This is a genomic window from Turicibacter sanguinis, from assembly GCF_013046825.1.
Lineage (GTDB): Bacteria > Bacillota_I > Bacilli_A > MOL361 > Turicibacteraceae > Turicibacter > Turicibacter sanguinis.
The window spans coordinates 2,080,001-2,195,343 of record NZ_CP053187.1; the positions used below are offsets into that span (position 1 = coordinate 2,080,001).

The window sequence follows — 115,343 nt, forward strand, 5'->3', positions numbered from 1 at the left end:
CCGGGGCTAAACGGACCGCCGAAGCTGCGGATTGACACTTAGGTGTCAGTGGTAGGAGAGCGTTCTAACAGCGGAGAAGCAGTACCGGAAGGAGCTGTGGAGCGGTTAGAAGTGAGAATGCCGGTGTGAGTAGCGAAAGATAGGTGAGAATCCTATCCATCGAAAGCCTAAGGTTTCCAGGGGAAGGCTCGTCCGCCCTGGGTAAGTCGGGACCTAAGGTGAGGCCGAAAGGCGTAGCCGATGGACAACAGGTTGATATTCCTGTACCACTTATTAAACTGATGGAGTGACGGAGAAGGCTAAGTTGAGCGTGTTAATGGATTCACGTGTAAGCAGTGAGGTGGTCATGTAGGCAAATCCGCATGGCATAACATTGAGCTGTGATGCCGAAGCCGTATGGCGAAGTCAACTGATGTCACGCTTCCAAGAAAAGCTTCTAGGGTTAATTTAGTAAGTGCCCGTACCGATAACCGACACAGGTAGGCGAGGAGAGAATCCTAAGATGAGCGAGAGAACTCTTGTTAAGGAACTCGGCAAAATGACCCCGTAACTTCGGGAGAAGGGGTGCTTGTGAAAGCAAGCCGCAGTGAATAGGCCCAGGCGACTGTTTATCAAAAACACAGGTCTCTGCTAAACCGCAAGGTGATGTATAGGGGCTGACGCCTGCCCGGTGCTGGAAGGTTAAGAGGAGAGGTTAGCGCAAGCGAAGCTTTGAATTGAAGCCCCAGTAAACGGCGGCCGTAACTATAACGGTCCTAAGGTAGCGAAATTCCTTGTCGGGTAAGTTCCGACCCGCACGAAAGGCGTAACGATCTGGGCGCTGTCTCAACAAGAGACTCGGTGAAATCATAGTACCTGTGAAGATGCAGGTTACCCGCGACAGGACGGAAAGACCCCGTGGAGCTTTACTGTAGCTTGATATTGAGCACTGGTGACACATGTACAGGATAGGTAGGAGACGAAGAAGCCAGGACGCCAGTCTTGGTGGAGTCGCTGTTGGGATACTACCCTTGTGTTACTGGGGTTCTAACCCGTGGCCATGATCTGGTCAGGGAACAGTGTCAGGTGGGCAGTTTGACTGGGGCGGTCGCCTCCCAAAGAGTAACGGAGGCGCCCAAAGGTTCCCTCAGAATGGTTGGAAATCATTCGAAGAGTGTAAAGGCAGAAGGGAGCTTGACTGCGAGACCTACAAGTCGAGCAGGGACGAAAGTCGGGCTTAGTGATCCGGCGGTACCGAATGGAAGGGCCGTCGCTCAACGGATAAAAGCTACCCCGGGGATAACAGGCTGATCTCCCCCAAGAGTTCACATCGACGGGGAGGTTTGGCACCTCGATGTCGGCTCATCGCATCCTGGGGCTGTAGTCGGTCCCAAGGGTTGGGCTGTTCGCCCATTAAAGCGGTACGCGAGCTGGGTTCAGAACGTCGTGAGACAGTTCGGTCCCTATCCGTCGTGGGCGTAGGAAATTTGAGAGGAGCTGTCCTTAGTACGAGAGGACCGGGATGGACACACCGCTGGTGTACCAGTTGTTCTGCCAGGAGCATAGCTGGGTAGCTACGTGTGGACGGGATAAACGCTGAAAGCATCTAAGCGTGAAGCCCCCCTCAAGATGAGATTTCCCATTCGAAAGAAGTAAGATCCCTTGAAGACGACAAGGTAGATAGGTCAGAAGTGGAAGTGTGGTGACACATGGAGCGGACTGATACTAATCGATCGAGGACTTAACCAAAGAAACTGAAGAAGATATCTAGTTTTGGAAGATTAACGAAAGAATCTCCAAAAGGTCTAGTGACGATGGCAAGGAGGGCACACCTGTTCCCATACCGAACACAGAAGTTAAGCTCCTTAGCGCCGAGGGTAGTACGCAAGTGCGAGAGTAGGACGTTGCTGGGCCAAAAATTTATTAACATCCTTATTAGGGTGTTTTTTTTTATTTTTTTAAATATAATTTTATTCTAATGATCAAAGTTTTCCTTTAAATGAAATGAAATTTACAAATAAAGTTTACTTGGGGTATACTAGTATTGAACTTATTAAATAAGAGTACATACCAATGGAGGTTAGTTATGGATGTAGCAGTTATAGGTGTCAATCATCACTTGGCTCCAATACAGATTAGGGAAAAAGTTTCATTTACAGATTCTCAAAAAATAGAAGCTATAAATGTTTTGTTGGATCAGGCTATCAATGAAATTGTTATTTTATCTACATGCAATAGAAGTGAAATTTACATTCATGCTAATACAATTGACGAAAAGATTAATGTTATTAAAAATTTTTATGAAGAATTCTTTCATGATGATGAGATAAAAAATTTCCTATTTTCAAAAACGGGAGAACGGGCAATGGGTCATTTATTTGAGGTGGCATCTGGTCTAGATTCTATTGTTTTAGGTGAAGATCAAATTTTAGGACAAGTAAAAAAAGCCCATGAATTTTCTATGCAACTTGGGGCAAGTAAAAAGTATTTTAATAAACTCTTTAGAGAAGCAATTATGACCGCTAAAGAAATTAAGAATACGACTAAAATCTCTGAGCAACCTTTATCAATTAGTTATATAGCTATAAAACTTTTAAAAGAAAAAATAGGTTCGTTAAAAGGAAAGAATGCTTTAGTTATTGGGTATGGAAAGATGAGTAAATTAGCGATTACTTATCTGAATGATGAGCAGGTTAATAAGATTTATGTGGCAAATAGAAGTCACGGCAAAGTTCAGGATATTGGCGATAGGTTTACTAATGTCATGCCTATTCTATATGAAAATCGATACGATGTATTGAATGATGTTGATTTAGTTATAACAGCTACTGCCTCTCCTCATGTTATTTTAAAGCTAGAGCATATGCCAACGATTGATCATAAGATTTGCATGATGGATATTGCGCTTCCTCGCGATATTGATCCAGCTATTAAAAAAATGAATAATATTGAACTTTATGATATTGATGACTTAAAGAAAATACACGAAGAGAATGATAATAAGCGAAATGAGTTAGCACTAATTGGACGTCAAATTATTAATCGTAAAATAGAAGAGTTTCTACAGTGGCTAGAGTTAGCTAACATTGACCCAACCATTCAATCATTAAATGAAAAATGTTTGGAAATTAAATCAGATAGTTTAGATTACTTATTTAAAAAAATAAATCTGGATGCAAAAGAGAGAAAATTGATTGATAGGATGATGGAATCGGCGTTAAAACGATTAATAAGAGAGCCTATTATTAATCTAAAACAAATTGATAATAAACATAAACGTGATGAGTATATTAAGTTAATTGAGGAATTATTTGATATCTAGTATTAGGAGGCAACAGGATGATAAATATAAAATCACAGAAAATTTTTGAAGAAGCAATTGAATATATACCTGGCGGAGTTAATAGTCCCGTAAGAGCATTTAAATCAGTAGGTTTGAGTCCAATTTTTATTGATCATGCCCATGGTAGCAAGATATATGATGTAGATGGTAATGAATATATTGATTATATTTGTTCTTGGGGACCTCTAATGTTAGGCCATTCTCCGCAAGAATTAACTGATGGAATCGAAGACGTGATTAAAAAGGGGACAAGTTTTGGGGTACCAACACAAATCGAAGTTGAGATGGCCAAGATTATTGTAGATGCCTATCCAGCTATTGATCAGGTACGAATGGTTAATTCAGGAACTGAAGCGACAATGAGTGCGTTACGAGTTGCAAGAGGATATACCAATAGAAATAAGATCTTAAAGTTTGAGGGATGCTATCATGGTCATTCAGATGCACTATTAGTTCAATCTGGTTCTGGAACCATTACTTATGGGGTGCCAACAAGTCCTGGAGTGCCTGAAGATGTGGTTAAACACACTTTAGTCTGCAAATATAATGATTTAGCAGCTGTTAGACGTATTTTTGAGGAACAAGGAAATGAGATAGCCGCTGTGATTGTAGAAACTATTTCTGGTAATATGGGACTAGTTAAAGGAAAACAAGAATTCATTGAATTATTACGCGAGGTATGTACTGAATATGGAGCTGTTTTAATTTTTGATGAGGTTATTACTGGATTTAGAATTGATTATCATAGTTCTCCTGCTTATTTTAACGTTGAACCTGATATGGTTTGCTTTGGAAAAATTATTGGAGCAGGACTTCCTGTTGGTGCATACGGCGGAAAAAAAGAGATTATGAGTGTTGTATCTCCTGTCGGGCCAGTTTATCAAGCTGGAACTTTATCCGGTAACCCATTAGCTATGTATATGGGGAAAAAGAATTTAGAAATTTTAAGGGATAACCCGCAAATCTATACTGAATTAGATCGAAAAGCTCTAAAACTTGAAGAGGGAATTAAAGCTAATTTAGAGAAGCTAGGATTAGATTATACGGTAACACGTGCGGGTTCATTAGTTTGTTTATTCTTTGCTAAAGGACCTATTGAAAATTATGATGATGCTAAGCGATGCGATATCGATAGATTTAATAAGTATTTTAAAGCGTTATTAAGTCAAGGAATTTTAATTGGTCCTAGTCAATATGAAGCGATGTTCTTATCCAATGCTCATACGGATGAAGATATTGAAAAAACAATTGAAGCAAATTACGAAGCATTAAAATTGGCTCATCAAGAATGATTTATTATGTGATAAAAACCTAGTCCATTTGGCTAGGTTAATTTTTTAAAGGTTTCAAGGAGATAAATGATGAAAAAAGCTGTATTAGTTGTAAGTTATGGAACAAGCTATAAAGAAACACGAGAAAAAACAATAGAGGCTTGTGAGAAAAAAATACATAAATCTTTTAAAGATTATGATTTTTATAGGGCATATACATCTGATAAGATTATCAGTAAGATAAAAGAACGAGAAGGAGTAGAGATTCATAACCCAACTAAGGCTTTATCACAAATATTAGAAAAAGGATATGATGAAGTATTAGTGCAATCTTTGCATATTATTTGCGGAGATGAGTTTAATCAATTAAAAGAAGAGGTAGAAGCCTATCAACATAAATTCAAAAAAATTGTATTAGGGAGGCCTTTATTGTCAGTTGGTCATGATTACGAGGAGGTAGCAAAGGCTTTAGAAGATGAGTTGTTTGCCATGAATAAAGATGAGGCCGTTGTATTTATGGGACATGGGATGTCTCATAAATGTAATCAAGAGTATTTAGGAGTTGAGTCTGCTTTAAGATCGCATGGTATCAATGCTTATGTAGGAACGATTGAAGGGACGCCTAGATTAGAAGAGGTGATACCGCGATTAAAGGCTGGTCAAGTAAAGACGGTTAATTTAATGCCTATGATGTTAGTAGTAGGGTACCATGCTAAAAAAGAGATGATAGGCAATAGTCAAGATTCATGGAAAAATGTATTGGAGTCCGAAGGATTTGTTGTGAATGTTCAACTGAAAGGTCTAGGAGAGAATATTGGGATCCAAGATAAGTTTTTAAAACATGCGCAAGAGTGCTTAAAGGAGGTTTAGTATGCGAGTAGTGGTCGGTACAAGAGGAAGTAAATTAGCGCTGACGCAAACGCAATGGGTGATTGATCAGTTAAGAAAATATCATCCTGAGGTGGAATTTGAAGTTAAAATCATCAAGACAAAAGGTGATTTGATTCAACATGTTTCGTTGGATAAAATAGGAGATAAAGGGTTATTTGTAAGAGAAATAGAGCAACAATTATTAGATAAAGAAATTGATATAGCTGTTCATAGTATGAAAGATATGCCGTCAAAATTGCCCAAAGGGTTAAAGTTTGCAGCGGTTCCTAAACGCGAAGATCCACGAGATGTGCTAATCTTAAAAGATGGATATAAAACGTTAGAGGATTTGCCTAAAGGGGCTAAAATAGGAACGGGAAGTAAAAGAAGAAAGTATCAATTATTAAAATATCGACCAGATTTAGATATTTTATCGATTAGGGGAAATATTGATACGAGAATTAGAAAAATAGAGGATGAGAATTTAGATGGAATCGTACTTGCGGCTGCAGGGATATTAAGAGCGGGAATGAGTGAAATGATTAGTAGTTATATTCCAGTTGATATTATGGTGCCGGCTCCAGCTCAAGGAGCATTAGCGATTCAGATTAGGGAAGCAGATTTAGAGATTGAAGCGTTAATAGAGAGTATTAAAGATGTTGAAACTGAAATTAGGGTAGCAGCAGAAAGAGCCTTTTTAGCAGGTGTGAATGGTGGCTGTCATATTCCAATGGGAGCGTATTGTGAATTAGAAGGTGACAAGCTTAAGTTAACAGGCCTTTATGGAAGTGAGAATGGAAATTGTCTGGTGAGGAAGTGTTTAGAAGGTGGAATTGAGTCACCGATTGAGTTAGGATTAGAGGTTGCACAGTTTGTTTTAAAGGAGTATGACAATTATGAAAGGTAAGGTTTATCTTGTAGGAGCAGGGCCAGGTGATTATAAGTTATTAACGTTAAAGGGACTAGAGTGTATTCAGCAGGCAGATGTTATTGTTTATGATCGATTAGCGAATGTTCATTATTTAAAGGAAGCTAAACCCGATTGTGAGATTATTTATGTTGGCAAGGCATCTAGTGATCATACGCTACCTCAAGATGATATTAATCGTGTGATTGTTGAGAAAGCGAGGGAAGGTAAGATCGTGACACGATTAAAGGGTGGGGATCCTTATGTTTTTGGTCGTGGAGGTGAAGAGGGAGAAGCGTTAAAGTCTGAGGGAATTGAGTTTGAGGTAGTACCAGGTATTACGTCTGCTATTGGAGGACTTTGTTATGCAGGGATTCCAATTACTCATCGTGATCATGCATCGTCATTTCATGTGGTGACGGGGCATTTAAGAGCAGATGATAAGGAAAATCCTGAGATTAATTGGAATGCTTTGGCGAATATAGGCGGAACGTTAGTCTTTTTAATGGGGGTGGCTAATTTGAAAAAAATTAGCGACTGTTTAATGAGAGAAGGTAAAGATGGTAAAACACCGGTAGCGTTAATTAGTTGGGCAACACGTTTTAATCAGCGAGTGATTACTTCAACGCTTGATGAGGTTTACGATACGGCGATTAAGGAGAAGGTGAAGCCACCAACGTTGATTGTGGTGGGATCGGTTGTTGGATTGCGTGAGTCATTGAATTTCTTTGAGAATAAGCCGTTGTTTGGAAAAAATGTGATGGTGACACGTAGCCGAACTCAAAGTAGTTCGTTGGTTGAGAAGGTGATGGATTTAGGTGGAAATCCGATTGAGGTGCCAACGATTAGGATTGAGAAGATTAAGGATAATGTTGAATTAGAGCAAGCGATTAAGGAGATACAAGATTATACGTATTTAATTTTGAGTAGTCAGAATGCGGTGGATATTTTCTTTGATCAGTTAGATGAATTAGGATTTGATGCAAGGGCATTGGCTCATTTGAAGGTGTGTGCGATAGGAAGTGCAACGGCCAAGGCGGTGAAAGACCGCGGGATTAAGGCTGACTTGATTCCATCTAAATTTGTTTCAGAGGCTCTTTGTGAGGAGTTAAGAGACGTATTAAAACCTGAGGATCGAGTGTTAATTCCAAGAGCTAAGAATGCACGAGATGTTTTGGTTGAGACGTTAGGTCAAATTTGTTCCGTTCATGAGGTTCATACGTATGAAAGTGTGATGGATACAAGTATGAAAGAGGATGTCACTGAGCTATTAACCAATCATCAGGTTGACTATGTGACGTTCGCTAGTTCGGCAACGGTTAAGAATTTTGTTAAGATGTTAGGGACTGATTATTTAGAAAAATTGAATCAGACAAAGGTCATATCAATAGGACCTGTGACCTCTAAAACATTGCAAGATTTAAAAATCGAAGTATACAAGGAAGCAAAGGAAGCAAGTATTGATGCGCTTGTTGAAGCGATGATTGGAGGCCATTAGAATGTTAAGAAGACCACGTCGATTAAGAACGAGTCAAGCAATTCGAAATTTAGTAAGAGAAACGAAGTTAAATGTTGAGGATTTAATTTATCCGTTATTTATTGTCGAAGGCGAAGGAATTAAACGTGAGATTTCATCGTTACCAGATGTTTATCATTTTTCAGTAGATCAATTAGAGGCCGAAATTATAGAGTTAGGCGAACTTGGAATTGAGCATGTGATTTTATTTGGAATTCCTCATGATGAGGATAAAGATGCATGTGGAAGTGAAGGATTTAATGAAAATGGAGTAATTCAACGTGCCATTCGAAAAATTAAAGAAGTGAATCCTGCTATGAATGTCATTACAGATGTTTGTATGTGCGAGTATACAAGTCATGGACACTGTGGAATTTTAAATGAGGAAGGGTATGTTAAGAATGATGTGACCCTTGAGTATTTAACGAAGATTGCCGTGAGTCATGCGTTGGCAGGAGCAGATATGATTGCACCATCTGATATGATGGATGGACGTATTAAAGCGATTCGTGAAGGATTAGATGCAGCAGGGTTTGAGAGTATTGCGATTATGTCATACAGTGTTAAATATGCGTCAACGTTTTATGGACCGTTTCGTGAGGCGGCTAACTCTGCGCCGGCTTTTGGAGATCGAAAAACGTATCAAATGGATCCGGCTAATTCAAATGAAGCCTTAATCGAAGCAGAACTAGATGTATTAGAAGGGGCTGATATTTTAATGGTGAAGCCAGCCCTTTCTTATTTAGATGTCATTCGCCGTGTGAAGGATGAGTTTGATCTTCCATTAGCAGCCTATAATGTGAGTGGGGAGTATGCCATGTTAAAATCGGCAGTTAAAAATGGGATTTTAGCAGAGGGAGCCATTTATGAATCGGTGATGTCGATTAAACGTGCGGGAGCAGATATTATTATTACGTATTTCGCTAAAGATTTGGCAAAGATGTTAAAAAAATAAACATAAAAAGACTGATGACGCTTGCGATAGTCATCAGTTTTTTTGTGTTATAATGAGGCTATATGAAGAAATGAAGGTGATTTTTTTTGCTTTATCCGGTCAATTTAGAGTTGGATCAGTTTGAAATTGTGATTGTTGGAGGCGGTGAAGTAGCTTATCGAAAATGTAAGAACTTTCTTGAGTTTAATAAATCGGTTAAAGTCATAGCACCTCATTTTTTAGATAGTTTTTATGAGTTAGAGAATGTGGTGTTAGTGCAGGATAAGTATGATGAAAGATATATTGAAAGTAGTCAAATAGTGGTGGCAGCAACAGATAATCGGTTAGTTAATGAGGAGATTGCAAAGTATTGCCATCAACATAAAAAACTTGTGAATGTGGTAGATAATCGGATGCTTTCAAATTATATCGTTCCATCTTATGTAAAAAGAGGTGATTTACTGTTAAGTGTTTCAACGGGGGGAAAGAGCCCCGCTTTAGCGAAGAAGATTAGCCGTGAGTTAGCGGTGGAGTATGATGATTCTTATGAGGAATATGTCAATCTTTTAGGGAGTTTACGAGAAGCTATTATGAAGAGGTATGAGGATGTTGGTGTGAGGCGAAAGCTAATTAAAGAGTTGATTTCATTAGATTATGAGGCATTAAAAGAAGAAAGTAGAAAGTATTTATAAGATTAAATTTTATCAAAATTAGAGTAGTGTGTGAGCATTGTTTTGCTATATTCAGGTGCTAGAGATGAAGCTGCAGTTTAAAAATAAGTTTAAATTTTTTTAAAATTGTTCTTGATTTTTGAAATGAATTACCTTAAAATGTATTTAACAATTTGATTTGAATAAATCCTTTGACGAAGAAAGTAGCCATAAGTTAATTGCAAAGCGAGCTAGAGTAGGTGTGAGTCTAGCCAATGCTTATGTGTGAAACGCCCTTCTATGGAGATTATCACAAATATACCTCGTATAGAGTATGATAATCGGGTACTCCCCTTAATGAGCAGAGCGGATGCAAGTTTTTGTATCAATTAGAGTGGTAACGCGGTCAGTAGGTCGTCTCTTATGTTTATAAGAGATGACCTTTTTTTATAAACATAGCCACTATTAATTGATAAGATAAACTTGGATCAATAAGAGTGGTACCGCGGTTGAAAGATCGCCTCTTGATGAAAGAGGCGGTCTTTTTTAATTGTCAAAAAAAATCGATTCAAATCAATTTATACAAGGAGGAGAAAACGATGAAAAAAATGTTAATGATTTTAGGTTTAATGTTAGTGGGCGTGGTAGGATGTTCACAAAATGGTGTGAGTGTTGAAAGTATCGAAAAGAACGGAAGTTTATTAGTCGGGTTATCGGCAGATTATCCACCTTTTGAATCAGTAAAAATGATTGATGGAAAGGAGACGTTAGTTGGATTTGATGTCATGTTAGCAGAAGAAATTGCGAATGAGTTGGGTGTTAAAGTTGAGTTTAAGCAAATGGATTTTAGTGGTTTAGTAGGAGCTTTACAAGCGAGTCAGGTTGATATGGTTATTTCAGGGATGAGTCCTGATGAGGAGCGTCAAAAGCAAGTTGATTTCTCAGATCTTTATTATACAGGGGAAAATGCTGTGTTAATTAGAACTGAAAGTGTTGACTCAATTAAGTCGGAAGATGATTTAAAAGGGATTAAAATTGGGACACAATTAGGAAGTGTACAGTCACCAATTGCTTATGAGTTAACTGAGAATGTTAAAGAGTTAGCAACAACTCAAGCGATTGTATTAGAGTTAAGTAATGGGAATCTTGATGCGGTGATTGTTGGAAAAGAAATTGCGAATCGTTACGCTGAGCAGTTTGAAAATGTAGAAGTGGCTGATTTAAAAGTTTCATCTGAGGAGTATATGGCAGTTGCGATGCCAAAAGGTTCAACAGATTTAGTTGAGAAAGTGAATGAGGTTATCGCGAGTTTAAAAGCGAACGGTAAGTTAGATGAGATGTTAGAAGAGGCGATTACAATTTCAAATCAATAATGATTTTAGGGAGTGCAGGTGAGAAAAATGAGTTTTGAATTTTTAGTTGATTATTATCCGATGTTGTTAAAGGGAACGGGTGTGACGATTGCGTTAGCATTGATTACCGTATTCTTTGGAACGCTTATTGGAATTTTGGTTTCGTTGACAAAGTTTAATGCTAAAGGGATGCTCGGAAAAGTTTTAAGTAAGCTAGCCGATGCCTATGTGGCCTTTTTTAGGGGAACACCATTAATGATTCAATTGTTTATTTTATGGTTTGGGGTGCCACAGTTATTGCATACACGTTATCCATCGTTTGGATGGATTTCAGCTGAGTTTTTAGTTGGAGCCATTGCTTTAGCGATTAATTCAGGGGCTTATGTATCAGAGATTTTTAGAGCTGGAATTCAAGCGGTTGATAAAGGGCAATTTGAAGCGGGGCGTTCACTTGGTTTAAGTGAGAAACAAACGTTAAAGCATGTCATTTTACCACAGGCAGTGAAAAATATTTTACCGGCACTTGGAAATGAATTTGTTGTCATTATTAAGGAATCAGCAATTGTGTCAGTGATCGGACTACGCGATTTAATGTATAATTCAGATATGATTCAAGCGGCAACGTTTAATGCTTTTGGTGTTTATGTGGTCGCGGCGGTGATTTATTTTATTTTAACGGCGTCATGTTCAAAATTATTATCTGTTTTAGAAGGGAGATTACATCAAGATGCTTAAAGTTTGTGGGTTATCAAAATCTTTTCATGGTAAAAAAATCCTCAACTCTATTAATTTAGAGATTAAAGAGGGAGAAATTATTGCGATTATCGGACCTTCTGGATCAGGAAAATCGACGTTATTACGTTGCTTAAATTTATTGGAGGTTCCTGAGGAAGGAGAAGTGTTATTTGAGGGAACAAATTTATTAGATCCAAAGACTGATTTAAATCAAGTTCGTGAACAAATCGGGATGGTCTTTCAAAACTTTCATTTATTCCCGCATATGACGGTTGGAAAAAATATTACATTAGCGTTAAAGTTATTAAAGAAAATGGATGATAAGTCAGCGGATGAGATTGCACTTAATTTGTTAACACGTGTTGGACTTGCCGATAAGTTTGATGCGTATCCATCTAAGTTATCAGGTGGACAAAAGCAACGTGTGGCCATTGCGAGATCACTAGCTTTAAATCCGAAGTTAATGTTATTTGATGAACCTACCTCAGCACTTGATCCTGAGATGGTGAAAGAAGTATTAGATGTCATGAAAGAACTAGGAGAAGGTGGCATGACAATGGCGATTGTCACTCATGAGATGGGATTTGCCAGAAATGTAGCAACACGTGCCATCTTTATTGATGAAGGTCAAATTCTAGAAGATACGAAGCCGGAAGTATTATTTACGTCACCAACTCATCCCCGTACAAAAGAGTTTTTAGCGAAAGTTATGTATTAAGATGAAACCACCCGACTCAATCGGGTGGTTTTTTTCATGCATAAAAAAAGAGTTGAACATTCAACTCTTTTGCATAGAGGAGCTATTTTAGAAATTTAATGAACTGTTAAAAGCTTTGGCCTAGGTTAAGGGATAAAGGGTAACGAGGAAGGCACAGACTCTATTTTTGATGAAAGGGTGAGAAGGTTGTGTAAAAAGGATGAGTGTATAAAATAAGAGGGCGTAAGTGCGGCATAGTAAAAAGATATCTCCTTAAGGAAATGGTTATTTAGGGTTATGACTAAGGTGGAGGAGATATTCTTAGAAGTGATATAATAGCAGTAGTTTAGGAGGTTTAGAGATGGAGACACAACAGCTATTAAAAACGTTAACGTTATATTTTGATGGAAAGTGTGAGATTTTGCATGGTTCATCTGGCATGAATAATCTGACAAGGTTCATTCGCCAGGAGAGTGGAGAATATGTGATGCGGGTGTATCAAAATCATGCGGATGTTTCGAGGATTTTGGTTGAACAGGCAGTGCTTGATCAGCTTCAAGTGTTGCCAGTTCCTCGAATTGTTTTGACGAAGGATGGTCAAACGATGGCTAAGGTGGGGGAGAAATTAGCGGTTGTGTTTGAGTTTAAGAAGGGTCAGAATTTAAAGTTAGAGCGTATTGATCAGTATGTTGCGTATGGAAAAATGGTGGGACAACTGAGTGTGAAGCTACGGGATGTATTTGTAGGTGAGGGAGAGTATTTGCCATATTATGAGCTTGAGAAATCGTATCCTATGGTGAAGGCAACCGGGTTGGTACAGGAGTTGTTAGAAGAAGTGAAGGGATTGATGGCGCAATTTAAGGCGTTACCTCATCAGTTGATTCATGGGGATATTAATTGTTCGAATATGCTAATGGATGATTTGGGGATGCCATGTGCCATTTTGGATTTTGAGTTTGTAACATGGGATTTAAGAGCGATGGAAGTAGCGATTTGTTTATCGGAGTTATTGCAAGAGGATGATTATTTTAATGGATTAAAGGCATTTTGTGAGGGGTATAAGTCAGTGGTTTCATTAACTGAAGCGGAGATTTTAATGATTCCATGGTTGATTAGGCTGAGAAGATTAGATGTGATGCTTCATTTTTTAGAGCGTCATGAGCGTGGGATTGAAACAGAGGCTATTGAGAGCGAGCTTTTTTTACAAAAACAGCTCTTATCCTTACAAAAGCAACATCAGTGGTTAGTTGATCATGGGGGCCTTTTAATGGAATATTTAAGATAGGAGTGCGCATAGTACTCCTATTTTTTTCATATAGTGAAGTGTGAGTTCATTTTAGCCTAACCTTTAGGAATGGCTATCTTTTTTTATCTATATAGGAGTCAATTTTGTCTATATAAAGTTAAATGTTTAGCGATTACAATAAAGGGGAAGGTAAAGTTTGGAAGGAGAGTTGAGATGGAAGAAAAAATTTTAGGGTATGAACAGTCGAATCTAGAAGCGTGGAATGGAATTTATACGGCGAAAGAAATTCATCAGCAGCCTGATGTGTGGTTAAAAGTCTTACACCAAATTTCAACTCATAAAGAGGTCATTCAAAGTTTCTTAGATCAGGTGTTAGAGCATGAGGATTTAGAGATTATTTTAACAGGAGCAGGAACATCAGCTTTTGCTGGTGAGGTCGTAGAGCCCTATTTACATCAGTTAACTAAAAAGTCTGTTCGTGCGATTGCAACAACAGATATTGTGGCAAATCCATTTGGCTATTTGTCGCCTGAAAAACCAACGTTATTAATTTCTTATGCTCGTTCTGGAAATAGTCCTGAGAGTGTAGCAACCGTTCAGTTAGCCAAACAATTAGTGCGCAACTTGTATCAAATTGTCATTACCTGTAATAAAGAGGGAAAATTAGCTCAGTTTGCAAGCGAGGATGAGGGCTCATTATTATTGTTAATGCCTGATGAGACAAATGATATGAGTTTTGCAATGACAAGTAGTTGCACGTCAATGATTTTAACGAATATTGCGATTTTTAATTTGAAGACATTACATAATTTACAAACTGATTTATTTAATGTGAGAGAAAATTTACTTGATTTATTTAATAATACGGACTTATTTAATGAGATTTTAACATATGACTATGATCGTTTAATTTTCTTAGGATCAGGACCACTTAAAGGTATTGCACGTGAGATGGCATTAAAGACACTTGAGTTAACAGCTGGAATTGTCAATGCAAATTACGATACACCACTAGGATTTAGACATGGACCTAAATCAGTCATTAATGATAAAACGTTGATAGTAGTGCTTAAAAATAATCAAACTTATCCAAAATACTATGATGAAGATTTAATCCGCGAGTTGTTATCAGAACGTAAGGAAAATAAAGTGTTGGTGTTATGTAATGATCACGTGGCTGATGATTCTGTTTATTTCGGACGTGCGATTAAAAATAATGTGATTTTAGGAATGCAGTATTTAGCATTTGGACAAATTTTGGCTCTTAAGAAGTCGTTAAGTTTAGGGATTACGCCTGATAATCCTTGTCCGACGGGAGAGGTTAATCGCGTGGTAAAAGGAGTTACGATTTATCAATTTAAGGAGGAAAAAGGATGTTAATAAATACGAAAGAAATGTTAATCGAGGCACAACGCCATGGTTATGCCATTCCAGCCTTTAATATCCATAATTTAGAGACCATCCAAACAGTTGTTGAAACAGCGAATCGTTTGCATTCACCGGTTATTTTAGCGGCAACTCCTGGAACAGTGAAATATGCAGGAGGCGAAAATTTAATCGCGATTACAGAAGCGATGGCGAAGAAAGTCAATGTGCCAATTACGTTTCATTTAGATCATCATGAGAATGTGGAGGATATTAAAGCGTTAATTGAACTTGGGTGTCGTTCAGTTATGATTGATGCCTCAAAGCATCCGTTTGAAGAAAATATTGAGATTGTACGTGATGTTGTTAATTTTGCTAAAAAATATGGAGCCACAGTTGAAGCAGAGCTTGGAAAGCTTGGAGGACGTGAAGATGATTTAGTGGTAGAGGACGCAGATGCGTTCTTAACTGATCCTAAAGAAGCACAGATTTTTGTTCGTGAAACAGGGATTGACTCGTTAGCAGTTGCGATTGGAACGGCTCATGGAATGTATAAAAGCACACCTAAACTAGATTTTAAACGATTAGCACAAATTCGTCAGGTCATTGATATTCCACTTGTGTTACATGGGGCATCAGGTGTTCCAACAGAGATGGTTCAAGAGGCGATTAATTTAGGAATTTGTAAAGTGAATGTCGCAACAGAGCTTAAAAATATTTTCAGTGAAAGTTTAAAGATTTATTTTAATGAGCATCCCGATGCGACGGACCCACGCTATTATTTCTTACCTGCCAAAGAAAAAATGGGTGAGTTAGTGGCGACAAAAATCGCCATGTGTGGTTCAAATTTAGAAGAGGTTACTAAAAATGTAGGTTAAATAGATTAAAAAGAGCATACAATGAGTTGTGCTCTTTTTTTTATGTCATTCTTTTAGTAAAGACTAAGGTAATAAAATGGAAAATTTGTGCAGGTTATGATAAAATAAAGAAAGCGCTACTAAAAGAGGGGAGTCGAATGAAAAAGTTAGAATGGGGAAGGCAATATTATATTGTCAGAGAGAAACTTGAACTTTTGTTTCGAAAGTTTAGTATTTATAAGCGGTTGATAACAGTTATGTTATTAGTCTCAATTGCGCCGATTGTGATGATTGGCAGTATTTCAATCCATATCATTTATGGATCGATTCGTTCTAATTATGTGAATCATATTGAGAGTACGAATGAGATTTTAGCAGATAATTTATCCTTATTTATTCAAGATGTTGAAAGTTTTGGAACGCAACTTTTGTTTTCATCCACGATTCGCCAAGGGCTTCAAAAATCAGAGGGGATGACTCTTAATGAGCAAGTTCAATTTATACGTGAAGTCGAACAAATCATCTCACAAAATTATTCTTTGTTGACGTTAGCGGCGGATATTTCAATTTTGAATGTAAATAAGGATTTTTTATATGCTCAAGGTTATCGATATGTTAATACGGATTTCATGATTAACTGTATCGAAGAACTTGAAGAGAGTGGAAAATCATCTCTGAAGAAAAGTTTTTATAGTCGAGATGGACGATATATCGGTATTATTTTGAAGATAACCAATGGCAATCCGCATACACCGATGGGATATTTATTCATTGCGATTGATGAGATAAGGATGCAAAATATTTTAGAAAAAGGGATGATTAGTGGTGTAGGTGGTTTGATGTTGCTTGATTTAGAGGGGGATGTGGTAACCTCGATTGGGCAACCCACTCATTTTGATTTAGATGAGTTTTTGAAGCAATGCTATTTGAAGGGGGATTATAAGGGAACTAAGATGTTTACTTATAACCTCGTGAGTTACAAGTATGTCAGTTATAATGATTGGTATTTGATTTCAAGTACACCAAATACGTATATTTTAAGTGAAGTTTTAAAAGTGGTAAAGTCACTTTTAATTGGCATTATAGTTTTGATTGTCATCGTAACTTTGATTTCGTTTTTGCTGTGGCAAAGTATTATTAGACCGTTGAATCGATTGATTATGACGATGAAAAGTATAAATACGATCGAACTGACAGACCCTCAACGTGAGGATGGAAATGACGAGATGACGTATTTGTACAAAGAGTTTAATATTATGATTCAATTTATTAAAGATTTGATTTCAGATATGAATGAGACGAATGAAAGTCAAAGGCGACTTGAACTTAAAATGTTACAGGCTCAGATTAACCCACACTTTTTATTTAATACGTTAAATTCAATAAAGTGGATGGCAGAAATGTCGAATGTTAAGACCATTAGCAATACGATTGGGGCTTTAAGTCGATTGTTGCAGGCAACGATTAGTGATACCAATGAATTGATTCCAATTAGTCAAGAACTTCAAAATGTAGAGGATTATATGACGATTCAAAGAAATCGTTATGGAGATACGTTTCATTTTACGGTGGATATTGAAGTAGATTGTTTAGATTATAAAATTACACGTTTTATCTTGCAGCCCATCGTTGAAAATAGTTTATTGCATGGTTTGAATGAGGAAGAGGATTTAAAAATTACGATTAAGGTGCGAGATATGCTCAATTGGATTTATTTATATGTTGAAGATAATGGAGCAGGATTTGATGTAGAAAAGGTGTTAGAGAAGAAGTCGAAGGAGAAGTTAGACGGAAAATTATCTTCAATTGGAATGATTAATGTCATTGAACGAATTAATCTTTGTTATCAATCAGAGGGAGATATTAAGATTTTAAGTCGTTTAAATGAAGGCACGACAGTAGTTATTAAAATACCTAAGCAGTTATAATTGGGGGGGGCTAGTCATGTTAAATATTTTAATTGTTGATGATGAACAAATTGTAAGGATTTATTTACAAAGTGTAATAAATTGGCAAGAAGAAGGATGTAAGGTGGTTGGGGTTTGCAAAAATGGAGCAGAGGCACTTGCATTCTTAAAAAACAATCAGGTTGACGTTGTCTTAACAGACTTAAAAATGCCAAAAATGAACGGCATAGAATTAATGGCAGAAATGAAGGCAAGAAATATGGAAACTAAGGTGATTGTATTGAGCAATCATAGCGATTATGATTTGGTCCGTCAGGCGATGAAATTAGGGGCAATGGATTATTTTATTAAGATTAATTTACGAACAGAGGATTTAATTAACTTAATTAAACAGATTAAAGTTGAATTGAATGAGAAGCAGTTAAAAAAACGTAAATTAGAAGAAGATGAAAAAAATGAGGTTCATCATTTTAAAATAGGGAGAAAAAGTTTTTTAACAACCGTTTTAAAAGGGGACATTTATTATAGTGAGGATGAACTTGATCGGTATGTGAAGATGTATCATTTATTTGAACCGCAACTGAGTTTATATCGCTTAAGAGTGAAAGAAAATGACAAGATTGAAGATGATCAATTTCCGTATATTGATGCCATTATTAGGGAGCAATTTAGGGGATTTGATTTTGATGTGGTCCATATTAATCATGAGAAAGTACTTATTATTTTATATGAGCGAGAAGTGTTAGAAGATCTGATTATAACCGATCGTTGGATTAAGGTTGTGAGAAGTGTTCGTAATTATTTAAATACCGATTTACAAGCTTCAAAACGAGTCGTGATTGATTCGAGAGTTAAGTTGGCTGCTTGTACGAAGCTATTTCAAGATCAAGTAAGACCGGATCAACAGATTTCCCTTATTTCTGATGAGGAGTTGGCCCATTATCGACCTGAGGTCCAATTGGTCCTTGCGTATATTCATGAACATTATGTCGAACGAATTACACTTCAGGAACTAGCAGATTATGCGTGTTTGAATGAGGCCTATTTGAGTCGTATTTTTAAGATTGAAACACATAAAACGCTGAATAATTATTTGAATGAACTAAGAATTTCTAAGGCAAAGCAGTTACTAAAAAAACGTGACATAAAAGTGAAAGAAGTTGCGCAGTTAGTTGGAATTAAGGATCAACTTTATTTTAATCGTGTGTTTAAGAAGTTTTGTGGAGAAAATCCCACCGAGTATCAAGAACGGGTCAAAAAAGTCCATTTCTAAGTCAGTTTAAGTTATTTTAATTTTTGGGGATTAATCTTAGAATAATGATGTAAGCGATTTTAATCTATCTTAAATAAGGGGGATTTAGAAATGAAGAAAAAGCTATTGGGTGCATTATCTGCTAGTTTGATGATGTCATTATTGTTAGTCGGATGTTCAGGATCAAACGATGCAACGACGACAAAACCTGAGGGAGAAACATCAGAGCAAACACCAACACAAGAGGAAACAACATCAACAGATGAGAAGCAAGAAGTTTTAAAAGTCGCAGTATTTGAAGGGGGCTATGGTAAAGCGTTTTGGGAAGAAGTTGCCAAACGTTTTGAAGCCGATTATCCAGATGTAACCGTTGAGTTAACTGCAAGTCCAAAAATCGGAGATGTGATTCGTCCTCAATTAGCGGCTGGAAATGCTCCAGATTTCATTTATTTTGCCTCAACAAATGAATCAGGTGTTGCACAAGCGTTAATTAAAGACAAAAAGTTAGCAGATTTAAGTGACGTATTTTCACAACCAGCACCTGGGGAATCAACACCAATTAAAGATAAAATGTTACCAGGATTCTTAGATAATAAATTAACAGCCCCTTATGGAGATGGAACCGTTTATTTAGCTCCCCTTTATTACAATGTAACAGGCCTTTGGTATAACAGTGCATTATTTGCAGAAAAAGGATGGGAAGCTCCAAATACTTGGGATGAGTTCTTTGCTTTAGGAGATGCTGCTGCATTAGAAGGATTAAGCTTATTTACATACCAAGGGATGTATCCAGGATATAATGAATCCATTGTATGGCCAGCCATTGCGGGAGCAGCAGGCACAGAAGCAGTTGAGAATATTTTCTCTTATGCTGATGGAGCATGGGAAGATGAAAATGTCGTAAAAGCTCTAGAAATTTTCCAACAAATTGCTGAAGGTGATTATTTATTAAAAGGGACGGTTGCCATGAATCATACCCAAGCACAAACCGAACATTTAAAAGGTAGTGCTCTATTCTTGCCAAATGGTAACTGGTATGAAGATGAAATGAAAGATGCCATTCAAGAAGGTTGGGAATGGGGATTCATGACATATCCAGTGTTTAATGAAGGAGATACTCGCTATGTTGCGACCGGGATTGAAGAAATGTATATTCCATCTGATGCTGCTAATGTTGAATTAGCAAAAGAGTTCATGCGTTATTTATATAAAGATGAAATTGTTGCATTAAATGCCGAGTTGAATCATGCAGTTGTTCCAATTGAAGGTGCAGTGGAAATGGCTAAAGAATATGTTCCAGCATCTAACTATAGTAGTTTTAAAATTTTTGATGAATCAGATGTGTTGCCAATTATGGTTGGATTTGAAGTGGCGACTAATACTGAAATTAATATGAAAAATGAAGTGTTCCAACCGATTAGTTCAATTATGAATAAAGAGTTAACAGCATCTGATTGGGCTGCTAATCTAGAGGTTGCTTCAGATAAAGTACGCGAAAGCCAAGAATAATTCTAATGAAAAACCATTCTCAATAGTTGAGAGTGGTTTTTTTAGGAAAGCTTATTTTTTAGTAGAGATTTTTTCTAGCAACGTTCTTTTTTATTTTAAGGTTCATATTTGTCGAATGATATGATTAAAATGATAGTAGGAGGGGGGATGTTGCTTGAAGAGATGGATTGTGTTGTTGTGCTTTTTGGGTTTGATAGGTTGTCAGGAGCAGTTTAATTTGTTGCAAGTTGATGAGGTGGATAAGATTGAGGTGTTGTTGGCAAGTGATGAGGACGTGTCTCGTACAGAGGTGATCACAATCACAGAACCTGATGAGCTTAGAGGAATGATGAGGATTCTTCGCAGTGGAAAGTTAGGGAGACGGATAGCCGATCGAGACATGTATTTGGTGCAGTCTAGTTATTATGTGTTGTATAAAGATGATGAAGTGGTGCAAATGATTTCTTTTAACGGCAATGATTCGCGTCATGTTTGGCGTGGAGTGGAATGTTTTGAGGTGAAGTATAGTGGGATGACGCCTTATGAGTTTGTTGAGTCGTTAGATAATAAGTAAGATAACAGCGAATTATTTTTCGCTGTTTTTTCATCTTAAGAAAAAATTAAGAATTCACCTGACCTTTTTTTAAGATTTATTAGTTATAATGACATCATGATTTTAAGGAAAGGTGGTGTTGAGTATGAGCTCAACTATTTTAAATAGTCTGAAGCGGGGACTTGGTTATCTCTTGATGACCGGATTGATTATTTCGGGTGGAAATTTTGTATATATTCAGTATCCGAAGATGACAGAGCAAGTTAAAAAAATGCAAACGCCATATTTTGAAAGCTATCAATTTATTAGGCGATTGGCAAATAGTAGTTTGTATCTTGCATACGAATTTCAAGAGATATCGGGTGATGAAACAGGAACGAATGAGGGGAATTTTTATGATGAGTTATCATATTGGGAATATACGTTAGACCGCTATCCGGCTGAATTAGATTATTACGCTGTGAATACAGATGGATCACATGAGGAGGCACGTGAAGCTGATCTATTAAAGCAGTTAGTGACGACATCAGACGAGTTGTTATGGAATGAATTACAATCACGTTATCAGTTTGTGACAACCGTAACGTTTGATTCGGAAGGGAATGTATCAATTGGTGACGTTTACGGGGCGGATCGTTTTGATTTTGAACGTTTAATGCAGCAAGAGTTTGACTCATATTATGACCACCAATATGATATTAAAAATATGACGTTTGTCTTTGGAGTTCCACAGGATTTACCGATGAATGGACCGATTTATTACGAGTTAAATGATTTTGGGATGGAGAATTATGTGATGGTTAGCATTCCTTATTTAATCGTGATGGCGCTGGTGACGATTTTAGTTATTTTTGTTTTACCCTTTAGATGGATTAAAGAATCAGGATTAGTTAAGGGATTATTATTTGTACCACTTGAAGTTAGATTTTTATTTGTGATTGCAACTTGCTTTGCCATCATGGGGGCACCATTTTTAATCATTGCGACGCAAACTGGCGCATTAGCTGAGATAGTGCAGTGGAGTGTTAATACCGATTATGTAGCGGGAATTGTTCATTTAATGAATGTGTTCTGTTGGAGTGCTTTTATTGCTGTCATAGCCATTCATGCGCTTTATGTGAAAGAGTTCTTTATCATTGGTCCTTGGAAAATGTTACGCCGCCATACGATGATTGGCCAGCTGTTTGGTTTGTTCAAAAAGACATCAGACGTTGAAACTGTGATTGAGGAACGAGTCGTGTATCAGGAATCTCCTGCGTTTGCTTTGATGAAGGAAAGGGTGTCTTCTTTAAGTCATCGTCTTTCGAACTTACAACATCAGCTTCAAGAAGCGATGTCTTGTGAGACTGATGTGGCATTACTTGAAGAAATGAAGTCAGTTCAGGAAGAACTCCAGTTGCTACTTCATTTAAGTGAAAGTCAAAGTATGAAAACAGAAGTTAATTTTTCGAAGTTAATGGCAGATGTTTTAGCTAAGATGCCAGAATCATTTAATGAGTTTGAATTAAAAACTAAACTGCCGACGTCTTCAGTGACGGTCTTAGCTCATCAAAATCAGTTATCTTCCGTGATGGAACAATTATTTACGACGATTGCCACTGATGCTTTAGCAAATTCTCGTGTTTATTTAGAAGTAGACGAGATGAATGAGTTCGTGCAGATGACGTTACGTTATGTGACGAGTCATGAAGCAAAGATTTCCTCAGAGTTAGTGACATGGATCCAGATGACGCTTGAAAATCAAGAGGGATGTTTTGAAATGGTGGATGATGGTGATTTAGTGAAGTTTATTTTAAGCGTACCAATGAAATAATTTGAGTTGTCTGGTCAGGGCCAGGCAACTTTTTTTATGGAATCATGTCGTCTTTGTGTCAATAGATTGGGGGGAGGTGAATATATATGTAATGTAAGGGGTTTAAAAAAGGGGGGTTAACAATGGATATTTTGTATGCATTAGGATTAATTTTAGGACTGAATGTGTATATTGGATTAGTGATTTATTTGTCCAAGCAAAAACAAGTATTTTGGGGACTTTTGTTACCCTTTTTGATGAGTGGAGTCAGTGTTTGGCGTGTGATAGAATATGTGCGATGTGGTTCATACTATTTAAATAGTGAAGTAGGAGTATCGATGATTTGTTCATTTATTTTAGCGGTATTTGGATGGGTTTTATTTACAGTTGTGAGATATGGTGAATAAAACGAATAAGGGATTTATTGTATAAAAATAGATTAATTTGGAATAATAAGAAGTGGAAGGAGTGGGATTGATGGAATATCAGCAACTCATTATGACACTTGTACAAGTATTAATATGGGGAGGATTAATCGGATTATCAATTTTTGGAGTTTTATATAAAAAAGGACAGGCAACAGATGAGGAAGAAGTTGAGCAATATCCAAAAAAACGACAAGTTTAAGATGAACTTGTCGTTTTTTATTTCATTTTAACGTTAAAATGAAATAAGCGCCCCTGTTAAGCGGGTGATGAGTGATTTATATTTAGTTTGTTTTGCTCCTAAATAAACACGATTTTGATAGTATTTTAAAATAGCTTGAATGAGAATTGCCACTAATTATGCCTATTTAAGGTTGTTATTTCTATCTATTTGTAATCTTTTATTTTCAAAATAGTAAACTATTCCATTTAGTGATGTGGTTTTATTACAGTAAACAGAATAGGGGAGGATAGGGATGCGATATTATGTGAAAGGGTGAGCCTTAACGGAAACAACCTTTTTTATTTTATTAGCTGTGTTTGAGCCGAATCACGGTTATGGAATGATGCAATTTATTGAAGAACGAACAGAGGGACGTTTAGTTTTGGGAGCGTAAACCTTGTACGGGGCGATTAAAACATTAGATAAAAAAGGATGGATTCAAGAAGCTTTAGATGACGGTGAATCCTTACGAAAGAAGGTATACATCATCACTGAACTTGAACGAAAAATTGCAGTGCAAGAATTGAATCGTCTAGAATCACTTTACCACACAGCGAAAAAAATCATGAAGGGTAGAGAGTAGAATAAGTAAAAAAGTATATAAAATCTTGTTGAATCCGTTTGAACCACAAGAAGATTGGTTGAATAAAATGGCAGAAGAAGGATGGAAATTAGTTAAGACGAGTCGTTGGGGTTATAAATTTGAAGCCTGTCAACGAGGAGCTGTCTGTTAGGAGGTAGACTTTGTAGCAGATAAGTCGTTCGCTGAGTTAAAAGAGTATGAAGCATTTTTAGAGGGACTAGGCATGAAGGTTTTCACTAAAAACTTGAATCTTGGCAAGTACTCGATTGGGGAAGTTCGTTTGCGTGAAAAAACATCAGGATGAAAAAGCATTTAAGTTACAGACAGATTATGAAGATTTTATTCTATATGTCAAAACAATTTGTAATGCATACATTGTAGCGGGGGTTTTATTAACGATCACGCTGATGATGAATCTTGGCAATCACTTACTGCTCAACTTCGTGTCAGTTGGATTTATCCTATATTTATTAAAATTGGTTCGGTTGTTTAAGCGTGAACGTAGAGTTTATAAAAAACAATAAAAAATTTAAGAATCGTAAAAGTGACTTCACCATGAAGTCACTTTTTTTAGTGGGGACAAATTTGTCCATATGAACGTCAATATAATAAATTTTAATCGCTTACATTGCTTGTTAAAATAGGGGTGTATTATAAATCAAGATTAAGAAGGGATGGGAGTGTCTTGGAGGCTTTAAAAAAATCAAAAGCAATGAAAGTTGGGGGGACACAAAAAGAAAAAGGGATGAGCCGTAAAGGGAAAGATCGGTTGTTTATTGCGGTTTGTGTTTTACCTGCTGTGTTGTTATTTAGTTTATTTATTTTATATCCGATGGCAAAAGGATTTATGATGTCTTTTTATCAATATAGTGGACTCGGGGGGGAAGCAACGTTTATCGGGCTAAAAAATTTTCAAACGTTATTTGCGGATCCAATCTTTCTCACTGCTATGAAAAACATGGTGTTTGTACTGGTATTCTTCCCATTAATGACAATGGTGCTCGCCATGTTATTTGCAGTAATGTTAACTCAGGGAAGACTTCATCAGTTTGAGCAGAAGTTTTTTAAAATGATTATTTTCTTTCCTAATATTTTATCAATGGTTGTGATTGGGGTGTTATTCCTTTATTTATACGACTATAATTTAGGATTACTTAATGGATTTTTAGATGTGGTGGGATTTGAGGTCTTAAAGCAGACGTGGCTTGGACAAAAGAGCACCGTACTGTGGTGCTTAGTTGCGACGATGGTTTGGCAAGCCACGGGTTATTACATGGTGATGTATATTGCAGGGATTAATCAAATTCCAGTCGATTTATATGAAGCGGCTGATATTGATGGTGCTAGCAAACGCGTCCAATTTTTCAAAATCACGCTTCCTTTACTTTGGCAAATCTTACGTGTCACCTTAGTGTTCTTTATTACAGGGGCATTTAACTTAACGTTCACATTTGTGACGGTAATGACAAGTGGTGGACCGAATAATGCCTCACAAGTTCCACTGACTTACATGTATTCACAGGCGTTCTCGAATGCGAATTACGGTTATGCGATGGCGATTGCAGTGGTGGTGTTTATTTTAGCGATTACGTTGTCATTCATGATTCAAAAATTAACAGATAAAGATGCGATTGAATTTTAAGGGGAGGTGTAACGATGAAAAAGTTTTTATCGGGAACAGTACTTCGATTGATTTTATGGTTGGTGTCAATTTTAATTATTATTCCACTCGGATGGACTATTGTTCAATCGTTTAAAACGACACAGGAATTTTTCGGGGATGTTTGGGCGCTTCCAGCGTCACTCCATATTGAAAATTATGCGAATGCTTGGTCAACCGCCAACATGGGGTCGTATTTTTTTAACTCCATTTTGGTGAGTGTCATGGGGGTTTTATTCTCACTTTGCTTAGCCGTACCGGCTGCTTACTGTTTGTCACGCTATCGATTCTTTGCTTCAAAATTCATAATGTTTGTATTTAGCGCTGGTTTATTTATTCAAGCAACGTATGTGTTAGTTCCATTATTCTCATTATTAAAAGATTTAAATTTACTTGATAACTTAGTCGTTTTAGCCCTTATTTATGCGACTTCAAGTTTGCCATTTACGATTTTCTTGTTATCAAGCTTTATTCGAGGTGTGTCAAGAAGTTATGAAGAAGCAGCAGTGATGGATGGAGCCAATCGTTTCCAAATCATGACGAAAGTGATTATGCCACTCATTCAACCAGGAATCGTCACAATTGTTATTTTTAACTTTATGGCTTATTGGAACGAGTTCCCGATGGCATTTACGTTTATTTTAGATGACGCCAAAAAGACGTTACCAATTGGGCTTCAAAATTTAATGGAAGTTCAACGATTCTCAACAGACTGGGGAGCTTTATTTGCGGGGATGGTCATTGTATTAATTCCAATTGTGATTATCTATGCGATTTTAAATGAAAAATTAACTGAAGGTGTTAATGTCGGTGGAATTAAAGGATAAGAAAGGGGAATTTAAATGTCAGGATTTACATTACCAATTGATAACGTAGAATATGAAAGATTAAGAGAGGTGATGACGCGTTGGCATGCCGATGCGATTCGAGATTCAGATGGAACAAAACTAGATGATCGTATTTTAGAACTTGGTTTAAAAGTGTATAAAACGTACTTAACAACACGTAATGACCAACAGTGGGCAAAAGATCACAAAGAAGAATTACAACAACTTTATATGATGAGTGAACCAACGATTGCTTTTCATAAGTATTTAATCATTGATCTGATGAAAGGAATTTTTAAAGAACAATTTAAAGTCAATCCCAAAGATTATCATCGTTATTGGCAAGTCATTGACCGAACAACGGGTAAGGAAGTCGGTCATGAGAAGTGGTTTTATGATGATGAAAAAGAAGTTGTTGTATTAGTTGATGCTATTCTTTATCATGAGTACACGGTTAACTTCTTAATGTATCAAATTTGGGATCCAACTCAAATGTACAATCATTTAACGAATGATTGGGGGGATCGTGAGCATGAAATGCCGTATGATATGAGACATCCTCTGACGAATTCCCATATTAAAGGCTATTTAAATGAGTGGTTAAGCGAGCATCCTGAAGTAGATGTGGTTCGGTTTACAACGTTTTTCTATCATTTTACACTCATTTATAATGAAATGAAAAAAGAAAAGTTTGTGGATTGGTTCGGTTATAGTTCAACACTTAGCCACGAAGCCATTCAAGCATTTGAAAAAGCTAAAGGATATCCCTTAAAAGCTGAATATGTCGTAGATGAAGGATATTTTAATAATCCATTCCGAATTCCAACTAAAGAGTTTTTAGACTTTTTAGATTTTCAATCGGAGTTTGTGTGTCGTGAGGCGAAGGTCCTCGTGGATATGACGCATGATCATAAAAAAGAAGCCATGATGTTTTTAGGTGATAACTGGATTGGAACAGAGCCTTATGGAAAATATTTTGAAGCGATAGGCATTGATTCAGTGGTTGGATCAGTTGGAAATGGAACCACACTTCGTATGATTTCTGATATTCCAGGCGTCAAGTATACAGAAGGACGTTTCTTACCTTATTTCTTCCCTGATGTATTTTGTGAAGAGGGGGATCCTGTTACTGAAGCGAAGGAAAACTGGATCCAAGGACGACGTGCCATTATGCAAAGCTCTCTTGATCGGATTGGATATGGTGGGTATCTGTCACTGGCTTTACAGTTCCCTGAGTTTGTTGACGTGGTGGAGCGAATTTCAAATGAGTTTCATACGTTTCATGAAATGGTGCAAGGTACGAAAGGATATAAGGCTCCCTTTAAAGTGGCGATTTTAAATTGCTTTGGTAAACTTCGTTCTTGGCAAACAAATCAAGTCGCGCATGCGCTTTGGTATAAAGAGATTTATTCGTATGTTGGAGTACTTGAGGCATTGTCGGGGATGACGTTTGACGTGGAGTTTATTAATTTTGAGGATATTAAGCAGAATGGAATTTCTGAGGAGATCGGGATTATGATTAACTCTGGAGATGCGATGACGGCTTGGAGTGGTGGTGAAAATTGGTTAGATGAAACAGTGATTACAACGATTCGTGAGTGGGTTTATAATGGGGGTGGATTTATCGGAATTGGAGAACCAACAGCTATTCAACATCAAGGGAAGTACTTCCAATTGTTCGATGTACTCGGAGTTGATAAAGATATTACGTATGGACTTAGCTATCGTAAGTATCATGAGTTAACAAAGGAACATTTCATTCTTGAGGATATAAAGACGGAGATTGATTTTGGTCGTGGGATGAGGGGCGTATTTAAAAAAGGTGAACATACGACGATTTTAGCGATGGATCAAAATGATATTTTATTATCAGTCAATGAGTATGGACGCGGACGTGGCGTTTACATCGCAGGGTTACCTTATAGCGCTCAAAATGCAAGACTTTTACAACGTGCGATTTATTATGCGGCTCATCAAGAATCAGAACTAATGACTTATTATGTGGATAGCTGTGAAGTGGAGTGTACTTACTTCCCTGAAGTGAAAAAGCTAGCGGTATACAATAATAGCTTTGAGGTTCAAGAGGCACAAATTTATGTGCGTGGAGAAGTGAAGCATCGTGTTACATTAAATGAAATGGATTTAATTTGGTTAGACGTTGAATAGTAAAAAGCGATATCTAAAAGGATATCGCTTTTAAATGAATAGAGTAAAAGGAAAAACCTTTATGGCCATTTTTTAAGGGGGATCAAAAACTTTAGCATCATCAATTACTGTTAAGGGATTAATAAAGCTTTAGAGATCGTACGTCCTAATTAATCTAGTAAAAATGAACCCCTCTAATGAAAAGAGTCTTGTTTTTTAGATAATACCCTAAATACTAGATAGTGTTAATTGATTAGAGTATATGATCTTTTATGAATTTAATTTTTTTGATATTAATTTTAAAAAGTGACTCATTACATCCCAAGATACTTAAGGTAGTCATTAATTGTCATCAGAGGCATATCTAGTTTTAACTTCGTCTCTTTCGTTATAGCTCTTTGTGTTGCCATTTCAAATCCTGCTAGTTCTACAGCAGCCAAGTATTCATCAACGATTGGCTTAATGTGGATATCTTTACTTTTTAACAGTTTGCCACAGTTCCTGTAAATTTCTAAAACAGGATGACAGGGAGAAAAAACAGCTTTCATTGTTTCAAAATTATTGTTTCCAGGGAAACCAGAATTTGAGATGACAACGAATTGTTGTGTTTTTTGTACGGTATCGACAAGGTCAAAATTTTCATTTTGCTGAACGATTAATGGACTTTTCAATGGGATAAGACGGTCGACAAAGTTTTTTAGTACAGCTGTCATATTCCAAGTATAAATTGGAGTTGCAAAGCAGACAACATCAGCAACCTTATATTTTGGAAGTAATGCTTCCATATCATCTTGCAGTATACATTTTCCTGGAGTTTTAAACCAACAGGTAAAGCAACCTTTACAGTGACCGATTTTTTTGTCAATGAGGAATATATTTTCAGTATCTGCACCGCCTCGTTTAGCACCACGTAAAAAAGCTTCTGCTATTACATTCGTGTGACTATTAGCTCCTGCAGGGCTACCATTAAAGATAATAAATTTCATAGGGAAATCATCTCCTTCTCTTAGCTGATGACTTTATTATAAAGACGACAATAGATATGTTCAATCGACGCTCCGTAGAGTTAAAGATAGAAATGGTCATTCCTTCTTATAAAATATCCTCAATTTCGGTCAATGCAATAAATAAAAAAAGGCCTAGGGCCCTTTTTATTCAATTGTTAAAAGATAGCTTTTCCAGTTTTCATAGGTTAAATCAGTTGCTTGGTTAATTAAATATTCTCCTTTTCCTGCATAGCTGTAAATTTGGTAACACATGCGGCTTTCACCTGGCAATAATTTAGTGTTTTCAGAACATGGAAGTACTTTTTCATTGTTGTATTCAACGTGATAGTTTGCTAAATAATCGTTGTTCTCAACCCCCATGATGTAAGGAGTCGTTGAAAGTGGTTTAAGTTCTTGATCATCTTTAAAGACAGTCATTAGAGTTAGAGGATGTTGCCCATATAGCCCAACTTCAAGTGTCTCATTGGTTGTATTTGTTTCGGTAAACCATAGTACTAACCCTTTTTTTGAACTTCCAAGTTCATCATCGACAATTTCAGCTTTGTCAAATGAGACCAATCCAAGGATTTGGTCGTCATTTTGAATGGTGATTTGATCACCGATAGTTAAGTGAGGGAGTGTTTCGTAGTCATGGCGTGATAATCCATTTTCAAGATAGAGTTGTGCTTCATTTACGATATAATCACTACTATCTATCAGTGTATTAACGGATGGTTCTTCTTCCTCTTCAATCGCAATATTTTCTTCGGCTGTTTCAATTTTTGTTGGGGATTCTTCTATGATTTCCGGCTGTGGTTGTGCATCTTCCATGACATTTTGTTTTTGATGACAGGCAGTTAAGAATAGTAAACTTAAGAGTAGTATTTTTTTCATGTTGGTAATCCCTTTCAATTCTATGATATGAAATTATAGCATATTGATAGATGATTAAGGTTAAATTTACAATATTAATAATAAAATTCCATAACTTTGTTATAATTTGGCGAAAAAAAATAAGGTCACCGTTAGGGTGGCCTTATTTTACTTCAATCAAAAAGCTTTGATAGTTACTATAAGTGTTATCTAGCGCTTGATTGATGAGATATTCTCCCTTCCCAGCATAGCTATAATGGTTATAGCACAGACGACTTTTTCCTGGCTCTAGCGTATTAGGGGTAGAACAAGCTTCTACCTTTGCTTGTTGTTGAGTGAACTCGACATGCTGTGTTTGAAGATAATCTTCATCTGCAAATTTTAGGTTTAGTTCATCTGCAGGCATCAGTTTAAGTTCATCTTCTCCATAGAAAACACTTGTATTGACAACTGGATCTAACACGCGTCCTGCTAATCCAACGTGAATTTCCTGATCACTAATATTAGTTTCTTTGTAGTAAAAGGCAATGCCTTTACGTCCACTTTTTTGATGGTCATCAATAATTTCATAATGATCAAATTGAACGGTTGCATAATCTGTTTCACCATTATTAAGGGTGATGACATCATTAGAATTTAGATAGGGTAGTGTTTCATAATAGGCACGTCCCACTCCGTTTTCTAAATAAAGTGAAGGGGTATTTTGATTAGGAGATTCAAGGGAGGGTTGGATGGAATGTGTTGAAGGATTGTCCTCATTATTTGATGGTTTTTCTTCATCTGATAAAAGAGGAGAGTCGAATTCTTCTTCTTTGTTTGGAAGAGTCATTTGACTAGGATTTTGTAGGGAAACTGAGGTAGATTGGGGTTCCTCAGTTGGGAATTCAATCTGCGTGAGTTTCAGTGGCATGCCTGGGGTGTTGAGTAAGACAAGTTCGGGTACAGGGGTAGAACAAGCACTGAGTAGGGATAGCTCACAGATTAAAAATAGAATGCCTAGAGGTTTCATAATTGCCCCCTTTCATAACGAATTTAATTATAGCGGTTAAAAGGGCACCTGACAATTGGAAGTATTGAAAGAAAAGATATTTTTTTGAAGAAAACGTCTAAAAAAATAAACGAAGTATGACGAGCTGTCATAAGCTATAGTAAGAAAGTTTAGTAGGAGATGATGAGATTCATTAGAAGTAAAAATTTTGAGAAATAATAAAAATTATGGCTTAGAATGGATATTTTAGCAATATAATGACGATAATAAAAAGTAAGCGTTTAAATCTCGTAAAAAGGAGGTGAAAATGATGAAGTGGTTAGTGAACGAAAGTGATCATTATGTGTTTCATGTACATGCGGGCAGTTTGGCGCAGAAGGATATTGAAGAGATTATGGAGTATCAAGAGCATTGCCTGAAGTATGTGTTACAGGTTTTAAGACTTGAGTTGGAAGAGAAAATTCATTATTTTTTATGTGATAGTTTAGATGAGGTTGGAATGTATTATGGTGATTATGTTCCGTGTAGTAGTTTTTTTCGTGATCCATTTGAGATTTATGCAGTCTATAGTCGGAAACAAAAAGCGATTGGCTTTCATCAAGATGTGTTGTTGTTAGCTAATTTAATTAATCGACCAAATGCAGTGGCCATTCGAGAAGGGTTAGCGATGTTTTTTAATAAGAAATGGTTTGGTGTTCATAATTTTGAGTGGGTTCTTTATTGGTTAGAGAATGACCAGTATGTTTCATTACAACGTTTGATGAAAGACGAGTATTTTTATGATTATCCCCCTTATTTAACGTATCCTGTCGTCGGTGCTTTTACGCAATATCTCATTATGACATACGGAATGGATAAATATTTATCATTTTATCGATTAAATGAATCAACGGTTAATAAACGATTTAAGGAAATGTACGGGGAGGGAATTAAGACGATTGAAAAAGAGTTTTTAGATTATGTGAGATTATTTAAATTGGATTATGCGATGAAAGAGCGGATTATCGAATTAATCAGTGAAATGTAAGATGTCATCTCTTAAGAGGAAGAGATGACATCTTTTATGTTTTGATTGACAGTAGATAAAAAATGAATTACAATGACTATAATATTGATTTTATACAATTAAATTTCATAAAATCATATGAGGTGAAATGATGAACAAATATGAAGCATTAAAATTAGAGAATCAGTTGTGCTTTGCTTTATATGCGACATCTCGTGAAGTCATTAAGTTATATAAACCATTTTTAGATGCGTTTGGCTTAACGTATACGCAATATATTACATTGCTTGTTTTATGGGAAAAGGAAGCTATCTCATTTAAGGATTTAGGACAGGCTTTGCATTTAGATTCAGGTACGTTAACGCCGCTCATTAAAAAATTAGAAGCGATGAAATTAGTCATCAAATATCGTGATCCACAAGATGACCGTGTCGTGATTGTGGAATTAACCGAAGATGGGCGTGTGTTAAAAGATGAAATGGTAGATATTCCAAATCAATTATTCTGTCGTGTTGGTGGCGAGGTAGAAGAGTACGCTAGCTTGAAATCATCACTGGAATCTTTATTAAAGAAATTGAGTTAAATCACGGATTTAACTTTAATTTTTTCTAAATTAATTGTATAAAATTAAATTTGATAAAATTAGAAAGAAGGAATGAAAATGAATTTTTATCATTTAGAAGCGAAGAAAATGAATGGACAAATGGTTCGAATGGATGAATATCAAGGAAAAGTGGTATTGATTGTCAATACAGCGAGTAAGTGTGGATTAACACCTCAATTTAAAGAATTAGAAGCTCTTTATCAAGATTATAAACCTCAAGGGTTTGAAGTACTTGGCTTTCCATGTAATCAATTTGCAAAACAAGATTCAGGAAGTAATAAAGAGATTCATGAGTTTTGCCAACTGAATTATGGCGTGAGTTTTACAATGTTTGAAAAAATAGAAGTGAATGGGGAAGGAGCACATCCACTTTATCGATTTTTAAAAAAGGAAGCAAAAGGACTGTTTAGCTCAGAGATTAAGTGGAATTTTACGAAGTTTTTAATTGATCAAAATGGTCGTGTCATTAGACGATATGCCCCAACGGTAAAACCTTCAAAGATTGAAGCAGATATTCAAAAATTATTAAAGTAAGGAAAAATTAGATGAAGCGTCAAATGGTTTATAGGCTAAATTTTTTCAACAGGATTTGAAACGGTAACAGGGGATACTAAATGGTTACTAGTGGATCGTGTAGGAAATGTTGTGGTGCGTTTTACACCGATAATGAAACGAGAATAATTAGAAGATGCCATTAAAGAATTAATTTAATGAGTCGTAATAAGTAAGATTAAAAAAGATTGAGTTTTCTAAAGACTCAATCTTTTTTATGACGATTATTTAAAACAAAAGACTGGTTCTACAAATGGTGGCTTAGGTATAGCATTTAATAAAGAAGGAGTTGATTTAAATGTTACAAACAGAGCGATTAATCATTAGGAGATTTACGAAAGAAGATTGGCAGGATTTGTATGAATACTTGCGTGATGAGGAAGTTGTTCAATTTGAGCCTTATGAGGTTTATACTGAAGAGCAAGCCAAACAAGAGACGCTCAAACGAGTAAATGACGATTGTTTTTTTGCAGTTTGTTTGAAAGCAGATGGAACAGTCATTGGGAATTTAACGTTAATTGAAGGAGCATTTCAAACATGGGAAGTAGGGTTTGTTTTTAATCGTCAGTATCAACGTAAAGGTTACGCAACAGAAAGTGTCAAAGCGTTAATGAATTATGCTTTTACTCATTTAGGTGCTAGACGAATTGTTGCGATGTGTAGTCCATTAAATGAACCATCTTGGAAGTTGTTAGAACGAATTGGGATGCGTTATGAGGGGACATTGTTACAAAATGTGTACTTTAAGAAGGATGAAGAAGGAAAGCCGATTTGGTTAGATACCTACGAGTATGCCATCTTAAAATCTGAATGGATAAAACAGGGATAACCTGTTTTTTTTATGGGGTTGTTTCGTTTAAAATAGAAATAATAAAACATTGTTACGTTAAAGTATTCACAACGAAACAATGTTATGCTATATTAATAGTATGATGAAACAAACCCTATTCAAAGGATGATTAAAATGGACCATAAAAAACAAAATTTAAATATAAGTTCAAAGCTTCATTTAGTAGGTGGAGATTATAAGAAAGTTCATATTTCTGGTAGTGGCACGTTTAGTGGGGATTTAAACTGCGATACTTTTCAAACGAGCGGCAAAGCAAACCTAGAAGGAAATTTGCTAACCAATCAGTTTTATAGTAGTGGGAAGGTATTATCAACTGGAGCTCTAAGTTGCCAAGAAGAAATTAAAGTGAGTGGAAAAGCTTGTTTTGAGAAATCTGTTACGGCAAAAGAAATCATTGTATCGGGAATATTGGAATCATTTGAACAGATAAGCGGTGAGAAAGTAAAAGTGTCGGGACGTGTGCGTGCTAAGTCGATGAAAGCTGATGAGGTTTTTATCTCAGGTTCAATGAATGTTCAAGAGTTACTTCAAGCACAAGAGTTAACAGTAAGTGGTTGGTTGAACGTATCAGGAGGGATCGAAGTGGAACAGATTAAAGTAGCCGGCCATGTCAGTTGTGAAGGATTACTAAGTGGTGAGAGCGTTAGGCTTGAGGCAATGAGTGGTTCAACATTTAAAGAAATTGGGGCAACAGAAGTTGAAATCATGCGTTCATCGATGGAGAGTGGCATGACCCAGATGGTTGGGTCACTTTTAAATACGCTGATGGGAGGATTATCGCCACTTAAAAAAGTAAGTGGAGAGTTAATTGAGGCGGATACAATCAGCGTAGAATATGCAAAAATTTCAAAAATTAGTGGGCATGATATCATCATTGGACCTAATTGTGTGATTGATGAGATTGAGTATAGTGGCAGTTTGAGTATTGATGAATCGTCAGTTGTTCATCATCAAGTAATGGTATAGGAGGTAAAAAATGATGAGAAGTTTAAAAATGAATGGTGCAGGAAGTAGTGGCGGTGGTGTTTTTAAAGAGGTTATGTTAGAAGGTGCTCATAAAATTACAGGAGATATCGACTGTGAGAATTTTCATACGGCAGGAACGTGCAAGGCTTTAGGTCACATTTCTTGTTTAACGTTTAACGGAGCAGGAGCTATGACGCTTCAGGGCATTAAGACAAAAGAGATGTCGGTAGTGGGATCTTGTACCTGTCATGGAACAGTTGATGGTGAAGTGTTACAGGTGGAAGGGTATTTAAGTGCAGATGAAGAAATAAATGCTGAAGACATTCGAATCGAAGGAAAGTTTAAAGTATTAGGTGTGATGAATGCAGAAAAGGTAACCTTGTTATTGCATGAACCATCAAGTGTAATGGAAATTGGAGCCGGAAAGATTGAGGTTAGAAAATTAACGAAAAAATCTAAATCATGGAATATCTTTACGATGTTTAAAATAAAGAAAGTGGCGTTAGAGGCAAATCTGATGGAGGCTGATGAGATTTATTTAGAGTATGGTCATGTTAAAAAGGTATGTGGCGATCAGGTGGTGATTGGACCTCATTGTATGATTGAGGAAGTGGAGTACCGAGGAGAGATTGATATCCATCCGACTTCGAAAGTTAAGCGTCAAAAACAAATTTAAGGAGGTTTGAAAGATGGCGGAGCATTTAAAGATATATGGTGATGCAACCGTTGGTGGAGGAACCTTTGATAAGGTTCGTATTTATGGTGATGGATTGATTACAACAGATCTTATAGCTAACAGTATTAAAGTTTATGGTGATGCGACGTTTGAGGGACGTGTTGAGGCCAATTTGATTAAGGTCATGGGGGATTGTGAGTTTAAAGGGCATGTGACGTGTCAGACGGTTGCAATTTATGGTGATACGACGTTTGAAGGAAGTGTTGCAATTAAGTTGTTAAAGATTCGTGGGATGGCGACACTTAATGAATCAAGTGTGATTGAAAGTATTCAAAGTATGGGAGCTTGCGTGGTCAATGGGACATTAAAAGGTGAACGTTTGACGAGCTATGGATCACTTGATGGGGATGGAACGATAAAGGTTCATACCTTAATGTCACAAGGTGAGATTCGAACACGAGGTGAACTTGAGGGTGAGTATTTAAATATTTATGGTGCGATTCATAATGCGAAGTTAATTAATGGTGAAGAAATTCATATTGTGTTAAATGAACATTGTCGCTGTGAAAGTATTGGGGCAACGAAGTTAACGGTGAGTCCGTCTAAGAAAAAACGAGTTCGTAAGACGTTGACGGTGAATCAAATTGAAGGTGATGAGATAAATCTGACGTATACGAAAGCGAAAAAGGTTCACGGTGATAAGGTGATGATTGGAGCGGAGTGTACGGTTGATTATGTGGAGTATTCAACTGATTTAACAACACATCCTACAGCAAAGATTAAACAACAAGATAGAAATTAGGTGATGAGTATGGAAGAATCTTTAATCTCTAAAAAAGAATTATTGCAGTTAACGAATATTTCATATGGACAACTGTACAGATGGAAGCGTAAAAACTTAATTCCTGAAGAATGGTTTATTAAGAAGTCTGTTTCAACCGGACAAGAAACATTTTTCCCAAGAAAAGAAATTCTTGAGCGAATTGAACGGATTCTTGAACTTAAGGATACAGTGTCGTTAGATGAGTTGTCAGAAATTTTCTCACCCCATGTAGCGGAACCAACATTTGATAGTTCGGAGTTAATAAATAAGAAGATTGTGTCACAGCAGGCAATGCAGTTGTATCAAAGTATGACAGGGGCTTCAGCTAATTTATCAGATTTAAAAGAGGTGTTGATGTTAAAAATTTTACAAGATTATGTGGCATCAGGGGTTATTACATTTGATGAAGGAAAAATGATTCAAGCTTTTTTAAATCAGCATTTTATGAAGTTAACACAGGAAAAATCAAGTCTTTTTTTGATGCGGCATTTAGGCCTGCCGTTTGTTATTGGTGCGATTGATAAGGAGATGTTGCTGATTGATGAGCAGGATCGAATTGTGTTAGAAATTGCAGTGGCGAAGGAACTAAGTCAGATTAAGTTAGCGAGTTTGCAATAAATTTTAAAATATCGGGGGGGACTGTTTATGAGACAGTACATGTTTAAACACAAATTTTTACTGGTTACAACAGTTTTAGTTCGTTGTATTGGGGCAGCGATGCAAGTCTATATTGCGCTTTTAATTCAACAATTGATTGATTATGTAGTGGGCGGGGACATGAATGGTTTTGTGAAGGCTATTCTCTTCGCGGCGGTTTATTTTTCACTGATGGGACTGGTTGACTATTTAACAAGTGCGACTCAGGCGATTTATTTGAAAAAAACGTTGATTGCGCTAAAACGTGATGTGTTTAAAGGGATTTTAGCAAAAGACTATGAAGATTTTAATAAGAGTAATACGGCTGATTATTTATCAAATTTGACGAATGATATGAATTTGATTGAGGCCAATTACATTACACCGTTTTTAATGATGATTGGAGATGTGGTGATTTTTGTAGGGACCACGGCTGTTTTACTCTGGATTAATCCCTGGGTGACACTTGCGATGTTTTTGATGGCCGCTTTATTAATGATTGTGCCATCGCTTTTTGGGAAGGTGCTTGAGAAAAGACAAAATAAAGTATCGGATAAGCAAGGGATGTTTACCTCAAAGATTAAAGATATTTTTCAAGGCTATGAAGTCGTGAAGTCTTATCGAATGATTCCATCCGTCACCCATGAATTTAACGTTGTGAATGATGAGTTAGAGGATGCAAAATTTAAGAGTACACATCTAAAAGGGGTGGCTCAAGCTGTTTCGATGATTTTTGCCATTGGTACACAAATTGCTGGAATGGCGATTGCGGGATACTTTGTCCTTCTTGGGCAAATGACAGTCGGAAATTTATTTGCGGTCGTTCAACTGGGGAATGGAATTCAAGGTCCGATTATGTGGATTATGCAGAAAGTGACTCAAATTAAAGGAATGAGCGGTGTGAATGAAAAAATCATGGCGCTGATTGAGGTAGGAAAACGTGAATCTAACGAAGTAGCATTATCAGAATTTAAGGAATCAATTAGATTAGAGAATGTGCATTTTGCTTATGAAGAAACACCGGTTTTAAATGGTATTTCTTATACGTTTTCAAAAAATAAAAAGTATGCGATTGTCGGTGAAAGTGGTTGTGGGAAATCGACGCTGATTAAATTAATGATGGGATATTACCGTGATTATGAAGGTCAGATTTTGGTGGATGGTCAAGATGTTAAGAATCCAATCCCATTATCGATGACAGAACTCGCTTCTATGATTCATCAAAATATTTATTTATTTGATAAAACGATTGCAGATAATATTTTCTTAGATCAAACCTTTGCAGATATTCAAATAAAACGTGCTTTAACTCAAAGTGGTGTAACAAAATTTATCAAGCTGTTACCTGAGGCTTTAAAAACTGCTGTTGGTGAAAATGGGAAGAATTTATCAGGAGGGCAAAAGCAACGTGTGGCGATTGCGCGCGCCTTAATTCAGGAGATGCCTATTTTAATGTTGGATGAGGGAACCTCAGCACTTGATTTACAGACGGCGTATGATATTGAAAAGACGTTGCTTGCAATCGATGAGTTAACAGTCATTACCATTACTCATAAGTTAAGTGAGGAAATTTTATCAGATTATGATGAAATCATCGTGATGGATCAAGGTCAGATTGTTGAATCTGGAAGTTTTAATCATTTATTAACTCAAAAAGGTGCATTTTATCAGTTATATACACTTAAAAAAGACGACGATTTTTCTGTTGCTAGTTAAGATTAAAGTCGACCTTCTAGGTCGGCTTTAAAAATAATTTTTCTATATGGTAATAAATGGTTTTTTAGGGGCGGGGAGTTAAGGGAAAATAAAAAAAGCTATTGATTATATTCAATAGCTTCAGTTTAAAACAAATTTAGTAACGTCGACATCCTCGTTTAGTAATGAAATCACCTGTTTCTAATTGGTAGAAATCTTCTGACTCTCCAATGACACGACGTAAATCACCTGGACGGAGGACGGTTGTCGCATGAGCATCAGGAGATGCTTCGGTTAAAACTGGGATATTACTGATGACTTTAACAACAAATGGGTCTTCTAATGTGATGACTTCATTCGTTGCTGCAACTAACACCTCACAAAATTCTTTACTAATCCACCCCGGTTTAATTCGATACATGTCATTGACAACGGACGAAACAGAATAGACTTGCCCAACCTTTGCACAAACCATCATTTTTGAGGTGTTTGAAGGATCTTTGTGAATGGTGGCATGATCTAAAACAGCAATTAAAAACTTGTCATTTGGAACATAATACGTGTTTTCGTTATATTTCACATTAGCCATCTTTATCAATCTCCCTTTAGGTGAATATCATCTTTCTCTATCAGTATATGTTTGAATTTTTTATATTTTCCCATGATTCGTCTAATTTTCGAAAGAAATGAATAAGTTTGTTAAGGGATGATGCGTAATTAGGCTTTAGATCATAAGTGGTAGGGGGAGAGAATGGATTTTATGAAGTATCAGGTGATAGATGAGGCGTAAAAGACGTTTAATAGTCCTCGAACTTTAGAGAAATTTTTAAACAAGAAGGTTTGTTTATCGAAAGAATATGAAGTTTTAGGGGCTATTTTGTTAACGATGGATAGAAAAATGAGGATTTAACTAGGGGAGGCATTAATCATGAATGAGAAATCATCAAAGGATGTTAATCGAAGGGATTTAAATCATTTAAAGTATTTGATTTCACACGCTTGGAAATGGGATAAGTTATTATTTGTTTATTATGGTTTATTTACATTATTAACAGCCGTGCAACCCTTTATCAGTTTGTTTTCGATTAAGTGGCTGATTGATGAGTTGACGACAGAAATGAATGTGATAGTGTTAGCTTGTATTTTAGGATTCTTTTTGCTCGGTGGGGTAATGGTTAATGCCCTTGTTACATTCATTAAAAATTTATATATGCCCCGTCTCATTTTACTGCGTTTTAAGTTTATAAATCAGATGCAACGTAAAGCTATGAAGATGGATTTTAGATATACAGAAGATCCCAAAACATTGGATGATTTAGAAAATGCCGGGCAAGCTGTTTCTTCAAATCATGTGGGAATTGAAGGGGTTTTTCATAAGTTGTTTGAGGTATCGGGGAGTTTAGTGTCGTTACTGACATATATGAGTTTATTATTTATGCTCAGTCCATGGGTTCTTTTATACTTATTTTTGAATATGCTGTTTGTTTACTATTTAACATCTAGAGCGAAAAAATATGAATTCTCTAAAAAAGATGAAAATGCAGCGTTAAATCGCCGGTCGAGCTATTTGTATAATACGATGTCAGATTTTAAATTTGGAAAAGAGATTCGCATTTATCAATTAGGGATTTGGCTTTGTGAAAAATTTAGAGGGATAAAAGGAGAACACTTACAGTTAACGAAAAAAATTCAAAAGCGTTATTTGGGCGTGAGTTTAGTGGATGCAATCTTGATTTTAATTCGAGAAGGAATTGTGTACGCCTATTTAATTTATTGTGTCTTAGCAAAGGGATTAAGCCTTGGAAGTTTCTCCATGTATTTTACGAGTATTAGTCATTTCACGACGACCTTGCAAAGCGTAATGGAAGATTTAGCTCATCTTCGTTTGCAATTATTGTATGTCAATCATTTTAGAACTTTTTTAGAGATTCAAGATGAGCTACCATTAGAAGAACCAACCCCTATTCCGTTGCTTAAACCGTATACGATTGAGTTTAAAAAGGTGAGTTTTAAATATCCAAACAGTGAACGTTATATCTTTAAAGATTTATCGTTTAAAATTAAGGCAGGAGAACGCTTGGCCATTGTTGGCATAAACGGAGCAGGAAAAACAACGTTGGTTAAATTAATAACTCGTTTATATGAACCAACAGATGGTGAAATATTATTAGACGGGATTAATGTTAAAAATTTGGACCGCGCCAAGTATTTCGACTTATTCTCAGTCGTGTTTCAAGATATTAAAGTGTTGGCGTTTACGGTTGGTGAAAATGTAGCGATTCAAAATCGTGATGTCCTTGACCGTGCAAGAGTGATGGAATGTTTAGAGCAGGCAGGGATTAAAGATAAAATTGCATCCTTAAAGCATGGCATTGAGACGCCGATGTTAAAAGGTCTTGAAGAAGAGGGAATTGAGTTATCGGGAGGTCAAAATCAAAAATTAGCATTAGCGCGGGCACTCTATAAAAATGGAGACATTGTCATTTTAGATGAACCCACTTCAGCGCTTGATCCGTTAGCAGAGTATGAAATTTATCAAAACTTTGATGCCTTGATTGGAGATAAGACTGCCATTTATATTTCTCACCGATTATCAAGTACACGTTTTTGTGATACGATTGCTTTTTTTGAAAATGGGGAGATTTTAGAGTATGGTACTCATGAGGAACTGTTAGCGAAAAAGGGGCGTTATGCGGAAATGTTTAATATTCAAGCACAGTATTATCAGTTAGAGTCAGTAGAGGAGATGGCAGCATGCGCAAATTAATAGAACCCTTGATGAAAGATTTGAACGTGATTTTCTTTTTATTTCGATTGGCCTATCAGATTTCAAAGACCTATCTTCCCATTGTCATCACCTCATCTATTGTGACGGCCTTGATGCCATTTTTGAATTTGGTGATGATGAAGCTAGTCATTGATGAGTTGACCGGTTCTAGAAGGATTGAGGTTTTTATCTGGTTGGTTGGAATCGTGGTGCTTGGAAATTTGGTGTTAAATGTGACATCGCGTTGTTTGAAAACGAAGGTGGAGATTAAAAATGAGGAGTTGTTAAATGGATTTGACGCGATGGTGGGTGAAAAAATCATGAGCCTTGATTTTCAAATGATTGAGGATCCAAAGATTCTAGATTTGAAAGAGCGTGCGTTATTTCCGATTCATAATCAGGGGGCAATGTATCGGGTCATGGAATATTCGATGACGTTATTTTCAACCATCTTAACGATGATTGGATTGATTGCCATGATTTCGATGTTAAATCCGTTGATGATTCTATTTTTGTTTTTAATGGCAATTTTATCAGCGTTCATTAATAAGAAGGCACAACAAGTGATGTTTAAATTTTATCAACTCTTGATTCCAGTTAATCGTAAGTTTAGTTATTTTGGAAACTTAACGAGCGATTTTAGTTATGGAAAAGAGATTCGTTTATATAAAATGGACGATTTAATCATGGATCGTATTGAGGATTATAATCACACGACGTTAACGGTCTTTACTGATTTATATGAAGTGCTTGGGAGATATGCAGCTTATAGTGAAGTGATGATGCAGATTCAGATAGTGTTCGTGTATCTTTATATGGTATATAAAGTCATTGTTAAATCGATTGGACTGGGTGATTTTACGATGTATGCCTCAGCTGCAACACAGTTTGGTCAGTGTTTATCACAAATTTTAAATACCTACATGGAGCTATCTCAAATGTGTCGATACATGGAATCGTATATAGAATTTGATGCATTAAAACCAAGTGTTTTAAGTGGGAAAGAGACAGATGTACCGATGGATAATCTGACACTTGAGTTTAAAAATGTGTCATTTAAATATCCAAAAAGTGAAGTTAATGTGCTAAATAACGTTAATGTGACGATTCTGCCAGGTGAGAAATTATCCATTGTTGGACTCAATGGTGCGGGGAAAACAACCTTTATTAAATTATTAACGCGTTTGTATGAACCAACAGAAGGAGCCATTTATTTAAATGGGGTTAATATTTTAGAGTATGATTTAAAAGAGTATTTAGCTTTAATGTCTGTCGTTTTCCAAGATTTTAAATTGTTCGCTTTCTCGGTTAAAGATAACATTGTGTTTAATCAAGTGGAGAAAGATGAAACGATTATTGAAGTATTAAGAGAAGCGGGATTTGAAAAAGATTTGGCTAATCTTCCAAAAGGAATCGAAACGCCTATTTATAAAACATTTGAAGAAGATGGTGTCGAATTTTCAGGTGGACAAAGTCAAAAAATTGCGATTTCCCGGGCAATATACAAAAATTCCCCGATTGTCATTTTAGATGAACCGACATCTGCTCTTGATCCGATGACTGAGTATGATATTTATCACCGTTTTAATGAATTAGTGGGAGCTAAAACAACGATTTATATTTCTCATCGTTTATCGAGTTGTTTATTTTGCGATCGAATTGCAGTTTTTAAGGATGGACAGATTGTTGAACTTGGAACACATGATGATCTGATGAAAGAAGGAGGCTTATATCAAGAAATGTATCAAGCACAAGCACAATATTATATATAAGAGACGATGTGATGACGGTTTTTGAAAGTGCTGGATTTGAATAGGAGGGAATGACGTATAAAGCCATGAATCATGATCGCGATAGATTCGTGGATTTACTTTATGATTCACTTGAAAAGTTATTAAAGATAGCTATCTCGATTTGAGATAGCCTTTTTAGTTTACTCAGCCCTTTTGAGGGTTAAGTTTTTTTGACTTGATAAGCAAAATCGAAATGACATAAAACCGATAGATATGATTATTGATTGATGAAGTGAAATCAGTAAATTAAGGGAGATGAATTGTTTTTTTAGTGAAAATATTTTAAGATATTAATTAGAAAGTTAGGTGTTTTTAGATGAAGTTATTTGCATCAGATTACGATGGGACGTATTGTAAACATACAAAGCTTGGACGTCAACAATTAAAGGAAAATATTAAAGCAACTAAAGAGTGGCAAGAGATGGGGAATTTATTTATTTTCGCGACCGGTCGACCGATTTCATTAATGAAAATTGAACAGAAAATACATGGTCTAGTGTATGATTATATCGTGGGTTTAAATGGAGCAGTTATTGTCTCAAGTGATGGACAAGTTGTCTTTCGTCAGACGATAAAAAATGAAATAGCTAAACAAATTGTTGAGCTTATTCAAGAAAAAAAAATAACACAATATATGGTCACAGATGGATTAAATGGCCATTATTATACGACGTTTCATTTATTTAAAAGGGAATACTACCTATTTAAGATTTTGAAATGGACACATCGTTTGTTTAACTTAACGTTAACACAGGCACTTGAGCAACCAGTGGCCCAGATTGCAGTGAAAACGAACAGTCATGAAGAGGCTATTCAATTTGCCAAGATTATTAATGAAACGTTTGGTCATGAAGTAGTGGCCTATGCCAATTTACTACATGTCGATATTTGTGCCAAAAACTTATCAAAAGCAAGTGGGGTTTTTGAGGTGGCTAAGCGTCATCGAATTGAAACAGATGCGATTTATTGTATTGGTGATAGTTTTAATGATTTACCGATGATTGAGGCCTATCATGGCTTAACCATGATTGAAGCCGTTGATGATCTTAAGAAGCAAGCAGAAGCCGTTTTTAAAACGGTAAGTGAAGCATTTATCTATGCAAAAGAAAAGGTTTAGTCCAGGAGTGGGCTAAACCTTTTTCAATGGAGTCAAGATGACTTTTTGAAATATCATCATTTTACGGTATAAAATCAAGTCAAATATCACTACACTAAAAGAACGAAGAAAGGATGACTGACTATGATTATAATTGATTCAAAAACCCCACTCGATCTCTTTGAATTTGGTGTTATTTGTTATTGTCCAGATGCCAAGGAACTATCTGAACATGGACTGGTGATTAACCGAATGAATGAGTTTGAGTATTTAATTGGAAGGATCGATTTTATGCCGGATGAAACCCCATCAACAAAAGACTGGTTATTTGATAGATATCATCCAGGTATGATTTGGAGATGTCCAGAGGTATTAAAAGAGGCCTTGCTTGATCAAACCTTATTATTTCAAGATATCATCAGTCATTGGCTTCGAGCAGATGAATCCATTGGATTAATTAATACAGCTTTTAAAGTGGCATCCCTAACGTTATTAAATGATTACTTTCCACGAAAGGACTTAGTGATTCAATCATTAAATACGATTTTTTTAACGGAATCTCAACTCCTTAAAGAGATTCCCCTTCGTCAATCTGCCTTTTTTAAAGATCAATATGAGGGACAGTGGATTATTAGTCGAATTAATGTTTCACTATTATGTTTGGTTCAAGTTTTCTATGAGGCAACAAATTCGACTTTAAAGCTAATATCAGAAGCTTTTATGATTAACGAACTCGCTCTTTTGGTGAAGAAAGATCAGTTTAATGAGATGGAATGGGAAGAACTGACTTTAGCACAAGTACTTCTATTGAAAAACGTCATGCAACAGTCTTGCTCGCATCAAGAATTAAGTGAGCCTTTTAAACAAGCATTTCGAGTTTATCCGATGACAGACGTTCAAAACTGGATGAGTCCTCTTAAATTAAACCTAAATAAGTAACGATTAGGTTAAATTTAAAAAGATAGGGCATAGGCACTCAACTATTAACTCGTTGTTGGATATAATAACGTGACACAGTAGAAGAAGGAGGGGAGTTTATGTTCTATCGAAATTTAGCACCGGTGATTCCAATGATTTTGATGTCCAATCAGTTCCATCGACGTCCTGAACATCAAAATCATTCAAATTATGGAAGTGGTCAATTTAATTCAAGTCATGAAGAAGATGGATTTTTTGAAAATGACGAGATGTTTGGAGGTGGAGTTGTGGGACCATTATTAGTGGGAGGATTAACCGGCGTAGCACTAGCCAGTCTTTTTGGAAACAAACAAGCATATGCAGCGACACCATATCCAACACAAAGTGCATACCCAATGCAAAGTGCATACCCAATGCAAAGTACGTACCCAATGCAAAGTGGGTATGCGTACCCAGTATCAACTTACCAACCACCTATTCAAGCAAGTGCCCCCTATTATCAACAGGTACCGATGGTAACTCAATCGATGCCAACTCAAGCACAAATTGTGAAGCCAAATACCGTTTCACAAGTGCAAGGGGGGGAACCTAAAATGCCGGCCATTCAAAATATGCCAAATGATATTACGATTCAAAAGCTAGGACAAGCTTATGTAACAAATCCACCGATGCCAAGCAATCAAGTCACGAATTCGATGCCTTATTACATGTTTTCAATTCGTAAAGAGCTACCCGATGAGATGAGAGGAATCATGCCTTTGCAAGGAAATATGATGTATCGTGTGATAGCTAGTCAACAGATTTGGACTGTGATCCCAAGTTATACATCTGTCAGTTATTTAGGATGAATGAGGCAAACCGACGAAGTTACTTCTTCGGTTTTTTTTATTGTTTTCGTATATTGATTAGGTACGCAAGGAATACTAAATGATATACAAAAAAAAGGTAGTGAGAGCTATGACAGTCACATTAATGATTCAAATTGCATTAATTCTTTGTGTAATCAGCATCAGTATTCTAGGAGTTTTTGAAGTGATGATGTATGATGCTTTTGAACAGGAAATAACAGAAATCCGTGATGAACTCGAATCCTTAGAGGAATAAAAAAAGTAATCTCGATAGATTACCTTTTAATGAGGAGAAATAGTGAAGTAAATTTGGTTGAAAATCGGAAGACCGTTGTTCCAAAGCTTAAGGAAATAATCCGTCGTTATCGTCCGATTGCCAGGGTGCCCATTATTTTCATCGAATGATTTAAGGGAGTCAAAAAAGTACATTTCATTTGTCGTGTCATCATATCCAACCAGTGTCATATAATGCTGCCAATTTAAAGAGTTTCCAATTAGGACGATAATTGGAGTTCCGGCCGTTAGTCGTGTTTTTAATGTTTCAAGGCTCCCCGTAAACATTTCAATGTTGTAGGCAGAATCCTTAAAATAGTTCAGGATTCCTTTGGGAAGAACATATCCTGAGACTGGAATTTTATAGTTGAGTTGATGATAGATATTCAGACCTGTTTGGCTTTCATGATAATGGCGAAGAACGTAAGCAATCGAGAAGGCGGAACATTCATTTATGATTTGTGTTTCAAAGGAATTCTCTTGCTCAATTGAAAAAGAAGAAGGAAAGGATATAGGAATTTTATCGTGTTTTGGAAAGGGGGATAAAAAATATAGAGTTAATAAGAGCATCATCATCAAAATGCCTAAGCTTGTATAAATGAATTTTTTCAATAAAATCACTCCTTTTTATTTAAATTATACTATAATTCTGTAAAAAAGGAAAATAAAGTAATTTAATCGAATTATGTCTAAAAAACATCACTCTAAAGGCTTATAACCAGTGATGTTTTTTTTCTTTAATTTAATAATCGGTATGTAATAAAATGAATGGTAGAAGTGGCAATTAATGTTAGTCAAAAGGTAGGTGATTTGCGATGATTCGATGGATAGTAGGGGCTATTCCGAGTGCTTTACTCATTATTTTTACTCATTTTATTATATGGTTAAATGAAGATCCAACCCTGTATCCGAGTAGGACATACTCTCTTGTATTTATCCTCACAAATTTACTTTTATTTTTCATTCAAGCTGTTACTTGCTCGGCATTACATCTTTCTAAATGTTTAATGTTAGGGATTTATTGTTTTATCACCATTCTATTGATTCTCTTTAATTTACTTTTCATTAAATTTCAATGGGTTTTGGAGTACCTCATCTTGCTGACGGTACTTTATTTCATTTATTGTTTGTTTGAGCATAGAAAGCGAATAAAAAAAGATTATGAGCTGTTGTAATTCATGAGTTAAATTGAGCACTTACCAGGCTAATAGAAGTTTAAGAAGTAGATAATGAAATAAAAATAGTTTAGAATGGATTGTAAGATAAACGCTAGATGGAGTGGGTAGAGTTGTTTTTAGGAATAGGTGATAAAGTAAAGAAATGTCGTACAGTATATGCTTTAAAACAAGCTTCGTTTTCTAAATTTGGGATTAGTCAGCATTATTTAAGTATGATTGAAAGCCAAAAACGGCAACCTACACTCGAAATGATTGATCAAATTTATGATGCATTTTATATATTAACTAATGGGGAAATTAAAAATTTATATACAAAAGAAACGTTTAGATACACAGAGGAAGAACAAGCCTTTGCTTATTTAACAAAAAAATGTCAAACTGAAAGAATCCCACTGCATTATCACGAGTCATTAAAAATTGCACAGCAATTTAATTTATGTGATCTTTTATACCGTTTAAATGTTGGAATGGGTGAACATTACCAATCTATTCTACAATATGAAGTGTCGACTAATTATTTTATGAAAGCCATTCATGTTGCAAATGGTATCCATTGTAATTTAGCCTACTGTTATCATCAATTAGGTCATAATATGAAAGAAACCGATAATTATAAAGTTGCCTTAATGTACTATTCATTGGCTGCCCAGTATACAGATGATAAGATGACTGCCTATTACTACCGTTTACGATATAATATGGCTTGAATAAATTTAGAACTTGAGAAGTATGCAGAAGGTTTGGAAGAAATAGAATCAATTTTAATTCAGTGTCAGGACAGTGAGACCCTCGCTGGAACATTAATGTTAAAATATTATGCTTTTATCAAAATGAAGAGATATCAAGAAGCTTATGAGTTGATAATTGACTTTATAAATAGGGAAAAATATGAGTATTATAAGGGAATGGCTTATCATAACTTAGGAGGGGTATTAATGCTAAATCAGAATTATGAAGAAGCCTTAGTTACAGTTCAAAAAGCTATTAAAATCAGAAAAACGCTCTTCCAACGTCAATTATCTAGACTTTTAGAGGGTAAAATTTATTTTTTATTAGATCAATATGAAGAAGCTAAGCAATGTTTTCTTGAATCGAAAGAAGAAATTATGGAAGGGGGAAATCAACGCTATGTAAAGGAGTGGTATGAATTCTCACTGAAGTTAGCTTATTCAATGAGTGACAAATCGCAACTCTCAATGTTGTTAGGTGAAATGAGAGATTTGGTGAAAAAAGGATGTTTAAGCGAAGCATTTTTAAATGGGCTTAAATTGGAGCTAATTAGATGGTATTGCCAAAGCGAATGCGATGAACTAGATGAAATGAAACGAGATTGTCTAACGATGATTTCAATCTAGACCATGATGAGAGTCATGGTCTTTTTGCGTACAATTTGATACAATAGATGAGTACTTTAAAAACGTGGAGGATGAACTCATGAGCAAACAATTAGTGTTAGCTGAAAAACCATCCGTTGGACGCGATATTGCACGCGTGCTAAACTGCCAAAAACAAGGCAATGGTTATTTAGAAGGAAAAGATTATATCGTAACGTGGGCGCTTGGACATTTGGTGACGCTTGCTGATCCTGAAGCTTACGATGTGAAATATAAATCATGGAATTTAGAAGATTTACCGATGTTACCTAAGCATTTTAAATTAGTGGTGATGCCAAAAACTTCAAAACAATTTAAAGCGGTTAAAGAACAGATGTTAAGAAAAGATGTGTCTGCTATTGTTATTGCAACAGATGCAGGACGTGAAGGAGAATTAGTCGCGCGTTGGATCATTGAAAAAGTTGGGGTTAAAAAGCCGATTAAACGTTTATGGATTTCATCTGTAACGGATAAAGCAATTAAAGAGGGATTTAAATCATTAAAAGATGGACATCTTTATGATAATTTATATGCTTCAGCCATCGCCCGTTCAGAAGCGGATTGGATTGTTGGAATGAATGCAACACGCGCTTTGACAACGAAACATAATGCTTCTTTATCATGTGGACGTGTTCAAACCCCAACGCTTGCCATGATTGCTAAACGTGAAGATGAAATTAAACAATTTAAATCAAAACCTTTCTTTGGAATCAGTGCGATTAGTCATGGATTAAAGTTAACGTGGCAAGATAGTAAGTCAAAAGATGTTAAAACGTTTGATGAAGATAAAGTGACAGCCCTATTAACGACCTTAAATCAGCAACCAGCCATCATTGAGAAGGTAACGAAAGTTGAGAAAAAAGAGTATGCTAAAGGATTGTATGATTTAACAGAATTACAACGTGATGCGAACCGTTTATTTGGTTTCTCAGCGAAAGAAACGTTATCAATTATGCAAAAATTATATGAGCAACATAAAGCTCTGACGTATCCTCGTACCGATTCTCGTTATATCTCAAGTGATATTGTTGAAACGTTACCGGATCGTTTAAAAGCGGTGGCCATTGGTCCTTATCGTGGGGCAGCTAACGGATTATTAAAATCAAAAATCGTAGCCAATAAATCGTTTGTAGATGACAAAAAAGTAAGTGATCACCATGCCATTATTCCAACGGAACAAACGGTGTTATTAACGGATTTAAGTGATAAAGAACGTAAAATTTTCGACCTCGTCGTGAAACGATTCTTAGCGGTGTTATCAAAACCATTTGTATACGAGCAAACGACGCTTTTAGCTAAAATTGGGTCTGAGAACTTTACGGCAAAAGGAAAACGTGTGATTTCTGCGGGATATAAGGAAGTGTACGGCTTTGATGAAGATTCAGATGATGACCAAGTACTTCCGATTGTAGAAGAGGGCATGAAATTACCAATCTCAAGATTAATTAAGACACAAGGAAAGACACAACCACCGGCTTACTTTAATGAAGGAACCCTGTTATCAGCCATGGAAAATCCAGCACGCTTTATGAATTCAAGTGATAAAGAAATCGCGAAAACATTAAGTCAGACAGGTGGACTTGGAACGGTTGCAACACGTGCGGATATCATTGAAAAATTATTTAATGGTTTCATGATCGAGAAACGTGGTCAAGAGATTCATTTAACATCAAAGGGACGCCAATTACTTGAGCTGGCGCCAGCCGATTTAAAATCACCTGAGTTAACCGGGCAGTGGGAACAAAAGTTGAGTGATATTGCAAACGGTAAATTAAAACGTCAAGTTTTTGTTGGACAAATGCGTGAGTATGCGGTAGCAATCGTTGAAGAAATAAAAGGGAGCGACGCTAAATATAAGCACGATAATTTAACAACTACTAAATGTCCTGAGTGTGGGAAGCCCATGTTAGCGGTAAATGGAAAACGCGGTAAGATGTTAGTTTGCCAAGATCGCGAATGTGGAACGCGTAAAACAGTGTCTCAAGTGACAAATTCTCGTTGTCCAAACTGCCATAAAAAACTTGAGCTTCGTGGAGAAGGAGAAGGGCGCATCTTTGCTTGTACTTGTGGTTATCGTGAAAAGCTAAGCAACTTTAATAAACGTAAGCAAGAACAGAAAAAACAAGGAAGTAAACGTGATGTTCAAAAGTATTTACGTGAACAAGAAAAACAAGCAGAACCATTAAATTCAGCCTTTGCAGATGCATTTGCCAATTTAAAATTCTAATACATGAGGAGTTGTCAGACGACAACTCCTTTTTTAATAGGGGGAAAGTGTAAAAGGGAGGGGGATTTTTTTTTGTGAATTAATGAATGAAATAATCCTTTTATGAAATACTAAGAAATAGAATCGTTTACTTTTTAAAAGGAGTGAAGCTGATGAGAAGTTTTAGATGGGCATTCATGATGAGTTTCATCGTGTTTATTGCTTTAAGTCTTGTGGGATGGGGGCAACCCTCACCCTCGTTAATTGTAGAATCTTATTTTAGTGAAATCCAAAAAGGGACAGAAGGAGATTTTCTTAGTTTATTTAATGATGCTAAAATGAAAAAAACAGATCAGTTAACGGATGTTGATCAACGAATTTTTGAGTTAATAAAAGATATTCAATTTGAAGTTTTGTCACAGAAAATGAATAAAGAAGTCGCGTATGTTAAGGTGAGTGTCACGGGACCAGATATAGCAGCAGAACTCATGCAGTATCAATCTGCTTTTATTCAAGAAAGTCAAGATCACTCATCTCCTGTTTCTTTTGATGAGAGTTTGATGCTATCTTGTTTAGAGGAGGTAACTTATACAGAGCGTTCGGCTGAGATTCGCTTAATAAAAAAAGATAGCACATGGAAAATTACAGATAGTCGTGAAAGTATTTTATATCTATTGTTTAACTTACAATCAGCAACCTTTAATCAATGAATTTAAAAAACGAAGTTCGATAATCAGAACTTCGTTTTTTAAATGTATATTTCATTTTTTTCCATTCGGTTATAGACAAAATTATCAACGTAATGTCCAGTATAGGCATCTTGAAAAATAATATAAAGATTGCCAAATTCATCGAAGGAAACATCATCAATCGTCACGGTTGTTTCACCATAAATTCTTCCATCTTGTTCTGTTTCACGTTGAACTCGTTCAATACTTTCAGTGATAGTATATTGTTGTTTTTTATTGTCCGCGGAAATAATTTCCCAACCGAGGAGTTTTAAAATTTCAAGAATATTCATGCAAATCACCTCTTATCGATTTCATTATGGAATAAAGTGGAGAGATTTATTCAAAAGTGAGTCTATTTCAATTCAGATTCTTTTTTAAAGATGATGAACAAATTTTTAAAAATAATGAAGTGAAAAGATGGGTCATCAGTTTAAGATTTGAATTTCATTTCAAGGCATTTGAGGCGATAGGAGGATCACTAGACGTAAGCCTAATTTTATCAAGGGATCTGTTCCCTCTTAATTCAAGTGATGGTTCAATGATAACTTTGGTTTAAGAGGGCAAGAAGGTCCCTAAAAAATAAGTCATAATGTAGGAGTCATTGTATTTTTTAACCTATTTAATGAGTATTTTCAATTAAACTGTGAATGATGAGAGACACTTTATGGGCTTTTAACATAAGATATACTAGTCTGAAAAAAAGGAGTGATAACATGGCTCAAACGTTGTTAGATATTCAGTATGGGGATGTATTTGGCAATGTCAAATGTGAGAAAGTTGTGCTTTATGGAGATTCAGAAGATGATGGACTTTTTATGAATCAGTTGAAATTAGTAGTGGCTGGAAAAGAAATCGCGCCATTAAGTTGTGAGTTACCATTCGGTGGATATGCGATGCATTTATATTTAGGGGATTTTTTATCATTAGGAAAAGATCAAATTTTGGTGGTTGGTCAATCAGGTGGTAGTGGAGATTATACAGTTTTAGGATTGGTTGAGGTAGAAAAAAATCAGTTGAAGTTGGTATGTCGTGATGATGAGATTTCAAAGCAGTTGGTATTTAGCACACAACTTGTAAATGATGAGCAGGCCTTTGTTCTTTGTGATCAAACCCAAATGATATTTTTAGTAGAGATAGACGATGAAAACTCATTGCCACAAGTTTTGGCACCGAATGTGATTTATCCGATTAAGCAACCGTATCAAGATGCGTTTAGTTTATTAGTTCAACAGCGAATTATAGGACAGACAAATTCTCAAACACTTGGTATGATCCAATCTATTCTAGTTTTTAATGATCAAGGAAAGTTAGTGATTCAGAATCAATATTTGCTTGAACCAGGATATGAAAAGTGAGGTTTTAACTCGCTTTTTATTTTACTAAAATTTATGAAATCGATACCATTCTATATTTACCTCTTTTTCATTTAATGCTATAATTCATCTTAAATAGGAATAATAATAATGGAAAGGAGCGTAGCGACTTTTCATGTGACGGGGATTTGGGGACGGAGAATTAAATAGTTATTGATTGTGTGGGAAGGTTCCCTTATTTGGTGTGAGTTTTCATGAAAAGTAGCGATAGAATAGGATGGGAAGAAGAGATGAGTTTGAACAACGGTTAGCGAAGCATTATGATGACTTAAAGTGGACGTATCATTATGTCTATGATCAATTTGGAGCGAGTGATGAAGATTTTGAGTCGCTGATGAGGGTGATTGAAAAAAAATATCAGGAACGTCAAGCAGAACTTAAAGCATTAGATCAGCGTGATTCACATTGGTTTATGGCCCAGGATATGATTGGAATGATGCTTTATGTGGATTTATTTGCGGGGGATTTGAAAAATTTAAGTCAAAAAATTCCGTATTTGAAAGAGTTAGGGGTGACGTATGTTCATTTGATGCCTCTTTTAAAGCCTCGTGAAGGGGAAAATGATGGAGGGTATGCGGTAGAAGATTACCGTGATATTGATCCACGCATTGGAACGATGAATGATTTTATTCAGATGTTAAGCGAGTTTCGGGAAGCGGGGATTTCGGTTTGCATCGACTACGTGTTAAATCACACGGCGAAGGAACATGAGTGGGCGAAACGTGCGCTTGAGGGGAATTATTTTTATCAGAGCATGTATATGATGTATGAGCATTATGATATTCCAGCTCTTTATAATAAGACGGTGCCTGAGGTTTTACCGGATAAGTGCCCGGGGAATTTTACTTATTATGAAGAAATTAATCATCATGTCTTTACGTCGTTTAGTGATTTTCAGTGGGATTTGAATTTTAAGAATCCTTATGTGTTTGAGCAAATGGTTGATATTATGTTGTTTTTAGCAAATACAGGGGTTAATATTATTCGGTTAGATGCGATTCCGTTTATGTGGAAAGAGCTTGGAACGTCGTGCCGTAATTTACCGATGATTCATGAATTGATGCATCTGCTACATCTGATTAAAGAAATTGCGTGTCCATCCCTTGTTTTACTTGGAGAAGCGATTGTTGAGCCTTATGAGATTGTAAAGTATTTTGGAGATGAGCACAAAGTCGAGTGCGAGTTAATGTATAATGCGAATTTTATGGTGAATATTTGGAATTCGTTAGCGACTCGGGATACTCGTGTCATGCGTTTGGATAGTGAGAGGTACACGACACCAAAATCGGGAACTTGGATTAATTATGCACGTTGTCACGATGATATTGGATGGGGATTTAGTGAGGATGCGATTTGGTTAACGGGCTCAAATCCAGTGGATCATAAGCAATTTATGATTGATTTTTATAGCGGAAAGTTCCCGGGAAGTTTTGCAACAGGAGAAATTTATCAATATAATCCAGTGACGCGTGATGCAAGAATTAATGGAACACTTGCAAGTTTAGCTGGACTTGAGCAGGCGTTAAGATATGATAATAGTGCCATGATTGAAACAGCCATTGCTCGTATTAATCTCATACACGCCTTATTACTAGGATCACAAGGAATCCCGCTTCTTTATAGTTGTGATGAATTAGCAACGATTAATGATTATTCTTACTTAGAAGATGAACATAAATGCCGTGAAGGGCGTTGGGTTCACCGACCAGCAATGGACTGGGATCGTGCGAAAAAACGTCATGATTTAACGACACCAGTGGGTCAAGTTTTCCAAATGCTAAAGCATCTCATTAACATTCGCAAAAATGAGCCATTATTTGCTGGGGATGTGAAAAATGAGATCCTCCGCTTGTCAAATCACCATGTTTATGGAATCGGCAAATTCCAAGATGATGCCAAAATGTTATTATTATTTAACTTCTCCGAACATAAATTGTATCTTCCAACAACTGAAATGAAACAGTGTGGATTTAGTGGGATGATGTCAGACCTTGTCAGTGATAAAAGGATTCATTTAGAAGATGAAGTGATTGTTGTTGAACCTTATGAATTTTTATGGTTTAAAAATTAGATAAAAAAGCAGTTCGAATCAGTCGAACTGCTTTTTCTTTGGGGGAGTAGCGTGAAGGAAAGATTCCTTATTCTATGGGTGGTTTTAAAGGTAAATATGACAGGATGTCACATTTCTTTAAAAAAGAGTTTAGGTCAGTTGATTATGGGGGATTACCTTGTGCTATAATAGAGCGTAACGCTGTTAGGAGGTTTTAAGATGGATCAAATGTATTTAGTCATGTTTTTACGTGAAGGTGGGTATATCGAATCAAATGTTGACTTATTAGAACTTGACCGTTCAACGCTTGAACAAGTCATTGAACGTTTAGTAGATTATCATAATAGTGAAGAATTAGAAGATGAATTAAGAGGATGTGGCCTAAATGCTCGTGCGATTATTCGCACGTACTTAAATCATGTCGGGGATTATGGATACGAAGATTTCTATCATTTAGAATTAGTGAGTCCAAAATCATTATAGTTGTCTTTAATGATCAAGGATAAAAAGATACAAAAGTTCAGCAAATTAAATAAAAAGCCTTATCCAGTGGGATAAGGCTTTTTACATGATGATGGACCTTTTTTAGGTCTTCTAAGTAATAGGACATTTGCTCTTCTGTGACTTGAGGAAACGTCTCATAATAGGCTCCTACTGAGGTGAAGTGATCGATTGAATGAAGACAAATAATCTCATCTACAAATTGACGGAGGGCTTCAATCGTTTCTGTTGGTCCAACAGGAACCGCTAAAATCAATTTTTTGGGTTGATGAGCTTTAATCGATTTAATGGCAGCTAAAAGAGTAAATCCTGTCGCTATTCCATCATCGACTAAAATGACCACTTTATGTTGAACGTTTGGAAAGGAATCATGGCCACGATATGTGATTAATCGTCGCTTGATTTCACGTAATTCTTTTTCAATCTCTTGCTCAATATAGCCAGTCGGAACGTGGAGGTGTTCAATATATTCTTCATACAATAAATATTGTCCATCGACAGTTACGGCTCCAATCGCTATTTCTTTATGATGAGGAGCTCCAATTTTTCGAGTAATTATCAAATCCCATTCAAATTGAAAATGTTTAATTGAAGGAAGGCCCACTTCAACTCCACCTCTAGGGACTAAAAGCATGATTATCTCTTTATCATGGTAGAGTTTTAAATGTTGACTTAATAATTCACCTGCATCAAAACGGTTTTTAAATAACAATTTTCATCACCACTTTTTCTAAATTATTTTTAGTATGGACGAAATAGAATAGGTTATTGGCTACATACTAAAGAAAGATATAGACGCTTTAAAATAGAAAAATTTTTAAAAAAGCAATATAGTAAATTTTAGAATTTTTTGAAAGCGTGTATACAAAAGATGTAACCGGTGTTATAATAGCTTTCGCTCGTCATTTTTTGACGAAAAGTGAAATGTCAAATCATATGCTTAAGTCTAGAGTTAGGTTTAGATTAATTATTAATGTATTTAAAGGAGAGCTGACACCATGAAAGTCGTTGTAGTTATTGACTCATTAAAAGGAAGTTTAAGTTCAATAGAAGCAGGTGAAGCAGCAAAAGTAGGTATCTTAGCTGCTAATTCTAATGCGACGGTTGTTGTAAAACCATTAGCTGATGGTGGAGAAGGAACAACAGAAGCGTTAGTAGCTGGAATGAATGGTGAGTTAAAAAATGTAGAAGTGTGTGGACCACTACATGAAAAAGTTTGTGCCCAAATTGGGATGATTGGTGAAACAGCTGTGATTGAAATGGCCCAAGCAGCAGGACTTCCATTAGTAGCAGTAGAAAATCGTAATCCATTAGTGACAACAACCTATGGTGTTGGAGAGATGATTAAAAATTGCATCGAGGCTGGATGTAAAAAATTTATTGTTGGAATTGGTGGATCATCAACAAATGATGCCGGGCTTGGGATGTTAATGGCTTTAGGATTTAAATTCTTAGATGCTAATGGACAAGAAGTGATGCAAGGGGGCCAAGGTCTTAGCCAAGTGGTTTCAATTGATGAAACAAATGTGTTACCTGAATTAGCGTCATGTGACTTTAAAATTGCTTGCGATGTTAATAATCCTTTATATGGAACACTTGGTGCTGCGTATATTTATGCACCACAAAAAGGAGCAAATCCTGAAATGGTAGAAGCATTAGATGCAGGATTAAAGCATTTTGCAGATGTTGTCGCAAAGCATAAAGGACAAGATTTTGCTCATTTACCAGGTGCTGGAGCGGCAGGTGGACTTGGATTTGCGTTCACCGCATTCTTAGGCGGAACATTAGAATCTGGTGTTAAAATTATTTTAGAAGAAACGAAGTTAGAAGAAGAATTAAAAGACGCTGATTTTGTTATGACGGGAGAAGGTCGTATTGATCATCAAACGGCAATGGGGAAAGCTCCAATTGGAGTTGCCAAGCTTGCAAAAAAATATAATTGTAAAGTCATTGGAGTAGCGGGAGCTACAACAAATGATGCGAAAAAATGCAATGAAGAAGGAATGGATGCTTACTTCTCAATCGTTAATAGTGCGATGTCTTTAGAAGAAGCAATGAAGCCAGAAGTTGCTTACGAAAATATGAAGCAAACAACGCAGCAAATCTTTAATTTAATTCAAGCCATTAACTAAATGACAATTTCATAAAGGAGAGTAACCACATGGATTTACAGATTACAACGTTTGGTGCGCTACTTGGGTTAGCTGTAGCCATTTTCTTAATTATTAAAAAGGGACATCCAGCTTACAGCTTAATTTTAGGAGCTTTAATTGGTGGACTTGTTGGAGGAGCAGGACTTGATGGAACTGTTTCAACGATGATTGATGGGGCCAAAGGAATGATGCCGGCCATTATTCGTATCATTACGTCTGGAGTTTTAGCTGGAGTTTTAATCAAAACGGGATCAGCAGCTAAAATTGCAGAACAGATTGTTAAAGTATTAGGAGAAAAACGCGCGTTATTCGCTTTAGCTTTAGCGACAATGATTTTAACAGCAGCTGGGGTATTTATTGATATCGCAGTTATTACAGTAGCACCGATTGCTTTAGCATTAGGTAAAAAATTAAACTATTCAAAAATGGCAATCTTACTTGCGATGATTGGTGGAGGAAAATGTGGAAATGTTATCTCTCCAAATCCAAACACGATTGCAGCTTCTGAAAACTTTGGTGTTGAATTATCAAGTTTAATGGGAGCAAACGTGATTGCGGCCATTTGTGGTTTAATTGTGACGGTTTTCTTAGTTAAGTTATTAATTAATAAAGGTGAAAAAGTAACAGAAATCGTTGTAGAAGAAAATCAAGACGACTTACCAAGCTTCTTTGCAGCGGTTATTGGACCAGTTGTTGCCATTCTTTTATTAGCTTTACGTCCATTGGCTGGAATTACAGTAGACCCATTAATTGCTTTACCAGTAGGTGGAATCATCGGCGTGATTGCTTGTGGAAAATGGAAACATACTAATGAGTATATTACATTTGGATTAACAAAAATGATGCCAGTTGCAGTTCTTTTAGTTGGAACGGGAGCAGTAGCAGGTATTATTAAAGCATCAACGTTACAAACAACAACCATTGCTTTATTAAATGGATTAAGTATTCCAGAATTCTTATTAGCTCCAATTGCAGGGATTTTAATGGGAGCGGCGACTGCTTCAACAACAGCAGGAACAACGATTGCTTCGGCAACATTTGGACCGGCTATTATGGCTGCAGGTGTATCTCCACTTGGTGGAGCGGCAATGGTTCATGCAGGGGCAACTGTACTTGACCACTTACCACATGGATCATTCTTTCATGCAACAGCAGGAGCAACAAATGTTAGCATCAATGAACGTTTAAAATTAATCCCTTACGAGTCATTAGTTGGGTTAACCATTACGATTGTGACAACGATTATTTGGGGGATTATACTTTAATATGATTAAACCACCCATTATGGGTGGTTTTTTATATGAGTTGAAGAATTGTGGAATCTAATTATACGGTAATTATACAAGTGAGTAATTGACGAGATGTTTTTATAGCAGTAAAATATTGATTAAACTTAATGAGATAAATATTTTTCGGGTTAATGTCATATAATTTAAGCGTTAAGATGATGAGGAGTGAGGTTATGTCCATTTTAAAAAGATTTACCGATATTATGTCAGCTAATATGAATGCCTTATTAGATAAGTGTGAGGATCCTAGTAAAATGGTGGATCAGATTTTACGTAATCTAAATGAGGATTTAGGAAAAGTAAAAGCAGAAACCGCAGCAGTTATGGCTGAAGAAATACGTTCTAAACGTGAATTAGCTGAATGCACACAAGAAGTAAATAAGTTATTAACGTATGCTAAACGTGCAGTTGAGGCAGGAAATGATGACGATGCCCGTTTATTTTTATCTAAAAAAGCAACCTTAGTGGAGAAACAACAAACCCTTGAACAAAAAGTTCAAATGGCTTCTGAAAATGCTAGAAAAATGCGCCAAATGCATGATAAACTAGTCAGTGAAATTAATGATTTAAATACACGTCGTGAAACCATTAAGGCAAAAGTAGCAGCTGCGAATATGCAATCGCGCTTAAATGAAATTGGAAGCTCTGTAGGAGCAGCTAAAACGAACTTAGGAGCATTTGCCCGTATGGAGGAAAAAGCCAACCGTATGCTTGATGAAGCGAATGCGATGGCAGATTTAAATGCGTCACCGGTTGATGAAGTCGAGTCGTTAATGAGCAAATACGATGCCCCCTCTTCGGCTGTTGAAGATGAGCTAGCAGCCCTCAAAGGTGGAAGTTCATCGGTGATTGATGATGAATTAGCCGCTTTAAAGAATGAATTAAACTAAAGAGTAATCAGGTTGTGGCTAGTCTACTAGTTGCAACCTTTTTTAGAGAGGGAGTGAAAAGATGGATGGGCACCAAAAAGAAGAGGTCGAAGTTTTTACATGTGAAAACTGTGGCGGAAATATGATTTTTGATATTAAATCCCAATCATTAAAGTGTCCCTATTGTGAGACAGAAGTAAAAATTGATAATAGTGGGGATGTTTTAGAATACGATTTTTCCAACGTGTCACGCCTTGAAGCACAATCTGATTGGAATGAGGAAGCAGAAGTTATTAAATGTGAAAGCTGTGGAGCCGAAACGGTTGTTGATAGACAGTCAACGGCTATCCATTGTTCATATTGTGGCTCTTCTCATGTTCTTAAAACAAAGCAATCAGCAGGGATTAAGCCAGAAGGCGTTTTACCCTTTAAAATAGATAAACATCAGGCCATGGAAGAAATGAGTCGTTGGATGAAAAGACGTTGGTTAGCGCCAAATGATTTAAAGTTATTGTATCAAAGTGATAAGTTACAAGCGGTTTATGTACCATATTGGACCTATGATGCTCAAACTTATAGTACGTATACAGGCCAAGGCGGTCGTTATTATTATGAGACACGTGAAGTGAATGGGAAAAAAGAGACGATTCAAAAGATAAGATGGTATCCGGTCAATGGACAGTTGCATGAATTTTTTGATGATGTTTTGGTGAACGCCTCGGCCCATTACTCCGATCAAATCATGAGTGGGGTAGAGCCTTATAATACCGATCGCATAGAACCCTATAAACCAGAATATTTATCAGGTTATCTAGCGGAACGGTATTATCTAGGGGTAAGTGAAGGTTTCTCATGTGCTAAACAAAAAATGGTTCGAGAACTAGAATCAATGGCGCATCATGAGATTATGTGTCGTTTCGATACCGCAAGAAATGTTGTTGTCAGAACGCAGTATCAGAATGTGACGTTTAAGCATGTGTTATTACCGATTTGGTGTGCTAATTATGATTATAAAGGAAAAAACTATCAATATATTATTAATGGTGAAACAGGCCGTGTGCACGGGACGTATCCTTATAGCTTGGTTAAAATTACGATACTCATTATACTAGGAGCACTTGCTCTTTATTTATTCTTTGTTTATTTTAATAGTTAGGAGCGAATGGTATGGGTTTATTTAATAATCAATTTGCAAATGTTGTAGAATGGAATGAGACACGTGATGATGTCATTTTTTGGATGTGGCGAAATAAAGAAATTAAACGTGGCAGTCGTTTAGTGATTCGTCCCGGACAAGATGCTATTTTCTTATTTAATGGCAAGATTGAAGGGGTATTTAAAGACGAAGGAAATTATGAAATTGAATCGGAAATTGTTCCATTTTTAACGACGTTAAAAGGCTTTAAATTTGGATTTAATACGCCTTTACGTGCTGAGGTTTTGTTTGTGAATACGAAAGAGTTCTTAGTTCGATGGGGAACTAAAAATGCCATTAACATGCAAAATCCAAATTTAAAGGGTGGATTACCGATTAGAAGTTTTGGAACATTTACGGTGAAGGTAGATGATTATTTAGCGCTAATTGATCGTATGGCAGGTGTGAAACAACAGGTTACAGTGGATGATGTCAAGGAGCGTGTATTATCAAGACTCGATCAACTCTTAATGCGTTGGATTTCAAAAGAAGGAAAAGATTTATTTAATTTACAAGCCAATGCATATGAAATTGCTCGTGGGATTAAAATGGATTTAGATATGGAACTGTTAAAGCTTGGATTAACTGTAACAGAGTTTACAATCTCAAGTTTTACTTATCCTGAAAATGTTCAAAAAATGATTGAAAAAACAGCTTCATATGAAATGGTTGGCGATATGAATCAATATCAAAAAATGGCGATGTTAGATTCGATGACGCAAAATCCTGGTACTCAAATGGCGTCGATGGCGCAAGCTGGAGTAGGAATGGCGATGGGAATGGAAATGATGAAGCAAATGGGTTCAATAGCCTCAACACAGGCCCAACAAGCGACTGAAAAATCAACTGAAGTGTCTTGTCAAGGATGTGGGTATCATTTGCAAAAAGAGGCAAAGTTTTGTCCTGAATGTGGAATGAAAGTTTCAGAGAGCGTCAGTAAAAAATTCTGTCCTGAGTGTGGAATGAAAGTAGCACAGGGAGCGAAGTTTTGTAATGAGTGTGGATTTAAATTAAATTAAAAAAGACTGAGCATTGATGCTCAGTCTTTTTTTATTGAACGTCTTCAGTTGTGGTATCCGTTGGTTGTGTTTCATCTGTTTGTTGAGGCATTAAGATTGATTCAATCGAAATACCATCTAATTGAAGGTTGTTAATATCATATCCAAGTACCTCAAGAGCAGCCTGAACACCAGCAGAATATCCTTCTGTATATCCTTGTTCAAAGTGTTCAGATTGTTCTTCTTCTAATCCGATTTTGAATTTTTCAGAAGTACTTAAAACATGGTTTGTAACTGTTACTTGTTGAATATAGAATGATTCTGATTCATCCATTGTATAGTTTGGAACAATTAATGTTTCAGGATCAACATAAGTCGTATCATAAGCAGTTTTATTGATTCGAACACGGCTATAGTCTGTAAAGTTTTGACCTTGAACAATTAAGTTTCCTTCTTCATCATTATAGACGTTTGTAATGATAATATCTTTAACTCCCATTTGCATTTTTGTGGGTTCAAATGGGTTAATACCATCATAAATGTATTGGTCTCCATAAAGCATATCATACTGTAATAACTTTAGATTATCTTGGTAGTCTTCACTATCTTGGAATTGTTGATGATAGTTAACAAGTGTTCCTGTATGGATGTCTAATTGGTTTAAAACGTGAGCCCCTAATTGGTAGGCCTCGATATCTGCATCTTCTTTTGGTAAGTTGAAGTTGTTCCAAATGACATATTCTGTTTGGAAGATGTCTCCATTTGATAACTCTTCATCCGTAATATCAAGCGTTGGTAAGTGATCGCCATACATCACAAGGACGGTATCTTCAGGAATCATCGATAGGGCATTGATTAACTCTCCAATGAATTGGTCCATTTCATGAATTTCGTTGACAAAGTATTCAAATGACGTTAAACGAGCTGGATCATCTAAACCAGATAACGTGATGGTTGAATGATTCTCAACAGGTGTATCAGGATAATCCCCATGTCCTTGAACCGAAATCGTATAAATATAATCTTGATTTTCAGTGGCATTTAAGGCATCTACGATGGATTGTGTTAAGTATTTATCTTTTGCCCAACCAAGTGGTGTTGTTTCCTCAATGTTCATGTATTCAATTGACGTAAAGGTATCAAACCCTAACATTTTAAAGACTTTTTGGCGCGTATAGAACGTTCCCTTATTATTGTGAATGGCATGTGTGGTATAGCCAATTTGTTTTAAATCGTAAGGGATACTTTCAGCTGTAGTTTTACGTAAAATAGTTTTGTATGGATACTCTCCAGGTCCAAAGTATTCAAGGTTCATTCCTGAAATGGTCTCAAATTCCGTGTTTGCTGTTCCGGCTCCAATAGACGGAACACTTAAGAATCCAGATGAGAATTGTTCTTTTAATTTTCTGAAGTTAGGAACTGGATCTGATGAGAACTCAAGATCTTTCATGTAAGTTGGATCGAAGAATGATTCTAATTGTAACATGATAATGTTTGGTGCTTGTTTTTGAGTAACCTGTAAGTTGTTATCGGTACTAACCGTTAAACTTGAGTCATCAAATTCGTTATCATTTGTATCGACATTTAAACTGTTAAAAATTTCTTTTACTTTTTCTTCATTATAAGTCAGTGGGCGTTTAATACCAGTATTTAATAACGTATTTGAAAAACAGTATGGGAACCCATAATCTAAGTAAGCAAAGGCAATGTTACCAAAGTATGTTGCAATAACTTCTGATTTAATTGCACTCGTTGTGATGAAAGTAAACGTAGCAATTCCAATGGCAAAGATTGATAAATTCTTTTTGTAGTTTACTTTTTCTTTTGATTTAGGTGCGAAGAAGAAAGTCACGATAATCCCTATAACGGCAAGGGCGATTCCAACAACGATTAATCCCATTTGGAATTTTGTAAAATATTTTTGTAAAATATCAAACGTCGAAGAAATTAATTTTAATTCATTTGCCGTAAAAGGTGTCACACGATTATTTAACACAATCCCGTTTGTAATTCCACCCGCTAACCAAATGATAGAAATTAAAGCGAATAAGGCAATTTTACGACGTACTAAAAGAACGAGCGATAAGGTTAATAAGATAATGGCCGAGTTGTATGCAAATACAACAGGTGATTCTATTAGATAATGAAAGGCCGCACCCACAGAATGGCGACTAAATGACTCAATTAAAAAGTTTAAAACAAATGATGAGATGATACATATAAAATAGAAATTATAAAAATACTTCTTCATGAATTCTTTCATTTGAAACCCCCATAAATTAATAATCTTTATGAAACAAATTTCAAAAAGATGTGAAATTAAGATAAATTTTCCATTTAATTTTGGCTATAGATAGCCTAAATGACATTTTAACAATGGCTTCCTATAAAATCAAATAGAAAATTTTAGGAAATGGTAGAACACAAATATATATTATACATAAAAAGTAAAATATTTCATTATTGCTTTTAATTATTGAAAAATATTTAGATTGTTCTTTAAGTTATTCTGAAAAACATAAAAATTGTAAACGTTTTGTTAAGGAAAGGTTAAGTTTTTGTTGAATATTTGTCGTTTTTTGTAAATAAAATGAGTGAAAAGGAATTTAGATTAAGAAACCAAATAGATTCCTTTTCACAGAATGAAGAGGAGGTAAAGTAGGGAGAAAATCGATTTGTATAATTAAGTGAAGGAAATCTTTAGATTCCATAAGTCGATATAGATTCAAATCATCAAAGATTTTTAACATTTTAATAGACAGCTTTACTGGGGTTAATAGTCTATTCTCTTCAAAAATGGAACTCGACCAAAAGCTACAAAAGAATATAAAAAACGAAGAGCCAAACATAATGAGGGAATGAAGAAAGAAAGACATATATAAGGATATTATTTTTATCAGGAATAAAATTTTGTAAAAACACGAGTTTGTTAAATAATGGATATGGTTTTTGCCATAATAAAAAGTAGAGCGAGAGTTGCTCTACTTTTTAATTCGAAAGCATACAATTAAATTGCTTTTGGACGTAAACATTCTGTGATACGAGAAACTAATTTTTCTTTTTCGTTATCATTACTTCCGTTCCATAAAATTTCAAACATAACTCCAAGTCCTGGAAGTGTTTTTTCTTCTCCAGATTCAATAGCATCCATGATTGTTTCACGAATTTCATCGTAATTAGAATCATCAAGGTTTGCAATAACAGCTTTTCTTAAGTCAAAGTTCATAATAATCACCTCGTAAATAGTTCTTTCGGCTATATTATTTCACATTCTAAAAAACTTATACCCTTACTTTTGGGATTGATATTCTTTAGAAAGTTCAACATATAGGAGGGCATTTTCAATATTGCACTTGAGTTCTGATTCGGTTAAAGGACGAATGATTTTCATTGGGTTACCGAGGGCGAGGTGATTAGCTGGTACTTTCTTATTAGGTGGTACCACGCAACCGGCACCAACCATGGCGCCCGTTTCAATGATGGCTCCATCTAATATAATAGCTCCCATGCCAATTAAAACATCATCCTCTATTGTACAGCCATGTAAAATAGCACCGTGACCAATCGTAACACGATTTTTTATGAGGGTTGGGTGTTCTTTAGTGACATGGATGCAGACAGCTTCTTGAAGGTTTGTTTGTTCACCCACGCAAATGGTATTTAAATCAGCGCGCAGGACGGCGTTATACCAGACACTCGATTCTTTTGACAAGATTACTTTTCCAATAAGGGTGGCATTATGTGCGATAAATGCAGTGGAATCAATTTGTGGAAGATTATTCTGGTAAGAAATCATTTTATTGTTTCCTTTCTTTAAGAGGTTTTGTAACTTTTTAAATTTGTTTGGAAAGTTTCAGGAGTTATAGTAAAATAATAAGGTATGACATTAAAAAACGAAAGAGTTTTGATGTAGAAAGTAGGTCGAAGATATGGGGAATCGCTTTTTAAAGGGTGCGATGGTTTTAAGTATTAGTATGTTTTTGACTAAATTCTTAGGTATCCTTTATGTTATTCCATTCCAACAGTTAGTTGGAGAATCAGGTATGGCGTTATACCAATATGCCTATATACCTTATTCTTTATTCATAAGTTTATCTACCCTCGGAATTCCTGTTGGAATTGCTAAATTCGTATCTAAGTATAATGCAGCGGGTGAGTATGATACAGCTCGTAAAATGTTTAGGTATGGTATTTATTTTATGATTGGTCTAGGATGTGTTGGTTTCTTACTGCTTTATAATATAGCTCCGTTTTATGCACAGCATGTTTTGGCAGGAGAGAGTAAGCTAACCAATTCGGTCGAAGATGTCACGATGGTGATTCAAACGATAAGTTTTGCTTTGTTAATTATTCCAGTAATGGCGATCTTTAGAGGTTTCTTTCAAGGAAATCAAAATATGATTCCCACTTCAGTTTCACAATTTTTAGAACAGGTTGTTCGAATTGTTTTTATTTTAGCGGGTTCTTACTTTATTATTAATATTAAAGGTGGAACAACTGAAGAAGCGGTTGCTTTTTCCGTGTTTTCTGCTTTTTTAGCTGGCGTTATCGCTTTTGGGACACTGTACTATTATTGGCTGAAAAATGTAAAAGGGTTCAACCGTTTATTAAAACAGTCTGTTCCGCATGAAGAGCGAGATTATACGAAGTTGTTTACGGAATTAATCTCATATGCAATCCCATTTGCTATTTTAGGGTTAACAACTAGTTTATTACAAATGGTAGATCAATCAACATTTAATGAATATATGCTTAAAGGTGGTTTCCCGACAGAAAAGGTAGAGGTAGCCTTTGGAATGTATGGTGGAAGCTTATATAAAATTATTATGATTCCAGTTTCATTTGCTATCGCATTTGGGCAGCCATTAATTCCAGAGTTAACACACTATTTAACCTCTGGAAATATGAAACAAGTTCGTAAAAATTTAATGCTTGCGATTCAGTTGACATGTTTTATTACAGTTCCAGCTGTTGTTGGGATGTCTTTATTAGCTAAGCCTATTTATATTTTATTCTTTAACTCAAGTACACCGGGATATAATGAAATGGGAGGACAAATTTTCTTACTTGGATCATTACTCGGATTATTTATGGCACTTTATAGTATTGTCACTGCCATTTTACAAGGAATAGGTGGGCAATGGTATGGAATTGCTTTCTTGGTTGTGGGATTACTTATTAAGTATGTTGGAAATGTCATTTTAATCCCGATGTTCTATGCAGACGGTGCGACTTTATCAACCATGCTGGCTTATACGTTCTGTATTGGTTGTAGTTTATATGTCATTAAACGTAAGACAGGATTTAAGTTGACAGCACTGGCTCGTCGCTTAGTTGCGATTTTTGTGTTTGTGTTTGCGATGGGGATCGTTGTATCTTTAGTGAAGTTAATTTTAAATCAAATCCTTCCATATCAAGAACGATATGTTTTTTCGATTTTATATGTTGCCATTACAGGTGTTATAGGAGCAGGCGTGTACTTCGCCTTAGCATGGTATTTTGATTTACTGACGAATCTATTTGGAACGAAATTTTCACTTGAATCATTGAAAAGACGCATATCTAAGAAAAAATAAGGAATAATGTAGATATATTCTCAACTTGATGAGGGTGAATCGGATGAAAAGAGCAATTCTATTTTTTGTATTAGGGTTTGTTGTTGCTTTTTATGTCATGATGAATGGTAGTGGCTCTTCATCACATCCTATGAGTCAATCTCAAGAGGAACGGGTATCTCATGTCGTAAATGCTTTAAGCGAGTTTAGTAGTGATGTGAAAACATGGTTGTCAGGATTTAAAAATCATGAAAATCCCAAAGAGGAGTCAACGATGAGTACGTCCCTTACTGTTGATTATGATGCGGCTTTGAAAATTGTATCCGAAATGATTGAAGATATTGGATCACTTTTAACCGATGATCAAAAAGCAGCATTAGAGCAAGAAGTCAATCAACTATACCGTCAAAATTTATTGAAAGAGTATGGTGATTCAACTGAAAATCCTATCTATCGTGAATAAAAAAAAGGCTGTATCTTAATGGATACAGCCTTTTTAAATGGTGTTATCGGGTCTAAAACCTAGATAACTTTCTACTTTACGAAGACGAATATTAATATTATCGACACGGTTATAAATTTCATCAACTTCATCACGATAATCGTCTAGTGGTTCGTAACTTTGAATAGGTGTTTGAGATTGAGATTGATAATAATTTTGGGCAGGTGCTTGAGGTTGAGGTTGGTTATAGTTTTGGGCAGGTGTTTGAGGTTGAGGTTGGTTATAGTTTTGGGCAGGTGTTTGAGGTTGAGGTTGGTTATAGTTTTGGGCAGGTGCTTGAGGTTGAGGTTGACTAGTGGCAGGACGTAAGTTTAGTGTGGATGGTTCGTGACCTAATTCGTCAAGTGTGGGTTGAATGAGAGAGGTGAGTTCATTATATTTCCCAGGAAATGAGTTGCTACTTCTATCAATTTGAGATTCGTTGCTTGAAAATGTATTTTGAGTTGGGTTATTAAAAGATTGATTATTTAGGAACGGATTTTGAGGTTGGCTGTTAAAGGATTGATTGCCGGGAAACATGTTTTGAGGTTGATTGTTAAAGGATTGATTGCCGGGAAACATGTTTTGAGGTTGATTGTTAAAGGATTGATTGCCGGGAAACATGTTTTGAGGTTGATTGTTAAAGGATTGATTGCCGGGAAACATATTTTGAGGTTGATTGTTGAAGGATTGATTGCCGGCGAACATGTTTTGAGGTTGGTTATTAAAGGATTGACTGCTAGGGAACATATTTTGAGATTGAGTATTAAAGGGCATTTGATTAGGTTGGAAATTGTTAAATTGAGGTTGGTTACCCATTCCTCCAAATCCTTGAGAACCTGGAAGCCCTGGTCCTAAATTATTAGGGAATTGCATTCTATTCACTCCTTGGGGTGGTGTTTTAGGGCTATTTAAAAATTGATTGAGATAAAATTGTTCCATTTCTTCAATAGGTGATTGAGCATTTTTTTTATTTTTACCAAACATGGGCGAAGCCCTCCTTTCTACAGGTACTATATACTATGATTTGAAAAGTAAATGTGTTATGATAATTTGGGTAAAAACCGTTTAATTATTAAAGTTGGAGGATATAACATTGCGTTTAGATAAATTATTGGCTCATACAGGATATGGAACACGTACTGAAGTAAAGAAATTATTAAAATCAAAAGAAGTTAAAGTTGATGGTGTCGTGGTTAAAGATGCAAAAGTTAAAGTCGACTTATCAAAACAGTGTGTGACGGTGTTTGATGAAGTCGTGGAATATCGTGAGTTTGTTTATTTAATGATGAATAAGCCACAAGATTGTTTGAGTGCAACTCGTGATCAGAGATATCGCACAGTCATTGATTTGTTAGACGATTATTATTTAATGTTTGATGTAGCACCTGCAGGACGCCTTGACCGTGATACTGAGGGATTAGTGTTGTTAACGAATGATGGGAAGTTGGCCCATGAAATTATTTCTCCGAAAAAAGATGTTTATAAACGATATGTTGCACATGTCACAGGCGAGTTGACAGATGAAAAACTAAACCAACTAGAAACAGGTGTTGAAATTTTAGATGGAACAGGTGAGGTGTTCTCAACTAAACCCGCCAAAGTGAAAATTTTGCAAAAAAATGATGAATGGACTGAAGTAGAAATTTGTATCACAGAAGGGAAATTCCATCAAGTTAAGCGTATGTTTGCAAGTGTTGGCGGGAAAGTTATTTATTTAAAACGATTAGCTATTGGTGGGTTAGAGTTAGATGAATCACTTGAACTAGGTGAATATCGTGAGTTGACAGATGAAGAGTTAGCCCTTTTAACTTTTGCACACCAAGAGTAATAGTTGTTGAAAAGATTAAATTAATCAACTGAAGAGGTGGAAATAATGCGTGCTGATTTACACGTTCATACGAACATTTCAGATAGTTCTTTAAGTACAGAAGCAACCCTTTTATTAGCGAAAGAGCGTGGTTTAACGCATGTTGCGATTACGAATCATGATACTGTTATGGGGCTCAAAGAAGCAATTGCATTAGGAAAAATGATTGGCATTGAGGTCATTCCAGGGATTGAAATTAGTGCTTATGATTTTAATAGACACGTGAAAGCACATATTTTAGGCTATAATTTTGATTTAGAGGCGCCTCATATTAAGGCATTAGTAGATGAAACGAATCGTCTTCGAGATGAAAATACGAAATGGCAAGTTCAACAGTTGATTGAAGCGAGATATGACTTAACGATGGAAGAAGTTGCAAAGAAGGCCAAAGCTAGTACTGCCTTTTATAAGCAACATATTTTTGATGTCCTAATAGAGAAAGGTTACACACGTGATGAGTTAAAACCGTTATTTAAAAAAGGTGGACTTTGTGATCGTGTGATTACGTATGTAGATGGGCGTGATGCAGTGAAAGCAATTAAAGCAGATGGTGGAATTGCTGTTATTGCACATCCTGGACAATCAAAGTCGTATGATATGATTCCAGATTTAGTAGAAGTTGGATTGGATGGGATTGAAAAATATCATCCTGATCATCAAGCGTTAGATTATCAACGTATCGATGAATTAGTGAATCGATATCAGTTGATTATAACGACGGGATCAGATTTTCATTCTACTTATGGACCTAATCGTCCGTTTGGAACACTCGTCATGGAAGAGTTGCCATTTAAATTAAACGAAAAATAAAAGTGGATGTGTCATCCACTTTTTTTAATGCTAGGTAGGGAACATTCACAATTAAGGCAAGTTGTGATACAATATGACTCGAACTAAAATGAAAATATCGATTTTTGATGAAAAAGGTAAAAAAAATAGTAGGAACTATTTAGAGATATGAGAAAGGCAACGGTGATAATATGCGTTTACGAAAAGTTAAGGGAGCAGCAGAAACAATTGCAGCACATCCAAATATCGTGGTTCAAAATGAAAAAGAATTAAAAGGGAATTGGCAATCCGTTTTTGAAAAAGAGCAACCTCTTTATATTGAAGTTGGAATGGGAAAAGGACAATTTGTGATTGGAATGGCGCAAAAAAATCCTCATCTAAACTTCATTGGAATTGAAAAGTTTGATTCAGTTATGGTTCGTGCACTTGAAAAAGTGATAGAAGCAGGAGAGTTACCAAACTTGAAATTATTAAAAATTGACGCAGATGAGTTAACAGAAATTTTTGAAGAAAATGAAGTAGCAGGCGTTTACTTAAACTTCTCAGATCCATGGCCAAAACCACGTCATGCAAAACGTCGTTTAACTCATGAAAACTTCTTAAAATTATATCAAACGATTATGAAAGAAGACGGGGCAATCCGATTTAAAACAGATAACCGTCTATTATTCGAGTACTCGTTAGCGAGCTTAAGTCAATACGGGATGATTTTACAAGATGTGGCGCTTGATTTACATAAGCGTGAAGATTTAGAGTGGAATGTGATGACAGAATATGAACAAAAATTTAGTGCTAAAGGTCAGCCAATTTACCGTTTAGAAGCTGTTTTTGCTCAAGAAAAGTAAGAGGATTATGTTGTGAAAATTATTGTGGGATCAACAAATAAAGTAAAAGTGAATGCCGCTAAAGAAGTTTTAGAACCATTTGGCCATGAAATCATAGGTGAAGAAACAGAAAGTGGTGTGTCAAATCAACCGTTTAGTGATCAGGAAACGGTGGAAGGAGCTTTTAATCGTGCTTCTTTAGCCTGTCTTCATGGTGATATTGGGATTGGACTTGAAGCAGGTGTTGAGGAACTTAATGGCATTTATTATTTGGTAAATTGGGGTGTTTTAAAAACGTCTGACCAACAAGTGTTTTATGCTGGAGGAACACGTTTACCTTTACCGATAGAATTGGTAACTCCATTGAAAGAAGGAAAAGAACTTAGTGAAGTGATTGATGCATATTCAAATCGTGTCGATGTTCGTTCTAACGAAGGGGCTATTGGAATTTTAACGGCTGATTTTTATGGTCGTAAAGAAAATTTTGTGCATATTATTCGACTTTTATGGGGACAATATTTATATCTTCAAGAATGTAAAAAATTATAATTTGTGATTGAATCGCTCTCTATGGTATAATAAAGTTGTATTATGCTAAAAGGGGGCGATTTTTTGTCGAAACAAAATAAAGATGTTAAATCTAATTCCAAGCATCAATCTAACACGACATCAAACCAAATTAAGCAACAACTAAATGAGTTTACCAACTCTTCGAAACGAAAATTACAAGCTCTGAATCTAAAAAACAGATTAAAAATTGATCGATTTAAAACGAAAATTTCAGAATCGAAAGTCGATTCTCTATCATATACAACACCTTTACAGACGCAAATAAAACCTCATGATTTACGTATGTTAAATCGTTTCACGACCATTTTTAGTGGCGTAGTCATTACAGGATTAAGTGTGGGGTTATTGTTGATGTCACGTCCGATGATTACTGAAGCTAATTTTGAGACAAAAATGCAAGAGAGTATTGACTCTGCTTTTCATTATTCAGTGATGGAATCTAATACTAAAAATGATAGCATTACTTATCATACACCACGCCAATTTAAGTATTTATATTCACTTGGTGTCAATGATATTATTAAATATAAAGACAATGAGATTATAATGCACTATAATAATCAGTATAATATTATTGGTCAAGACATGGATACTTACTATTTGCTTCGTGATGAAAATAAATCCGCAGGTCAAGAAGTCTTTTATAAAAACTTTAGCAATGGTGAACAAAATGGATTTGTTCAATTAGTTAAAATGGAAGAAAAGTATCTGTTAACTGTGTTTGTAGATGGCACTAAATTATCTGCTCTTGTGGATTACGAAGAAACACCTTATATGACTTATAATATGTTAGTAGTCGCGAAAACTGTTAAGAGTACACAACCAGAAACTTCTACAGCTACTGTAGCGACAGGGACTAATCAAGTCATTCCTGAGACATCTGAAGCAGCAGATGCTAAAAGTTCAACTCTCCTAGAGGTTCCTGCAATGAGTATGGATGAGTCGGGCCATGTTGAAACAAATATGGAACCTGTCACGGATGGGGAACTTTCGACTGTAGAAAGCGAACATGTTATTGATTTTGATTTTAGCACTGAAAAAAGAGGCGAATTTACAGAGACAACACAAGATTCAACTCAAAATTCAGTCGTAACAGAAGAGGGGAATACAAGTGACGGAAATTAATAGTATTGAACAATTCAAAGAATTAATTCAAAATGGTAAGTCCATTGTATTATTTACAGCAAACTGGTGTCCAGACTGTATGGTGATTAAACCATTTATGCCAGCAATTGTTGAAAAATATTCAGATTTTAAATTCTATACAGTGAATCGTGATAATTTAATGGATTTATGTGTAGAACTTGATATTTTTGGAATTCCAAGTTTTGTGGCATTTCATAATGGAGTTGAATCAGGACGCTTTGTCAATAAAGATCGCAAAACTCGTCAACAAATTGAAGACTTTATCGAATCTTTAGTTTAATTCAAAAAATATAAAAATCACCGAGGAAATCATCGGTGATTTTTTTTTCCAATCTTGTGAAATACAGGGTTTTTCATGTATAATTAAGAGTAAACAATTGGGTAATTTAGGGTGTGAAGATATGAAAAAACGTACAATCTTTGATATTGAAAAAATTGGTTTTGGCGATGAACTAGATTTAGTACCTAAAAAGGCACCATCAAAACCAAAATTAGAAAACAAAGAAATAAGAACATCATCGACTATAGTGAGAACATCGTCGAGTCATAAACAGGTAATGAAGCAAGATGAAATCGAACTGCCTGTTACGAAACAAAAAGCAGAAAGAACTAAAATAACCTCTTCACCCAAATCATCAAGATTTAAACCCGTTGAATTTGTTTCACCTATAACAGGACGTCGGGAAAAAAGGCCGAAGTATGTTCAGTTAGCATATGGACAATATCAGTTTTCAACATCATCTGTTGTTGAAACAGTTGAAGATGCAATGAATGCCTTTTCGAATCAAGGTGATTTAGACTATGATTTACAACAGTACGAAAATCAAGAAATGGGAACTGCCGAACTTACAAACAACTTAAGTTCAATTGAAAAGTTAGAAGAAGAGGTTTTAGATGTCTTAACGAATCCGGAGGATGAATTATTTGTTTGTCCCTGTGATACAGTTAAGTCAAACTCTAATACGTTGGAAGCAGATGAAACAAAAAATGATTTACAACTTTCATCGCCAACAACACAGACATCAGATCAAGAATCATCGCTTGAGGTGATTAAGAATCTAACTAATCATCAACAAGAAGAGATTGAAGTAAAGACGTCATTAATTAAACAAACAGAAGCGGGAATTATCATAACACCCTCTCAAATGCCGAGTGATGCGGAAGAGGTCGTTTTAGTTGAAACTCCATTGCATGACTTAGAAGAGACGACAGATGACATTGACTCTTTTGAAGATGAGAACTTCTGTGATGAAGTCCTAGATAGTGTACTGATTGAAGATGATGAACAAACGGTCACTTATTATGAAACACCTAATGCGTCATTATTAAGTGATGCAGATGATGAGCTAGTCTCAGATGACGATTGGATTTTAAGTAAAATGGATATTTTAGAACAAACCTTTAATGATTTTGGTGTTAAAGTTCGTCTAACAGGTGATTTTACACAAGGACCAACCGTGACTCAGATTGAAATTCAACCAGAGGCAGGAACTAAAATTAGCAAAATATCAAGTCTATATAATGATTTAAAACTAAGTTTATCGGTGGAAGAACTTCGAATTGAACCTATTCCAGGAAAAAATATTATAGGGGTTGAAATTCCAAATCGTAAACGAAAAATGGTACGATTGAAAGAGATTTTATCGACTCCAGAGTTCATGCTACATGAAAGCCCGCTTTGTATCGGATTGGGACAAGATATTGCAGGGGAACCCACTTATGTTGATATCTTAACAATGCCTCATGGATTAATTGCAGGGCAAACGGGATCAGGAAAAAGTGTTTGCATTAACACCTTACTCATTAGTATCTTAATGAAAGCAAGCCCTGAAGATGTCCGCATTATGTTAATTGATCCTAAACGTGTAGAGTTAGCTCCATATAATCAAATTCCACATTTAGTGACACCGGTGATTGTTGATGCCCAAAAGGCAGCGATGGGATTAAAGTGGGCGGTTGATGAAATGGAACGTCGTTACGAATTATTTGCAAGTAATGGAGTACGAGACATTAAGTCCTTTAATAATCGACGTCATGAATTTGAAATGACCTATCCAAAGCTTCCATATATTGTGATTGTTATTGATGAGTTAGCTGATTTAATGATGGTATCTGCACAAGAGGTTGAAGATTATATCATGCGTATTACGCAAAAAGCTCGTGCAGCTGGAATTCATTTAATAGTGGCAACTCAACGTCCAACGGTCGATGTCATTACAGGAACGATTAAATCAAATATTCCTTGTCGTATTGCATTTGCTGTAGCCCAAGGAAATGACTCTCGTGTCATATTAGATGACATGGGAGCTCAAAATTTACTTGGTCGCGGAGATATGCTTCTTTTAGAGAGTGGATCAAAGGCAAAACGTGTTCAAGGAGCTTATGTATCAGATGAAGAAATTGATGCTGTTGTTGAGTTTGTGAAAAATCAAGGGAAACCTCAATATTTAATTGAAGATGAAGTGTTTGAAAAAGGGAGTAATGGGATTAAGACAGATTGTGATCCCATGTTAAAAGATGCTATGAGATTTTTCTTCGAAAAAGGATATGCAACAGTGTCTTCCTTACAAACCCGTATGGCGATAGGCTATAATCGTGCAGCTCGAATCATTGATACCCTTGTCTTAAATGGATGGATTGGAGAACCTAATTCATCAAATAAACAACGTGAGATTTTGATTTCTCGTGAAGAGTTCGAATCAATGATGGATGAGACACGGATTTAAACATTAAATACCCTTATTTTTGAACCGCCTTTAGGTCAGACATTTGACTAAAAGGCGGTTTCCAAATAATATAGAAGTGATATAATATAAAAGAAATAATCGTTAAAGCGAGATAGGAGACGATTCATTATGAGTCAAAGATATCATCTCATTGGGATAAAAGGTTCAGGAATGAGTGCGTTAGCACATATTTTATATGACATGGGGAACTATGTTCAAGGATCAGATATTGAGGAAAAACTATTTACTCAAATTGGATTAGAAGCAAAGGGAATCACCCTATATCCATTCGGAAAATCAAAGATTGAACCAGATATGGTTGTGATTATTGGGAATGCGTTTAAAGATGACCATGTGGAAGTGATTCAGGCGAAACAAGCAGGTGCTAAATGTGTTCGTTATCATGATTTTTTAGGAGATTTAGCCTCTAATTTTACATCGATTGCGATTGCGGGAACTCATGGAAAAACAACAACAACTGGGTTATTAGCACATGTATTACGCTTAAATTATCCAACTTCATATTTAATTGGAGATGGAACAGGAAAAGGTGTAGAAAATAGTCGTTTCTTTGTTTTTGAAGCCTGCGAATATCAACGACACTTTTTAGCATATCGACCTGATTATGCTATTATTACGAATATTGAACATGATCATCCTGATTACTTTACAGATATTGATGACGTTTTAGATGCCTTCAATGTTTTTTCAAATCAAACCAAAAAAATGGTCATTGCATGTGGTGATGATCCGGAAGTTAAAAAACTACAAACTTCAACGAATATGATGACTTATGGACTAGAGTCACATAATAATGTAGTCGCTAAAAATATTTTAAAAACGGCTGAGGGAACAGCTTTTGATGTGTTTATTAATGGTGAATTTTATCATACCTTTAACACGCTATTTTTCGGAGATCACATGGTATTAAATAGTTTAGCGGTGATTACTGTTTGTTATTTAGAAGGATTAGAAGCTTCAATCATTGATAAAGATCTAAGATTATTTGAAGGTGTTAAACGACGTTTTGCCCAAAAGAAACACCATACACAAATTATTATTGATGATTATGCTCATCATCCAACGGAAATTGCTGCAACGTTAAAAGCAGTTCGCCAGAAATTCCCAGACCGTGATTTAGTTGCAGTATTCCAACCTCATACTTTTACACGTACCGCTGCCTTTATTGATGAGTTTGCACAAAGTTTAAATTTAGCTGATCACATTTATTTAACTGATATTTTTGGGTCAGCTCGAGAAAGTAGTGGGAGTGTAAGTATCCAAACATTAATTGACAAATGTCATCATGCCAACTTAATTGAAAAGGAAACAGTTGAACAATTACAACAACATCAAGACTCAGTTGTGGTGTTTATGGGAGCTGGAGATATTAAGAAGTATGAGGATGCTTATACAAAATTACCTTGGAGAGTTAAACGTTAAGGTCCTAGGAGAGTTGAAAGGATAGGGAATTTATGACATTTACGATCACGTTATCAGACTTATTAATTTTAGTTATTATGACATGTTTAATTGTTTTAACCGTTTATCTTGTTTTTACACTAAAATCTTTAATTCGTTTATTGAATGAATCTACGACGTTAGTGAATGAAAGTTCTAAAATCGTTGAAGATGTACAAGAAAAAACAAAAGTTGTCGAAAACTATGTGACACAAGCGGTCGCAAATGGACAAGGTGTCTTTAAAGCTGTTTCATTCGTAAATAAAATGAAACGATAATACATAAACTATAATTTGTTATCTTATTTAAAAAAGAATGGAAGGTGTATCTAAATGAAAAAAAGAAATGTATTTGTATTAGGTGCCTTAATGGGTGCAGCGGCTGTGGCTTTATTAACACCAAAATCAGGTAAAGAAATGCAAAAAGAGTTATTAAACAAAGTAGACGAGATCCAAAATAAAATTAAAGATATCGAAATTGAAGATGTGAAACAAAGTTTTACAGCGAAATTAGATGAAATTAAAGACTTAGTCAATAACTTTGATTGGGAAAGCTCAAAAGCAGAGTTAGAAAGCAAAGTGAATGATGTCAAAGAAAAGCTAAATGATATGCTTGTTCGTGTTGAAGAAGCAAAAGATACAGTGAAAGACGAGGTCAAATCATTCGGTGATGATTTAGAAGATGATTTTACCATTGTGATTGATGCTGTTAAAGACGGTGCGAAAGATGTAAAAGAAAAGGCAACAGAAGCTGCATCAAATGTTGTTGAAACAGTAAAAGAAGTAGCCATTGATGCAAAAGATAAAGCAAAAGTAGCTGCTTCAAATGTGGCGGATACAACAAAAGAAGTGGCGACTGATATGGTAGATGCTGTCAGTCAAGCAGCGCTTGAAGCTAAAAAAGAAGTGACTGACAATAAATAAAAAGGTAGCGAAAGCTACCTTTTTATTTTGGTTCTAATAAGTCGCAAAAATAGTGAAACTAGTGAGTAGATACTGTGGGATAAACTTTATTTGACATGGTTTAATTAATGGAGCTAGTTCATAGGCATACGTGGTAACGCCTGTAATTGAATTAGCATAAAAGATAAAGTCATCAACGTCAGGATCGAATAATCCCCATTGTTCTTGTGAATAACAGTATTGTATGAATAACTCTTTCATCGTATCAAACACTCCTATCTCAAGATGAATCCAGATGTATTTTTTATGATTGAAAAACTTTTGAATTCCCTACCAGTAGAGGATACCTCTTTGAGGGCAAGAAGCTCCCCACACGATTTGATTCCACATTTTATTAGATGAGTGCCTAGGTTAAGTAGTCACAAGGTCTTTAGTTTTTTCCTTCTAATGGGGAAAATCCTCGATGATAGAATATCTTAGTACTAAAGGAATCTAATCATTGAGACCGATTTGAAAAACATCAAGATAGTACTGTTTTATATGGTGGGGATTAATGTAGTTAAATTATATAATGATGAAAAAGTAATTTTTGTCGTAATTGGCACGAGAGATAAAATTAAAAATTAGGATAGGAGAAGTGACTCATGGTATTTGGATAATTTGTCTTGTGTTTGAAAGGCCATCTTATATTTTCCTTTTTCTAAGTAGAGATTAATCAAAGCAGTGGCATAACGTTCATATTGATGGAAATCTGCTGATTGGATGGCGACAGGGATTGCCTCTTTAAGTAGAAAAATTCGAAATAAGTCACCATAAGGATCATGAGTTAAGAATTCATAGTATTTAATCAAATAAATGATTTCTTGAGGTAAATCTTTATTTAGTTTAACTTTTTGTATCAGAGATACTTGCTTTGTTGATTGAGCTGACTGATAGTATAAATGGAGTAATTTCATTAATGAGGAGGGTGCAGTTGATTCTGAAAATAGCGCTTTTTTATAATATCTTTCGGCTTGATTGTATTCTTTTATCTTGAAATAATAGTCGCCCATCAAATTTAGTAATCGATTAAGGTAATGGAAAGGATCATCAAGTTTTAGTTGATGATAAAGCTTAAACATGAGGGGAGGAACCTTCGTATAGACGTGATTTTTGATGTAATCCTCGCATAAGAGCAACTCGCATTCAAGGGTATATTTCATTAAATATCGACTTGAAAAGCCTTGGAGAGCATCGTTTAGATGATGAATAGCTTGAATGGAATGATTGAAATTGAAATAATATTGGGCTAAGTGTAAAGAGAGAAGTGAATTTTCAAGTTTTAAGTGCTGACTAAGTTTAAAGGCTAATCGATAATATTTAATGGTTAATATTGGGTTTTTAAGTTTTAAATGGTAGACTCCAACAAAGTGATAGAAGAGGAGACATTCTTCGAGGGACATATAAGGTTGAAAATTTAATAAGTATTCGTAGGTCAGATGAATCTGATTCAAATGAGATAAAGTCAGATTAATCACGAATTGTTTTAATACCGTCTGATAAGGGTACGGTTCGGACGATATTTGATAGATAGATTCTAAATAATGGAGGTTACCTTGATCAAGGACTAATCGAAATGAACTCAACCAGTCATGATGGGGACTTTTTTTTATGTCAGGGATTGAATCCAGAGTTAGGCGCTTGAGTAAATTTTGAAGGATTTTAGGAGAAGGGTGAATCATTCCTAACTCAATTTTGGATAAGGTTGCAGGAGTACAAATTTTATCTGAAACAAATTCGAGCGTTTGATGTTGCCTGATTCGAGATTCTCGAAGGGTTAACCCAACATGAGAAATTGGTTTTGGGGAATTAATTTTCATTTCAAGTACTTGTAAGGCATTTTTATAATAATTCATAGCGTTCTCCTTGGATATTCAAGATAGTTTTAATTTTAAAGCGCTTTATCGAATTATGGTATAGATAAATTTGCTATGAACATGGATAAAATTGATGAAAAAAGAGGGATGATGTACCATCATCCCTCTTTTGAAATTATTTAAAAGATTTAATTACTTTATTAGCAAGCCCTAAGTAAGCTAGACCGATTTCTTCATCCATTCCAAAAATAGATTGAGATTGTCCGTTTTGTGGTTGACCAATTGGTAGTTGTGCTAATAATTCAACCCCTAATTTTGTGGCCACTTTTTCTCCACCACCAGAACCGAAGATGGCATCAAACGTGTTGCTAACTGGATTTGGATAGTATGACATGTTTTCAACAACCCCTAAGATGTTATGTTTCAATGATTTCGCCATATAACCAGATTTAACAGCGATATGAGAAGCCGTTGGGTGAGGAGTTGAAACTACAATTACGTGAGCTTCTGGGATTAATTTTTGAATATCAATTGCGACGTCTCCTGTTCCTGGAGGTAAATCGATTAACATAAAGTCAAGATCTTTATCCCATACGACATCATTAAAGAAATGATTTAACATACGATTAAGCATTGGACCACGCCACATTAAAGGTTCATCATTTTCTAAGAAGAACTCTGTTGAGATGAGTGGAATGTTTTGAGCTTTTGGTGGGTAGATACGATTTTTGGCATCCACTTCAAATCCTGTTTTCTCCATTTCAAAAATATGAGGAATACTAGGACCGTAGATGTCAGCATCGATAATTCCAACCTTTTTACCCAAACGAGAGAGAGCAACAGCTAAGTTCGCCGTAACCGTTGATTTTCCTACGCCACCTTTACCTGATGTAATGGCGATGTACTGTGTTTTCTTTTCATTTAATGGTGTTTCTTCCTCTGATTTTGGAAGTTGCTCAAATTGTAACTTGATTCCTTTGAATTTATAATCAATTTTAACTAATTTTGCAATTTGACGGCTTAGTGTTTTTTCTTCTGATCCGCCTAATGTATCGATAGCCACAATTAATGTGACGATTGAATCCTCTTCGTTGACTGCTAAATGACGAATACTTTGTGTTTCGCCAAGAGATTTATTTGTACTAGGATCAACTAGTTGTTCTAATGCTTGTTTAATTTGATCTTTTAAACTCATGACCGATGTCTCCTTTGTTAATGTTCTGTGCTCATTATACACCAAAATCCTAAAATAAGTTAATGATTAACTCTTTAAAAAAATCGGGAAATTCTTAAATTCCGCTTGAATGAGAGTTGTACAGTGAGGTTCGGGTAAAATACAACTATAAGCAGCTGTTACCGCCTGCTCGTGAAGTAAGAACGGATGTCCCTTTGAATCAAATTTGCTATAAATGGGCACGTTAATTTGTTTCTTATGAAGTTTTAAATACTGTCTTCCTTTAGATGAAGCGCCTAAAATTCGAATATAAGGCGCTCCTTTGTCTAATTCCTGTACCAATTCTTTTGTGGTATGCGTCAAAATGTTAGCACAAATTCGTTGAAGTCTTGTTCTAGTATAGCGTTTTGTTTTAACTTTTTTCATAAAGTCTTCAAAATCTGTACTATCCATCATGGCAGCGTATAGACGATGCTCAATTCCTTCTTCAACGTCATGAATCATTTTTAAAGACCTAGGCGTTAGGGTTAAAATTTTCTGTTTTAGGAATGGAAAATAAGATTCCCACGTGTGATAGGTCTTGGTTAGTTCATAATTTTGTTCTAAAAGTTGATGCACTATTTTGGGAACATAGTTTTCATAAGGTTGCCCTGTTTCTCTTAAATGACGAATTGAGGTAGCACTCGAGAGTTCATGATGAGTAGGTAACACATCATGGTAATCACTATGAAGACGCTTGATGGTTTTGACGGATAGATTACTCTTTAAATCGTTAACGGCACGAATATAGTAAACCCCAAGGGTATTATTAGGCAGTGTTCCGAGTGTCGTATCTAAGTTTAAAGAGGTTAACGCTTTTTGATGAGCGAGTGGGACACTGTCCCCAAGTTTAATGAAGTTTTGAAGCTCTTTTTGAAAGTTTTCACTTTTAGAAATAGACTCCAATCTTTTTAAATCGTCAATTTTTCCGCTTTCGCTACCAAAAATTAAGTCATTCGCATGTATTTGTGTTAAAATAGAAACAGCCCCTTTAGCAAATAGGTCCGCGTGCTGGCAACTAAAGACATATGGAAGCTCGATCACTAAATCAGCTCCATTTGCTAAAGCCATTTTTGTACGTTCCCATTTGTTAATGACGGCTGGTTCGCCACGTTGAGTAAAATGCCCGCTCATTACGACAATTAATACATCTCCTTGAGATTGTTTTAAACTCTGTTTTAAATGATACAGATGTCCATTATGAAACGGATTATATTCAACAATTAAGCCAGTGGCCTTCATGGTATCACCTTCCTATTCATTATTATATCAAAGATGCATTGAGATTAATATGATGGATGGTTATATTCAGGTTAAGTGTCGGCTTAGACATAAAAAATTAAGATTAGTAAGACTACGACATCTTTTTTTGATTTGAGTTGTTGACAATGAAGAAAAAAGTATGTATAATGTAGTCTGTTGCAATTAGAGGTGATTGTAATGAAATGGGCTATCGCTCAGCTTATAAAACAAGGTTCACAAATCTTTGAAATTGACGAATTAGTTGATTTTTCAGATGTTGTGAAGCATCATGATGAAATTCGTAAACTATCGAAAGTTAAAGTCACAGGAACTGGACAATTACAAGGTAAAAAAGTAGTGTTCAACCTTCATATTGAAGGAAGCATGACATTACCGTGTGCATTAACACTTGAAGATGTAGAATATCCATTTAGCGTTGATACAGTTGAGATCTTCGTTTTAGATAGTGCTCTATATGAAGAAGGTGACGATGAAATCCTAGTAACTGGAACAACTGTCGAATTAGCACCGGTTATCTTACAAAATATCATGTTAGAGAAACCTTTACGTGTCGTAAAAGAAGGTGCTTACGAAGAAATGAAAAAACAAGGGATCGAATTCGAATCAGAAGAAGATTTGCACGAATCAGAACCTGTTCAAAAAATAGATCCTCGATTAGCAGTTTTATCAAAATTGCTAAATGATACTCAAGATAATTAGGAGGTGTCAAAATGGCTGTACCACAAAGAAGAACATCTAAAACTGCAAAACGTAAACGTCGTACTCACTTCAAATTAGAAGTACCAGGTATGGTAGCTTGCCCACAATGTGGAGAAATGAAATTATCTCACCGTGTATGTGGAACTTGCGGAACTTACAAAGGACGCGAAGTAGTAAAAACTGAAGAATAATACTTTGTTAATGGGCCCATTAATAAAGGTTTGGAACCAGAGCAGAAATGCTCTGGTTTTTGTTTGTGGGGTCCCCATCCCTCGAAGAGGGTATCCTCAAATGATGGGGCTTTTCCTTATGGTGTTAAGTGACTTAACTCACCGCTTTAGTGCAACTATACTCCGTGCTCGGCGGAGTTATCCTTAAATGGTAGTCGAGGCGAGGGCAAAGACCATACGATAAGAAATAATCTAGATTAAAGAAGCAATCGAAAGGTTGCTTCTTTTTATGTGCTTCGAAAATTTTAGGGGGGCCCCATCCCTCGAAGAGGGTATCCTCAAATGATGGGGCTTTTCCTTGTGGTGTTAAGTGACTTAACTTACCACTTTAGTGCAACTATATGCCGAGTGAAGCGAGGCGATTTCATAGTTGATAGTCGAGGTGTGAGCAAAGACCATATTAGAAGAAGAAGTCGATATTAAGTGACTGAAATTACCGCTTTAGTATAACGATACTTCAGGTATGGTGGAGTGATCCTTCATCAGTAGGTGAGTCGAGAGCTGAACGTATCTGATAAGAAATAGTCTAATTTTAAAGGAGCGACCAATGGTTGCCTCTTTTTATGTGGCGTGGAGTTGAGGATTAAAAAAGAGGAACTAGAGAATTTTCTATTAGATAAGCATAAATTATTTAATAGAATTTTTTTATTTTGGTAAAATAATGGGATTAATGTTCGAATAGAGAATGTTCCGGGGAATCAGGATCAATAGGTCAATCATTAATAGGGTGTTTAAGGTAGTCCCAGAAGAGATCGGCGAGACACCTTAACTTTTAATCAGTAAAAGGGAGGTTATAAGTGTTTGATGATCAATTTGATTTCGATTATTAGCTATTAATTAACTAAATTTTGAGTTTAAATTGTATCGATACGATATATGATAATGTTTACATATTTAAAATTGTACGTATAAAAAAGCTCTAATTTATCTATAATTGTGTTACAATTAGGACGAAAAAGACATAACCATTTACGAGAGTGTATGAGTTTTCTCGCGATCATCATTAAACATTGTGTTTTTTAGATAGAAGGAGTGACACTTATGGAATCAATTATCAAATCTGTAACGGCAAAAGCTTTAGGAGTAGATGAATCAAATGTTATCATTGATCATCGTTTAATGGGGGGGATGTCAAACTTCACTTATGTGGTTGAAGTAGAAGGAGCTAAATATACGTTTAGAATTCCTGGAAAAAATGCAGAAGTGTTTGTTGACCGCCAAGAAGAAAAAGAAAATATCGCGATTATTGATGCAGTAGGAATCAATAATGAGACGATTTATGTCGATGTTGAAAAAGGATATAAAATTGCTAAGTTTGTGGAGGGAACTCCATTGAGTGAAGCAGAAGATGCACAACCTTACTTAGATGAAGTGGCAGTTGTTTTGCATAAACTTCATGATTCAGGATTAAAAGCGGTGAATGATTATCGCCCTTATGACCGATTAGATGCTTATGAAAAGTTGGTAAGTGATAAGGGTGAGTATCATACTGAGAAATATTTTGAATTAAAAGAAGAATTTTTAGGATATCGTTCCTTCTTAGATCAATTTCCATTAGTGATTTGTCACAATGATAGCCAAATTTCAAACATGGTGGTTGAAGCAGATCACACGTATTTATTAGATTGGGAGTTTGCAGGAAATAATGATCCGATGTATGATGTGGCTTGTGTTGGAAACAAGGATTTCGAGTTAGCATTAGCCTTTTTGCCGATTTATTTAGGCCGTGAGCCAAAAGTCGAGGAGTTAAAGCGTCTTTATTTATGGCGTGCTTTCCAATGCTTACAATGGCATAATGTTGCGTTATATAAAGACTTAATTGGATTAAGTGAGGACCTTCATTTAAATTTCAAGACGATTGCAAGCATGTATTCAATGAAAGCTGAACAGTTCCTAACAGAAGTTAAACAATTTGAAGCATAGTCAAAGGCTGAGAAGAAATTCTCAGCTTTTTTGTTTCAAATAAGAGGGATTGGTCAAAACTATTCATATCTATTAGATGAACAGATTAAAATGATAAAGATGGAAAGAAGGGGTTAAACATGTGGCTCATAGCGATTTATCAAATGTTATTTAGTGTTGTTAATTGGTCGACGTCTATGGGTCAAGAGATAGTGGAGGAGATTGAGATGCAAGGATTTAAAATCATGACACTACAAGAACGATATGGTGATGAAGTAAAACAATGGGTTTATTTAGATGAAAGTGTTTTGGGTTATGATGATTTACGTTATTTATCGGTATTGCATTTTGGTTTTGATGGATATATTTATGAAGGTGAAATCATTGTTAATCAAAAAGTAGCGGATGAGGTGCTATCTATTTTTAAAGAGTTATACGGGATGAGATATCCGATTGAAAAAATGAAAGTGATGAGCTGTTATGGTGGTTCAGATGAGTTATCAATGATGGATAACAACAGCAGTGGATTTAATTTTAGAGAAATAACAGATGGTGGGAAGTTATCAAAGCATGCGCTTGGACTTGCAATTGATTTAAACCCACGGATTAATCCGTATATTAAATCAGGCACTGTATTGCCAAGCAATGGGGTTAGCTTTGTAGACCGAAATCAATGCATTCAGGGAATGATTAAACAGGGAGATTGTGTGTATCAGATTTTTAAGCGATATGGTTGGACATGGGGGGGAGATTGGACATCGCTTAAAGATTATCAACATTTTGAAAAATAAATAAAGCCAGGACAATCCTGGCTTTATTTGCGTTTAAATAACACTTTATCACTTGTAATATGTGAGGTTGTATCCCACGTTGAGGCATCTAATTCATCATAAGCTTCTAAGAAATCAATGACTTCTTTGGTGATTGGAGTTGGAGTTGAAGCTCCTGCCGTAATCGCAACTGTTTCAACGCCCTTTAACCACTCTAAATTTAAATCACTTAAATCTGCGATTCGATAGGATGGTGTGTTAGCACGTTCAACTGAAATTTGTGATAAACGGGCCGTATTATTACTGTGTGGATCCCCTACGACAATTGTTAAATCGGCTGCACCTGCTTGATTTGCTACCGCTTCTTGACGAACCTGAGTTGCGTTACAAATTTCTTTAATGAAGATCGCTTTTGGGAATTTTTCTTTGATTTTTTCAGAAAGAGAAAAAACATCCCATAAACTCATCGTCGTTTGATTGGTAATGATGATTTTATCATTGGAGATTTGTAAGTTTTCAAGTTCGTTGGCATTTGAAATTAAATGAATGTGATGTTCATCAACACCAAGTGCGCCCTCTGTTTCTGGATGACCATTTTTTCCAATATAAATGACATCATACCCTAAGTCAATGTGTTCTTTCATTAACGTATGTGTTTTAATCACATCTTTACAGCTAGCGTCAATGACATAAAGTCCTTTGTCAATTGCTTTTTGTTTAACGATGGGAGAGATACCATGTGCTGTGAAAATAACGGTTCCTGATTCAATTTGATCAAGAAGCTCAGCACGTGTTTTTTTCTTATCATCAATGGTAATCACCCCGAGTTGATTGATAGCATCTGTTATATGTTCATTATGAACAATCATTCCTAAAACATAGATTGGGCGTGGAAGTGTCTCATCATGTGCCGCGCTTTGAACTATATTTAAAGCACTGATCACACCTTGGCAATAACCACGTGGAGCAATTTTAATGACGTTCATGGATAGTCACCTCTTTTTATAATTTGTCTTATTATATCATATTTTAGTGTTTATCTCCTAATAATAAAGAATATAGGTTGAATTTGGTGGTCAAACTTTGGTAAGATAGAATTTGTGCGTAAAAAGGAATTACAACTTAGATAGAAATCATGGTTTATGAATGATTAAAGTTAGTCATACTAACAATTGAAGGAGTGGTATTAATGTCTGAACGTTTTCAAGATTTAAATATAAAGCCATACTTAAAGGCAGCGATTGAAGATTTACACTTTGAGGAATTAACTCAAATTCAAGAACAAGTTATCCCATTAGCATTAGAAGGTAAAGATATTATTGGTCAGTCTCAAACAGGGAGTGGAAAAACACATGCGTTTTTAATTCCAATCTTTGAGTCACTAAAAGAAGACGTGCAACAAGTGCAAGCGGTGATTACAACCCCAACACGCGAACTTGCTGAACAAATTTATATTGTAGCAAGTCATTTAGCGTCATTTAGCGAAACACCAATTAAAATTGGACGTTATGTGGGGGGAACGGATAAAAAGCAAACGATTGAAAGATTAGGGGTACAACCTCAAATCGTGATCGGAACACCAGGACGTATTAAAGACTTAGCCATCAATGAACGTGCGTTATTAGTTCATACAGCTAAAATGTTTGTCGTTGATGAAGCAGATATGACACTTGAAACAGGATTCTTAACAGATATCGATCAAATTGCAGGTACAATGGGAAAAGACTTACAAATGATGGTCTTCTCAGCAACAATTCCTCAAGCATTAAAGCCGTTCTTAAAGAAATATATGACAGTTCCAACTCATATTCACATTCAACCACGTCAACAAACAGCGGTTAAAATCAATCATATTTTATATCCAACGAAACACCGCAGCCGTGTTAATATTGTGGCAAATTTACTTAAAACCATTAATCCATACTTAGCGATTATCTTCGTTAATACCAAACAACATGCCACAGAAGTTTCGAATGCTTTAACATCACAAGGGCTACAAGTTGGGCAGATCCATGGGGATTTAACACCACGTCAACGCCGTCAAATGATGCAACGTATTCGTAATTTAGATTTCCAATACATCGTGGCAACGGATATTGCAGCACGTGGAATCGATATTGAAGGAGTTAGCCATGTTATTAACTATGAACTTCCTCAGGATTTAGAGTTTTATATCCATCGTGTTGGTCGTACAGCGCGTGGAAATTATGATGGAGTAGCTATTACATTATATGATTCAGCCGAAGAAGAATTATTACAAGAGTTAGAAGAACGTGGAATTAAATTCAACTATAAAGAATTAAAAAACGGTGAATTGGTAACGGTTAATGCTCGTAATAGTCGCCAAAAGCGTGAAAAGAAAGAAAATGAAATTGATAAAATTGCAAAGGCAAAAGTTCGTAAACCGAAAAAAGTAACACCAGGTTATAAAAAGAAAATGAAGTTTGAAATGGATAAAGTAAAACGTCAAGAGCGTCGTAAAAGAAAGTAAGGTGAGCTAGATGTTAAAAATCGGATCTCATGTTGGGATGGCTGGAAAAGAGATGTTACTTGGAGCTGCTAAGGAAGCTCATTCATATGGAGCGAATACGTTTATGATTTATACGGGTGCTCCTCAAAATACACGTCGTAAAGCAATTGAAGAGTTAAATATCGATGCGGGATGGAACTATATGAATGAACATGGGATTTCTGATATTGTGGTTCATGCGCCTTATATTATTAACTTAGCGAACACTGTAAAGCCTGAAACATTTGAATTAGCGGTTGAGTTTTTAGCTAAAGAGATTGAGCGTTCGGTTGCCTTGCGTGCGAAAACGATTGTTTTACATCCTGGTGCTCATGTTGGTGCAGGCGTGGAAGCGGGACTTGATAAAATTGTTGAAGGATTAAATGAAGTCTTAACAAAAGATACAGCGATTACGATTGCACTTGAGACAATGGCCGGTAAAGGAACTGAAATTGGACGTAGTTTTGAAGAATTAGCCTATATTTTTGAACATGTCGTTCATAATGAAAAATTACGCGTTTGTTTTGATACATGCCACGTTCATGATGCAGGTTATGATATCGTGAATGACTTCGCTGGCGTTTTAGAATCATTTGATCGTTTGATTGGAAAAAAACAAATCGCTGCTTTTCATATCAATGACAGTAAAAATATATCTGGCGCTAAAAAAGACCGCCATGAAAACATCGGATTTGGTGAAATCGGATTTGATGCGTTAAAATATATTATGTATCATAAAGATTTTGAGAAAGTTCCTAAAATTTTAGAAACACCTTATGTTGGGATGGAAGGTTCGAAAGATAAAGTCCCACCGTATAAACAAGAAATTGAAATGTTTAAAAAAGGTGAATTTGATCCAAAGAACTTAGAACGCATTTTAGGACGTTTATAACAAAAAAGACAGGAAACCCTCATTGGGATTATCCTGTCTTTTTTGTTATTATCTTTTGTTAAAAATGATATTTCGTTTGATAGACGTAATGAGTTCATGATATTTTGATAGATTATATAGATTGCAATGTTTGCTAAGCGTATCGTCAATCAGAGATAGAGAGGATTCATCCATCAACTCTTGCCAATGTTCGGTTAACAAGTGATGGAAAATCTCTAAGTCAGAACCCTCAATGCGCAAATCATTTTTTTGATTCAAAGATTGCAATTCATCGAAGGTCAATTTCATTAAGGTTGCTTTAATGTTATCATACATCATGCGTCCCCCCTTAAGTATAAATGATGTAAGCTTTCATTTATACTATGCAGTTTATTGCAAAAGGTTCTAAAAAATGACGTTTTTTTTTAAGACAACGGTTACGTCATTGATGAAAGGGTTTTAAATAGAGAAATTATATATTAATAGAGAGACGCTTTGGATATAATGAATTTAATCTAAATGGCTTTAGGGGGAGGAGTTAAATGTTTACACGAATCAATAGGGAATGACATCAATTACAAGAACAAGTCGCGACTTATCAACGAAATGAAGATTGTTTAAAATGATTAAAGCAGCGTCAACGGGAATTAGAAGGTCAAATGCGTGAGTTAGAATCAAAATTAAGAGCTGAGCAATTAGACGTTGAAAATTTGACACATCACAAGGTTATCAAGACGTTTTATCAATTGCTTGGAAATTATCAAGCAAAAATTAAAAAAGAAGAAAATGAGGTTTTAGAAGCAAAATTAAGATATGCTCAGGCAAAGCGTCAGTTAGAAGAGTGCTAAGAGTTTTGGTGTATTTGACATGGTTGGCGGCGGGGTGGTTGCTGATATTGCCAAACATTCATCTCTTCATCAAGCGCGAGATAATGCTAGCAAAACTCAGTCCTTAATGAATCGATTCAAAAGAGAGCTCACAGAGGTTAAATTGAAGACGAATTTTCAAATTGAGATGGACGGCTTTACGAAGGTTGCTGATTTCTTTTTTAATGGATTCTTGATGGGCTTTTTAGTTCAATCCAAAATTAATGCTTCCTATGATGACATTTCTTCAGTTAAAAGACAGGTGAGCCAAGTTTTATCGCAACTATCGTCGATGAAGAATAAGGTTGAATCTGATATCATTAGTAAACAAGTTGAACTTGAAACGTTCATTCATCAAGCCTAATAAAAAAACGCTGAAATAATCTGCGTGTTGATATGGGGAGGTAAGCAAAAAAGCGAAACGTTTCTTTTTTAGCAAGGCAGGAGAGCGTATCTTTCTTGTTGTCCAATTCTCCCATTAATAAAAAGGTGATATCAAGAGATATCACCTTTCATTTTTAAGCTAAGCTTTCGCGTTCTTTAATTAAAATTTGAATTTCTTCAACTAAGGTATCAAACATTTCAGCTTCCGGAACTTTACGAACGATTTCTCCATTTTTGATAAGAAGTCCTTCACCGCGTCCACCTGCAATTCCAATATCAGCATTTTTAGCTTCACCAGGCCCGTTTACCGCGCATCCCATGACAGCAACTTTGATATCATGAGGAACCGTTGTTAAATAATCTTCAACGCGTTGTGCAAGGGGAATTAAATTATATTGGATACGACCACATGTTGGGCAAGAAATTAAGGTTGCCATATTTTTAATTAAGCCGAAATTCTTTAAAATTTCGCGTGCGACTTTAATTTCTTCCACCGGATCTGCACTTAATGACACACGCATCGTATTTCCAATCCCTTGATTTAATAAAATTCCAAGTCCAATAGCACTTTTAATGGTTCCAGAGAAGACCGTTCCGGCTTCTGTGATTCCTAAATGCAATGGATATGGGAATGTTTTAGCGGCTAACTCATAAGCTTCAATCGCTAAGTCAGTATCTGAGGCTTTAAGTGAAATAATAATATCTTCAAACCCTAGTTTTTCTAAAATTTCAACGTGGAATTTGGCACTTTCAACCATTCCTTCCGCCGTTGGTTTCCCATATTTTTTTAAGATTTCTTTTTCTAATGAACCGGCATTCACACCGATACGAATCGCAACTTTTTTCGCTTTAGCTGCTTCAACAATTTGGCGCACACGGTCTTCATTTCCAATATTACCTGGATTGATGCGAATTTTATCAACGCCACCTTCAATTGCGATTAACGCCAAGCGATAGTCAAAATGAATATCAACAACTAAAGGAATGCTAATACGTTCTTTAATCGCTTTGACTGCTTTTGCATCTTCTTCATCTAAACAAGCGACGCGGACGAGTTGACATCCTGCGGCAGCTAATCGGTTGATTTGTTCAACCGTTGCTTCAATATCGTGCGTTTTAGTGGTGGTCATACTTTGAATAATGACTTCATTTGCACCACCGATAAAGAGATTACCTACTTGAACTTTTTTTGTATTTTGACGATGTGTTATTAAAGACATCGGGCTCACCCCACATTTTATCTCTTTTTTGGATAAATTATCGAAAAACTAACGCTATCCATCAATCATTATATAATAATTCTGAAGTCTTTCAAACCATAATACTTAAATTTAGGGGAGTTGATTTTTGATGGCTGATTTTATGTTACCACCATTGCCTTATTCTTATAATGCACTAGAACCTTATTTAGATGCACAAACGATGGAAATTCATTACACGAAACATCATCAAACGTATACGAATAATTTAAATGCCTTAGTTAAAGGACATGAAGAATTTTTTGATGGAAAAACAATTGAAGAAATTCTAAGTGATGTTGAGGCAATTCCAGCTGATATTCGTCAAGGCGTGATTAATCAAGGTGGCGGATACGCAAATCATAACATGTATTGGAGCGTTCTTTCACCAAATGGTGGGGGTGAACCATTTGGAAAATTAGCTAAACACGTAAAACAGACGTTTGGTAGTTGCGATAAGATGAAAAAATTAATTTCACAGGCAGCTATCAGTCAATTTGGATCAGGATGGGGATGGCTTGTTTTAACTGAAAACAAAGAGTTAGAGGTGATGAATACATTAAATCAAAACTCACCTTTGAGTATCGGAAAAACGCCTCTTTTACTGATTGATGTATGGGAACATGCGTATTATTTAAAATATCAAAATCGCCGAGCTGAATTTGTGGAAGCCATATGGAACGTTATTAACTGGGATGAAGTGGAAAGACGCTATGAAGAAGCATTGAAAAAGTAAGGAAAATTAGGAAACTGCCACACTTAGAGGCAGTTTTTTATTATACGCAGATAAAGTCAAAATTAGTTTTATTTTTACATAAAAAATGCAAATGGCTTTTTGTGAGTGTGATATAATAATGAGGAAGTTTAGATTTGGAGTTTAGAAAGGTGCGTCATATGGTAGATAAGATTTTAAAGCTAATCAAGTCATTAGTTTTTCGAATACATATTTTAAAGATTGTCAGTATTGTTTTGTTTTTAGTGATTTGTTTTCGACTATATTCAATTCAAGTTACGTATTCACCGGATTACACGAATTATATTGAACGCTCGACGACGGTTGAGCTCCAAAAAAATGTCCCACGTGGGGTTATTTATGATCGTAACTTTGATGTTTTAGTGGATAATGAGGCCGTTAATACCATTACGTATCAACTTTACTCAGATGTTTCTAAGTCACAAATGAAAGACATTGCGAGTCAATTAGCGAATTTAATCGAGGTTGATTTCTCAAAACTAACCTCTCGTGATTTAAAAGACTTATATCTTGAGGTTTTCAAAGAGGAAGCGAATGAATTAGTGACTGCTAAAGAAATCAAAGAGTTAGATGATAATGAAATTTATCAACTACAATTAAGTCGTATTACAGATGAGATGCTTGAAAAGTTAAGTGATCATGATAAAGAGACGCAAGCCATTTATATTAATATGAATAAGGGGACGAATTTAACGTCTAATATCATTAAAAAAGGAGCCACTCAAGATGAAATTGCCATTGTAAGTGAGCATCTAGAATCACTACCAGGTGTGAATACAGATGTCGATTGGGATCGCACTTATCCAAGTGTCGCGGGAATAAGTCCAATTTATGGACGTGTTTCATCGTATGAGCAAGGGTTACCAGCCAATTTGTCAGGCTATTATAAAGCGCATGATTATCAATCAAATGACCGCGTTGGGCTCTCACAATTAGAGCTTTATTACGAAGCTTTATTACGTGGAAGCAAATCTCAATATGTACTCAAAAATGAGAATGAGGTTTCAAACTATCAAGAAATTTATGAGGGACAACGTGGTTATGAGCTAGTTTTATCACTTGATGCCGAGCTTCAAGCAGCGCTCAATAAAATTGTTGAAGATGAGTTGATAGCGGCTAAAACGAATCGCCCGGTTGCCACACAGTATTTACGTGAAGCATATGTGGTCATGTTAAATCCAAATACAGGTGAAGTTTTATCGATGACGGGAAAAGTCATTGAATATAACGAAGAAACAAAACAATATGAGATATATGATAATTCTCTTGGAACTATTCAAAATGCCTTTACAATGGGATCAGTTGTCAAAGGGGCAAGTTTATTAGCAGGTTATCATTACGGAGTAACGGATATCAATCAATATATTACAGACGGTCCATTATCATTTAAAGGTGGATTGATTAAAAAGTCATGGAAAACACTCGGCTATATTAATGATTCAGACGCCTTAAAGTTCTCAAGTAACGTTTATTTCATGTTACAAACAATTCGTCTTGGAGGTGGAACTTACGTCCCAGGAGGACCATTAGTGTTAGACGTTAGTGCTTTTGATCAGTATCGCGAGTTCTTTAATCAATTTGGTCTTGGAGTCAGTACAGGAATTGATTTGCCAAATGAATCAATTGGGTTAATTGAAACGAATAAGACATCAGGGAAATTGCTTGACTTTTCAATTGGACAGGCGGATATTTATACGACGATGCAATTAGCACAATATGTCTCAACTATTGCGACAAGTGGCCGTCGTTATGCACCTCAAATTGTCAAAGATGTGTATTTACCTTCAAATGAGGAAGTAGATGGAAAGCAATTGGTGAAGTCGTTTGAACCGAAACTATTAAATATCGTTCAAATGGATCAAAAATATTACGATCGTGTTCATGAAGGATTTAAACGCGCCTTACAAGAATCAGGCGGGACAGGTTACTCGGTCTTTTATAAAGCAGACTTTAATCCAGCCGGAAAAACCGGGACAGCTCAGGAATATCTTCGCGATACTGAAACAGGGCGTTATGTAAAAGATGAAAATGGCGATTTTATTGAGGTCTACAATCGTACCTTAATTGCCTATGCACCTGCTGACAATCCGGAAGTAGCGATTGCAGTGGTCATTCCACAGGCAGAATTACCGACTCAATCGGATGCAGCGTCACTTAACATTGGATATGAAGCATTAAAGGCTTATTTTGACTTAAATAAGCAACGGATTCAAACAACTCCGACACCGCAAAATCAAGACTCAATTCCAGTTGGAGAAACAGAAGGAGGAGCTGAAACTGATCAAGTAGGGGAAACACCAACGCAAGATCAGCCTAGCACACCAAATATTTCAGAAGATTGAATATCAGAACTAGAAAATACCGTTTTAGATGAATAAATCATGAAAAATGGTTAAAAATGAAAAGAGAGCATAGATGCTCTTTTTTTATTTTGGAATTAAGATGCATTTTAGTAAAAATTACAGAAAAATAATGCTTGAGTCATCTACAAGCATTTGTTATAATTTTTACACACGAGTAAAAAAAACATAATTCGCCTTATAGTGTGAAAAAACTAAAAAATACTTTGTGTTTTTTCGTGGTGCATGCTATAATGTAGAAGTTGTTATTAGATTGGAGGGATTTTAGTGCGAGTAAATCTTACATTAAAATGTACAGTTTGCGGTGAAGAAAACTACATTTCTAAAAAAAATAAACGTAATAACCCAGAACGTCTTGAGATGAATAAATATTGCCCACGTTGTAAAAAAGCAACTGCTCATCGCGAGAAAAAATAAGGAGCTATTCCTTTTTCAAAATCCTGTTTATACAGGATTTTTTTTTTTTTGCTCATTTTTAGAAAAAGGCTTTATTTGAGATGAACGAGAATGTTATGGAGAAAATTGAAGCATAATAAAAAGAGAATGATTCAATAGAGAGGTTAAACTTCTTCGTATGAGATTCATTCTAAAACAGAAGGCTTAATAAGATATCGATATAAAATGAGCAGTATGCTGAATTTCGTTCCATGTAAAAGAAAATGGTTTCAAATTTAAAAGGTTATAATCTTTAAGAAGTCGATGAATCACTTTTAAACGAAATATGTTTTAGAAGAAAATGAAAAATGTCAAAATGTCAAAAAACGTATCGAAATAAGACGAAAACGTTTTAATGAAAAAAAGAGGTCATAATGTTTGTGAATAAATGAATTATAGGATATAATGGAATTAAATGAGGCATCGGTTACATCTTGAATTTTCAAATAAGGTGATTTCAAGTCATAAAAATAAATGATGCACTCAAATAACATAAATAGAGGTGACAGCCATGAAAACTGGAGTAAGACGTGTTGTCTTAGTAGGAACAGGATTTGTAGGAATGAGCTTTGCTTATTCAATGTTAAACCAAGGTGGATTAGAAGAATTCGTCTTAATCGATGTAAACAAAGACAAAGCTGAAGGGGAAGCAATGGACTTAAGCCACGGGTTACCTTTCGCACCACATAAAATGGATATTTGGGCAGGAACATATGAAGATTGCCGTACAGCTGATATCGTTGTAATCACAGCGGGAGCTGCACAACAACCAGGTGAAACACGTTTAGATTTAGTTGAGAAAAATGCACGTATTATGCGTGGAATTGTTCGTGACATCATGAAATCAGGATTCAACGGAATCTTAGTCATTGCAAGTAACCCGGTTGACGTTTTAACTTATGTAGCTTGGCAAGAATCAGGATTACCACGCCACCGTGTAATCGGATCAGGAACAACTTTAGATACAGCTCGTTTACGTTATGAAATCGGTAAATACTTAAATGTTGACCCACGTAACGTTCACGGATATATCGTTGGAGAACACGGAGATACTGAGTTCCCATTATGGTCTCATACAACAGTTGGGGTAATGCCATTATTAGATATCATCAATGATAACCCACAATATAAATTTGAAGATTTAGAACAAATCTACGTTAATGTACGTGACGCAGCTTACCACATCATCGATCGTAAAAAAGCAACTTACTACGGAATCGGTATGGCATTAACTCGTATTGTTAAAGCTATTTTAAGTGATGAAAACAGTTCATTATCAGTATCTGTTTACTTAAATGGACAATATGGACAAAATGATGTATTCGTAGGGGTTCCTGCTATCATTAACCGTAACGGAGTACGTGAAGTATTTGAATTAAATATCACAGGATCTGAACGCGATAAATTAGCTAAATCAGTGGCTGTTTTAAAAGAAACGTTAGACTCTGTACGTTAATTTAACGTTACCTTAAACACACTACTTTTATGAAGTAGTGTGTTTTTTTTAATGATATGTAACGGGTTAGCTTTTGAGGATGGAAGGGTTTCATCTTTATATTTGAGAAGAGTTATGTTAAAATATTATTCGAAAATATTAAATCTCGATTCGACAGATATTGAATCATATTCATAAATGAACGTAAGATCATTCAAACTTAGAAGGAGGACAAAAGAGATGAAAAAATACGTATTCGGAATTGATGTTGGGGGGACAACAGTCAAGTGTGGATTATTCTCTTCTAAAGGTGAATTATTAGAAGCATGGGAAATTGTAACGAACAAAGATAATAATGGTGAAAATATTCTTTCAGATATTGCTAAAACAATTGACGCTAAATGCGCTGAAAAAGGAATTAACAAAGATGAAGTTGAAGGAGTAGGGGTGGGAGTACCTGGTCCTGTTAATAATGAAGGAATTGTAGTAGTCGCTGTTAACTTAGGTTGGTCGACAAAAAATGTTAAAGAAGAGTTAGAATCGTTAGTTAACTTACCGGTGGCTGTTGGAAATGATGCAAACGTTGCGGCTTTAGGAGAATTATGGTTAGGAGCAGCAGCAGGTGCTAAAGATGCTATCATGTTCACATTAGGAACAGGAGTGGGTGGTGGTGTCATCATCGACGGTAAAGTGATTGCAGGTGTTCACGGTGCTGGTGGAGAAATTGGACATATCGCAGTTGTTTTAGAAGATGGAAATCAATGTAACTGTGGAAAAAAAGGATGTTTAGAAACGGTTGCTTCAGCAACTGGAATTGTTCGTGAAACAGAAAAATATTTAGCAGCAACTGAAGAGGCATCAACGTTACGCGATTTAGAAAAAATCGAGGCAAAAGACGTTTTCGATGCAGCTAAAGCAGGAGATGTAGTTGGAATCAAAATGGTAGATCAATTAGGACGCTACATTGGATTAACAGCGGCTAACTTAGCAGCAACAACGGATCCTGAAAAAATCATTATTGGTGGTGGAGTTTCAAAAGCAGGAGATATCTTAATTGAAACGATTAAAAAACATTACCAAGCCTTCGCATTCAGTGCGGTTCGTGAAACAGAATTTGTATTAGCTGAACTTGGAAATGACGCTGGAATCGTCGGATCAGCTTATTTAGCAAAAACATTATAATCACTTCGGATTAAGCACCCTATTTATTAGGGTGCTTCCGTCGTCAATGAGGTGTTAAAAATGAAAGTTTTCCCACTTATTTTAGGGCCTGTTCAAACAGCCTGTTACCTTGTCTCAAATGGCAATAAAGCCGTCGTCATTGATCCGGCTGCGAATGCGCAAACGATTATTAGACACCTAAAAACGAAAGGATTAGAACTTGAAGCTATTTTACTGACACATGGTCATTTTGATCATATTGGAGCAGTCAATGAATTAGCAACTCATTACCAAGTTCCCATTTATGCGCATAAAAAAGAAAAAGAATATTTTGAAAATCCAGATGTTAATTTATCACCTATGATTTATGAACGTCTTGTGTTAAATCCTAATTTTGATTATCAATTTTTAGCAGATGGAGCCGAATTTGATTGCATCGATACAAACATTCAAGCTTTCCATGTGCCAGGACATACAACAGGAAGTTTGTGTTTTTATTTTAAAGAAGGTGACATGCTCTTTACAGGGGATACCTTATTCAAAGGATCCATTGGTCGCACCGACTTTATTTATGGAAATCATGATCAGTTAGTAACTGGTATTAAGAAAAAGCTGCTAACATTACCCAAAAATACCCTTGTTTATCCAGGGCATGGTGATTGTACAACGATTGAAGAAGAAACAAATCATAATCCATTTTTAAAATAAAAAGTCGCTCATATAGCGACTTTTTTTAGTCTTCTAAATCTTTTGGAACGTCGATCAAGGGTTCTTTTAAATCATTTTCAATGAGATTGATTTGATTTCCTTGTAAAATATTATGGCTTTGTAAGTTATGATAGCCATTCATTAAGATTCCAATACTATTGTAATGAACCACAACGTTTTGAGAGATTTTATTGTGACTACCATTAAGATTTATACCTGTTTGATGGCCGCTTTGAATGGTATTTCCTGTAATCTCACTGTAGTCAGTATATAAATCAAGTCCGGTTTCATTCGCTTTTAAGGTATTTTGACAGATGGTGGCTTGATTGTGACCGATTAAAATCCCGCAAGCATGACAGTGGCTAATATTGTTTTTAACGAGCTGCGAACTTCCGTTTTGAACTAAAATTCCATATTTCGAATCATCAATTGTATTTTTGTAAAAAATATGATGTTTTGATCCATTTGAGACAATCCCAAGAGCATACGTTTCGATATGAGTTAAAAGATTTTTGATGAAATAATTATGGCAAGAAGGACCTAAGGCGACCACTCCACGGGAACAGTTTTGAACTCGATTCGCCTTGAAAATATTATGGTTTCCCGAAAATGAAATGGCGCTACTTTTATTATCCATGAGGTGACAGTGCAGAAGTTGGTTATGGTGTCCTATAAACGAAATACCACTTTGTTGATGATTAGCACACGTGATTTGGTAAAAGGTATTATAATTTCCAATTGAGACAATACCTGCTATAAAGTTAATGATTTGCACTCCTTGGATTTGGATGTGATGTGAGTCGATTTCAATGCCAATATTAGCTTGATTTTCTCCGTCAAGGATGACGCTTCCAGGGTGGGCCAGCAGATAGAGATGTTCTTTTTTTATGATTTGAAGTGATTCATGATAGATACCAGGTTTAATCCTAATGGTATCGCCACTATGAGCAGCGTTAATAGCGGCTTGTATGGTTTTGTAATGATGTGGGACGTTTAAAGTACTCATATTTTCACTCCCTGATTTAAGCTTGGTTATAGTATTAATTTATTCTAAGTGGGAGGTTTTGTGCCTAAATAAAAAGCAATGAACCGTCTGGACATTGCTTTTTTGGAGGTTAATAAAGTTTTAACGCAGATTTAATATAATCAACAGTTTCTAAAATTCCTAGTTCATCAATTTCAATCGTTAAATGAGCGCAAGACTCATACCATTGATGTCGTTTTTTATATAGGGTTTCAAGTTTTGTTTGAATGTCTTCATCTTGAAGCAGTGGACGATTTGTTGGATTAATGCGATGAATTAAGGTTTTAATTTCTGCTTTTAAATAGATGACGGTTGCCTCATTTTGAATCAGGTGACGATTAGCCTCAGTTACAATGATTCCACCACCCGTTGAAATGATATCAACATGTGATAGAAGCTCTGAAAGGGCATGAGTTTCACAATCTCTAAAGTAAGATTCACCGTGATGTTCAAATAAGTAAGAAATGCTTTGTTGTTCTTTTTCTTCAATGTATTGATCGGTATCGACCCAGGATTTAGATAAGTCAGCCGCTAATGCTTGACCAATTGTTGTCTTGCCACTGCCCATCATCCCAATTAAAATGATTGATTTCATGAATAATCACCCGTGTACTAGTGTATAGGTTTTACTTTTTTTATCGTAAGATACTTTTGCTTTACCTAAATACTCATTATAGTAGACCTGATAAGTGACATCAAGGCTTTGGGTATAATTTGAATATTTTAGCATCGCACTTGACCCATTACTTAGGGTAATCGTTTTAGAAGATTCATATTTAGGAATTGTTTGCAAAGGATCTGTGATTTCATCAAGCACGAATTTCAGACATTCCTTTTCAAGTAAGGTCAACGTGAGATACTCTCTTCTTTTTTCAAACAGTAAGGTCTGGCTTTGAAGCTGTTGCGATAAGGTTAGCAAGAGGGTGGCCATAATCAAGGCAAGGGTAAGCGTAAGACAAAGAATGCTTCCCTTTTCATTATTAATCATCAGACATCAACTCCTCATTAATCATTTCATCTTCAACGATTAGATCATCATCTCTTTCTTCAAAGAACTCCTCATTTGGAAAGGGGACATCGAGACTGTCTTCAGAGAACTCTTTGTCTAGTAATGAATGATTATTATTTTCTTCTAGAGGGAATGAGAGATCATCTAGCTCTTCTAAAAGCTCCTCATCTTCAAGTAATTCAATAGTAGGAAGCGGAAGATTAAAGGTGTTTAAATATACAGTCATACTTTGAGAAGAGGTTTTTAAATGAATGGTGGCATAATTAGCTTGATGATCCTTTACATTTAAGGTTTTACAATGATACAAGGCAATCTCGCCGCCTTTTCCATTGACCTGACGCATCAATCGCTCATCGGAGATAAAGTAAGAAATAGTGTCTCCATTTGATTGGTGAAGATTAAGGATTTGATGATTAGGAGAAGAAAAATAAAGGGAAAGTCGAGCTTCAATTTGGATTTGTGTGGCGAGAGCTTCTAGTTCATTTAATAAAACAGCATCAGTATTCGAGGCATATAATTTTGTGACTTGAATAAGGCTAAGTAAGGTAATAAGTAATAGTGAGGTGATGATGAGTGCAATTAAATGTTCAAGCAATAGAAATCCTTTTGAATTAAGCTTACAAACAAAGTGTTTTTTCATAAGTTGCTCCTAAGGGATAATGGGCACAAACTTGATGGGGTGAAAAGGTTATTTTATAAGGAAGCTGGGAGTCAAAATATAGGGTGTCTGGAAATGTTTTTTGTTGATATAAAAGTTCATCTTTAAGTTGATAGATTTGATTGAAAATAAGTTGTTCTTGAGTGAGTTGATGACGGGCCATTAAAAGATTCGGAAGCATTTGAAGCAAGGTGCTCAACACGACACCCAAAATAATCAAACTGATTAAGCACTCATATAAAATAAATCCTGATTCACGCTTAAGTTTCATCTAATATCTACACCTCCTGCGCCGATTGAAAAGACAATCGATTTTTTGAAATGACGACTATTGACGACAATGGTTTGACCTTTATCAATATGACCAAAAATATTGAATGATAAGGTGATAATGGATTCAGAAGCATTAAGGCTGACACCTGGAGGCAAATAGCGACGAAAATAGATCGTTTTTTCATCGGTGGAAGAAACATCATAGTAACCTTGTTGTCGATAAATTTTTAGTTGGATGAGCTGTGATGATTTTGGCATCATGTTCGCTTGACGAATATAAGCGAGATCCGCTTGGATGGTGGCTAACGTTTGATTCAGATTAATGTAATCATAGAGTTTCATGAAAGAGGTTGAAGTCGCTAAAATAAGGATACTCGTAATAGAAAGCGCGATGAGTGCTTCAATTAAGGTGAAACCTTTTTGATTTTTAAGCATCGCTATCTACTATTCAATACCATCGTTAGTATCCACAAGAGAATCACTAGTACAAAGTTTTTGAATTATTTTAGGATCTTCACTTACTGTAGGTTCTCCAATAAATGAATTTGCTGTGTTTTGGGCTACAATAGATGCTTTGTAAGCAACACATCCATCTTCATTGGCCTTTGTAATGTATTTAGCTGCATTTGGAATAATGAGTAGGGTTAGAATACTTACCACTATTAAAACAATCATCATTTCAATTAGGGTAAATCCTTTTTGGTTTAATTTTTTCATTGTTGTTCCTCCTAGAGTTTTTAGATGATGTCAATCATTTGAAAGACGGGTTGTAAGATACTTAAGTAGATCAAGATGATGATAATGCCAATGAGCATTAACAGACTGAATTGAAGAATTTTGAAGCTTTGACTTAGCAAGGCAGATAACTGTTTGAATTCTGAGTGAGAGTAGTAAGCAAGCTCAGCTTGAATACTTCCAAGGGTTAGGGCATGAGCCATCGTGAGCCTGAAGTAGGGGGTAAAATACGGAGATTGATGGAAGGCAAGTTCTAGTGGTGTTCCAGCTTCAAGGGTTTGATTGAATTCTTTGATGATGAGTTTGATAAAGGGGATGGTTTCAAATTTTAGCATCATCTCAAGACTTTCTTTTAAGGATAAGCCACAGGTTAAGAAGATAAGCCATTGACTGCTAAAATAGTAGCTAAAGATTTTTTGCATGAGAGAACGTAATAAGGGGAGTTTAAATAACCATTGTTTGACGTGGGCTTGAAAGGGGATAGACCGCCATTTCAAAATGAGGGTCATGAGGATGGTTAGTAAAGCGATGACTCCGATCAAGCATCCAATGATGATAAAGATCGTTTGCAAGAAGTCAGTATTGCCGGATAAATTGAAACTATCGTAAAAGCTTTGAATTTTTGGCATGAAGAGAATAAACACGGCGATTAAAATGAGACTCATGAGGCCAAATAAGGTGAGGGGATAGCGAATTTTTTTAGAGAGGTCTGACCGATTTTTAAGATGGAAGTCACTATAATCAGCGGCCTTTTGTAAGCCTTGTAGTAAGGCTCCTGCTTGCTCACTACTACGAATCATGTAAATAATCCGATGTTCGAAGTGGCACTCTTCTAAGGTGTCGGCAAAGTTTTGACCTTGTAAGCAGGCAATAATCATAGGATCAACGGCTTGTTTTTTAAATAGAGTTTTCATGATAGCAAGGGCATCGGCAATCGAGAAGCCATTTTCTAACAGTTGACTAAAGCGGGATAAAAATTTTTGTTGCATACTTAAGTTCCAATATGATTTTAGGCTCTTTGTTGTTGGCATTGTGAAAACTCCTCATCTAGTGTGAGATAGGATGGTTGAACTGGACTTCCTTCATTTAAATGATGGAATAAGACGTCAAGATGATCATCAAAACAAAGTTCAAAAAGAGCCTTTTGTTCATCATCAAATTTAATGAGACGCTGATTCGCTACACCAATGACTCCTTGTTCTAGTTCTTGAAGAGTAATGCCTAAATCAAGTAGACGGTTAATCGTTCCGAGCACATTTTTAGCATGCACCGTGGAAATCACCAAATGACCCGTAAAAGCGGCACGTAGAGCCTGTCTCGCTGTTTGACTGTCTCGAATTTCACCAATGATAATAACATCGGGATCATGACGTAAAATCTCTTTAATCCCAACATCATACGTCATGCCCATTGTTTCATTCACTTGCATCTGAATGATGTCTGGCTGCTGATATTCGACTGGATCCTCAATGGTTACAATACTTTTTCCAAGCTCTTGCTTCAAATAATCAATTAGCGCATAAGTCGTTGTTGTTTTGCCAGAACCAGTCGGACCACTAATTAGCAAAAGTCCTGCTTGTTTCGTCGCCATCTGCTGAAGCGCGGCTACATTTCGATAAAAATACGGAATCTCATGAAGTTGCTTTTGGTGTGTGTGATTAATCAGCCGCAACACAAGGCTTTGATAGTGTTGAGTGGGAAGAATGGAGACCCGACAATAATAGGTAAGTTCTTGATTTTGAAGCCTCAAGAGACCTGATTGAGGTTGTTTGGGGTGCATGAGTGAGAGTGAGGCTTGGAATTTAATATAGGCTAATAGACTTTCATATTGAGTGATTAAAAGTTCTTCGTATGGGACCATAAACGCTCCGACTCGAAATTCGATGCACATCTTTTCATTCTTCATGACAAAGTGAATGTCACTCGCTTTTAATTCGTGAGCACGTTCTAAGATAGCTAAAAGTTTGGATTGAATTGGCATTGATCTTCACCTCCTGACATATATTACGCTTGAAACTTTAGGTTTCTTTTTTTTGTTTGAAAAAGATGAACGGGGTAGATACCGTTTCACGCCAACGAAATGTGATTATACTATAGTAACGAAATTTTATTAAAATAGGTGAACAGATATGAACAATAAAATAACAGAAGATAAAATGTTACAGGTTTTAGATACTTGTTATGAAAAAGCTATTCAAGGGCTACCAGGTTTTGAAACTGCTCAAGAACTTGGAGATAAATATTTAGAAAAATATCAAGATGTTGAGAAAGCCATTGATAAATTTATCGCTTTTCAAGAAGCGAAATGTATGACAAGTGGATTTATAACTGGATTGGGAGGAGTGTTAACTTTGCCGGTTGCTATCCCTGCCAATGTAGCATCGGTTTTATATGTTCAAATTCGAATGATTGCTGCTATTGCCCATATGAGAGGATATGATGTGTTAGATGACCAAGTTAAAACATTTATTTATGTGGCGTTAACTGGGAATTCTGCAGGAGAAATTTTAAAACAAAGTGGCATTCAAATTGGTGTCAAAATGGGGACATCTTTAGTAAAAAAAATCCCAGGTAAAGTGTTAACTAAAATTAATCAAAAAGTCGGATTTCGATTATTGACCAAAATGGGGAAAACAGGTGCAATTAATTTAATTAAATTAGTTCCGATTACAGGTGGAATTGTGGGAGGAGGTTTTGATTTGATTAGTACAGCTACAATTGCTAAAACAGCTAAAAAAATTTTTGTCTAAAACTTCATCCGAACTTCATGGAAAAATATTGCATAATTGATTAGAAGTCAGTAGAATAGGATTATAATTGATGAAAGTGATGTGAGAGAATGTTTTGGACAATTCCCTTTTTTATAACTGGCGGTGTTCCGTTTATTTTAGTTTTAATTGCCTTATTTCAAAAGATAGAGTGGCGTGGTGAAATTAAACGACATGCACGTGCTCAATTTCAAAATAATTCATGGGCTAAATTTGCACTAATTTATGCTGGAATTTGGATTGTGATGGCGATTGTGTCTAATCTGATTTCCTTTATCCCGCTTTTAAATGTGTTACTGAATATGGCAGTGACTGGATTGGTTGGGTATGGGTCTGTTGATGTCCTAAGAAAAATTCGTCGTGGTGAAGATTTTACGATTCGTGACTTTTTCCCGACTGATGAGTTAGGGTCGGTGATGGCCTTAACGTTTGTAAAGGATATTTACCTCTTTTTATGGTCATTATTATTTGTCATTCCAGGCATCATTAAGGGCTATTCGTATTCACAAGTTTATTATATTGCGAATGAAAATCCAGGGATGTCAGTGGATGATATCATTACTGAAAGCCGTGAAATGATGGATGGACATAAATGGGAGTTATTTATTTTACAAGTTAGTTTTATTGGTTGGGGAATTTTAGCTGCCTTAACGTTAGGGTTAGTAGGACTTTACATTTTGCCACTATACTCAATGTCTCTTTATCTATTCCACGAGTATGTCAAAAAGGGCTATCTTCAATCAAACACTCATAAAAATGTGTACACAATTTATTAAGAAGGGACTGAAAAGTCCCTTTTTTATGACGTGAAATCTGATGAGAAGAGAGGGAGATGATGAATGAGATTGAGATAAAATGGGATAATCTTTAAACCTAAAAACATTAGAATTTAGACTAAAATAAGGATTGTTTTTATGTCAAATGGGTTTTTCTTTAATAAATGAATTCAAAGTAGAAATATTGATTTATTAAAGAAAGGTAAAACATGTTAAGAATTGACTGTTTTTGTTTTTTCATTAATATAATTGAAATTTGAGAGGATAATTTTGAGTATCTTAAAGGAGGAATCGATGATGTTATATCTTGTTTATATTTTCGCAGGAATAGGGGCAGGTGTTGTAACAGGACTTGCAGGTCTTTCGGCGGCAGTCATCATTACACCTTTACTAGTCAGTATTTGTGGATGGAAGAGTTATGATGCTGTAACAGTTGCGCTTGCAGCAGATGTTTTGGCTAGTTTATTGACGGCATATACTTACTATAAAAACAAAAATATTGATTTAAAGCATGGGATGCTAGTAGCAATGACTGCTTTTGTCGGAACGATTGTTGGGAGTTACAGTGGATTTCTTTTTTCTCAGTCGCAACCAGATGGACTTGGCTATATTTCAATGTTAACAACTATTTTTCTCGGGATCAAGTTTTTAGTCAAACCCATTGAGGAAGGGCATGATGCAGAAGCTGGACTAGAACAGATTAGTAAGAAAAAAATGATACAGGCCATGATTTTTGGATGTGGAATCGGTTGGATTTGTGGTTTTACTGGAAGTGGCGGAGGAATTTTAATGCTGACAGTGTTCACTTTACATCTGGGTTATAATTTAAAAGTAGCGGTCGGAACAAGTACGATGATTATGACACTAGTGGCTTTAATTGGAACGATTAGTCATTTTTCTATGGGGGCAAGCATACAGGTTATTCCGATGTTAGTCGTGATTATCTGTTGTGTAGTAGCGGCTTATGTGAGTGCTAAATTTGCGAACAAGTGTGAGATTAAAACGTTAAATAAAGTAGTAGGAATGTGCCTTGGTATTCTTGGAATCATCACGATTTTAATCAAATTAATATAATTGAGGTTGATCAGTTACCATTTAAAATAATGGCGATAACAAAAAGGATGTCTTGCTGACATCCTTTTTGTTAGTTCTATTAAGATAGCGTATTGATTAGAGCGGAAGAATAGATCTTGTAATATGATAATTGAGCTTATAATCTCCGAGTGCGTCTTCAACGGATAAGATAATGGCATAGTTTCCTGTTTTTTTGATTTTTAGATGGTTGTAATAAGAGGTCGAATCGGTTATTTCAAACTCATCGATAACGCCGGTTTCATTGATTAGATAGTAATGATAAACGCCACTAGAGGTTGGGATAACTTCAAATTCTAGAGTTAGCTTGCTACCACGTGTTAAATTTCCTTCGTGAACGAGATAAAGACTCGTTTGAGGTTCAACAATAGCTCCACCTATTGTATAATTCACTGGAATAAACGGTTTTTGTTTGGGATAAGAGAAACGAGTCTCTGTCTTTAAGTCACTTAATTCATAGGTTACACCTGTTTCAGTGGATGTAATTTGCTCAGCGATATGATCTAAGACGGCATCACAAACCGTTGAAGTGGTGATGGTTGAAAAGGCAAAAGGACCTAATAACAGTGCTCCACTCAATGTGATAAAAATTCCTGTTATGATGATGACGAGTAAATATTTTTTGATAATAGACATGCTACCCTCCCCCTTAAAGTAACCGCTTACTAATAGTGTATCACATGTCTGTTTATGACGAAAGCCTTAATAGAAAAAGTTTTTTTATGGCTTAAGAAAAATAATTTCAAAAGGCATGAGAATCTCTGAAGCATTCATCTTTAGTGGCAATACTCTCTTACTTTACCGTTTACTAGATTAACTAGGGGACGGAATAGGCTCTGTGTTTTATTTGAATGATCATGTTACCTACTCTTTAAAACGTCTTATTTTAAGGGAGTTTTATCAGTGCGGAAACGTTAAATGAAATTTTTAAGTCGATTTGTGCTATAATAGGTTAGTTAAGAAAGTGAGTGATGATATGATCCGAGTATCGCAGATTAAAATTTCAATTGAGGATCCGATTGAAAAAGTAAAAGAATTAGTGTTAGCACAATTAAAGCTTCGTGAAGAAGATTTACTGGAATATAGAATTTATAAACAGTCAATTGATGCGCGTCGTCGCGGAAAAATGGAGTTCGTTTATACCGTCGATATTGCCCTTAAAAATGAAGACCAAATTTTGAAGTTAAATCGACCAAATATCGTTAAAACACCTGAATTAAATTATGCGTATCCCTCTATGGGAGAAAAACCGATGTCTCACCGTCCAGTAGTCGTTGGCTTTGGACCTGCTGGGATGTTTTCAGCATTAATTTTAGCGGAAATGGGGTATAAACCAATCGTTCTTGAGCGTGGTGGAAGTGTGGATGACCGTGTGAAATCGATTGAGGAATTTTGGAGCGAAGGAAAGTTAGATCCAAATTCAAATGTTCAATTTGGTGAAGGTGGAGCCGGAACGTTCTCAGATGGGAAGTTAACGACTCGTGTTAAAGATTTACGTGGACGTAAGGTGTTAGAAGCGTTAGTTGAAGCGGGAGCACCAGAAGATATTTTATATATGGCACATCCTCATGTTGGGACGGATTTATTACGTGGTGTCGTTAAAAATATTCGTGAAAAAATTATTTCGCTTGGTGGAGAAGTTCGCTTCAATACACAAGTGACAGATTTTATCGTCGAAAATAATCAAATCACAGGAGTTAAAGTAAAAGGTGGAGACGTCATTGAATCTAATCATGTGATTGTGGCAATTGGACATAGTGCACGTGATACGTTCTATCACATGTATGATCGTGGGGTTCAATTTACAGCTAAACCATTTGCAGTAGGAGTTCGTGTTGAACATCCTCAAACGCTAATTGATCAAGCTCAGTATAAAGAATTTGCAGGTCATGAGAAATTAGGAGCAGCAGAATATCGTTTAACACATACGGCATCAAATGGTCGAGGCGTTTATACGTTCTGTATGTGCCCAGGTGGTTTAGTCGTTCCATCAAGTTCTGAAAAAGGGCGTCTCGTAACGAATGGAATGAGTGAACATGCGCGTGATCAAGAAAATGCGAATAGTGCCTTATTAGTGCAAGTATTTCCAGAAGACTTTGGATCAGATCATCCATTAGCAGGGGTGGAGTTCCAACGTCGTTTAGAAGAAAAAGCTTTTGGTATGGGTGGAAGTAATTACACAGCCCCAGCTCAACTTGTTGGGGACTTCTTAAAAGGACAAGCGTCTAAAAAACTTGGAAGTGTGACCCCTTCTTATGCATTAGGTGTTAAATTAACGAATTTGAATAAATTATTACCAGATTATATTACAGATGCCATGCGTGAAGGCTTAATTGCATTTGATCGTAAACTAAAAGGATTTGGGATGCATGACGCTGTGATGACGGGAGTCGAGTCTCGTTCATCTTCTCCAGTACGTATTGATCGTGATAGCGAAAGTTTACAATCATTAACGGTTAAAGGGATTTATCCATCAGGTGAAGGAGCTGGATTTGCAGGTGGAATCGTCTCAGCGGGTATCGATGGAATTAAATGTGCTGAGGCATTGGTTCGTGAATTTCACAAAATGTAATTAAAATTAAATAATTAGATAAAACGCGTTATAAATTCATCGTATTTCATCATATTATGATAGGGATTAAAGAGCATTAAAATCATATTACGAGGTGAATTTATGGCGCGTCTTTTATATATAAAGGCTAATCCGAAAGCTAATGATCAGTCGTTAACCTTTACATTATCTGATTTTTTTATTAAACAATATCAATTATCACATCCAAATGACACGGTCGAAGTGTTAGATTTGTATCAAACGATTATGCCGATTATGGATTGTGAGCGATTAGCATTGTATAATCAAGGAAAAGAAACAGAAATTCGGCATTTAGCAGAGCAATTTAAATCTTTTGATAAGTGTGTGATTGCGGCCCCCGTTTGGAATCATAGTTTTCCAGCGATGCTAAAAATTTATTTAGATAATATCGTGTATCGTCATGTGACATTTGGTTATCAAGACGGAAAAGTAGCTGGTCTTTGTTCGGATATGAAAGTGATGTATATTTCAACATCCGGACAACCTTATAGCGGCAATCGTTCTTTTTTAAATCATCATGTTTCGCAAGTTGAAGCTGTGCTGAGTCTCGTTGGAATTACTGACGTGGATTCAATTACCCTTTGGGGACGTAACAGTTTTAACGAGGATCAACTCAAACAACAAATTTGTTTACTACAAAATCAAATGGTTCAAAAAGCCAAACAGTTTTAAAAAAAAGGTCACAAAGCCAAATGCTTCGTGACCTTTTTTTAAGGCTTCAATTTAATTACTTGACCAGGTGCTAATTGTAAATCTTCATTTAACATCAATAATTCTTCAGGTGTTAATTTAAACCGAATGAGTAGATCTTGAATCGTTTCATCTGATTTAACGACGTGTTGATTGAGATGTGGAAGTAGGGGAACTTTAATTTGACGGTTAGCTTTAATAATGAGGGGTTGATTTCCATTCAGTTGGATCAATACTTTTGGAGTAGTTTGAAACAGATTGGCAATCGTTTGAATTGAATCAGTCGATTTAATCATATAATTTGCTACTTCAATACGTTCATTTTCCATACGACTCACTTCCTTCCTTTTCTTCACGTCATGATGTAAGAAATCGCTTTATCTACTATAACGTATGCAAAGAGATTGGGCAATTGACCTATTTTAACTCATTATTTTAGTCATCAAATAAACACAATTTTGACTTTCACTCATACCATACAGTAAAAGAGTGAAAGGAGGAGTACAGATGAGTAATATTTTAATTGCTTGGGTAACCTATACGATTGTCTTACATCTTGAAATGAACAGTTCATTGCACGAAGAATTAGAAGCAGACATCAATCAGCTTATTATTTTAGGTTCATTACTTCATAGTAATGAAGTAAGTACGACTCTTCGTTCTCGACTTGAAAAAGGGGCTTTGCTTCTTCATGAAAATCCTCAGCTACGTGTCATTGTGACGGGAGGAAATGGAACAGATTTGAAACTTCCAGAGGCCCATATCATGAAAAACGTATTGATAGAAGAATTTGGGATTTCAGAAGATCGTATTATCGTTGAAGATTTAGCCAGAAATACATTTGAAAATTTATTGTTTTGTAAACCTTTAATTAAAGAAGAACGCGTTGCGATTGTAACCAGTGAATTTCACAGCATTAGAACGAGATTACTTGCTCACCGATTACATCTTAACTGTCAGCTTATTGGAGCGAAAACTGATTCAAGAAAACGATATAAGTGGGAATTAAGGGAACAGTTAGCACTTGTGAAATCTTTATTTTTAGATCGAGAAAAACGGTAAAATTTAATCATATTTGTTAGGAATTGATGTTTTTACAAGAAAGTATTGAACTTTCTATTCTGAAGGACTATAATCAACTCATCAGTCGAAACTATAAGTCCCGATAAGTTTTCTAGAGTTTTTGAAAACTTTAACAAGACTATAGTTTCTATTCGTACTAAAGTATTTGAATAATGATGACTGAAATCAGATCGTGACAGGATTAATCAGTCAGTATATAGAGGTGAGTTCGTGGAAGCATGTTGTGTTGATTCAATTCATAATGATGTCATTAAAAAAGTAAAAGATGTCATGCCAAGTGATGAAGAATTACTGAAATTATCAGATTTATATAAAGCGATGGGAGACTTGACTCGTATTCGAATCATCTCAGCCCTTGTTAACTCGGAAATGTGTGTGTGTGATTTAGCCTCCTTACTAGATATGACACACTCAGCGATTTCACATCAGTTACGTGTTTTAAGACAGGCTCATTTAGTCTCGTTTCGTAAAGAGGGAAAAGTCGTTTACTATTCTTTAGATGATAATCATATTAAAATGTTATATGAACAAGGATTAGTCCATGTTTTACATCAACATTAAAAAAGAAATCAGTGCGTACCGCTGATTTCTTTTTTGCTTTTTGCACACTAAATGAGAGAGAGGAAGATATTCATTAGAGAAAGGGGGATAAAAAATGATGAGAATATTAATGATTGTCGTCTTATTAGTCATTGTTGATTTTTTTACTGGCTATGTGAAGGCCTATTTGAAGTGTCAGTTAAATAGTTCAGTGGGATTAGATGGATTGATTCGTAAGGCCATGATTTTATTTTCGATGCTTGTGTTTAAATTACTCGATGAGATGCTTGGCTTTAATTTACTCAATTTATTACCAAGTGAGGGGATGTTATTTTTTTGTGAAATGGGAGTGGAGAACGTCGGATTAATGGAGATTTTAGGAGGTGGTGTAGTGTTGCAAGAGGGGACCTCGATTTTAGAAAATCTTCATGAACTCGGAGTACCTATTCCTACGGTTTTGGCGCGACGTATTGAACGAATTAAAGAGGTGTTTTTGGATGAAAGGGGAGATAAATACGAATCAACCGACGGATGATGGGATGATTGCAGCAAGGGTTAGGGCTTAAATTAAATTGGGATGAGAAATGAATGATGAGCTTTTCTGTTTAACGAATATATGAGACGACGGTTAAAGAGATATCACGAAATAGTTTTTTTGTCATAGGATGTAGTATAAACAGTGAGATAAATGAATAAATTGATACAAATGAGGGTTTGTATCCTGAAAAAGAGTAGCGTGTAACTACTCTTTTTTTGTACCAGGGGGAGTGAGAACATGATTGTGAATGAAGAAGGAATTTTAGAGTTTTTAAGTCAAACGAAAGACGCATTAGACTCTTATATCAATTTACGAAATACAAATATCTTAAGTGTTGCCTTTACAAAGGATGAATATGATGATTTTTTAAGTTTACTCTTTCATTTACAAATGTATGAACGCGAGTTAAACGAACTCATTGAAACGGAAGACTTAAAAGATGAACTTGTTCTGTGCTTAGCTGAGTTACTTATTTTCGATATTATTGAAGTTTGCCGTGAATTGCATGATGATTACGGCGAAGAAGCTCAATTAAAAGTTAGATATGGAGAACTTGATGAAGCTAAAATTGCGGTCATTCGATTGCTAAAAGGATTTCACCGGCCTTTAGTGGCAGATTGGCAGACACTTGATGAGGTCGCGACTGATGCTAAATTATTTATTACGATTGAAACTAAAGGAGACTATGCCTATTTTAAATCACATGAAACACAAAAAGACGCGTATTTGTATGCTATTAGTCATGGGATTGCAAAAGATCAGGTGTTTAATCGATTATTAATATGACCTCTTAGGAGGTCTTTTTTTGATAGGGATAACTGAAGATTCAACAAAGAAAAGGCTTTTGTCGCTATCTTTTATTAGAGGGGAATGTCAGGAAATATCTTCAATTAGCGTAATAAAATGAGGGGCGAGAAGCGTATAGTTTAATATAAAGTAAGGGGGGATCAGGGTGGGAATCAATCGCTTTAAACGATGGGTTTGGCAAGGTCGTTATCTTATTTTTTGTATCGTTACAATGATAATGGTTGTTTGTTTTTTACGTACTAAAGGAACAAATTCACAAGAAAGTGGGATAGCTCCGTATCAAGAAGAAAGTGTCCAAGTTTTGAAAAAATTAGAGGAAGTGAGTGTGAGTGAAGTACTAGACATGATTGCAAATAAACAAGCTAAAGAGCCCGATAGATTAGAAATAAATCAAGAAGAATGTGATTTTAAACAATACTTTGCGTCTTCTGTTTTTATGGGAGACTCGATTGTTGAGGCCTTTACCGCGTATGATTATTTAGATCCTTCTTCTGTTGTAGCGAAAGTTGGACTTCGACTTGCAACAGCAGAGGAAGAAGTTCAAAAAGTCATTCGTTTAAGTCCTGATGAAGTCTTTTTACTTTTCGGTGCGAATGATTTACTCGTCTATAAAACGGCGGATCAATACATTGAACGATATGAGGCCTTAATTCAAGAAATGAAACAGGCATTACCTCATTTAAAGGTTTATATTGTGTCTATTTTTCCGATTCGAGAAGATATCGCCAAAAATATACCTGAGTTAAGTTTAGAACGTGTCACAGTTTTTAATGAGGCATTAAAGACATTATGTGAGGTGTCAGATTATCGTTTTTTAGATGTGGCTTCTTATGTGAGGGAAGACATGTATGAACCGGATGGAATTCATGTAAAATCGACGTTTTATCCGATTTGGATGCAAGTGATTAAAGCGTATAAGGAGGCAGAGCCAAAGTG

General features: G+C 35.8%; 118 protein-coding genes, 2 rRNA genes and 1 other annotated feature (2 of these 121 running past the window's edge). Of the genes, 91 read left to right on the top strand and 29 right to left on the bottom strand.

What is annotated here, in order from left to right:
* The 28 genes from HLK68_RS10055 to gnpA form a co-directional block, all read left to right on the top strand.
* Positions 1–1,728: ribosomal RNA gene (locus HLK68_RS10055) — 23S ribosomal RNA — on the top strand (it extends 1,165 nt beyond the left edge of the window).
* Between the two features lie 55 nt (positions 1,729–1,783).
* Positions 1,784–1,892: ribosomal RNA gene (rrf, locus tag HLK68_RS10060) — 5S ribosomal RNA — on the top strand.
* Between the two features lie 173 nt (positions 1,893–2,065).
* Complete coding sequence (gene hemA, locus HLK68_RS10065; RefSeq protein WP_006783543.1) at positions 2,066–3,301, top strand: glutamyl-tRNA reductase; 1,236 nt, start codon at positions 2,066–2,068, stop codon at positions 3,299–3,301.
* 17 nt (positions 3,302–3,318) lie between these two features.
* On the top strand, positions 3,319–4,614 hold the full coding sequence (gene hemL / locus HLK68_RS10070; RefSeq protein WP_006783544.1) for a glutamate-1-semialdehyde 2,1-aminomutase: 1,296 nt from the start codon (positions 3,319–3,321) through the stop codon (positions 4,612–4,614).
* 69 nt (positions 4,615–4,683) lie between these two features.
* Positions 4,684–5,463, top strand: coding sequence for a sirohydrochlorin cobaltochelatase (locus HLK68_RS10075; RefSeq protein WP_006783545.1), 780 nt, complete (start codon positions 4,684–4,686; stop codon positions 5,461–5,463).
* Between the two features lies 1 nt (position 5,464).
* Positions 5,465–6,370, top strand: a complete 906-nt coding sequence (hemC, locus tag HLK68_RS10080; RefSeq protein ID WP_006783546.1) for a hydroxymethylbilane synthase — start codon at positions 5,465–5,467, stop codon at positions 6,368–6,370.
* Positions 6,360–7,868 carry a uroporphyrinogen-III C-methyltransferase gene (gene cobA / locus HLK68_RS10085; protein WP_006783547.1) on the top strand — a complete coding sequence of 503 codons (1,509 nt, stop codon included), beginning with the start codon at positions 6,360–6,362 and terminating at the stop codon, positions 7,866–7,868. Before hemC ends, cobA begins: the two co-directional genes overlap by 11 nt.
* A gap of 1 nt (position 7,869) precedes the next feature.
* Positions 7,870–8,841 (top strand): porphobilinogen synthase, encoded by a 972-nt coding sequence (gene hemB, locus HLK68_RS10090; RefSeq protein ID WP_006783548.1) that lies wholly within the window; start codon positions 7,870–7,872, stop codon positions 8,839–8,841.
* Positions 8,842–8,927: 86 nt separating this feature from the next.
* Positions 8,928–9,512 (top strand): precorrin-2 dehydrogenase/sirohydrochlorin ferrochelatase family protein, encoded by a 585-nt coding sequence (locus HLK68_RS10095; protein WP_006783549.1) that lies wholly within the window; start codon positions 8,928–8,930, stop codon positions 9,510–9,512.
* Positions 9,513–9,673: 161 nt separating this feature from the next.
* Positions 9,674–9,895: a binding site (T-box leader), on the top strand.
* Between the two features lie 174 nt (positions 9,896–10,069).
* Positions 10,070–10,843: a transporter substrate-binding domain-containing protein gene (locus HLK68_RS10100; protein WP_006783550.1), complete on the top strand. Its 774-nt coding sequence runs from the start codon at positions 10,070–10,072 to the stop codon at positions 10,841–10,843.
* Positions 10,844–10,870: 27 nt separating this feature from the next.
* Positions 10,871–11,557 (top strand): amino acid ABC transporter permease, encoded by a 687-nt coding sequence (locus tag HLK68_RS10105; RefSeq protein WP_006783551.1) that lies wholly within the window; start codon positions 10,871–10,873, stop codon positions 11,555–11,557.
* A complete protein-coding gene (locus HLK68_RS10110) occupies positions 11,550–12,275 on the top strand; it encodes an amino acid ABC transporter ATP-binding protein (RefSeq protein WP_006783552.1) in 726 nt (241 codons plus the stop codon). The genes HLK68_RS10105 and HLK68_RS10110 overlap by 8 nt, the downstream gene beginning before the upstream one ends.
* 340 nt (positions 12,276–12,615) lie before the next feature.
* Complete coding sequence (locus tag HLK68_RS10115; RefSeq protein WP_006783553.1) at positions 12,616–13,539, top strand: phosphotransferase enzyme family protein; 924 nt, start codon at positions 12,616–12,618, stop codon at positions 13,537–13,539.
* A 174-nt stretch (positions 13,540–13,713) separates the two neighbouring features.
* Positions 13,714–14,880 carry an SIS domain-containing protein gene (locus HLK68_RS10120; RefSeq protein WP_006783554.1) on the top strand — a complete coding sequence of 389 codons (1,167 nt, stop codon included), beginning with the start codon at positions 13,714–13,716 and terminating at the stop codon, positions 14,878–14,880.
* Positions 14,874–15,743 (top strand): tagatose bisphosphate family class II aldolase, encoded by an 870-nt coding sequence (locus HLK68_RS10125; protein ID WP_006783555.1) that lies wholly within the window; start codon positions 14,874–14,876, stop codon positions 15,741–15,743. The genes HLK68_RS10120 and HLK68_RS10125 overlap by 7 nt, the downstream gene beginning before the upstream one ends.
* A 137-nt stretch (positions 15,744–15,880) precedes the next feature.
* Positions 15,881–17,650, top strand: a complete 1,770-nt coding sequence (locus HLK68_RS10130; RefSeq protein WP_006783556.1) for a sensor histidine kinase — start codon at positions 15,881–15,883, stop codon at positions 17,648–17,650.
* Between the two features lie 16 nt (positions 17,651–17,666).
* Positions 17,667–18,902: a response regulator transcription factor gene (locus HLK68_RS10135; RefSeq protein ID WP_006783557.1), complete on the top strand. Its 1,236-nt coding sequence runs from the start codon at positions 17,667–17,669 to the stop codon at positions 18,900–18,902.
* A 90-nt stretch (positions 18,903–18,992) separates the two neighbouring features.
* Positions 18,993–20,390, top strand: coding sequence for a carbohydrate ABC transporter substrate-binding protein (locus HLK68_RS10140; protein ID WP_132942658.1), 1,398 nt, complete (start codon positions 18,993–18,995; stop codon positions 20,388–20,390).
* Positions 20,391–20,544: 154 nt separating this feature from the next.
* Positions 20,545–20,943 carry a hypothetical protein gene (locus tag HLK68_RS10145; RefSeq protein ID WP_229098559.1) on the top strand — a complete coding sequence of 133 codons (399 nt, stop codon included), beginning with the start codon at positions 20,545–20,547 and terminating at the stop codon, positions 20,941–20,943.
* Between the two features lie 124 nt (positions 20,944–21,067).
* Positions 21,068–22,735, top strand: a complete 1,668-nt coding sequence (locus tag HLK68_RS10150; protein ID WP_006783560.1) for a hypothetical protein — start codon at positions 21,068–21,070, stop codon at positions 22,733–22,735.
* 122 nt (positions 22,736–22,857) lie between these two features.
* Positions 22,858–23,121 (top strand): hypothetical protein, encoded by a 264-nt coding sequence (locus HLK68_RS10155; RefSeq protein ID WP_006783561.1) that lies wholly within the window; start codon positions 22,858–22,860, stop codon positions 23,119–23,121.
* Between the two features lie 70 nt (positions 23,122–23,191).
* On the top strand, positions 23,192–23,341 hold the full coding sequence (locus HLK68_RS10160; RefSeq protein ID WP_009606742.1) for a hypothetical protein: 150 nt from the start codon (positions 23,192–23,194) through the stop codon (positions 23,339–23,341).
* Positions 23,342–23,759: 418 nt separating this feature from the next.
* Positions 23,760–23,945, top strand: coding sequence for a hypothetical protein (locus HLK68_RS10165; protein ID WP_006783563.1), 186 nt, complete (start codon positions 23,760–23,762; stop codon positions 23,943–23,945).
* A 25-nt stretch (positions 23,946–23,970) separates the two neighbouring features.
* Positions 23,971–24,096 (top strand): DUF2812 domain-containing protein, encoded by a 126-nt coding sequence (locus HLK68_RS10170; RefSeq protein WP_129821420.1) that lies wholly within the window; start codon positions 23,971–23,973, stop codon positions 24,094–24,096.
* A 133-nt stretch (positions 24,097–24,229) separates the two neighbouring features.
* Positions 24,230–24,469, top strand: a complete 240-nt coding sequence (locus HLK68_RS10175; RefSeq protein WP_132942657.1) for a hypothetical protein — start codon at positions 24,230–24,232, stop codon at positions 24,467–24,469.
* Positions 24,470–24,630: 161 nt separating this feature from the next.
* Positions 24,631–25,587 carry a carbohydrate ABC transporter permease gene (locus HLK68_RS10180; RefSeq protein ID WP_006783566.1) on the top strand — a complete coding sequence of 319 codons (957 nt, stop codon included), beginning with the start codon at positions 24,631–24,633 and terminating at the stop codon, positions 25,585–25,587.
* A 14-nt stretch (positions 25,588–25,601) separates the two neighbouring features.
* The gene (locus HLK68_RS10185; protein WP_009606802.1) at positions 25,602–26,432 is read left to right on the top strand and encodes a carbohydrate ABC transporter permease; all 831 of its coding nucleotides are present in this window, start codon (positions 25,602–25,604) and stop codon (positions 26,430–26,432) included.
* 15 nt (positions 26,433–26,447) lie between these two features.
* Positions 26,448–28,598 (top strand): 1,3-beta-galactosyl-N-acetylhexosamine phosphorylase, encoded by a 2,151-nt coding sequence (gnpA, locus tag HLK68_RS10190; protein WP_132942656.1) that lies wholly within the window; start codon positions 26,448–26,450, stop codon positions 28,596–28,598.
* 293 nt (positions 28,599–28,891) lie between these two features.
* Here gnpA and HLK68_RS10195 read toward each other — a convergent pair whose 3' ends face one another.
* The 3 genes from HLK68_RS10195 to HLK68_RS10205 all read right to left on the bottom strand — a co-directional run bounded on the left by HLK68_RS10195 (position 28,892) and on the right by HLK68_RS10205 (position 31,445).
* Entirely contained in the window at positions 28,892–29,563 is a 672-nt protein-coding gene (locus HLK68_RS10195) for a flavodoxin family protein (RefSeq protein ID WP_006783569.1), read from the bottom strand.
* A gap of 165 nt (positions 29,564–29,728) precedes the next feature.
* Positions 29,729–30,457 (bottom strand): hypothetical protein, encoded by a 729-nt coding sequence (locus tag HLK68_RS10200; protein WP_006783570.1) that lies wholly within the window; start codon positions 30,455–30,457, stop codon positions 29,729–29,731.
* A gap of 142 nt (positions 30,458–30,599) precedes the next feature.
* The gene (locus HLK68_RS10205) at positions 30,600–31,445 is read right to left on the bottom strand and encodes a hypothetical protein (RefSeq protein WP_006783571.1); all 846 of its coding nucleotides are present in this window, start codon (positions 31,443–31,445) and stop codon (positions 30,600–30,602) included.
* 289 nt (positions 31,446–31,734) lie between these two features.
* Between HLK68_RS10205 and HLK68_RS10210 the strand changes: the two genes are divergently transcribed.
* The 9 genes from HLK68_RS10210 (at position 31,735) to HLK68_RS10250 (ending at position 39,253) form a co-directional block, all read left to right on the top strand.
* Positions 31,735–32,451, top strand: coding sequence for a hypothetical protein (locus HLK68_RS10210; protein WP_230321554.1), 717 nt, complete (start codon positions 31,735–31,737; stop codon positions 32,449–32,451).
* A 130-nt stretch (positions 32,452–32,581) separates the two neighbouring features.
* Positions 32,582–33,013 carry a MarR family winged helix-turn-helix transcriptional regulator gene (locus HLK68_RS10215; protein ID WP_006783573.1) on the top strand — a complete coding sequence of 144 codons (432 nt, stop codon included), beginning with the start codon at positions 32,582–32,584 and terminating at the stop codon, positions 33,011–33,013.
* A gap of 78 nt (positions 33,014–33,091) precedes the next feature.
* Positions 33,092–33,568 carry a glutathione peroxidase gene (locus HLK68_RS10220; protein ID WP_006783574.1) on the top strand — a complete coding sequence of 159 codons (477 nt, stop codon included), beginning with the start codon at positions 33,092–33,094 and terminating at the stop codon, positions 33,566–33,568.
* A 316-nt stretch (positions 33,569–33,884) separates the two neighbouring features.
* The gene (locus HLK68_RS10225) at positions 33,885–34,415 is read left to right on the top strand and encodes a GNAT family N-acetyltransferase (protein WP_006783575.1); all 531 of its coding nucleotides are present in this window, start codon (positions 33,885–33,887) and stop codon (positions 34,413–34,415) included.
* A gap of 135 nt (positions 34,416–34,550) precedes the next feature.
* Positions 34,551–35,402, top strand: a complete 852-nt coding sequence (locus HLK68_RS10230) for a hypothetical protein (RefSeq protein ID WP_006783576.1) — start codon at positions 34,551–34,553, stop codon at positions 35,400–35,402.
* Between the two features lie 13 nt (positions 35,403–35,415).
* Positions 35,416–36,078 (top strand): hypothetical protein, encoded by a 663-nt coding sequence (locus HLK68_RS10235; protein WP_229040220.1) that lies wholly within the window; start codon positions 35,416–35,418, stop codon positions 36,076–36,078.
* 13 nt (positions 36,079–36,091) lie between these two features.
* Positions 36,092–36,880: a polymer-forming cytoskeletal protein gene (locus tag HLK68_RS10240; protein ID WP_006783578.1), complete on the top strand. Its 789-nt coding sequence runs from the start codon at positions 36,092–36,094 to the stop codon at positions 36,878–36,880.
* 9 nt (positions 36,881–36,889) lie between these two features.
* Positions 36,890–37,519 (top strand): DUF4004 family protein, encoded by a 630-nt coding sequence (locus HLK68_RS10245; RefSeq protein ID WP_006783579.1) that lies wholly within the window; start codon positions 36,890–36,892, stop codon positions 37,517–37,519.
* A 27-nt stretch (positions 37,520–37,546) separates the two neighbouring features.
* Entirely contained in the window at positions 37,547–39,253 is a 1,707-nt protein-coding gene (locus HLK68_RS10250; protein ID WP_006783580.1) for an ABC transporter ATP-binding protein, read from the top strand.
* Between the two features lie 136 nt (positions 39,254–39,389).
* Here HLK68_RS10250 and HLK68_RS10255 read toward each other — a convergent pair whose 3' ends face one another.
* Positions 39,390–39,821 (bottom strand): hypothetical protein, encoded by a 432-nt coding sequence (locus HLK68_RS10255; RefSeq protein ID WP_006783581.1) that lies wholly within the window; start codon positions 39,819–39,821, stop codon positions 39,390–39,392.
* Between the two features lie 339 nt (positions 39,822–40,160).
* On the opposite strand from HLK68_RS10255, the gene HLK68_RS10260 reads away from it, so the two are divergent.
* From HLK68_RS10260 to HLK68_RS10285, 6 genes are all read left to right on the top strand, one after another.
* The gene (locus tag HLK68_RS10260) at positions 40,161–41,999 is read left to right on the top strand and encodes an ABC transporter ATP-binding protein (protein ID WP_006783582.1); all 1,839 of its coding nucleotides are present in this window, start codon (positions 40,161–40,163) and stop codon (positions 41,997–41,999) included.
* Positions 41,987–43,771, top strand: a complete 1,785-nt coding sequence (locus HLK68_RS10265) for an ABC transporter ATP-binding protein (protein ID WP_006783583.1) — start codon at positions 41,987–41,989, stop codon at positions 43,769–43,771. Before HLK68_RS10260 ends, HLK68_RS10265 begins: the two co-directional genes overlap by 13 nt.
* Before the next feature lie 337 nt (positions 43,772–44,108).
* Positions 44,109–44,909 carry an HAD-IIB family hydrolase gene (locus HLK68_RS10270; RefSeq protein WP_009606790.1) on the top strand — a complete coding sequence of 267 codons (801 nt, stop codon included), beginning with the start codon at positions 44,109–44,111 and terminating at the stop codon, positions 44,907–44,909.
* A gap of 123 nt (positions 44,910–45,032) precedes the next feature.
* On the top strand, positions 45,033–45,827 hold the full coding sequence (locus HLK68_RS10275) for a hypothetical protein (RefSeq protein WP_006783586.1): 795 nt from the start codon (positions 45,033–45,035) through the stop codon (positions 45,825–45,827).
* A gap of 98 nt (positions 45,828–45,925) precedes the next feature.
* Complete coding sequence (locus HLK68_RS10280) at positions 45,926–46,654, top strand: hypothetical protein (RefSeq protein WP_006783587.1); 729 nt, start codon at positions 45,926–45,928, stop codon at positions 46,652–46,654.
* 109 nt (positions 46,655–46,763) lie between these two features.
* Complete coding sequence (locus tag HLK68_RS10285; RefSeq protein ID WP_006783588.1) at positions 46,764–46,910, top strand: hypothetical protein; 147 nt, start codon at positions 46,764–46,766, stop codon at positions 46,908–46,910.
* A 26-nt stretch (positions 46,911–46,936) separates the two neighbouring features.
* On the opposite strand, the gene HLK68_RS10290 is transcribed toward HLK68_RS10285, so the two are convergent.
* Positions 46,937–47,539, bottom strand: coding sequence for a C39 family peptidase (locus tag HLK68_RS10290; RefSeq protein WP_006783589.1), 603 nt, complete (start codon positions 47,537–47,539; stop codon positions 46,937–46,939).
* Positions 47,540–48,215: 676 nt separating this feature from the next.
* On the opposite strand from HLK68_RS10290, the gene HLK68_RS14595 reads away from it, so the two are divergent.
* The 4 genes from HLK68_RS14595 (at position 48,216) to HLK68_RS10305 (ending at position 52,394) form a co-directional block, all read left to right on the top strand.
* Positions 48,216–48,812: a helix-turn-helix domain-containing protein gene (locus HLK68_RS14595; RefSeq protein WP_238843574.1), complete on the top strand. Its 597-nt coding sequence runs from the start codon at positions 48,216–48,218 to the stop codon at positions 48,810–48,812.
* Between the two features lie 198 nt (positions 48,813–49,010).
* Complete coding sequence (locus tag HLK68_RS14600) at positions 49,011–49,460, top strand: tetratricopeptide repeat protein (RefSeq protein WP_331251157.1); 450 nt, start codon at positions 49,011–49,013, stop codon at positions 49,458–49,460.
* A gap of 79 nt (positions 49,461–49,539) precedes the next feature.
* Positions 49,540–51,705 carry a DNA topoisomerase III gene (locus HLK68_RS10300; protein ID WP_006783591.1) on the top strand — a complete coding sequence of 722 codons (2,166 nt, stop codon included), beginning with the start codon at positions 49,540–49,542 and terminating at the stop codon, positions 51,703–51,705.
* Positions 51,706–51,857: 152 nt separating this feature from the next.
* Positions 51,858–52,394, top strand: a complete 537-nt coding sequence (locus HLK68_RS10305; protein ID WP_006783592.1) for a hypothetical protein — start codon at positions 51,858–51,860, stop codon at positions 52,392–52,394.
* Positions 52,395–52,432: 38 nt separating this feature from the next.
* Here HLK68_RS10305 and HLK68_RS10310 read toward each other — a convergent pair whose 3' ends face one another.
* A complete protein-coding gene (locus HLK68_RS10310) occupies positions 52,433–52,705 on the bottom strand; it encodes a hypothetical protein (protein WP_006783593.1) in 273 nt (90 codons plus the stop codon).
* A gap of 423 nt (positions 52,706–53,128) precedes the next feature.
* Here HLK68_RS10310 and HLK68_RS10315 point away from each other — a divergent pair, with 423 nt between their 5' ends.
* The 3 genes from HLK68_RS10315 (at position 53,129) to HLK68_RS10325 (ending at position 56,321) form a co-directional block, all read left to right on the top strand.
* The gene (locus HLK68_RS10315) at positions 53,129–53,770 is read left to right on the top strand and encodes a hypothetical protein (RefSeq protein ID WP_006783594.1); all 642 of its coding nucleotides are present in this window, start codon (positions 53,129–53,131) and stop codon (positions 53,768–53,770) included.
* A 235-nt stretch (positions 53,771–54,005) separates the two neighbouring features.
* Positions 54,006–55,859 carry an alpha-amylase family protein gene (locus HLK68_RS10320; RefSeq protein WP_006783595.1) on the top strand — a complete coding sequence of 618 codons (1,854 nt, stop codon included), beginning with the start codon at positions 54,006–54,008 and terminating at the stop codon, positions 55,857–55,859.
* A 198-nt stretch (positions 55,860–56,057) separates the two neighbouring features.
* Entirely contained in the window at positions 56,058–56,321 is a 264-nt protein-coding gene (locus HLK68_RS10325; RefSeq protein WP_006783596.1) for a hypothetical protein, read from the top strand.
* Between the two features lie 37 nt (positions 56,322–56,358).
* Here the strand turns inward: HLK68_RS10325 and HLK68_RS10330 are convergent, their stop codons facing one another.
* Positions 56,359–57,051, bottom strand: coding sequence for a phosphoribosyltransferase (locus HLK68_RS10330; RefSeq protein ID WP_055164249.1), 693 nt, complete (start codon positions 57,049–57,051; stop codon positions 56,359–56,361).
* 286 nt (positions 57,052–57,337) lie between these two features.
* On the opposite strand from HLK68_RS10330, the gene HLK68_RS10335 reads away from it, so the two are divergent.
* The 5 genes from HLK68_RS10335 (at position 57,338) to HLK68_RS10355 (ending at position 62,864) form a co-directional block, all read left to right on the top strand.
* On the top strand, positions 57,338–58,471 hold the full coding sequence (locus HLK68_RS10335) for a glycerate kinase family protein (RefSeq protein WP_132942655.1): 1,134 nt from the start codon (positions 57,338–57,340) through the stop codon (positions 58,469–58,471).
* A 29-nt stretch (positions 58,472–58,500) separates the two neighbouring features.
* Positions 58,501–59,757, top strand: coding sequence for a GntP family permease (locus HLK68_RS10340; protein ID WP_006783599.1), 1,257 nt, complete (start codon positions 58,501–58,503; stop codon positions 59,755–59,757).
* Between the two features lie 197 nt (positions 59,758–59,954).
* The gene (locus HLK68_RS10345) at positions 59,955–60,671 is read left to right on the top strand and encodes a PspA/IM30 family protein (RefSeq protein WP_006783600.1); all 717 of its coding nucleotides are present in this window, start codon (positions 59,955–59,957) and stop codon (positions 60,669–60,671) included.
* 61 nt (positions 60,672–60,732) lie between these two features.
* The gene (locus HLK68_RS10350; RefSeq protein ID WP_006783601.1) at positions 60,733–61,806 is read left to right on the top strand and encodes a hypothetical protein; all 1,074 of its coding nucleotides are present in this window, start codon (positions 60,733–60,735) and stop codon (positions 61,804–61,806) included.
* 11 nt (positions 61,807–61,817) lie between these two features.
* Positions 61,818–62,864: an SPFH domain-containing protein gene (locus HLK68_RS10355; protein ID WP_132942654.1), complete on the top strand. Its 1,047-nt coding sequence runs from the start codon at positions 61,818–61,820 to the stop codon at positions 62,862–62,864.
* A gap of 31 nt (positions 62,865–62,895) precedes the next feature.
* On the opposite strand, the gene HLK68_RS10360 is transcribed toward HLK68_RS10355, so the two are convergent.
* From HLK68_RS10360 to HLK68_RS10370, 3 genes are all read right to left on the bottom strand, one after another.
* The gene (locus tag HLK68_RS10360; RefSeq protein ID WP_006783603.1) at positions 62,896–65,106 is read right to left on the bottom strand and encodes an LTA synthase family protein; all 2,211 of its coding nucleotides are present in this window, start codon (positions 65,104–65,106) and stop codon (positions 62,896–62,898) included.
* Positions 65,107–65,850: 744 nt separating this feature from the next.
* Positions 65,851–66,069, bottom strand: a complete 219-nt coding sequence (gene sspI, locus HLK68_RS10365) for a small acid-soluble spore protein SspI (RefSeq protein WP_006783604.1) — start codon at positions 66,067–66,069, stop codon at positions 65,851–65,853.
* Between the two features lie 63 nt (positions 66,070–66,132).
* Positions 66,133–66,639, bottom strand: a complete 507-nt coding sequence (locus HLK68_RS10370; RefSeq protein WP_006783605.1) for a gamma carbonic anhydrase family protein — start codon at positions 66,637–66,639, stop codon at positions 66,133–66,135.
* Between the two features lie 133 nt (positions 66,640–66,772).
* Between HLK68_RS10370 and HLK68_RS10375 the strand changes: the two genes are divergently transcribed.
* Both HLK68_RS10375 and HLK68_RS10380 read left to right on the top strand, forming a co-directional pair.
* Positions 66,773–68,419, top strand: coding sequence for a putative polysaccharide biosynthesis protein (locus HLK68_RS10375; RefSeq protein WP_006783606.1), 1,647 nt, complete (start codon positions 66,773–66,775; stop codon positions 68,417–68,419).
* A 43-nt stretch (positions 68,420–68,462) separates the two neighbouring features.
* The gene (locus tag HLK68_RS10380; RefSeq protein WP_006783607.1) at positions 68,463–68,861 is read left to right on the top strand and encodes a hypothetical protein; all 399 of its coding nucleotides are present in this window, start codon (positions 68,463–68,465) and stop codon (positions 68,859–68,861) included.
* Positions 68,862–68,894: 33 nt separating this feature from the next.
* Here the strand turns inward: HLK68_RS10380 and HLK68_RS10385 are convergent, their stop codons facing one another.
* The gene (locus HLK68_RS10385) at positions 68,895–69,866 is read right to left on the bottom strand and encodes a polyadenylate binding domain-containing protein (RefSeq protein WP_170837676.1); all 972 of its coding nucleotides are present in this window, start codon (positions 69,864–69,866) and stop codon (positions 68,895–68,897) included.
* 109 nt (positions 69,867–69,975) lie between these two features.
* Here HLK68_RS10385 and HLK68_RS10390 point away from each other — a divergent pair, with 109 nt between their 5' ends.
* The 10 genes from HLK68_RS10390 (at position 69,976) to HLK68_RS10435 (ending at position 79,188) form a co-directional block, all read left to right on the top strand.
* Positions 69,976–70,710: a pseudouridine synthase gene (locus HLK68_RS10390; protein WP_006783609.1), complete on the top strand. Its 735-nt coding sequence runs from the start codon at positions 69,976–69,978 to the stop codon at positions 70,708–70,710.
* 45 nt (positions 70,711–70,755) lie between these two features.
* Positions 70,756–71,559 (top strand): PHP domain-containing protein, encoded by an 804-nt coding sequence (locus HLK68_RS10395; protein ID WP_055164238.1) that lies wholly within the window; start codon positions 70,756–70,758, stop codon positions 71,557–71,559.
* A 170-nt stretch (positions 71,560–71,729) separates the two neighbouring features.
* Positions 71,730–72,383 carry a tRNA (guanosine(46)-N7)-methyltransferase TrmB gene (gene trmB / locus HLK68_RS10400; protein ID WP_006783611.1) on the top strand — a complete coding sequence of 218 codons (654 nt, stop codon included), beginning with the start codon at positions 71,730–71,732 and terminating at the stop codon, positions 72,381–72,383.
* Positions 72,384–72,395: 12 nt separating this feature from the next.
* Complete coding sequence (locus HLK68_RS10405; RefSeq protein ID WP_006783612.1) at positions 72,396–72,911, top strand: DUF84 family protein; 516 nt, start codon at positions 72,396–72,398, stop codon at positions 72,909–72,911.
* 63 nt (positions 72,912–72,974) lie between these two features.
* Positions 72,975–74,057, top strand: coding sequence for a hypothetical protein (locus HLK68_RS10410; protein ID WP_132942652.1), 1,083 nt, complete (start codon positions 72,975–72,977; stop codon positions 74,055–74,057).
* Positions 74,044–74,358, top strand: a complete 315-nt coding sequence (locus tag HLK68_RS10415; protein ID WP_006783614.1) for a thioredoxin family protein — start codon at positions 74,044–74,046, stop codon at positions 74,356–74,358. Before HLK68_RS10410 ends, HLK68_RS10415 begins: the two co-directional genes overlap by 14 nt.
* A 121-nt stretch (positions 74,359–74,479) precedes the next feature.
* Positions 74,480–76,804: a DNA translocase FtsK gene (locus HLK68_RS10420; RefSeq protein WP_006783615.1), complete on the top strand. Its 2,325-nt coding sequence runs from the start codon at positions 74,480–74,482 to the stop codon at positions 76,802–76,804.
* Positions 76,805–76,933: 129 nt separating this feature from the next.
* The gene (gene murC, locus HLK68_RS10425) at positions 76,934–78,247 is read left to right on the top strand and encodes a UDP-N-acetylmuramate--L-alanine ligase (protein ID WP_009606783.1); all 1,314 of its coding nucleotides are present in this window, start codon (positions 76,934–76,936) and stop codon (positions 78,245–78,247) included.
* Positions 78,248–78,279: 32 nt separating this feature from the next.
* Positions 78,280–78,543, top strand: coding sequence for a hypothetical protein (locus HLK68_RS10430; RefSeq protein WP_006783617.1), 264 nt, complete (start codon positions 78,280–78,282; stop codon positions 78,541–78,543).
* A 54-nt stretch (positions 78,544–78,597) separates the two neighbouring features.
* On the top strand, positions 78,598–79,188 hold the full coding sequence (locus HLK68_RS10435) for a YtxH domain-containing protein (RefSeq protein ID WP_006783618.1): 591 nt from the start codon (positions 78,598–78,600) through the stop codon (positions 79,186–79,188).
* Positions 79,189–79,221: 33 nt separating this feature from the next.
* Here HLK68_RS10435 and HLK68_RS10440 read toward each other — a convergent pair whose 3' ends face one another.
* The 4 genes from HLK68_RS10440 to HLK68_RS10455 form a co-directional block, all read right to left on the bottom strand.
* Positions 79,222–79,428, bottom strand: coding sequence for a hypothetical protein (locus HLK68_RS10440; RefSeq protein ID WP_006783629.1), 207 nt, complete (start codon positions 79,426–79,428; stop codon positions 79,222–79,224).
* A 362-nt stretch (positions 79,429–79,790) separates the two neighbouring features.
* The gene (locus HLK68_RS10445; protein WP_006783628.1) at positions 79,791–81,062 is read right to left on the bottom strand and encodes a helix-turn-helix domain-containing protein; all 1,272 of its coding nucleotides are present in this window, start codon (positions 81,060–81,062) and stop codon (positions 79,791–79,793) included.
* A 136-nt stretch (positions 81,063–81,198) separates the two neighbouring features.
* Positions 81,199–82,218, bottom strand: coding sequence for an Mrp/NBP35 family ATP-binding protein (locus HLK68_RS10450; protein ID WP_006783627.1), 1,020 nt, complete (start codon positions 82,216–82,218; stop codon positions 81,199–81,201).
* A 66-nt stretch (positions 82,219–82,284) separates the two neighbouring features.
* Positions 82,285–83,478 carry a nucleotidyltransferase gene (locus HLK68_RS10455; RefSeq protein WP_006783626.1) on the bottom strand — a complete coding sequence of 398 codons (1,194 nt, stop codon included), beginning with the start codon at positions 83,476–83,478 and terminating at the stop codon, positions 82,285–82,287.
* 198 nt (positions 83,479–83,676) lie between these two features.
* Here HLK68_RS10455 and HLK68_RS10460 point away from each other — a divergent pair, with 198 nt between their 5' ends.
* The 4 genes from HLK68_RS10460 (at position 83,677) to HLK68_RS10475 (ending at position 87,121) form a co-directional block, all read left to right on the top strand.
* A complete protein-coding gene (locus HLK68_RS10460) occupies positions 83,677–84,198 on the top strand; it encodes a YceD family protein (RefSeq protein ID WP_006783625.1) in 522 nt (173 codons plus the stop codon).
* A gap of 11 nt (positions 84,199–84,209) precedes the next feature.
* Positions 84,210–84,389: a 50S ribosomal protein L32 gene (gene rpmF / locus HLK68_RS10465; protein ID WP_006783624.1), complete on the top strand. Its 180-nt coding sequence runs from the start codon at positions 84,210–84,212 to the stop codon at positions 84,387–84,389.
* Positions 84,390–85,469: 1,080 nt separating this feature from the next.
* Positions 85,470–86,351 (top strand): choline/ethanolamine kinase family protein, encoded by an 882-nt coding sequence (locus HLK68_RS10470; RefSeq protein ID WP_132942651.1) that lies wholly within the window; start codon positions 85,470–85,472, stop codon positions 86,349–86,351.
* A 206-nt stretch (positions 86,352–86,557) separates the two neighbouring features.
* Positions 86,558–87,121: a M15 family metallopeptidase gene (locus tag HLK68_RS10475; RefSeq protein ID WP_238843578.1), complete on the top strand. Its 564-nt coding sequence runs from the start codon at positions 86,558–86,560 to the stop codon at positions 87,119–87,121.
* A 23-nt stretch (positions 87,122–87,144) separates the two neighbouring features.
* Here the strand turns inward: HLK68_RS10475 and HLK68_RS10480 are convergent, their stop codons facing one another.
* Positions 87,145–88,086 carry a 4-hydroxy-3-methylbut-2-enyl diphosphate reductase gene (locus tag HLK68_RS10480; RefSeq protein WP_132942650.1) on the bottom strand — a complete coding sequence of 314 codons (942 nt, stop codon included), beginning with the start codon at positions 88,084–88,086 and terminating at the stop codon, positions 87,145–87,147.
* A gap of 203 nt (positions 88,087–88,289) precedes the next feature.
* Here HLK68_RS10480 and HLK68_RS10485 point away from each other — a divergent pair, with 203 nt between their 5' ends.
* Positions 88,290–89,591 carry a DEAD/DEAH box helicase gene (locus HLK68_RS10485; protein ID WP_006783620.1) on the top strand — a complete coding sequence of 434 codons (1,302 nt, stop codon included), beginning with the start codon at positions 88,290–88,292 and terminating at the stop codon, positions 89,589–89,591.
* Between the two features lie 10 nt (positions 89,592–89,601).
* On the top strand, positions 89,602–90,501 hold the full coding sequence (locus HLK68_RS10490; protein WP_055164222.1) for a deoxyribonuclease IV: 900 nt from the start codon (positions 89,602–89,604) through the stop codon (positions 90,499–90,501).
* Between the two features lie 48 nt (positions 90,502–90,549).
* Here HLK68_RS10490 and HLK68_RS10495 read toward each other — a convergent pair whose 3' ends face one another.
* Positions 90,550–90,816 carry a hypothetical protein gene (locus HLK68_RS10495; protein WP_039930614.1) on the bottom strand — a complete coding sequence of 89 codons (267 nt, stop codon included), beginning with the start codon at positions 90,814–90,816 and terminating at the stop codon, positions 90,550–90,552.
* Between the two features lie 323 nt (positions 90,817–91,139).
* Between HLK68_RS10495 and HLK68_RS10500 the strand changes: the two genes are divergently transcribed.
* Together HLK68_RS10500 and HLK68_RS10505 are read left to right on the top strand one after the other, a co-directional pair.
* The gene (locus HLK68_RS10500) at positions 91,140–91,328 is read left to right on the top strand and encodes a hypothetical protein (protein ID WP_055164219.1); all 189 of its coding nucleotides are present in this window, start codon (positions 91,140–91,142) and stop codon (positions 91,326–91,328) included.
* 19 nt (positions 91,329–91,347) lie between these two features.
* The gene (locus HLK68_RS10505) at positions 91,348–91,710 is read left to right on the top strand and encodes a hypothetical protein (RefSeq protein ID WP_006785797.1); all 363 of its coding nucleotides are present in this window, start codon (positions 91,348–91,350) and stop codon (positions 91,708–91,710) included.
* A 154-nt stretch (positions 91,711–91,864) separates the two neighbouring features.
* Here HLK68_RS10505 and ispG read toward each other — a convergent pair whose 3' ends face one another.
* The gene (ispG, locus tag HLK68_RS10510) at positions 91,865–92,950 is read right to left on the bottom strand and encodes a flavodoxin-dependent (E)-4-hydroxy-3-methylbut-2-enyl-diphosphate synthase (RefSeq protein ID WP_006785798.1); all 1,086 of its coding nucleotides are present in this window, start codon (positions 92,948–92,950) and stop codon (positions 91,865–91,867) included.
* 130 nt (positions 92,951–93,080) lie between these two features.
* On the opposite strand from ispG, the gene HLK68_RS10515 reads away from it, so the two are divergent.
* The 6 genes from HLK68_RS10515 to HLK68_RS10540 all read left to right on the top strand — a co-directional run bounded on the left by HLK68_RS10515 (position 93,081) and on the right by HLK68_RS10540 (position 99,821).
* Entirely contained in the window at positions 93,081–93,704 is a 624-nt protein-coding gene (locus HLK68_RS10515; RefSeq protein ID WP_006785799.1) for a superoxide dismutase, read from the top strand.
* A gap of 158 nt (positions 93,705–93,862) precedes the next feature.
* Positions 93,863–96,064, top strand: coding sequence for a peptidoglycan D,D-transpeptidase FtsI family protein (locus HLK68_RS10520; protein WP_238843650.1), 2,202 nt, complete (start codon positions 93,863–93,865; stop codon positions 96,062–96,064).
* A 285-nt stretch (positions 96,065–96,349) separates the two neighbouring features.
* Entirely contained in the window at positions 96,350–96,499 is a 150-nt protein-coding gene (gene rpmG / locus HLK68_RS10525) for a 50S ribosomal protein L33 (protein WP_006785801.1), read from the top strand.
* A gap of 529 nt (positions 96,500–97,028) precedes the next feature.
* Positions 97,029–97,973: an L-lactate dehydrogenase gene (locus HLK68_RS10530; RefSeq protein WP_009606176.1), complete on the top strand. Its 945-nt coding sequence runs from the start codon at positions 97,029–97,031 to the stop codon at positions 97,971–97,973.
* A gap of 219 nt (positions 97,974–98,192) precedes the next feature.
* A complete protein-coding gene (locus HLK68_RS10535; protein WP_006785804.1) occupies positions 98,193–99,134 on the top strand; it encodes an ROK family glucokinase in 942 nt (313 codons plus the stop codon).
* A gap of 60 nt (positions 99,135–99,194) precedes the next feature.
* Positions 99,195–99,821: an MBL fold metallo-hydrolase gene (locus HLK68_RS10540; RefSeq protein ID WP_006785805.1), complete on the top strand. Its 627-nt coding sequence runs from the start codon at positions 99,195–99,197 to the stop codon at positions 99,819–99,821.
* A gap of 25 nt (positions 99,822–99,846) precedes the next feature.
* On the opposite strand, the gene HLK68_RS10545 is transcribed toward HLK68_RS10540, so the two are convergent.
* The 9 genes from HLK68_RS10545 to comGA all read right to left on the bottom strand — a co-directional run bounded on the left by HLK68_RS10545 (position 99,847) and on the right by comGA (position 105,501).
* Entirely contained in the window at positions 99,847–100,827 is a 981-nt protein-coding gene (locus HLK68_RS10545; protein WP_009606186.1) for a right-handed parallel beta-helix repeat-containing protein, read from the bottom strand.
* 109 nt (positions 100,828–100,936) lie between these two features.
* Entirely contained in the window at positions 100,937–101,440 is a 504-nt protein-coding gene (locus HLK68_RS10550) for a shikimate kinase (protein ID WP_009606180.1), read from the bottom strand.
* A 6-nt stretch (positions 101,441–101,446) separates the two neighbouring features.
* Positions 101,447–101,833, bottom strand: coding sequence for a hypothetical protein (locus tag HLK68_RS10555; RefSeq protein WP_132942648.1), 387 nt, complete (start codon positions 101,831–101,833; stop codon positions 101,447–101,449).
* Positions 101,826–102,494 (bottom strand): competence type IV pilus minor pilin ComGF, encoded by a 669-nt coding sequence (locus HLK68_RS10560; RefSeq protein ID WP_055164206.1) that lies wholly within the window; start codon positions 102,492–102,494, stop codon positions 101,826–101,828. The genes HLK68_RS10555 and HLK68_RS10560 overlap by 8 nt, the downstream gene beginning before the upstream one ends.
* Positions 102,472–102,783: a type II secretion system protein gene (locus tag HLK68_RS10565; protein WP_129821404.1), complete on the bottom strand. Its 312-nt coding sequence runs from the start codon at positions 102,781–102,783 to the stop codon at positions 102,472–102,474. Before HLK68_RS10565 ends, HLK68_RS10560 begins: the two co-directional genes overlap by 23 nt.
* Positions 102,780–103,220 (bottom strand): type II secretion system protein, encoded by a 441-nt coding sequence (locus HLK68_RS10570; protein ID WP_055164200.1) that lies wholly within the window; start codon positions 103,218–103,220, stop codon positions 102,780–102,782. The genes HLK68_RS10565 and HLK68_RS10570 overlap by 4 nt, the downstream gene beginning before the upstream one ends.
* A 9-nt stretch (positions 103,221–103,229) precedes the next feature.
* A complete protein-coding gene (locus HLK68_RS10575; protein WP_006785812.1) occupies positions 103,230–103,502 on the bottom strand; it encodes a prepilin-type N-terminal cleavage/methylation domain-containing protein in 273 nt (90 codons plus the stop codon).
* Positions 103,503–103,522: 20 nt separating this feature from the next.
* Complete coding sequence (locus HLK68_RS10580) at positions 103,523–104,551, bottom strand: type II secretion system F family protein (protein ID WP_229040090.1); 1,029 nt, start codon at positions 104,549–104,551, stop codon at positions 103,523–103,525.
* On the bottom strand, positions 104,530–105,501 hold the full coding sequence (gene comGA / locus HLK68_RS10585) for a competence type IV pilus ATPase ComGA (RefSeq protein ID WP_006785814.1): 972 nt from the start codon (positions 105,499–105,501) through the stop codon (positions 104,530–104,532). The genes HLK68_RS10580 and comGA overlap by 22 nt, the downstream gene beginning before the upstream one ends.
* A gap of 148 nt (positions 105,502–105,649) precedes the next feature.
* Between comGA and HLK68_RS10590 the strand changes: the two genes are divergently transcribed.
* From HLK68_RS10590 to HLK68_RS10600, 3 genes are all read left to right on the top strand, one after another.
* On the top strand, positions 105,650–106,270 hold the full coding sequence (locus HLK68_RS10590; protein WP_006785815.1) for an EcsC family protein: 621 nt from the start codon (positions 105,650–105,652) through the stop codon (positions 106,268–106,270).
* A gap of 89 nt (positions 106,271–106,359) precedes the next feature.
* On the top strand, positions 106,360–107,064 hold the full coding sequence (locus tag HLK68_RS10595; RefSeq protein WP_006785816.1) for a DUF975 family protein: 705 nt from the start codon (positions 106,360–106,362) through the stop codon (positions 107,062–107,064).
* 294 nt (positions 107,065–107,358) lie between these two features.
* Positions 107,359–108,138, top strand: a complete 780-nt coding sequence (locus HLK68_RS10600) for a sulfite exporter TauE/SafE family protein (protein WP_006785817.1) — start codon at positions 107,359–107,361, stop codon at positions 108,136–108,138.
* Between the two features lie 96 nt (positions 108,139–108,234).
* Here the strand turns inward: HLK68_RS10600 and HLK68_RS10605 are convergent, their stop codons facing one another.
* A complete protein-coding gene (locus HLK68_RS10605; protein ID WP_009606178.1) occupies positions 108,235–108,792 on the bottom strand; it encodes a hypothetical protein in 558 nt (185 codons plus the stop codon).
* 340 nt (positions 108,793–109,132) lie between these two features.
* On the opposite strand from HLK68_RS10605, the gene HLK68_RS10610 reads away from it, so the two are divergent.
* On the top strand, positions 109,133–110,728 hold the full coding sequence (locus tag HLK68_RS10610; RefSeq protein ID WP_006785819.1) for an NAD(P)/FAD-dependent oxidoreductase: 1,596 nt from the start codon (positions 109,133–109,135) through the stop codon (positions 110,726–110,728).
* A 102-nt stretch (positions 110,729–110,830) separates the two neighbouring features.
* Positions 110,831–111,421: an FMN-dependent NADH-azoreductase gene (locus HLK68_RS10615; RefSeq protein ID WP_006785820.1), complete on the top strand. Its 591-nt coding sequence runs from the start codon at positions 110,831–110,833 to the stop codon at positions 111,419–111,421.
* Between the two features lie 38 nt (positions 111,422–111,459).
* On the opposite strand, the gene HLK68_RS10620 is transcribed toward HLK68_RS10615, so the two are convergent.
* Positions 111,460–111,768 (bottom strand): LysM peptidoglycan-binding domain-containing protein, encoded by a 309-nt coding sequence (locus HLK68_RS10620; RefSeq protein ID WP_006785821.1) that lies wholly within the window; start codon positions 111,766–111,768, stop codon positions 111,460–111,462.
* A 178-nt stretch (positions 111,769–111,946) separates the two neighbouring features.
* On the opposite strand from HLK68_RS10620, the gene HLK68_RS10625 reads away from it, so the two are divergent.
* The 5 genes from HLK68_RS10625 to HLK68_RS10645 all read left to right on the top strand — a co-directional run.
* The gene (locus tag HLK68_RS10625) at positions 111,947–112,501 is read left to right on the top strand and encodes a YdcF family protein (RefSeq protein ID WP_006785822.1); all 555 of its coding nucleotides are present in this window, start codon (positions 111,947–111,949) and stop codon (positions 112,499–112,501) included.
* A gap of 231 nt (positions 112,502–112,732) precedes the next feature.
* The gene (locus HLK68_RS10630; RefSeq protein ID WP_006785823.1) at positions 112,733–113,083 is read left to right on the top strand and encodes an ArsR/SmtB family transcription factor; all 351 of its coding nucleotides are present in this window, start codon (positions 112,733–112,735) and stop codon (positions 113,081–113,083) included.
* Positions 113,084–113,177: 94 nt separating this feature from the next.
* Positions 113,178–113,597, top strand: coding sequence for a phage holin family protein (locus HLK68_RS10635; RefSeq protein WP_009606169.1), 420 nt, complete (start codon positions 113,178–113,180; stop codon positions 113,595–113,597).
* A gap of 240 nt (positions 113,598–113,837) precedes the next feature.
* Positions 113,838–114,386, top strand: a complete 549-nt coding sequence (locus HLK68_RS10640) for a hypothetical protein (RefSeq protein ID WP_006785825.1) — start codon at positions 113,838–113,840, stop codon at positions 114,384–114,386.
* A gap of 166 nt (positions 114,387–114,552) precedes the next feature.
* Positions 114,553–115,343, top strand: partial view of an SGNH/GDSL hydrolase family protein gene (locus HLK68_RS10645; RefSeq protein WP_006785826.1) — the 5' portion only. The gene runs 1 nt beyond the window's last position; the window shows 791 of its 792 coding nt (coding positions 1–791); its start codon is at positions 114,553–114,555; only part of the stop codon is in view: it crosses the right edge, with 2 bases visible at positions 115,342–115,343.

Bases quoted from the DNA above. Each gene is read 5' to 3' on its own strand.
- HLK68_RS10450 (WP_006783627.1), bottom strand. From the start codon at position 82,218: ATGAGTTTAAAAGATCAAATTAAACAAGCATTAGAACAACTAGTTGAT.
- HLK68_RS10075 (WP_006783545.1), top strand. From the start codon at position 4,684: ATGAAAAAAGCTGTATTAGTTGTAAGTTATGGAACAAGCTATAAAGAA.
- HLK68_RS10115 (WP_006783553.1), top strand. From the start codon at position 12,616: ATGGAGACACAACAGCTATTAAAAACGTTAACGTTATATTTTGATGGA.
- HLK68_RS10620 (WP_006785821.1), bottom strand. From the start codon at position 111,768: ATGGAAAATGAACGTATTGAAGTAGCAAATTATATGATTAAATCGACT.
- HLK68_RS10130 (WP_006783556.1), top strand. From the start codon at position 15,881: ATGAAAAAGTTAGAATGGGGAAGGCAATATTATATTGTCAGAGAGAAA.
- HLK68_RS10395 (WP_055164238.1), top strand. From the start codon at position 70,756: ATGCGTGCTGATTTACACGTTCATACGAACATTTCAGATAGTTCTTTA.
- HLK68_RS10560 (WP_055164206.1), bottom strand. From the start codon at position 102,494: ATGAAAAAACACTTTGTTTGTAAGCTTAATTCAAAAGGATTTCTATTG.
- HLK68_RS10220 (WP_006783574.1), top strand. From the start codon at position 33,092: ATGAATTTTTATCATTTAGAAGCGAAGAAAATGAATGGACAAATGGTT.
- HLK68_RS10265 (WP_006783583.1), top strand. From the start codon at position 41,987: ATGCGCAAATTAATAGAACCCTTGATGAAAGATTTGAACGTGATTTTC.
- comGA (WP_006785814.1), bottom strand. From the start codon at position 105,501: ATGCCAATTCAATCCAAACTTTTAGCTATCTTAGAACGTGCTCACGAA.
- HLK68_RS10520 (WP_238843650.1), top strand. From the start codon at position 93,863: ATGGTAGATAAGATTTTAAAGCTAATCAAGTCATTAGTTTTTCGAATA.
- HLK68_RS10160 (WP_009606742.1), top strand. From the start codon at position 23,192: ATGGAATATCAGCAACTCATTATGACACTTGTACAAGTATTAATATGG.
- HLK68_RS10490 (WP_055164222.1), top strand. From the start codon at position 89,602: ATGTTAAAAATCGGATCTCATGTTGGGATGGCTGGAAAAGAGATGTTA.
- HLK68_RS10580 (WP_229040090.1), bottom strand. From the start codon at position 104,551: ATGCCAACAACAAAGAGCCTAAAATCATATTGGAACTTAAGTATGCAA.
- HLK68_RS10515 (WP_006785799.1), top strand. From the start codon at position 93,081: ATGGCTGATTTTATGTTACCACCATTGCCTTATTCTTATAATGCACTA.
- HLK68_RS10570 (WP_055164200.1), bottom strand. From the start codon at position 103,220: ATGCTTAAAAATCAAAAAGGTTTCACCTTAATTGAAGCACTCATCGCG.
- HLK68_RS10315 (WP_006783594.1), top strand. From the start codon at position 53,129: ATGGCTCAAACGTTGTTAGATATTCAGTATGGGGATGTATTTGGCAAT.
- HLK68_RS10575 (WP_006785812.1), bottom strand. From the start codon at position 103,502: ATGAAAAAATTAAACCAAAAAGGATTTACCCTAATTGAAATGATGATT.
- HLK68_RS10280 (WP_006783587.1), top strand. From the start codon at position 45,926: ATGTTCTATCGAAATTTAGCACCGGTGATTCCAATGATTTTGATGTCC.
- murC (WP_009606783.1), top strand. From the start codon at position 76,934: ATGAGTCAAAGATATCATCTCATTGGGATAAAAGGTTCAGGAATGAGT.
- HLK68_RS10110 (WP_006783552.1), top strand. From the start codon at position 11,550: ATGCTTAAAGTTTGTGGGTTATCAAAATCTTTTCATGGTAAAAAAATC.
- HLK68_RS10505 (WP_006785797.1), top strand. From the start codon at position 91,348: ATGGTTGGCGGCGGGGTGGTTGCTGATATTGCCAAACATTCATCTCTT.
- gnpA (WP_132942656.1), top strand. From the start codon at position 26,448: ATGTCAGGATTTACATTACCAATTGATAACGTAGAATATGAAAGATTA.
- HLK68_RS10640 (WP_006785825.1), top strand. From the start codon at position 113,838: ATGATTGTGAATGAAGAAGGAATTTTAGAGTTTTTAAGTCAAACGAAA.
- HLK68_RS10385 (WP_170837676.1), bottom strand. From the start codon at position 69,866: ATGTTTGGTAAAAATAAAAAAAATGCTCAATCACCTATTGAAGAAATG.
- HLK68_RS10195 (WP_006783569.1), bottom strand. From the start codon at position 29,563: ATGAAATTTATTATCTTTAATGGTAGCCCTGCAGGAGCTAATAGTCAC.
- HLK68_RS10360 (WP_006783603.1), bottom strand. From the start codon at position 65,106: ATGAAAGAATTCATGAAGAAGTATTTTTATAATTTCTATTTTATATGT.
- HLK68_RS10285 (WP_006783588.1), top strand. From the start codon at position 46,764: ATGACAGTCACATTAATGATTCAAATTGCATTAATTCTTTGTGTAATC.
- HLK68_RS10615 (WP_006785820.1), top strand. From the start codon at position 110,831: ATGGCGCGTCTTTTATATATAAAGGCTAATCCGAAAGCTAATGATCAG.
- HLK68_RS10240 (WP_006783578.1), top strand. From the start codon at position 36,092: ATGGCGGAGCATTTAAAGATATATGGTGATGCAACCGTTGGTGGAGGA.
- HLK68_RS10485 (WP_006783620.1), top strand. From the start codon at position 88,290: ATGTCTGAACGTTTTCAAGATTTAAATATAAAGCCATACTTAAAGGCA.
- HLK68_RS10125 (WP_006783555.1), top strand. From the start codon at position 14,874: ATGTTAATAAATACGAAAGAAATGTTAATCGAGGCACAACGCCATGGT.
- HLK68_RS10120 (WP_006783554.1), top strand. From the start codon at position 13,714: ATGGAAGAAAAAATTTTAGGGTATGAACAGTCGAATCTAGAAGCGTGG.
- HLK68_RS10445 (WP_006783628.1), bottom strand. From the start codon at position 81,062: ATGAATTATTATAAAAATGCCTTACAAGTACTTGAAATGAAAATTAAT.
- rpmF (WP_006783624.1), top strand. From the start codon at position 84,210: ATGGCTGTACCACAAAGAAGAACATCTAAAACTGCAAAACGTAAACGT.
- HLK68_RS10350 (WP_006783601.1), top strand. From the start codon at position 60,733: ATGGATGGGCACCAAAAAGAAGAGGTCGAAGTTTTTACATGTGAAAAC.
- HLK68_RS10345 (WP_006783600.1), top strand. From the start codon at position 59,955: ATGTCCATTTTAAAAAGATTTACCGATATTATGTCAGCTAATATGAAT.
- HLK68_RS10105 (WP_006783551.1), top strand. From the start codon at position 10,871: ATGAGTTTTGAATTTTTAGTTGATTATTATCCGATGTTGTTAAAGGGA.
- HLK68_RS10155 (WP_006783561.1), top strand. From the start codon at position 22,858: ATGGATATTTTGTATGCATTAGGATTAATTTTAGGACTGAATGTGTAT.
- HLK68_RS14600 (WP_331251157.1), top strand. From the start codon at position 49,011: ATGGCTTATCATAACTTAGGAGGGGTATTAATGCTAAATCAGAATTAT.
- HLK68_RS10460 (WP_006783625.1), top strand. From the start codon at position 83,677: ATGAAATGGGCTATCGCTCAGCTTATAAAACAAGGTTCACAAATCTTT.
- hemA (WP_006783543.1), top strand. From the start codon at position 2,066: ATGGATGTAGCAGTTATAGGTGTCAATCATCACTTGGCTCCAATACAG.
- HLK68_RS10270 (WP_009606790.1), top strand. From the start codon at position 44,109: ATGAAGTTATTTGCATCAGATTACGATGGGACGTATTGTAAACATACA.
- HLK68_RS10335 (WP_132942655.1), top strand. From the start codon at position 57,338: ATGAAAGTCGTTGTAGTTATTGACTCATTAAAAGGAAGTTTAAGTTCA.
- HLK68_RS10225 (WP_006783575.1), top strand. From the start codon at position 33,885: ATGTTACAAACAGAGCGATTAATCATTAGGAGATTTACGAAAGAAGAT.
- HLK68_RS10140 (WP_132942658.1), top strand. From the start codon at position 18,993: ATGAAGAAAAAGCTATTGGGTGCATTATCTGCTAGTTTGATGATGTCA.
- HLK68_RS10250 (WP_006783580.1), top strand. From the start codon at position 37,547: ATGAGACAGTACATGTTTAAACACAAATTTTTACTGGTTACAACAGTT.
- HLK68_RS10600 (WP_006785817.1), top strand. From the start codon at position 107,359: ATGATGTTATATCTTGTTTATATTTTCGCAGGAATAGGGGCAGGTGTT.
- hemC (WP_006783546.1), top strand. From the start codon at position 5,465: ATGCGAGTAGTGGTCGGTACAAGAGGAAGTAAATTAGCGCTGACGCAA.
- HLK68_RS10565 (WP_129821404.1), bottom strand. From the start codon at position 102,783: ATGAAACTTAAGCGTGAATCAGGATTTATTTTATATGAGTGCTTAATC.
- HLK68_RS10375 (WP_006783606.1), top strand. From the start codon at position 66,773: ATGGGGAATCGCTTTTTAAAGGGTGCGATGGTTTTAAGTATTAGTATG.
- HLK68_RS10430 (WP_006783617.1), top strand. From the start codon at position 78,280: ATGACATTTACGATCACGTTATCAGACTTATTAATTTTAGTTATTATG.
- ispG (WP_006785798.1), bottom strand. From the start codon at position 92,950: ATGTCTTTAATAACACATCGTCAAAATACAAAAAAAGTTCAAGTAGGT.
- HLK68_RS10135 (WP_006783557.1), top strand. From the start codon at position 17,667: ATGTTAAATATTTTAATTGTTGATGATGAACAAATTGTAAGGATTTAT.
- HLK68_RS10420 (WP_006783615.1), top strand. From the start codon at position 74,480: ATGAAAAAACGTACAATCTTTGATATTGAAAAAATTGGTTTTGGCGAT.
- sspI (WP_006783604.1), bottom strand. From the start codon at position 66,069: ATGAACTTTGACTTAAGAAAAGCTGTTATTGCAAACCTTGATGATTCT.
- HLK68_RS10355 (WP_132942654.1), top strand. From the start codon at position 61,818: ATGGGTTTATTTAATAATCAATTTGCAAATGTTGTAGAATGGAATGAG.
- HLK68_RS10595 (WP_006785816.1), top strand. From the start codon at position 106,360: ATGTTTTGGACAATTCCCTTTTTTATAACTGGCGGTGTTCCGTTTATT.
- HLK68_RS10200 (WP_006783570.1), bottom strand. From the start codon at position 30,457: ATGAAAAAAATACTACTCTTAAGTTTACTATTCTTAACTGCCTGTCAT.
- HLK68_RS10495 (WP_039930614.1), bottom strand. From the start codon at position 90,816: ATGTATGATAACATTAAAGCAACCTTAATGAAATTGACCTTCGATGAA.
- HLK68_RS10325 (WP_006783596.1), top strand. From the start codon at position 56,058: ATGGATCAAATGTATTTAGTCATGTTTTTACGTGAAGGTGGGTATATC.
- HLK68_RS10310 (WP_006783593.1), bottom strand. From the start codon at position 52,705: ATGAATATTCTTGAAATTTTAAAACTCCTCGGTTGGGAAATTATTTCC.
- HLK68_RS10555 (WP_132942648.1), bottom strand. From the start codon at position 101,833: ATGATTAATAATGAAAAGGGAAGCATTCTTTGTCTTACGCTTACCCTT.
- HLK68_RS10480 (WP_132942650.1), bottom strand. From the start codon at position 88,086: ATGAACGTCATTAAAATTGCTCCACGTGGTTATTGCCAAGGTGTGATC.
- HLK68_RS10500 (WP_055164219.1), top strand. From the start codon at position 91,140: ATGCGTGAGTTAGAATCAAAATTAAGAGCTGAGCAATTAGACGTTGAA.
- HLK68_RS10440 (WP_006783629.1), bottom strand. From the start codon at position 79,428: ATGAAAGAGTTATTCATACAATACTGTTATTCACAAGAACAATGGGGA.
- hemB (WP_006783548.1), top strand. From the start codon at position 7,870: ATGTTAAGAAGACCACGTCGATTAAGAACGAGTCAAGCAATTCGAAAT.
- HLK68_RS10100 (WP_006783550.1), top strand. From the start codon at position 10,070: ATGAAAAAAATGTTAATGATTTTAGGTTTAATGTTAGTGGGCGTGGTA.
- HLK68_RS10245 (WP_006783579.1), top strand. From the start codon at position 36,890: ATGGAAGAATCTTTAATCTCTAAAAAAGAATTATTGCAGTTAACGAAT.
- HLK68_RS10610 (WP_006785819.1), top strand. From the start codon at position 109,133: ATGATCCGAGTATCGCAGATTAAAATTTCAATTGAGGATCCGATTGAA.
- HLK68_RS10205 (WP_006783571.1), bottom strand. From the start codon at position 31,445: ATGAAACCTCTAGGCATTCTATTTTTAATCTGTGAGCTATCCCTACTC.
- HLK68_RS10300 (WP_006783591.1), top strand. From the start codon at position 49,540: ATGAGCAAACAATTAGTGTTAGCTGAAAAACCATCCGTTGGACGCGAT.
- HLK68_RS10550 (WP_009606180.1), bottom strand. From the start codon at position 101,440: ATGAAATCAATCATTTTAATTGGGATGATGGGCAGTGGCAAGACAACA.
- HLK68_RS10370 (WP_006783605.1), bottom strand. From the start codon at position 66,639: ATGATTTCTTACCAGAATAATCTTCCACAAATTGATTCCACTGCATTT.
- HLK68_RS10275 (WP_006783586.1), top strand. From the start codon at position 45,033: ATGATTATAATTGATTCAAAAACCCCACTCGATCTCTTTGAATTTGGT.
- HLK68_RS10260 (WP_006783582.1), top strand. From the start codon at position 40,161: ATGAATGAGAAATCATCAAAGGATGTTAATCGAAGGGATTTAAATCAT.
- HLK68_RS10455 (WP_006783626.1), bottom strand. From the start codon at position 83,478: ATGAAGGCCACTGGCTTAATTGTTGAATATAATCCGTTTCATAATGGA.
- HLK68_RS10470 (WP_132942651.1), top strand. From the start codon at position 85,470: ATGGAATCAATTATCAAATCTGTAACGGCAAAAGCTTTAGGAGTAGAT.
- HLK68_RS10235 (WP_229040220.1), top strand. From the start codon at position 35,416: ATGAGAAGTTTAAAAATGAATGGTGCAGGAAGTAGTGGCGGTGGTGTT.
- trmB (WP_006783611.1), top strand. From the start codon at position 71,730: ATGCGTTTACGAAAAGTTAAGGGAGCAGCAGAAACAATTGCAGCACAT.
- hemL (WP_006783544.1), top strand. From the start codon at position 3,319: ATGATAAATATAAAATCACAGAAAATTTTTGAAGAAGCAATTGAATAT.
- HLK68_RS10535 (WP_006785804.1), top strand. From the start codon at position 98,193: ATGAAAAAATACGTATTCGGAATTGATGTTGGGGGGACAACAGTCAAG.
- HLK68_RS10230 (WP_006783576.1), top strand. From the start codon at position 34,551: ATGGACCATAAAAAACAAAATTTAAATATAAGTTCAAAGCTTCATTTA.
- HLK68_RS10185 (WP_009606802.1), top strand. From the start codon at position 25,602: ATGAAAAAGTTTTTATCGGGAACAGTACTTCGATTGATTTTATGGTTG.
- HLK68_RS10340 (WP_006783599.1), top strand. From the start codon at position 58,501: ATGGATTTACAGATTACAACGTTTGGTGCGCTACTTGGGTTAGCTGTA.
- HLK68_RS10210 (WP_230321554.1), top strand. From the start codon at position 31,735: ATGAAGTGGTTAGTGAACGAAAGTGATCATTATGTGTTTCATGTACAT.
- HLK68_RS10540 (WP_006785805.1), top strand. From the start codon at position 99,195: ATGAAAGTTTTCCCACTTATTTTAGGGCCTGTTCAAACAGCCTGTTAC.
- cobA (WP_006783547.1), top strand. From the start codon at position 6,360: ATGAAAGGTAAGGTTTATCTTGTAGGAGCAGGGCCAGGTGATTATAAG.
- HLK68_RS10305 (WP_006783592.1), top strand. From the start codon at position 51,858: ATGAGAAGTTTTAGATGGGCATTCATGATGAGTTTCATCGTGTTTATT.
- HLK68_RS10150 (WP_006783560.1), top strand. From the start codon at position 21,068: ATGAGCTCAACTATTTTAAATAGTCTGAAGCGGGGACTTGGTTATCTC.
- HLK68_RS10255 (WP_006783581.1), bottom strand. From the start codon at position 39,821: ATGGCTAATGTGAAATATAACGAAAACACGTATTATGTTCCAAATGAC.
- HLK68_RS10475 (WP_238843578.1), top strand. From the start codon at position 86,558: ATGCAAGGATTTAAAATCATGACACTACAAGAACGATATGGTGATGAA.
- HLK68_RS10530 (WP_009606176.1), top strand. From the start codon at position 97,029: ATGAAAACTGGAGTAAGACGTGTTGTCTTAGTAGGAACAGGATTTGTA.
- HLK68_RS10545 (WP_009606186.1), bottom strand. From the start codon at position 100,827: ATGAGTACTTTAAACGTCCCACATCATTACAAAACCATACAAGCCGCT.
- HLK68_RS10635 (WP_009606169.1), top strand. From the start codon at position 113,178: ATGATGAGAATATTAATGATTGTCGTCTTATTAGTCATTGTTGATTTT.
- HLK68_RS10215 (WP_006783573.1), top strand. From the start codon at position 32,582: ATGAACAAATATGAAGCATTAAAATTAGAGAATCAGTTGTGCTTTGCT.
- HLK68_RS10435 (WP_006783618.1), top strand. From the start codon at position 78,598: ATGAAAAAAAGAAATGTATTTGTATTAGGTGCCTTAATGGGTGCAGCG.
- HLK68_RS10625 (WP_006785822.1), top strand. From the start codon at position 111,947: ATGAGTAATATTTTAATTGCTTGGGTAACCTATACGATTGTCTTACAT.
- HLK68_RS10380 (WP_006783607.1), top strand. From the start codon at position 68,463: ATGAAAAGAGCAATTCTATTTTTTGTATTAGGGTTTGTTGTTGCTTTT.
- HLK68_RS10320 (WP_006783595.1), top strand. From the start codon at position 54,006: ATGGGAAGAAGAGATGAGTTTGAACAACGGTTAGCGAAGCATTATGAT.
- HLK68_RS10605 (WP_009606178.1), bottom strand. From the start codon at position 108,792: ATGTCTATTATCAAAAAATATTTACTCGTCATCATCATAACAGGAATT.
- HLK68_RS10590 (WP_006785815.1), top strand. From the start codon at position 105,650: ATGAACAATAAAATAACAGAAGATAAAATGTTACAGGTTTTAGATACT.